This is a genomic window from Candidatus Hydrothermales bacterium (genome assembly GCA_039630235.1).
GTDB lineage: Bacteria > Hydrothermota > Hydrothermia > Hydrothermales > JAJRUZ01 > JBCNVI01.
In genome coordinates this window covers 283086-398428 of the sequence record JBCNVI010000001.1, presented here as the reverse complement: position 1 = coordinate 398428, position 115343 = coordinate 283086, and the positions used below count along the sequence as shown (strand labels likewise).

Below are 115343 nucleotides of genomic sequence, written 5' to 3'. Positions count from 1 at the left end.
ATATTGCAAAAAAAGAGAAACAACCTACTTTAAGTTACCCGGAAATTTTTATCTTTCTAACTATAGCACAATGCAACTTGCCGGTGATTTTCAGGGTTGGAACCTAAGTGATGCAAATTCCTACATGGAACTTGTAGATGATTTTAAATGGGTAATCGTAAAAAAATTTAAATATAAAAGAAACATAATGTTTAAATTTGTTCCAGATCAAAAATGGGATCCCTCTTTTGGAACCCCTTGGGAAGATACCCTTCTTTTTGGTAAAGTAGAGCTTGTTTCTGGTGAAGGGAATCATATATCTGCAAGTTTACCCTCTGAGGGCTATTATAAATTTACACTAATTGAGGACTCTTTACTTTATAGAATCACTAAGCTAACTGGAACTGGAACCATAAAAGGTAAAGTTGAGTTTGAGGGTATAGAGCGGGCACCATATCCAATTTCAAAGGTTTATATTTACTATAAGGGTTCAGATACTATTTTAAGAGTATTTACTACATCTCAAAATGATAACTCCTTTGAATTTAATGATTTAGTTGAGGATCACTTTACTTTAATTGCAAGTTCGCAAAACTACTTCTCAGATACCATCTCTTTATTTTTAAACTATGGAAGTATAAAAAGTGTTAATTTTAATTTAAGAAAAAGTCTTACAAGAACTCCTATAGTAATTGATGGAATAAATGATTTTTTACCTTCAGATCTTGTAGGTGTTGATCCTACCCATGATATTTCTGAGCCTAATCTTGATCTTGATTCACTTTGGGCTGTTTATATTGGCGGTAATTGGTATATTGGTTTTAATGTTAAATCAGACATAAATTATGGACTTGCCTTTGGTATTTATATCTTTACAGATTCTATAAGCCCATCAGGTGCCGATAGAGACCCTTGGAATAGAAAGGTTGCTGCTGGAGATAGCTTAAATCCATTTTATCCTAAATACATTCTTTATGTATGGCATCCTGACTCAGATATATTAGAAAAAGCCCAGCTGTGTGTGTGGAGTGGAACGCGTTGGGTTTATAAAGTATTAGAAGATAGGGGAGGGGAACAGGGTTACACTAGTCGTAAGTTCCTCGAATTTTCAATACCTGACTCCTTAGTTTCAAATCCTGATTCTATATTCATAGAAGTATTTACAACAGGAGGTGAAAACACTCATGCTCAGGATACATCACCCTATGATCCAAATGTGAATTTTCCAAATCCTGACTGGAGCTCAAGATTTACTTATCTTTCAAAATTTGTTAAGGTTGTAAAAAGGCCTTAATTTTGAAACATTCTATAATAGTTGGTTTAACCTTCGGTATGACATCTGGAATTATAACTACTATGGGACTTATGATTGGGCTTTTTTCAGGAACAAGTTCAAGGCTTGCCGTTATTGGTGGTATTTTAACTGTTGCAATTGCTGATGCCTTTTCAGATGCTCTTGGTATTCATATTTCGGAAGAGTCAGAAAACGTGCACTCAACCAAAGAAATATGGATTTCCACAATTTCAACTTTTTTAGCTAAACTTTTTTTTGCCTCAACTTTTATAGTACCCGTTATTCTTTTTAAGATAAATATTGCAATCATTGTTAACATTTTATGGGGATTTTTAGTTTTAGGTTTTGCAAGCTATATTTTAGCTAGGGCTCAATCAGAAAATCCTCTTAAGGTTATCTCAGAACATCTAATTATAGCAATAGTAGTGATCTTACTCTCCCATTTTGTAGGAGTGCTTATCTCTAATTTTTTTAATTAGTGAGATTCTCCAAAATTTATTTAGTCTATTTTTCAGTTTTTCTTTTTATACTTTTCATAAAATTTTTAAAGATTGGGACTGTCAAGAGTTTTCTAAGCGTTTTGCCACCTCTTCTTGCAGTTATCTTCGCAATCTTAACGAGAAAACTGATTTTAAGTTTATTTTTTTCAATTATAATAGGTAGTTTACTTCTTTCTGATTTAGAAAATTTTCTTTTTAAATCATTGAGTTTTATTGCAAATTCAGTGCTTGATTTTACAAATATTCAGATACTTTTATTCGTCATCTTTATCATGTCAATGATAACTCTTATTACGGCATCTGGTGGATTTTCATCTCTTGTGAACTTTTTGATGAAATTTGCAAACACAAGAAAAAAGGCACAACTTATTACTGCACTTCTTGGACTTTTGGTTTTTATCGATGACTATGCTAATACGATGGTTGTTGGAACTTCCGCAAGACCAATAACAGATAAGTTTAAAATATCAAGAGAGAAACTTGCTTTTCTTGTTGATGCTACATCAGCCCCTGTTGCCGGTATTTCTATTATTAGCACGTGGATTGGCTATGAAGTTGGACTATTGAGTGAGTTTGCGAGAACCTATAATATTTCAAAAGATGGTTACTCAATTTTTCTTGATATGTTAAGGTTTAGATTCTATTGTATTTTTCTTTTAATTTTTGTCTTCTTTTTAACATTTTTTGGAAAGGATTTTGGGTCTATGAAAAGGGCAGAGGAGAGGGCAAAAAGGGAAGGGAAGATTCTAAATGATAATGCAACTCCACTATCTTCAAAGGGATTTGAAAAAATAAAAGAGGATATTGAGGCAAAACCTTCAATTTTAGTTTTTGTCATTCCTATCTTTGTGTTATTTTTAGCTCTTTTTGTTGGTTTATGGATAGATGGAAAAGGTTATAGATTCATTGAGCAAAATTTTTTTAATATTTTAAATCCATCTGTTTGGTTAAAAGTTTTGGCAAACTCTGAAAATAATATAAGTGTTCTTGCCATCAGTTCATTTTTAGGACTTTTATCAACAGTTATAATTTCTAAAGCAAAGTCAGGTTTAAAGTTTAAAAAAATTTTTTATTACTCCTATAAAGGTGCTTTTTTTTCTTATTTACCGATAACTATATTAGTTTTAGCGTGGTCTTTAAAAAATGTGTGTGTTGAGTTAAAAACTGCTGAATACTTAATAGATATTTTAAAAGAGGTAATTCCTCCTAAGATTTTTCCTGCTCTTACTTTTCTTGTAAGTTGCTTAGTTTCTTTTGCAACTGGTACAAGTTGGGGAACTATGGCAATTGTTATTCCAATAGCAGGTCCAGTTGCTTTTGGACTTGAAGGTAACACCCTTGGTTATATAACTACTATCACTTTAGCTTCTGTTCTCGATGGTGCTATATTTGGCGACCACTGTTCACCGATTTCTGATACTACCATAATGAGTTCTATTTTTTCTTCTTGTGATCATATAGATCATGTAAAAACTCAACTTCCCTACAGCATTTTTGTTGCAACCTTTGCACTCACTTTAGGCTATTTACTCTCAGTTTTAAGCCTTTCACCTTTTCTCTCAACTTTTATTTTTTCTTTCTTTCTCCTTGTTTTCTTTAAATTTCTTTAAAATCTGATTTAAAACTATCCACCAGTTGTTTCTTCAATTTTTCCTTTTTTTCTTGCTATTTTCTCTGTTAAGTTGAAAATTTTGATTGATAAAATGAAAAATAAAAATGAAATTATGATAAAGTTTATCAACAATTTGTTTGGATCAAATGTATCTTGAGAGAGGATGTTTATTCCAAGGCTTTTTCTGATGCCATCAAGCCACAATGTAAAAGGTGAATAAGTAGCTATTAAATTAAGCGGAAATGGCAAAACCTTTACAGGAAACACTACTCCTGAAATGAGAAAAAGTGTACTTGTAAAAAATTCCTGTAAAAAGAAAGCATATCTTGGATATAAAAGTAGAAGAGAACCAAATAAAAGACCTGTTGAAAAAAATAGGGGGATTGAAAAAATTAAATAAATTACAAATAAAACACTTAGGGAAAATTTTATAGAAAAGAGGATTTTACCAGTTACTAAAAGAACTGTCACTGAAAATAGAGAAAGAACGAGGTAAGCAAAAAATCTTCCGAATAGATTAAAAGTGTAAGAGTAAGGCAGAATAATCATATACTTTAGAGTTTCATAAAATTCTCTATCGGATAGAATGCTCCAAGAGATACCAAAAGTTGAATTTTGAACAAAGGTCCAGAAAACTGTTCCAAGGTATATAAATGAAAAAAAGGGATTTTTTAGATCAAAACCTAAAACAGCCTTATACATAAAAATTACAAGAATAACGGTGGAAAAGGGTTTTATCGTTTGGTAAAAGAAAAACCAAAAGGGTCTTGTCCAATTAGATTCAACCTTAAGGGCTAACAAAAAGGAGGATAAAAGAAATCTTATTATTGCCATCTTTCAATGAGAGTACCTTTTTCTCTTGCAATTTCCTCCATTTTTTTAAGGAAAAAGTAAGACATGAAAATGAAAATAATTGCCAAAAATGTAAGAATAATTAATTCTACATAAATATTTAAAAAACCCTGTGCTTCTTCTCCAAAGAAGCCTTGTCGAATAGCATCAAGGCCTAAAGTTAAAGGTAAAAGAGAGGAAACTATAGCAATGAAAATTGGTAAAACCTTTATAGGGTAATATAAACCAGAGAAAGCATAAACTGGTTCCTGAAGCAACTCAGATAGATGCCATGCTTCTCTTCCCCATATTAGGTATAAAGAAGAAAAAGCCATCCCAAGCCCATAAAGACCAAATAGCGTAATAAAGAAGGCTAAAAAAATAAGTAGAGGATTAAAGTATTTAATGGGCGCTTTAAAAACAAAAAAGGCAAGAAATAGAACAAGGGAAGATCTAATAAGAATCATGTAAATTCCTCCAATTGACATTCCTATAAGGATTGCTATTTTTGAACATGGAGCAATTATGAAATATCTAAGATTACCTGAAAGTTTTTCCCAATAAAGTTGCGATGCGATACTCCAAAGAACATTTAGCCAGAAGGCAAGTATGAAGCTTCCGATTATCACAAATCCCTCGTATACTTTTTTGGCTCCAAGAGTTCTATAAAGATATATATAAGAGGCTAAAGATATAATTCCAGTTAAACCATTTAGGAAAATAAATGAACCCTCTCTATGTGTAGCTACGATTCTTACATAGGCTCTTGCAATTAATGATCTTAAATTTAATTCAAGTGATTCTTTAAATTTTCTCATTGCTCTCTTTCAATTTCCTCAAAACTTTTACCTACAAGCTTTATAAAAACCTCCTCTAAGCTCGGTTCAATCTTTTTAAAGGATAATATTTCTATATTATCCCTTCTTATTTCACTTATTAGCCTCTCAAAGGAAAGATTTTTGGGTGTCCCTAATTTTACATAAAACCTCTCACCCTCAAGTTTTTTGTTTTCTATGATATAAAAATTATCGCTTTTTTTGATATAATAATCCTTAGCTTTTATTTCAAATTCGTAAATTTCCTCCTTTTTCACTAAATCCTTTAATCCCAGGGGTGTATCACAGGCTAAAATTTTTCCCTTATTTATAATAGCTATTCTATCACAAAGTTCCTCAGCTTCATACATATTATGGGTTGTTAGTAAAACCGTTTTTCCCCTTTTCTCCTTTACCCAATTTTTTATAAATTTTCTGACATTTACGCTTGATTCAACATCTAAACCCATCGTTGGTTCATCAAGGAAAATACAATCAGGATCATTAATGAAACCTCTTGCTATATTCATCCTTTGCCTTAGTCCTGTTGAGAGTCTTGATACTCTTTTTTTAAGATGGGGCTCTAAATCAAGAAGAGCTGAAAGTTCTGAAATTCTCTTTTTTGCTTCTTTTAAGGAAAGTCCATAAAATTGCGAGAATAAATAAAGTGTTTCCTCTGTAGTTAAAATTCCATAACCTACTTCCTCTCCTCCAGACACCATGTTTATTCTTTTTCTAATCTCCTTATAATCTTTTTCTACATCATATCCTAAAACATAGGCTTTTCCTGAAGTTGGTAATAGTAAAGTCGTTAAGATTCTTATTAAAGTTGTCTTACCTGCCCCATTAGGTCCTAAAAGACCAAAGATTTCTCCTTCATTAACTTCTATAGATACTCCATCAAGAGCAACTATTTTTCCGTAGGATCTTTTGAGGTTAACTGTTTTAATAGGACTATCTATTCCCATACCCCCTTAATTTCTGCCTTACATTTTATGCATCTTCCATCTTTTATCTTATTTTCAATAACAAAAAATATTTCTCTTTTTATTAACAGTTCTCCACATTCTGGACAGTAGGTGCTTTCAAGTTCTGGAAAGCCGTATACGTTTCCACCGTAAACAAACTTTAAGCCCTCTTCTAAACCTATTTCTCTTGCTCTTATGATTTTTCTTACTTCAGTTCTCCTTCTATCAGTCATCTTATAGTCAGGATGAAAAGCAGTAATGTGCCACGGAATATAGGGTGATATACTCTTTATGAATCTGGCTATTTCCCTTAATTCGTCTTCAGAGCTATTATAATTTGGAACCAAAAGTGTAACTATCTCAAGCCATAATCCCCTTTTATACACTTTTTCAATTCCTTCAAGAACAAACTTTAACTTTCCTCCAAGAATTCTGTAATTTTCATCTCTAAAGCTTTTTAAATCAATTTTATAAGAATCTAAGTAGCCATCGAGATAGTCTAAAACTTCATCAGTTAGGTATCCGTTTGAGACATAGCCTGTTTTAAGTCCTTTTTCTTTTGCTAATTTAAAAATTTCCTTAGCCCATTCTGTTGTTATCAGTGGTTCATTATAAGAAGAGATAATACTTTTTGAACCTTTTCTAATGGCAATTTTTACAATATCTGAAGGTTCAATTTCTTGATAGTAAAGTATTGAGTTTTTGTCTTTAAGGGCTTGTGAAGTTAACCAGTTTTGACAGTAGGGACAATGAAAGTTACAACCGAGCATTCCAAAGGTTAGGGCGTAGCTACCTGGTAAAAAGTGAAAAAATGGTTTTTTTTCTATAGGATCATTATTAAGACCAGAAACATAATTAAAGGGAACGTAAAGTTTTCCATTAACATTAAACCTTACCTTACAGATACCTCTTTTTCCCTCAAAAATTACACATTTATGTGCACAGGCTAAACATCTAACTTTTTTTCCGTCTAAAACTTGATACAATTCTCCCTCTTTTGTGAGTCTACCTATTTCTAACATTTTTCCCTTCAAGTTTATGGACTTGAACCTTAAAACTTCTATTTAATTTTTTTGCTTTAAAAATTTAAAAGGATGTATTATATAATACTTTTTGGAATCGGTTCTATTCCACAAAAAATTTATTAAAAAATGAAATTGTTTGGAATTAAGTATAGGAAAAAAGATACTGAGTTAGAGGTTTATGGTGATATAGAGTTTGTTGAGAAGAAGTTTAATGAGCTTTACGAAATCTTATTTGAGAAAAAAGGTAAAGATTCTAAAGCTGAGGGTGCCAAATTAAAAAGGGTGTCTGAGGGGCTGCCCGAGATTGATATAGATAAAGTCAAATCGTATTTTAAAAATTACGAGGTAAAAAATAACACGCAGAGGATTTTGCTTTCTGCAAAATTTATTCATGAGGTTCTTCAAAAAAAATCTTTCTCTCTATCTGATATCAGAAATATTTATAAAATAATGAAATGGAAAATATCGAAAAATCCTTCCGCTTTTATACAAAAATTTAAGAAAAAAAAATTTTTATATGTTTTGCCTCAGAAAAGAAGTGGAAGGCCAATTTATGCACTTACAGAAAGTGGTTTAAATTTTACTGAACAGTTTAAAAAGACATCTTAAATATGATTAGTATAGACGGCTCCTATAAGGAAGGTGGCGGACAAATCTTAAGAATTTCTATTTTTTTATCACTTTTAACAAATAAACCCTTTTATATTTATAACATTAGAAAAGGAAGACCTAACCCTGGACTTAAAAATCAACATCTACATATTCTAAAATGTATAAAAGAAATATCAGAGTCTAAAGTTGAGGGAGATAGGTTACATTCTTTAGAAGTTAGATTTTATCCAGGTAAAGTTAAAGGTGGAAAAGTAAAGATGGACTTTGAGACAGCAGGTTCAATTCCCCTATTTTTACAAACAATATTTCCAGTTTCCCTTATTTCAGAAAATCCAGTACATCTTGAATTGATCGGAGGTACTGATGTTCCTGGTGGTCCAGTTTTTGACTACTTTAGATATTACATATTAGACACTTTTAAAAATATATTAAAAGAAAAAAGTTTTTTAGTTATAAAAAGAGGCTATTATCCAAGAGGTGGGGGAGTGGTGAAACTCAAATTACATGGAAAACTCAGTAAAATAGATCTTGAATTTGGAGACGGAGAACTCGTTAAAATGAAGGGTTTTTTAGCTGGGTCAAAAATTTTAGAGGAGAAGAAAGTCCTTGAAAGAATGAGGGAAGCCTTTTATAAAAGGATTAAAGACATAAATAACAATATTGAATTTGAAATAAGTTATGAAGATTCTCCCTCACCAGGTTGTAGCTTTTTAGTCATTGGAATTTTTAATGGGAAAAGGAAATTAGCAGTTGACATCTTAGGGAAAAAAGGGGTACCTGCTGAAGTTCTCGGTGAAGAACTTGCGGAAAAATTTATTCTTTTTCTAAAAAGAGGTGATTCTCCAGATCCACATCTTGCCGATCATCTTGTTCCTTTTCTTGCACTCTATGGTGGAGAAGTTTATCAAAAAGAACCTACATCTCACTTTGAAACAGCAATCTGGACAGCGAAGCACTTTTTAGATTTTAACGTTGAAAAAAAAGAAAATCTATTTAAATTTACTCCTCTTTAACAATTTCTCCCTTTTGAAGATAAAAAATCCTTTTACTTTCTTCAAAAATTTCAGAATAACTGTGGCTTGATATACAAATAATTTTTTTATCCATATTTTCAAAAATGTAACTTTCAAGTATTTTAGATCCTTTTTTATCAAGTGAATTAAAAGGTTCATCTAGATACAGAAAAATTGGATCGTGTAATATTGATTTTATGAGTGAAATTCTTTGAATTTGACCTCTTGAAAGTTCCTTTACCTTTTTATTCAAGTAGTCTTTCGTTTCAAAAACTTCAGAGAGTTCAAGAATTCTTTCTTTAGGAATATTGAAAAACTTTGAGGAAAATTCAAGGTTCTCAAAACAAGTTAAATCAGGATACAAAAGAGGATTATGAGATATAAATCCTATGTACTTTAAAAAAATTTCTGCTTTATTATTTACTCTTTCACCATTATAAAAGATCTCTCCTTCAGAAGGAAAAAGGATTAGAGAAAGTATTTTAAAAAGTGTTGTTTTCCCAGCCCCATTGTCACCCACAAAAAGATAAAGGCCCTTTTCTTTTATTTCAAAACTTATTCCCTTTAATACATAGTTTCTCTTAAAGATTTTTTTTAAGTTTGCTACTCTGATACTATTTCCTTTTTCAACCATCTCTTTCTAATTAATAATAAGAAAATGACTAGTAAAACTATAAAAATAAAGGGTAAGATAAATTCTTTTAACTTTTTTTCTTCTTTAGGTTTTATCTCAAAGGAAAAGATTTCCTCAGCCTTTAAATTTTTGAAAGTATAGACAAAAAGATTACCTTGAGTTGTATTTATATTTGTTTTTTCAAAATTTTTCCTTGTTCTTAAATCAATTTCAGGGGGTGTCATCACAAGGAATTCATTAATAGCTAAAGGGTTTTTTCTTTCAAATTTTATCTTCTCAAGTGGAAGGTGGTAAAGTAATGAAATTGTTTTTAATCCTGGTGTAAAACCATTTGTGTAAATAAAGGTATCTCCCTTTATTTTTAACTCAAATGGTAGAACTCCCTGAAGAGATAGTATATGTGTTGCTTTTCTTGGCATATTTAATTTAAAAGTCTTTTTAACAAACTTTCTTGAAGTATTGAAAAAATTATAAACTTCTATAGCTTGAATGATATTTGACATTAAAACAAAGGCAATATGTGCCCTATTTATAATAACTTTATCACTTTTAGAGATAGTATCATATACTGATAAATTTATGTTCTCATTATCTTCAAAAAGGGGATCGGTCCTATAATCTATACCTTGAAAATTTGTTTTTATAAAATAAATTCCATTTTTCTTTGTATCTACATTAAATTTTCCATTTTGATCTGTTTTAAATCTAAGCGAGTCTATAGGACTAAGATTTGAATCAAGCTCAACAAGAGTGTAAGGGTAATTTTTTAAGGGTATACTGTCCTTTAAAAGTATTTGCCCCCTAAAAGTTAGCGTAAAAATTAAAATAGTTATTTTCATAATTTATAATAATTTACTTTCACTTTGTTTTCAAATAATCTACAATAAAGTTACCAAGTTTTTCTATGTTTTCTAAACTTATTTTATCCCAGGTATCCTCAAGTGTATGCCAGTAAGGATAATCAAAATCAATAAGAAGAATAACCTTTTTGTTTGCTTCAAGTAAAGGCAAGTGATCATCTATAATATAATACTTTAATTTTTTATGAAAGAAATTTATTTTTCTTTTTTCAGCGTAACTGAAAATTGAATCTGTTATAAAAGGAGCATACTTTAGGGAGTATCCTTCCATAAAAATTTCAAGATTTTTGTCTCCAATCATGTCAAAGACAATACCCCATTTTATATCATAATTTTTTTTAGCAAAGTGTCTTGATCCATAAAGTGGTGGTGTTTCTCCAAAATCTTCTCCATCAAAGAATACAAAAAGTAAGTTTTTATCTAAATCTCTAAGTTTTTTTGCTAAGTATAAAAGTAAAATTACTCCTGAACCGGAGTCATTTGCTCCTTCAATGCCCTCCTTTGTGTCATAGTGGGTTCCAAGGAGTATGAAGTTATTTTTGCCCTTTTTAAAAATCAAATTATAAAACTTAAAGTTATCTTCGATGAAAGAATCAACTTTACAAAGGTAACCCATATTTTTGAATTCCTTATATAAGAATTCCCTTAACTTCTTATGACCTTCTGAACCTGGAACTCTAGGTCCTATTGAAATTAGAAAATTCATATAAAAAAGGAGAATAGTATCTTTTACCATTAAAAAATATAAAGAGGCATCTTAGTAATATCAATACCAATACAAAATAGACCCCTTTGAGAAGGAGTTATAACCCATCTTTCTTTAATTACTAATTTGTCAAGTTTCCTTTTTGCTTTTAGATCAAATAAAAAGGCTTCACCAGTTTTTTCCTTAAACAGTAGCTTTATACTTTCATTATCTTGCGAGTATAAATAAATAAAAAGAGTATTTTCATTTAAATCAAGAGAAAGAAAGTTTACATTATCATTTTTTATTTCAAAGAGTGGATTTAGTTTTTTTTTGAGTTTTCCCTTAAATAAAATTGGTTTATATTTGAATTTCAAAAATTCTTTAACTGTAAATTCTGAAATTTTCTTAATTTCTAACTCAACATTTTTATCAAAAACTAATTTTATAATTCCGTTTTTTCTTTCTAAAATTGTTCCAGGTATTGTTTTAAGGAAGTAGGTTTTTTCACCTTCTATAATTAAATATCCTGAATAAATTTTTTTTGTAGTTATTTCTTCTTTAACAAAGGGAGCGAAAGTATAAACTTTAAAATTTTTTTCACTATAAATTAAAATTTCACATCTATTTATATTAATTAGTTTTCCCTTTAGTTTAAGACTTTCATCGTGTGGTAAAAAAGAGGTTGAAAATAAGAAAATTTTTTTATCCCACTTTATTTTAGAATTTGTTTTAATAAAGTTTTCCTTAAATAATTCTTCTTCATATATTCCACCTTTTATTTCACCTTTTTCTCCAATTAACTTTGGATAAATGTAAAGATCGTAAAATTTTAGGTTGCCCCTTTCATAAATTTTAAAGTCTACCTCTTGAAATACTGATTTTTCTTCTTTAAGCTCTGAAAAACTGAGACTTTCTACCTCAGCTCTGAATAGCTTATTTTTTATTATCCTATAGTATTCTCTTTTAAAGGGTAAAACATTAAAAATTAAATATCCCTCTTTTTCCTCAATAAAATCCTCTGTAACAGTTTTAATATATATTTTTAATTCCTTAATTTCTTCCTTTATTAGTTCAGTGTTGTCTGAATTAAAAAGTTTTAGAAAGTTTTTGTTTTTTTCCTTGATAAAGTAGTCTGAGGGAATCACTTTATAAACATTTAAAATTGTGTTTAAGACACCGCATTTAAAAATTAAATCCTCAAGTTTTTTGAAATAGGGGTAATTTTTTTTAACTTTTATATCTGAATTAAACTCAAAAAAGTCACCTTTTTCTGGTATAGTTGAGGTTATTTCCTCAAGTGAGAAAAGACTGTTTTTTATTTCATCTTTTTGAGGATAGGGCTCTATAAATACATTTTTTGAGTCACAGGAAACATTCATTATTTTTATTTCATTTTCAAAATCTTTTGTTATAACAAAGTGTTTTTTAAGTGGAATTTTTGATACTAAAAGGTCAATATCAAAGCCTTTTAAAAGGTAAAAAAGTCCACTTGGTAATTTACTGATTATTGGCAAATAAAGTACTTTTTCTCCTGAAAAACTTTCTTTTAATTCATCATAAACTATCTTTAAATTTTTTATAAGTGAGTGAGCTTCAAGAAGATTTGGAGGGATAAAATAATAAAAAGGGTTAATTCCGATTTTTTTAAGTCTAAGAAGTAAGTTTAGTTTTAATTCTTCAGAGCTATTTTCTTTATAAAATCTTAAGAAAAAAGAGGCACTTGCACCAGTGTGTATATATCTTATGTTTCCCTTTTCAATTTCCTCAAGTACTTTTTCAAATTTAAATCTCCAATTTGGGTAACTGAGTGAGAAACTATTTTCATAGTCTGTTTCTAGGACATTTACAAATATTTTCTCTTCTTTCATATTTTCCTAAGTATTCTCTCAACTTTAGATACATACTCAAATCTATCAAGAAATTCAAAAGGAAGGAATTCAGTTTTCCCTAGAATTAAAAAGCCGTTCTTTTTTAAGCTTAAATATAGATTTTCAAAAACCAGTTTCTGTTTTTCTTTTACAAAATAAATTATTACGTTTCTACATAAAACAAGATCAAAATTTGTAAGTGGCGGTTTTTTTGTTATGTCATGAAAAAAGAAATTTATGTTTTTTTTAAGTTCCTCAGAAATTTTGAATTTATTATTAATTTTTTCAAAGTATTTTTTTATCAGCTCCCCTGGAGTTTCGATCAATTTATCTGGTTCGTATATTCCCATTTTTGCCTTTTCGAGTGCTTCATTATCAATATCTGTTGCATAAATTTTATAGCCTTCGATACCTTCCTCTTTCATAAGAATTGCCACAGAGTATGGTTCTTCACCTGAAGCACAACCAGCACTCCATATGTATATTTTTCCTCTCATTTTTAAATCAGGCAAAACTAAACTTTTTATTTGGTCATATGTACTTTTATTTCTGAAAAAATAAGATACATTTATTCCTATTTCATTAATGAATTTCTTTCTTTCTTCTTCATCATTTTCGAGCTTTTCTATATAAAGGCTAATGTCATTAAGATTATTTTTTCTCATTCTTACTCTTAATCTTCTTTCAAGATAGTTATCTCTGTAATAAGAAAGATCAATGCCCGTTTTTTCAAAGATTAGTTCTTTTACCTGCTTTAAGTTATACATTTACAGCTTTTCTTAAAATTTCTAAGTTTCTTTTTGCTACTTTATTTTCTGGATCAATCTTTAATAAATCTTCAAAGTATTTTAATGCAATTTTGTTTTTTCCTTCTTTCAGATAAATATTACCTAATCTTAAAAGAGCCTCCTTGTTCTGTTTATCAATTGATAGTATCTGTGTGTAGAGGGTCTTACTCTCATCGTGTCTTCCCCTTTCATACAATAAGTCAGCTAATGCGAGTTTATACTTTACGTTAGACGGGGATAATTTAATTGCGTTTCTTAAGTAATCTTCAGCTTCTTTAAACTTTTTTAAAGCTCTGTATGATATCCCTAAACCATAATTTACCTCAGGATTTTTGGGATCATAGCCCTTTAAGATTGAGAGTATTTCAATTACTTGGAGATACTTTTTTTCATTGTATAATTTCTGTGCTAACATGATATAAGGGGTTTTAAGAAAGGATCTTTCTTTCATTAAAGTTTTAATTATTTCTTCTGATTTTATTTTTTCATTTATTTTGTCAAAATAAATTGCTTTATTTAACAAAAATCTCTCGTCTTCGAATTTGAGCTTGTCAATTTCCTCTAAAATTTTTTCCGCTTCTTTAAGATTATTTGTTTCAATATATATGAAAAAGAGGTTGTTCATAATTTTGGGATTAGTTGGGTCTCTTTTTAGGGCTTCTTTTAAAAACTCTATTGCCTTTTGAAATTCTTTTTTGTAAATTGATAGAAGCCCTAGATAAAAGAAACTATCTGCTTTGTCAGGAATAATCTCATTTAATCTTCTAAATTCCCTCTCTGCTTCTTCAAATAATCCAGTTTTTAAAAAGGCATAACCTAAATTAATATGTTCTAAAATTTTTGTTTTAGATACTTCTTCATCCCTTTTTTTCTTTGGGATTGTGTCTATTACTCCCTTTAAAAGGAGATTCTTAAAAGTCTCAGCAAGCTCAAAGAGGTTTTTTCCAGCTTTCTCGAATACTTCCCTTACGGTTTTTTCTCCGTCTACAAATTCAATTATTATTTTTTCTTTCTCATCAACGGGCTTATATGTTTTATCTTTCAAGATACAAATTTCATCAATTGAAGGAATTAGTTCTTGAACTTTTTTCCATTCGTCGAAGGTTTTTGCAGACTCTATAAGTAAATAAGAAGGATCAAGAGATATTATTGGTCTTTCCTTTGGAAATTCATCTTGTTCAAAGTTAAAATATCCGTCTGACCAAGAAATCGCTTCCGAGACAAATTTTTTTATTTCTTCTTCATAAACTTTCTTAATTTCATCTTCAGAAATTCCAAGCTCAATTAGTGCTGATCCAAAGTTTGGTGCTCCCTTTTCAATTAAATTTTCAGCTTTTTTATAAGTTTCTTCGTTAATTACACCCTTAGATAGAAGAATTTCTCCAACTTTTTCTTTTCTATTTATCATTTTCCCAAATATTATTATTCCACCCTTAAAATAGATTTCTAGAAAATCTTCTCCGTTAGTTACTGAAAGTCTACCAGTTTTTTTACCCATAACCATTAACTGGACAACGTCTGAAAATGGAATTTCCCTAAGTGAACCTCTCATGGATAATCCTCAAAAATTCTTTCCTCTAGTATTTCAATATCAAAGATTATTTTCCTACTTTCCCCTTCAACCTCAGTTAAATATCCTGCAAGACTTTCTGTTTCCCTAACTTTTTCAAGTTCTTTTAAAAATTCTTCAAAATGCTCTTCAAATTCTTTTAGGTCAAAAAAATCTCTATTTAATATCTCTTTTTTTAGGTTCTCATCGATTTCTAAGCCCTTATTTTTTAGTTTTTGGTTTAAAAACTCGAGTAAGATTTTATTATCTGGCTTTTCAATGAAGGTAACTTTTGCCACTTTAAAAAGATTTTTAAACTCAGGGGGAAGAAAAATTTCTTTCATTTCTTTTTTAACTCCTATTAAAAACCTTTTTCCTCTATTCTTTTCTTTTAATATTATCGGAATTAATTTATCTCTTAAATCTTCTACATCAAAGAAGATTTCAGCATCGTCTATAATTATAAAGTTAAAATCTTCAAAGACTTTATTTAATTTACTTTGATTTTCAAAAAAAAGATCGGTTAAATCGCTAGAGTTAAAAAGTACTCTTTTAGGTTCAGGGTTAATTTCATAGGCATAAAGAAGGTGTGTTGAAAGTCCCCTTTTACCAGGTGAAAAGACAAAAATTAGTGAGGGCTCTCCTTGAGTTGCCTGTTTTCTTATATTTTCTAGAACATCCCTATTATAATCTGACTCTATAATTTTAAATTCTGTTTCTCTCAATTTCTGCGGCACTTCTCTTTTTCTTAGATGAGTTCTCTTTTCTTCTATGAATTTTTCCACTTCTTCAATTCTATCTGGATCAAAAAGAGCCTTTTCAATTTCCGGATCTTGTTCACCTATTTCTCCATAAATTTTTTGAAATTCAATTAATTTCATAATATCACTTACAAATCTTCTATACTCCCTTTTTATGCTTTCAATGTCCTTTATATCTACCAATTTTTTGAGTCTATCTGTTTTATAACCTTTCATTTCCCATATATATATTTTCTCCTTTAGTGCTGTTTTTAAAGCTTCTTCCTCTCTCGCAATTTTTTCAAATTTTTCTAAACTCTTTTCTATTTCTGGTATTATATCTGAAAAAAAGAGAATTGGTAAAGATATTCCGGTTATTTCTTCAATATCTTTTTCTTCAATTTTTTCTTTTGAGATGAATCTTAAAAAGATCCTATTTATATCTCCCTCAATTTCTCTTATATTTTTATAACCCTTTTTTGATATAAGATTTATGAATTTTTCTTCTATTAAAACTCCTCTTTTTGAGAGTTTTTCTTTAATTAGAAGTTTTATGTCCTCTTCATCTGGTGGTAAAATTTCAATTACAAGTCCACCTTTTATCCTTGATATTAATTCTTCCTTTAGGCCTTTTAGTTCATCTAATGATAATGAAGATGACAGTACTATTTGAATTTCATTAGCAATAATTACATCTATATTTTTTGAAAAGTCCTCTATTATTTCATTTTTTATTTTAGGAAAAGTTTCAAAATTATCAATGATGAGAAAGCCCTTTTTAAATTCGTAAATTTTTTCGTAATCTCTCTCAAATTCTTTTGGTGTTAAAAACAGTTCTTTTATGTTTTTTTCTCTTAACTTATGGGCAAGAGCTGTAATAAGATGGGTTTTACCCATGCCGGGTGCGGAGCACAAAAAAATGGGATTAAAAAGCAAAGGTTCTTCAATTATCGCTTCTAGGGCTCTCTTTGCCATTCTGTTTCCCTTATACTCGATTAAATTCTTAAAGGTGAATCTTGGGTTAAGAAGACTCATCTTCTTAGAATTTCAAGTATCCTTTTACTTAGTTTTTTTGCCTGTACTTCAACTATTCCAAGTATTGTTCTATCATCAAAAAAGGTTGTAAGTAAAAAGTCTTCCCCTACTAGTGTGTAATATATGTTCCAACTGTCTCCTTCTTGAAAAAAAGTAAGAAAATTTTTTTCTCCTATCAGTCTTGCGAGTTCTCTTGTGCTTTGAAAGATTCCTGCAAGGAGTGCTGAAATTGCAAGGAGATTAAAGGGAGTTTTAAAACCGGAGGAGACAAGTAGTTGACCTGAAAGTGTAGAAAACATTGAAGAGTATGTATTTGCTCTATAAGTAAAATCATCTAGTAACTTTTGTAGAGCAACATACTCCTCCACCCCTAAAATTAAAGTATCCCTCGTCACTTTATATATTTTAAATTAAATTTTTTATTTATTTCTCCTTTTCAAAAATCAAATGATAGGTGAGAGAAAATAAAAGTAATGTCCAGGTACCCTTTATATAAGTGTAGGGTTTAAAAAGATGGGGAAATTCACCACCTGATAATTTTAAAACTATAGCAATTATGAACGTTATAACAGCCAATAAGAATAAAATCTGTGATACTTTTACTTTCATTTTTATTTACATCTTGCTTTTAATAGGGATCGAACCTTATAATATTTTATACGTAAATATTTTAAAGTATTAAAGTAGCAGTATAAAAGAAAAAGGGTTAAAATCCCATATAAAAATTTATTTAAAAAACAGTTAGGAGGTTAAAAATGGAAAAAAGAAATCCCTTTGAGGTTGCACAGGAACAACTTGATAAGGCCGCAGCAGTGCTAAAACTTGCACCACATGTCCATGAGATGCTAAGATGGCCGATGAGAGAAATTAGTGTAACTATACCTGTAAGGATGGATAACGGCACAGTTAAGGTTTTTAAGGGATATAGAGTTCAATATAACGATGCTCTTGGACCAACAAAAGGTGGTATAAGGTTCCACCCTGAAGAAACTATAGACACTGTTAGAGCACTTGCTGCCTGGATGACCTGGAAGACAGCCCTTATGGACCTGCCCTATGGTGGAGGTAAAGGCGGTGTCGTTTGTAATCCTAAGGAAATGTCCGAAAGAGAACTTGAAGAACTTTCAAGAGGATATATAAGGGCAATTGCGCAAGTTATAGGACCAGAGAAGGATATTCCTGCTCCTGATGTTTATACAAATCCACAGATTATGGCTTGGATGATGGATGAATTTAGTAAAATAAGACAGTATAATACTCCGGGTGTTATAACAGGAAAACCATTGAGAATTGGCGGTTCCGTTGGAAGAATTGATGCTACTGCAAGGGGCGGAATGTATGTTCTAAGAGAAGCTGCTAAAAAACTTGGAATCGATCTAAAAAATGCAACTTGTGCAATCCAAGGCTACGGAAATGCAGGTTACTTTGCTCATAAGCTTATTACGGAAATGTTTGGAACAAAGGTAATTGCTGTAAGTGACTCAAAGGGAGGGATTTTGTCCAAGGACAAAAAACCACTTGTTTTTGAAGAAGTTTTTGAACATAAAAATAAAACAGGGTCAGTTGTTGGATTTAAAAATACTACAAAAATTACAAATGAAGAGCTTCTTGAACTTGATGTGGATATTTTGATACCTGCTGCTCTTGAGGAAGTTATTACAGGTGAGAATGCAAATAGGATTAAGGCAAAGATAATTCTTGAGCTTGCCAATGGTCCAGTAACACCTGAAGCAGACGAAATACTTCACAAGAAAAATATTCTATTTTTACCTGATTTCCTTGCAAACGGTGGTGGTGTTACGGTCTCCTACTTTGAATGGGTCCAAAACATAACTGGACTTTATTGGGATGAAGAAGAGGTTTATTCAAAGCTAGATAATAAGATGACAAAAGCATTTAACGCCGTTTGGGATGCTATGCAGGAATATAAGGTTGATCCAAGAGTTGCAGCTTATACTGTTGCTGTCAAAAGAGTTGTTGAGGCTATGACTCTGAGGGGTTGGGTCTAGTTGTCCTATCTCTGAGGTAAGTTTTTATCAAGGGGGGCGGAAAGCCCCCCTTTTATTTTTTAAAAGAGTTTTCCAGGATTCAAGATACCCTTTGGATCAAAAGTTCTTTTAATTTCCCTTTGTATTTTATATAAAATTGGATCTGTTTCTTTCCTAAATCCCTTTTTTTTCAGGTATCCCACCCCGTGTTCAGCTGTTATTGTACCCCCAATTTTAATAGCAAGATCCCATATTTCCTCTGAAATTTTTCTTATCAATCTCTCTTCGTCTTTTTTATATGTCAAGTTAATATGAATATTTCCGTCTCCTAGATGTCCAAATATGTAAGGTTCTTTCGAGTAATTTTTAAATAAATTCTTCACATCATTTATAAAGTTTTGAGCTGTTTTAATTGTTACACAGATATCCTCTGAGTGAACCTTAAATCCCTCTTTTTCTGTTTCATAAAACATTTTTTTTCTAATCTCCCAAATTCTATCTACAGAGCTTTTATCGTCGCCTATAAAAATTCTTTCTATTTTCTCTTTCTCCGCAAAATCATAAAGTTTTTCTAAGATCTTCTCAATTTCTTCTTCGTCTCCATCAAATCCTACAAAAAGCAACGAGTGTTCCTCAGGAAACATGTGTTTAACCTTTTTTCTGACAAGTCTTACGCATCCCTTATCCATGAACTCAATTATAGAGGGAAAAAATTTATTTTTGATAAGTTTTATAACAAAATTAAAGAGATCTTCATTTTCCTGAAAACTCATTACTGTTAGTACTTCTTTTTCTGGCCTTGGTATTAGTTTTAGTTTTATTTTTGTAAATAGGGCAAGAGTGCCTTCGGATGAGCAGAGCAAACTCAAAAGGTTATAACCTGTTTTCCACTTTTTCGTTCCCCTCCCCACGTTAACTACGTTTCCGTTTGGTAACACGCATTCAAGTTCAATCAGGTAATTTGATGTAACCCCGTACTTATAGGCCCTTGGTCCACCTGCGTTTGTTGCTACGTTTCCTCCTATTGTGCAAGAGTCAAGACTCATAGGATCAGGTGGATAAAATAGGTTTTCGCTTAAAAGGACTTTGTTTATATCACCTGTGATTATCCCAGGTTCAAGAGTAATCGTTTGGTTAATAGGATCAAGATCTATGATCTTGTTCATTTTTTCAAAGGAGATGACACCACCTTTTAGTGGAACAGCACCTCCTGAAAGACCTGTTCCCCCACCTCTTGGTGTTATATATATGTTCTTTCTAAAACAAAATTTAACAAACTGTGAAACATCCTCTACATTTTCAGGGATAAAAACAAATTCAGGTATTTTACCTTTTAAGGGGGACTCATCATATGAATATTTTACTAAAAGTTCTTTTTCTGTTAGTAATTTATTATTAAATTTTAAGGGGAAAATTTTTTATTTTTTCTTTAAAAAAGTCCTAATCCTTTTAAGCCAGCGACTGTTAGTGCTGCTGCTCCTATAAGTATAGAAAGGAAAAAGGCTATAGCAATTGGAATAAGAACTACTATTATTGCTCTGGCAAGGTCAAGTTGATGAACAGTTTGTGTGACTTTTACTGCAACAATGATCATCCAGATTGATGCAAGAGTAGAAAGAAAGCCACCAATAATTGGGATAACTGACACCCAATGTAAAATATAGGTCATTGCTATTGGTATATAGTATGGAATATATTCTCCTTTTCCACCTAAGATTCTTGCAACTACCCATAAAATTCCGACACCTATAAAAGATAAAATTACTGCAAGTATTGGCAAAGTTATTATGCCAGGAATAATTTTAAGTGAACCTATTGCACTTGCAATTCCAGCAATTACCACAACTAAAATTGCCCAGGGTAAATTTTCTCTTTTTTCAGAGACCTCTTTTATCGCCTCTTCCTTAAGCTGGATTATATACAAAACTTTTTCAATAACCTTTACGAAGTCCATTTTATAAGATTTTTAATACCGGATTAGAACCTTAAGTTATATCGAAAAATTTTAAATTAATTTTTAGTCTAAAATCAAAATTTCTTCTCTCACTGTTAAACTTTGGGTTATTAATGTATAGGGGTAGGTATATGTTGATCCGTATTTTGTTTTTGTAAAAATCTTTTCTAAAAATTAGGCCAAAATTCCAAAGATTATCTTCGCCCCATAGAATTTTTTCATAAAAAAAGCCTATATGTTTAAAGCTTTTTTCAAGTGAAAATAAAAATAACTTCTTAAATTTTAAGAGATTATACCCCTTTAAAAACACGCCTTCATTTACGAAAGTATAGTTACCGGAAAGAATAAAGTTTCTCTCAATCTTTAAGTCTAAGATATCGTAAAAAGAATTTGAGAAGTTAGAAATATATTCCTGTTTAGGAAAATTTCCCTCAATTTTTCCGTAATAAAAATTAAACTTAAGTTTAAGGGGAAAAAGCTCATTTACATCATCAGAGAAAGGTGATAGAGTACTTTCATAGATGAAGAAGATTTTTCTAAAACTTAGGTCGCCTGATACTTTTTGTGGATAAATTTCTGTAGAAATGCCGAGTCTATTGGAAAATAGGTCAGTTTTCGGAAATAGAGTAATTCCAAGTTTAAATCCGCCATAATTTACGTTGTCAAAAAATCTACTTTCTACTTTTGAGTCTTTGTATACAAACTCTAAATTAAAGTAAGCACTCTTTGGATCTTTTAAATGCTTTCTAAAGATCTTATCAAGTCCTGCACAAAAATAGTAGTTTTTCTCAAAACCCAAAGATTTTAAGTAGATTATATTCTCGGGTTTGATATAGGGGAAAAAGAAAGAATATTTGATATTATAGTAGAAGATCTTTTCTTTTGAAGAATAGTATATTTCTCCTTCAAAGTACGGATATCTTCTGATATAGGAAAAAATATAGTTAATTCCAGGAGAAAGCCCTGATTTTGGAGAATAAAATGCAAACGGAAAATAATTTAAATATAGACTCTCATCTTCAGGATTATGTATCAGTGAAAGTTTTTTCTCAAATCTTGTGGGATAAAAGTTGTCTATTCTTTTTATATCAAGAGAAAAATTATAGGGGTCAAGAGCATATCTTTTAGGCTCAAAATCCGTATAAACTTCAATTAGAGTGTCTTTTTTAAAGGGTTTTAACTTAAATTTCACTGTATCTTTTTGGTTTATAACGTAAACATCAAGGGGATAAAAAGTATTCCCTGAATTTTTTATTTTTATTTTACTCAGCCATTTATCTTTAGCTTTAATTTTTTTAACTTCTTTTATCCCAAAATCTGGAACAGGTAAACTTTTAACATAGTAATTTTTGATATATTCCAGAGTCTCTCCATATATTTTCTCAGCTTTATTAAAAAAACTATCGGTATCCGGATGTTTAAATTTAAAATCTCTATAGTATTCTCTTAAAAACTCTTTAAATTTCTCCTCTCCCATTATGTTTAAAAGCATTGCGTATATATGTGATCCCTTTGAATAAACAGTAAAGTAATAATTTTTGAAAGCATGAGCAGGGAGTAAAAGAGTATCATCAGACCCTTCCCTTATGATCTCGGTTATTTGTTTTGAATTTTTATAAAAGATCCCTAGATTCTTTTCTTTTTTAAATTCATAAAAATCTGTAATAAAGGTAGCACCTCCTTCATCGAGCCAAGCCTCATCTGCTTGGTTATTTGCTAAGGCCCCCATAAAATATGTGTGAGCCACCTCATGAAGTATTAAGGAAAAATCATCATCACCACACAGAATAACTCCTGGATACTCCATACCACCTTCTATTAATCCATCAACAGCCTTTAACCACTTATATGGGTACTCTCCGAATAATTCTTTTAAAAAAGCATAGGCCCTAACTGTTCTTATTAAGAAAGAGTCTTTATAAGCTTTGTTTTCTTTTTTATAAAAACTTATTATATGCGTACTATCTATCAAAGTATCCTGAAATAAAAATAGGGGACTACATGAGAAAAAGAAGTCAACTACATTATCTGCCTTAAAGATTACTTCCTTTTCCTCCTGGGTTACCAAGGTGTCGTTTTTTGATAAACATTCTCCTACTCCTGCAACTATGTAGTTACCTGGTAATTTTACTTTTACATAAAAGTTTGAAAAGTTGTGATAAAATTCGGAGAAAAAGTCCCATTTTCTATTGTGCCAACCTTTTTTGTCATATACACATAAAACAGGAAAAAATTGTCCAAAATCATAGTGTTTAGAATTTCTTCCAGCCCTAAACTTTAAAATTTTTGGAACTTTTGTTCTAAAAAATATTAAAAGATTTAATGAATCTTCAGGTTTTAATTTTTCAAGGAGCGGTACCCATAAGACTGTTTCGTCTATTTTAAAGTTGACTTTCTGGTTTCTTATTTTTATTGAGTCAATCTCTATAAAGGCATCTTCTATAAATTTTCCAAATATTTTTGAAAAAGAAAAAAGACAGTTTTTAAAAAGAACTTCTGTGGCTTCTGTATCGAAATTTTTTAAACCATTTGTATAGAGATAAAGATAAAGTCCTCTTAATGTATCGGGAGAGAAGTTTTTATATGTAATTTTTTGGTGACCCATAAGTATTTGAGTAAGGGTGTCAAGTTCTAAATCTATTTTATAATTAACTTTTTGTTCCCAAGAAAATACTAAAAATAGAAAGATTTTCATTTTCTATAAATTACACAAAAGTTTTCATCTTGCCAAAGTTCAACTTCTTTTACTGGAAAAATCTTACTTATTTCTTCAAAGAAGTATTCTGCTAAGTTTTCAGTAGATGTTGAAAAGGGATATTTTAAATTTAAATCTTCATCTTCATAAGGAATAAGTTTATCTATTAAGTTTTTTATATCCATAAAGTCAATTGTATATCCCTCTTTATTTCTTTCACCTGCATCAATGGAAACAATGAGTGTATAAGTATGGTAGTGAGGGTTTTCAGGAGATCCCTTATAGGATAGAAGGTGATGTTTTGCTCTGAAGCTTTTTTTATATCTAAGAACAAAGGGCATTATAAAAGGCCTCCCCTTTTTCTAAGATAAATTTCTAAAGAATAAAGCGCTATGAATATAAAAAGAAAAAATGGGCTTTCTAGTAAGAAAATTTCTTTCTCACCTATCTTTTCTAAATTTTTTCTCTTTAATTTTTCATATAAATTGTCCTCTAAATTGATTTTTTCTCCCCCTGTTATTTCCCTAGCTGTCTCAAGAAGGGAAATGTCGTAATACCTTTTTCTGACTTCCCTTTCAGCTACTATTAAATCGAAACTTTTGTTAAAGATATTTATCTTATATTTCCCCTCATTAAATTTGATCGGTGAGGACTCGTAAATATTATCTGCTACTTTTTTTAAGAAAAATCTTTTTTCATTTAATTTAAACTCAATTAGATCACTTATTTCTCCAAATTTTTTTATTAGAAATGATAGTTTAAATTCTCCTTCTCTTTCTATATTTGAGAAAAGAGGAACAATTTTAGGATTTAAGCTTGGTAAGAAGTTCTCCCTTATCACCTCAATTAGTAATTTTTCAAAATCTCCGTCTGTAGCAAGATTTATCTTCCATAGGTCAGGAGTTGTAAGTAAAATTCTTTCTCTATGTTTCAAAACAATAGGAAATTTTTTCTTATTACAATAAAAAGATAAGACCGTGTCACCCTCTAAATTTCTCCTTATTTCTATTTTATCGACGCCTAACTCTTTATTCGATTCTAATTCAAATTCACCTTCAAGTACTGTGTCCGGTGAAAATACTAAGATAGATTTTATATCTTCATTTAATTCTTTGAATATACTTACGTAAAAGTCTGGTTCTCCTTCTAATTTGTTATAAATCTTACCGCTTATTTCAATTTCAATGTTGGCATTTAAGTGATTTTTGAAGAATCTGTTTAAAAATCCAACTATAGGGTGATATTGTGAGGACGTGATTTTTATTTTAGTATCTAGGTCAAGATCAGTTACATAGAGGTTTTCTTCTATATCGTTAGAAGTAAAGGTTATTTTTCTTGTGGTATTTGGTCTAAATTCAGGAGTGTATAGATAATTTCCGTCAACTCTAATACTTTTCTTTTTAATATTGTTTTCAAAAATATCAAGTTTTATGTTTTTTCCCTCAATTAAAAAGCCCTCTTTGTTTTCTTTTCTTATAAGATAGGGTGGATTTATTTTAAAGTCTTTACCTTGAAATTTTTCAGAATAGAAGTAATTGAACTTTATATTGTTTTTTGACAAGAGGTTTAAAATTTCCCTTTTTCTCTCATAGTCAAATTTTCCTAAGTAAAATATTTCTGAATTGCTAATATTTTTTAACGAGTTTATTAAGTCATCTTCATTATCAATTTTTACTACGTTAAAATCTAAGTCTTTTACTCTCTCAGAGAATTCAGCTTCTAGATTACTTTCGAGGAAAAGCATAGGCTTAATTTCTGTTCTTTCCTTTACCTTTATTGAGAAATTTTGTAAGAAGAGGAAAAGAAAAAAAAGTGAAAGAGTTCTTAAAAAAATTAATTTTTTTGCCTTTTTTTCTTTGTGGTAAAGAAAAAGTGCTATAAGTAAACTTAAAAAAAGACTAAAAACTAATTTGTAGATCAACTTTGTGAAGATCTTGAAAAATACCTGAAGGTATAAAGGAGTAAAAAGTTGAGACTTTTTTAACTTTTAAGAAAATACCTAATCCAAAACCTGTAACAACGCGGTGAAGTCCCTCTGATTCTGCTGTTTCTCTTCTTCTTGAATCAAAGTTCATAGCTAAACTTATGAATCTGTTTAATTCCAAAAGAGAAGAAATCCTATAGGAAAATAGATTTTTTTCAACGGAAAATCCAAGTGACGGTATAAAGCTTTTTATTTTGTTTTTAAGTTCACTTGAAAGTGAAAAAGAGAGTTCATACGGTAAGGAGCTTGCCTTTCTGTTTGTGGGAATACCAATATTTCTTAAATCAAGAGAAGCCTTAAAAGGTAAGTTGTTAAAATAAAAGGCTTTTAGTATAGAGAAATCTAAGGCAAAGGCGAATGACGAAAACTCTTTTAATTTAACATAAAAAATTTTTAAACTTAATCCCTTTTCTAAATCAAAGAGTTTTTTTTGTGGAACAAAAGGCGCTCCTATAATAAAACCTAAGTGAGTGGGAGTAATTACTCTGCCAGTTTTAAATCCACTTGTATCAGTTTCCTCAAATTTACCTGCATTAAATGAAAAAAGCGCTATAGGTAATTTCTTAAAACTTAAAGATAGATAAACTGTATAGATATCTAGAAAGTAGGATGTATAGCCACTTGCTAAAAGGAATTTATCATTAAGGTTTTCATTAAATATAGGTCTAAAAAATATCTTTGAGGTTTCAAAGCTTTTAAAAAAGTGATTATCTTTCTGAAGAGCCTCAACTCCTGTATAAGAGATACGCACATAGTCAAAGGTCATAAAGGAAAAAATTAAAATTATTATTTTCATCCTTAAAAGAATAAAGTAAGAATACTGATTTAAGCAATGAGATAACTTATAATTATTAAAGGGGAAAAATGAAATTTTTGATTTTCTTTTTTCTTATCTCCGATTTAAAAATTAACTTTCATACTATAAGTTTTGATCCCCTTAAAGATGAAATTCCTAAAGTTTTTCCAGAACTTGAAGGTTCCTATAGGGAAGGCGTAAACTACATCTTAATTCAATTCAAAGAGATACCTCTTCCACAGGAAAGAGAGGCTCTCTCCTCACTTTATAAAATAGAGTTTACTCCATGGTACGTTCATGAAAACACCTTTATTGTTAAAATTGATTCAAAGGAACCCCAAGAAAAGATAAAGGAGCTATCACTGATTAGGAATGTAAGATGGGTTTCTCTTTATAAACCCATTTATAAGTTTACAGGTGAAGCTTTTGATTTATATATTAGAGAAAAGGACATTAAGCACAGATTTTACGTTCATGTTTTTGATGTATCCTATCTTGATGAAGTTGTTTCTTTGGCGAAAAACCTTGGGGCAGAGATAGAATATGTTGGTTATAGGAAAACTGAAGAAGAAAGGCACCTCTGTTCCTTTGGTTTAAAAATAGAACCTTTTAAACTCTCAGAAATTGCAAATCACCCAGGTGTCTATGTGATTGGTAGAGAGTATGATAAAACTACATTTAATGATGCTTCAAGATGGGTTATTCAAACAAATGTAAGTGTAGATACCTCAATATGGGCAAGGGGAATACGTGGTCAGAATGTTATTATAGGGCATATGGATAATGGGCTCGATACAAATCATTGTTTTTTTAGGGGAACTGTAGGGGGCCTAAAGAAGGTGGTTAGGCTTTTTGATTATGATGGGGGAGGTTTTGCAAATGGTGATCATGGAACTCATACAGCTGGTTCTGCCTGTGGCGGAACTGATCAACAAACTTCAAATTTACAGTACAGGGGAATGGCTTATAAAGCCCGTCTTGTTTCTCAAGAGCCTATAGGAGCAAATCCTCCTGGTTTTTATACTGCATTGCGCGACGCTTATAATGAAGGTGCAAGGATTCATACAAACTCTTGGGGTTACGTTTGCAATATGATTCTAACTCGTTGCTCAGCAGGTGGTTATGAGGGGGAAGCAATTGATATTGACAATTTTGTTTGGAATTACATTGATATGAATGTCTTTTTTGCTGCTGGAAATAGCGGTGATTGTGTTCCACCTTTAAGTTGTGGAAATGGAAGAAGAATTTCTCGACCAGCTACTGCAAAAAATGATGTAACAGTAGTTGCAACAAGGAGAGCACCCAATCAGGAATATAAGACAACTTGGAGTTCCTATGGAGCACCTAATAACCTTGGAGATAATCGTTTGGGCACAGATATAACAGCACCTGGAGAAGATGTAAACTCGGCCGATAATGGAACTGCGTGTGCTGTCATTGCATACTCAGGAACATCAATGGCTACACCAACAGCAGCAGGGGCAGCTGCCTTAGTTATACAGTATTTTAAGGAAGGTTTTTACGGAAACGGGACAAGAAACTCTGCACCTTCTCATAATCCCTCATCTGCTTTAGTACGAGCTGTCCTTGTAGCATCTGCAAGAGATATGCTGTATGATATTGATGATGACGAAGGAAGCGGTAATTCAGGTGTTCCAAACATTTATGAAGGTGCAGGAAGGATAACACTTGAAGATGCCTTATGGTTTGGTGAATCAAGAAAACTTTTATTTGTTGACGGTGACTTACCTCCAGGTGATAATCAGTTTACGACAGGTGATTCTATTGTGTATAGATTGAATGTCTTGGGAAGTGGTTTCCCATTAATTATAGTTCTTTCATGGATTGATTACCCTGGAAGTGCAAATACCTATCCTGTTATTGTCAATGATCTTGATTTAAAAGTTATAAGTCCTACTGGCACTATATATAGGGGAAATGTCACTTCAGGAGGATGGTCTACTCCTGGAGGTTCTTTTGATAGATTGAATTTATGGGAACTTTTTAGGCTTCAGAATCCAGCTGTGGGTGAATGGAGGATTGTTGTAAGGGCTTATAGAGTAGTGCAGCCGAAACCTGCAGGAACTAAATATCCTTTTGCTTTGGTTGTAACAGGAAATGTTGGTCAAATTCAAAAGCTTTCTTCTGTGGAGAGTTTCTTTGCTTTGTCTTCAGTTTCTGAAGGTATTTTAATAACCTTTCATTATGGAGGTATTGTTAATAGGTTCTTATTATACAAAAAAGATGGAGAGGATTTTAAACTTATTTCTGAAAATCGCTTCTTGAAGACGCCCTTTAGATATATTGATAGGAATGTTGAGGAGGGTAAAGAGTATGAATATAAGGCAATAGCTGAGACTTCTGAGGGAGTTTATTACTACGGTCCTTTAAAAATAAGATATGATTTTAAAGTTAATTTTGTTAAGTTTAATGCAAATGTTACAGGTTCAAAGCTTAGAGTTTTCTTTACAATGCTTTATCCTGATGAAATAGAGATTAATTTATATGATGCAGGAGGAAAGAAGGTACAAAGATTGATGAATAGATTCCATTTTGAAAAAGGTTTATATAGTTTAGAGTTTGAATTGAGAGATTACGGGATAAAACCTGGTATATATTTTGTTGAAATAAAAGGAAGAAAAGGAGCCAAAAAAGAGAAGATAGTTTTCTTTTAAAAAACTATTTTAAATCAAATATAAATTTTGAATTTGTAAAAATTTTTATTTAATAAATTAGAGCAGGGAAAATTTAGATAAAATTAATAAGGGGTACTAATTTTTTTATAATAAATAAATTTTAAAGGAGGCCTAAGGAATGGAGGAAATAAAAAAGAATAACGAAGTTTTTTGGAGGACTCCTCTTGATTATAACGAAATAAAAAGAATAAAAGGTAACGTAATTATCTTAGAAGACGTCTGTAAGGGTTGTTCCTTCTGTATAGAATTTTGTCCGACAAACTCCCTCACGAGATCTCCTAAACTAAATTCAAAGGGATATCACTTCCCTATATTTAACCCCGAAAATTGCACAGGATGCGGTTTCTGCGAGAGAATATGCCCTGAATTTGCTATTATCGTTGAAAAAGTCGAGGTGAAAAAATGAGCGCAAAAATACTTACAGGTGTTCACTATATGCTCGGCGACCATGCTTGCGCCGAAGGCGCAATAGCCGCTGGATGTAGATTCTTCGCAGGTTACCCTATAACTCCTTCCACAGAAATTGCAGAATGGATTTCACTCCGATTCCCAAAATTTGGAGGTGTCTTTATACAAATGGAAGATGAACTTGCCTCAATGGCCGCAATTATTGGAGCCTCCTGTGGCGGACTAAAATCTATGACCGCAACCTCAGGTCCTGGTATGTCACTAATGCTCGAAAATATTGGACTTGCTGTTATGCTTGAAGTACCCTGCGTGATTGTAAATGTCCAAAGAGGAGCCCCATCTACCGGACTTCCAACTCTTGTTGGTCAAGGAGATATAATGCAGGCAAAATGGGGCTCCCACGGCGACTATGAAATTGTTGCCTATGCTCCAGCTTCATGTCAAGAAATGTTTGACTTGACAATCCAAGCCTTCAATACAGCTGAAATTTATAGGATACCAGTTATAATACTTACTGACGAAGCTGTTGGACACTTAAGAGAAAAAGTTGTTATTCCAGATGAGTCAGAGATAGAGATAGTTAATAGAAAAAAACCAAACGTCTCTCCAGAAGGATACCTTCCGTACCTACCTGACGAGGATCTTGTTCCAAGAATGGCCCTAGCCGGTGAAGGCTATTTTGTTCATATGACAGGCTTAACTCACGATGAAAGAGGCTACCCAAATATCACTGCTGAAGCTCATGAAAGACTTGTAAGAAGATTACTCGATAAAATTCAGAAAAATAAAGATAAAATAATAAAGTATGAAGAAGTTCAAACAGATGATGCTGAAATATTACTTATATCTTACGGGATAACAGCAAGAAGTTCTTTAAAAGCTGTTCAACTTTTAAGAAAAGAAGGAATTAAAGCCGGACTATTTAGATTAATTACAATTTGGCCCTTCCCCTATGAGAAGATTGAGGAGCTCTCAAGAAAAGTATCACTTATCGTTGTTCCTGAAATTAATTCAGGACAGGTAAGAGGGGAAGTGCTAAAGGCCCTAAAGAGTGATTTATCCGTTTTAGGAGTAAATAAACTTGGGGGAGATTTAATTACTCCACAAGAAATTGTAGAGAAGATAAAGGAGTTTTTAAAAATTAGAGTTTAAAAAGGGGGAAGAAATGGAGGTTCAGGTAAAAAAGGAGGTTAAACATAGGTTATCAAGGTGGATCAGGGAAGAGAGATGGCCTCATATTTGGTGTTCAGGTTGTGGCCTTGGAATTGCAATGAGTAGTATGCTTTATGCTTTTGAGGAATTAAATCTTGATCCAAAGGAAATTGCTATTGTAAGCGGTATAGGATGTACTGGTAGAGTAGCCGGTTACGTTAAGGTTGACTCTTATCACACAACTCACGGAAGGCCTATTCCTTTTGCTATAGGTCTTAAAATTGCAAAACCAGAAATGAAGGTTATCGTATTTTCAGGTGACGGAGATATTATAGCAATTGGAGGTAACCATTTCATCCATGCTGCAAGAAGAAACTTTGACCTGATCTGTATATGTGTAAATAACTTTAATTATGGAATGACTGGAGGCCAATTCGGTCCCACTACGCCATATAAAGCTAAAACAACAACAACTCCCTATGGAAACTTTGAGTATCCCTTTAATCTGCCCTATCTTGCAGCATCAGCAGGAGCAACTTTTGTTGCAAGATGGACTTGTCTTCATGCCTATCATCTAAGACAAAGTATTAAAAAGGCTTTACAGAGGAAAGGATTTAGTTTTATTGAAATTATTTCTCCTTGTCCAACTGGCTTTGGTAGACCAAACAAAATCGGAGAAGGTCTTGATGAGATGAAGTATTATAAAGAAAAAAGTATTATCAAAAATGGAATCGATCCAAAAGATGCCGAGTTATCTTTAATGGGAGGAAACATAGTTGTTGGTGAGTTCGTAGATATAAATAAACCCTCTTATTTAGAAATTTTGATGGAAAATAACGAGAGAATAAGGAGAGAAGAAAAATGAAAAGGTCAATAAGAGAAATTCAATTTGCTGGTTTTGGTGGCCAAGGAATAGTTTTATCAGGTTATATTCTTGGTCAAGGAATAACAATTTTTGAGGGTAGAAATAGTTCTATGACACAAAGTTATGGTCCAGAAGCAAGAGGCGGAGCATGCTCCTCAGGTGTTGTTATAGCAGATAACCCTGATGAAATGGTGCCCTATCCTAAAGTTACAGAACCAGATGTTCTTGTTTGTATGTCTCAAGAAGCCTATACTACCTATCTTCATAAAATTAAAAGTGGAGGAATTCTAATTTATGACTCTGATCTTGTGACAATTGATAATAAAAGATACGACATAGAATATATTCCGATTCCAGCTACAAAAAGAGCTGAAGAGCTGGGAAATAAGCTGGTAGCAAATTCAATAATGCTTGGTGTTCTTCAAAGAATCACAGGTGTATGTTCAGCAGAAGCCTTAAAAAAATCGATAGAAATTTCAGTTAGAAGGGACTATGTGGATATAAATATAAAAGCCTTTGAGGAGGGAATAAAACTTGCTGAGGAATTTTTAAAAGAGGAGGTTAAAAGATGAGGCTAAATCCCTATTTTAAAGAAGAAATAAGTCGAGAACTGAAAGATCACAGCATTTTAATGTGTTATCAGTGCGGTAAATGCTCATCCTTTTGTCCAGTATTTAATTTAAGTCCAGAAAAATTTAATCCAAGAAAACTGATTGAAATGGTTTATATAGGAGCAGAGGATGTTTTAAAAACAGAGGATATATGGAGATGCACAACTTGTTATGAATGTTTTGAAAACTGTCCCCAAAAGGTCAATTTCGTTGAAATTATATTTTTACTTAGAACAAAAGCAACTGAAAGAGGCTATGCTCCAAAAATTCCTATGCAAGAGCTTGTACTTGTTAGAAAAGAAGGCTTTTCTGTTCAGATCTCCCCAAGAGCAAAAAAATGGAGAGAAGAGGTTATTAAAATAGGAGGCTAACTATGAAAGATAACTTCGTTTATTTTCCAGGATGTCTTGCCTTAAGAAAGTTTCCGGGTTTTGACTACTCTACAAGGTTTGTTCTCGATAAGTTAGAAATAAACTATAAAACTGCAGAGGATTTTGTCTGCTGTCCGGATCCAGTATGGATTAGATCTTTGTCTTATAAAGATTGGAAAAACATTGGCTTAAAAAACCTTGAAAAAGCGAAAAGTTTAGGATCAACAATGTTTACTATATGTAACGGCTGTTTCGAAACACTTTATACCATTAAGAAAAGTTCTGCTAATTTAAAGTCATTTAGAGTAGAGCACCTTATTTACACCCTGTGGAAAAATAAAAAAAATGAAATAAAAAGTAAAATAGTTGTTCCACTTAATGGAAAAAAATTTGCAGTTCATGAAGGTTGCCATTTTAAAAGACCAAGCGCCCTAATTTCTGAAGAGTTTGGAGAGCTAAAAAAAGTGAATATATTAAAGGAAATGATTGAACTTTTGGGGACCGAGGCGATAGTTGCTAAAGATGAATGCTGCGGTTATCCTAACTCACTAACAGATAAAGAACTTTCCTACTTATTAGCAAAGAAAAGAATTGAAAGTTTTGGGGAAGTTGATGGAATAGTTGTTATATGTCCTTCTTGCTTTTCCCATTTTGAGAATGTGCTTGTGCATGAAAAAAGAGAATTACCCGTTTACTTTTATTTTGAACTTTTAGCTTATTCACTTGGACTTGATAAAAATAAAATAGGTTTTGAATTTCATAGAATAAAACCTTTGACAATTTAAAAGAAAGGGGGAAAAATGAAACAGAGCGGAGAAGAAATAAGAATAGGAGTATATGTGTGCCATTGTGGTTTGAACATAGCAGGAAGTGTAGATTGTATAGATGTTTCACAGTTTGCGTCTACTTTACCTAATGTGGTTATAGCAAGAGACTATAAGTACACCTGCTCTGAACCAGGTCAAGAGATAATAAAAAGAGATATTAAAGAATATAAACTAAACAGAGTAGTTGTAGCATCTTGTTCACCAAGGCTACATGAACCCACCTTTAGAAAGGCAATTGAGGAAGCAGGACTTAATAAATACTTGCTCGAGATGGCAAATATCAGGGAACACTGTTCATGGGTTCATCTTTATGATAGGAAAGCAGCTACTGAAAAAGCTAAAGACCTTGTTAAGGCAGCTGTAGCAAGAGCAAGGTTTTTAAAAGAACAGAAGGAGCCTAAAGTCCCGATAATCAGAAAAGCTTTGGTAATAGGTGGTGGAGTTGCAGGTATTCAAGCTGCTCTTGATCTTGCCGATACAGGTTACGAAGTTTTCATGGTAGAAAAGGAGCCTTCAATAGGAGGAAGAATGGCTCAGATTGATAAGACTTTCCCCACTATGGACTGTTCAATTTGTATTCTTGCTCCTAAGATGGCTGAGGCTGGAAGACATCCCAACATAAAGATCTTTACAAATTCTACCGTAAAAGAAATTACAGGTTATATAGGAAACTTTCATGTTAAAATTGAGAAGAAGGCAAGATACGTAACAAAAGAGTGCACAGCCTGCGGAGATTGTTCAAAGGTTTGTCCTCAAGAGCATCCCAATGAGTTTGATGTTGGTATGGCGACAAGAAAAGCGATTTATATTCCCTTCCCTCAGGCTGTTCCAACTCAATACATAATTGATCCAAAACTCTGTTTAAACATTAAAGCAGGTGCCATAGTTTGTGAGGAGTGTCTTGCAGCCTGTGAAAAGAAGGCAATAAACTTTAACGATAAGGACGAGATAGTTGAAATTGATGTTGGAACGATAATAGTTGCTACCGGAATGGATGTGTACGATCCAAGGGAAAATAACGATTATGGCTATGGAATCTATGAGAACGTCATAACCTCTCTTGAGTTTGAAAGACTTATAAATTCAGCAGGTCCAACCAAAGGAAATCTCATAAGACCCTCAGATGGTAAAATTCCAAAGATTGTTTCCTTTATTCAATGTGTAGGTTCAAGAGATCTTAGAACAAACAAGTACTGTTCAAATGTGTGCTGCATGAACACAGTTAAGGATGCCCTCCTTATTAAGGAGCACTGGCCCGATACCCAAATTTACGTTTTCTATCAAGATATGAGAGCCTTTGGTAAAGGTTTTGAGGATCTTTATAGAAGAAGTAAGGAAGAGGGAGTGATCTATATAAGGGGATTACCCTCACGTGTTGAAGAGTTGCCTGATAAAAGACTCAAGATATATGCAGAGGATACGTTACTTTCAAGGACAGTTGAGCTTGAAACCGATATGATAATTCTCTCTGTTGGTCTTGTTCCACGAAGAGATAGGGATGAAGTTCAAAAGAAACTTGCCTTAAGTTTATCAGAAGATGGTTTTTATTTGGAGTCACACCCTAAGTTAAAGCCTGTTGATACAGCAATAGGTGGTGTGTTTCTTGCAGGTTGTGCGGAAGGGCCAAAGGATATAAAAGACAGCGTAACTCAAGCATCAGCCGCAGCAGCAAGAGCAGGTATTTTAATGGCGAAAGGAGAGGTGACCGTAGAAGCATTAACTCCTGTTATAGATCCTGAAGCTTGTAAAAGATGTGGTATGTGTGCAAATGTTTGTCCATATAATGCATGGATTTGGAGTAAAGAAGAGAGGAATGTTCCTAAGCTGATTGAGGCTTCTTGTGCTGGGTGTGGAGCTTGTGGTGCTGAGTGTCCATCTGAAGCGATAGATATGAGGCACTTCCCGGATGAGGCTATATATGCGCAGATAGATGCCCTTTTGGAGGAGAATCCCTCAGAAAAGATTATTGTTTTTGCTTGTAACTGGTGTTCTTATGCAGGTGCTGATCTTGCAGGTGTTTCGAGGTTCCAATATCCACCAAACGCAAGAATAATTAGATCGATGTGTTCAGCAAGGATTAAGCCTGATTTTGTAATACATGCTTTAAGAAAGGGGGCAGGTGCAGTTTTATGGTCAGGTTGTCATATAGGTGATTGTCATTATAACTATGCGAATTTGAATGCAAAAAGAAGATATGAGAATATGATGAAAAGGCTTGAAAGATTGGGAATCAGAAAGGAGAGGGTGCAACTGGATTGGTTCTCTGCAGCTGAAGGTATACAGTTTGCAAATAAGATAAAGCAGATGGCTGAGATTTTAAAAACTATAACACCAGAGGAAATTGAAAAAACAAAGGAAGCTCTTTCTCAGTTTAAAATTCCTGAAAAATATAAAAAGTTCTTATCTACTATAAAGGCGGAAGAGAAAGTTCTTGTTTAAGTAGGGGAATTTAGGGGGCTCAGGGGGATTTGAAGGATTAAGTGCTTTCTGTTTTAACAATAAAGAGTTGGACTTAACTTTTTTCAATTAAAAATTTAGGTTTTATTTTTGAAATGAGAATTGGTATCAAAACTAAGGAGGAAAGAGAGGAAGTAATCATAGTAATAAAAGTTAAAATTCCGAATCTTTTTATGACGATTAGGTCTCCAAGTGCTAATACGAGTAATCCTAATCCAACTGAGAGAGCGTTTATGATTACTGCTCTTCCTGTAGTTTTAAAAAGATTTTCGTACCTATTATCGTAATTTCCTATTTTAAAATCTTTTTTAATTCTGGAAATAACATGAATGGAGTAGTCTATACCAATGCCTATTATAATTGGTGCAATCATTACATTTGCTGCATCTAAAGGATAATTCAGAAAACCTAAAAGTCCAAAGTATAATAGTGCTGCAAAAATTATTGGTACTACTGTAATTAAACCGCCTATTATTGATTTCCACTCAATTGAAACAAAAATAAAGACCAAAATTAAAACCATTAAGAGACTTTGCATTTGGCTTTTTAAAAGATTCTCATCAAGTTTTGTATAAATTTGAGGGACTCCCGCATCATAAATTTTGAAACTTACAACTTCTCCATAAGCCATAAATTCTTCTTCGTAAGGGATAATCCATCTGTCTCCAGTAAATTCATAGATATAATCCTTTATTTTTTTATCTAAGTTTAAACTGTTTATAAAACCTAATCTTTTTGCTTCTTTTAAGATTTCCCTTAATTCAGAAGCTGTTTCTTCAACCTCCTCTTTTTTGTTACTAAAATACTTCATTAAAACACTTTTAACATCCCCATCCACTATTATTTCATTGATAATTTTTTTTCTTAATTTTTTATCTAAAATTACTATGTAGGCTTCTTCACTTTTAAAATACTCCTCCAGCTTTTTAAAAGCTTCTTCCTCCGCGTATTTTTTGAAATTATTTTCATCTGAAAAGGAATAAAGAGTTTTAAAAATTTTTACAGAATCTTTTATATCAAAAACATCACATATTATTTTTGTATAAAATTCTGTATATTTTCTAAAAACTTCTTCTCTTTTATTATCACTTAAATTTTTGGGATCAATAATTAAGTACTTACCTTCTATTTTTTTAACGGTACCTTTAATGTAATCCGTTACCTCTCGAGCTAATTTTGTTTTTCCGATCTCTGAGACTACTTGTATCAATGCCTTTTTACCGTCTTTTTTTACTATCATATCCAGTTGAGGTTGACCCTCTAAAAGAAAATAGAGGTTATTTATTTTTTCTTCCGTTTCTGGTATTGATTTATACTCTGTAAGAAGTTCATTCATTTCGGCAATCAAATCTGCAATTGATTGAGGATTATGTATATACTGAGATTTTCTCAGTAAATCACCTATATATTTCATTAGCTTTAAAATTACGGGATTTTTAATATTATTAGCTTCAAAGACTATATAGGAAGATGCATGCCCCCCAAATTTTTCTCTCACAAGCTCTGCAGAGATCCTTAAGGGATTGTAACGAGGAAAATAAGCAATCATATCGACCTCTCTTTTTATCTTCAGTATCCCTAAGACACTAAAAAAAAGAAGAATCAGACATAATTTTGTTATTATACTTTTGTATTTATCAACTAATTTAGAAAGTAGAGAAAAAAGTAGAGATGGTGGAAAGGTAAACTCTTTTTGTGAGGAAACTCGTAGCTTACCGTAAGAGAGAATAACTGGAATAAAAGATAATGTTAAAATAAAAGAAAATATAACACCTATGCTTAAAAAAATGCCAAATTTTCTTATCACATCAAGTTGAGTAAATATAAGAGATAAAAAACCAAAAAAGGTTGTTATTGCTGACATAAATATAGGGACCCATATATCATTAACACTTTTTTTAATCCTATCCCTATCCTTTTCAAACTCTCTGTATTTGTTTAAAAGATGTATTCCATAGGCAGAGCCAACAGCTAAAAGAATAACTGGCATAATATTTGAAACTATTGAAAGCGGCACACCCAGAAACCCCATTAAACCAAGAATCCAAACTATAGAAATTACAACAACACTTATAATCAGTATAACACTCTGAAAATTTTTGAAACTTAAAAATAAAATCAAGGAAATTACAATTAGCGAAAAAGGAATAAGCTTTATCATCTCCTTTCTTATTGTTTCATTAACAAATATAACTACAAAGGGAATTCCACTATAGTGAATCTCAAAATTTTCTTTTAGTTTTTCCGTAGTTTCCTTTATCTTTAGGGCCGTTTTCTCTCTATCATACTTCTCTGAAAACCTAATAATAATTGACGCATACTTTCCATCCCTTGAAACTATTACTCCCTTGAATCTTTCCTTTGACATAACGTAATTTTTTAAACTATCGTATTCCTGCTTTGTTTTCGGTATGTAACCAAAGGGCAGAAGTTTGCCAACCTCTATTCCATCCTCTATTTTTTTGATGTCCATTATATCTGTTAAACTCAAACAATTTGAAACTCCCTCTATTTTCTTATACTCCTCTGTAAGCTCATAAATTTTTCTAAAAGTTTTTTCATTAAACACATCAGGTGTTCCCCTTAGAATAACCATCCCAATAAGGTTTCCCTCAAATTCCTCACCTATTTCGTTAAACACCTTCACGTAAGGTTCCTCAGGTGGAAGAGCCTTTGAAATATCTCCTTGTACCTTAAGTTTTGTAATTCCAAAACTAAAAAGAAAAGTCAAAATAATCAAAGAAATTAAGAATAAGGTTCTTCTCTTAAGCAAAAAATCAACTATTCTTTCCATATCTACTTTATTCTTTTTAACACTTCTTTTAAATCATTTTTTATCTCCTTTAAGTCTTTCTTTATTTCATCTATTTCTTTTATTTTTTTCTCAGAAATTCCTAGTTCTTTAAGTATTTCTCTAAGGATAGTCCTAATTTTTTCTTCGAGTATCCTTTCTCTTTCCCTCGCAGATTCAATCAGTAGATTCTTTAACTCTTCTGCCTCTTTTTCGCCAATTTTCTTTTTATCAACTAAAGTTCTCACAATTTCTTTTGCCTTTTGTTCAGTTAAAGAAATTGCGTTTACTGAAGCAATAAGTGAATTTTTTATAAATTCAATTACAGTTGATTTACCAGATTTTATGATTTCTTTTAATATATAAGGAGCTGATGAAAACTCTTTTCTATCTTTTACAGTTTCCATCAAAATCTGAACTAAAGTTAGATCAGTTATATCGTCACCGGTCTCATTGTCAATCACTATAAACTCAATTCCCTCTTTTACATAGTTTGAAAGTTCTGAAATTGTAATCATTTTTGATGCCTCTGTATCATAGAGCTTTCTGTTAGAATATTTTTTAATTATCCTCTTCATTAAAAATTTACTTTTAGGTTTAGATAAAATTGATCAAAATTTTTAAAAGAGTAAAATAGACTTGATGGTGAATTTCCGTGTATATTTATGAGTCCAAAATTTATATCTAAATTGTCATCAGGCTTATAACTTACTTCAGGATTTGTCACATAACCACTTTTTTTTCTAATGTCTTTAAAACAGACAATTTCATAGATACCAGAGAGGCCTATTTTTAAATTCTCTCTTAAATATTTTTTTTCAATTCTCAGAGCAAGGTAACTATGTAGTGAATTTTCAATATCTGGGCTATATCTTTCAAAGAAGAAACCGTAGTTATACTGGAAGTTAATGTATAGACCATTTTTAAAAGTATAGTCAAGTCCAGTCGTATACTTTAAATAGGGATCCCTTATTTTTACAGTATCTACAGGGATAAAGCATCCTAGCTCTGCCCATACTCCTACATCTTTCACTTCACCGGCGAGGTCAAAGCCTATCATATGAATTTTTGGGAAAAAGTAAAAAAACTTAACTGTTGTATCTTTATCTATCACAGGTTTGGTTTCTTTTAATAAAGGAAAGTTGTCAAATCCATAAAAATAGGAAAGTGAAAAATTAAATTTTAAAAGCTTTCCATAGAGTTTTGAGGCAAACATCGGATTTTTAAGAGAAGGGAATATGATAGTATCTTTTATATTATCAAGATCAAAGGTAAAAGAATTTAAAAAGAATTTGAAAATAGAAATATCTTCTGGTAAAAGTGGAGGTATGAATTTAGGTAAAAGGATTCCTTCTAATGTGAATTCTCTTGGAAAATATAAGTTAATTAAAATTGCCTCTGACGGAATTTTTCTGCCAAAATCAAGTAGGTTCTGAAGATCATAAGGATTTATTATATCTGTTGGATTTAGCCTATCAGCTGTTCCCCATGAAATCCTTTGTTTGCCTATTTTTATGTCAACATTTTTAAATGGAAAACTGTATATATTTACATAGAATTCCCATATGTGAGCTTTTAGCTTATAGGAAGGCTCTTTAAGACTTAAAAGATTACTTTGAGTATTTTTGGACCAAAGTCTAAGTAATAAAGACGTTTCATATTCGTATTTATCTTTTCTATCTTTTAATGAAATTTCAAACTGATGGAACATATAGGGTAGAGGTATAACGCTGTCAACTGAAAAAATATCTGGTTGAATTAAATAGAAGTTGTTAATTTTTGCCTCACTATTTATTTCAATAGAGTAAGCTATACAAAAGGAGAGAAAAAATAAGGTTATTTTTTTCATTTTACTTTTCCTATTCTGCTTTTTTAAGATTTCTTTGAGTAAAGATCTCGTCAGAAAGACCTAAATCGTAATCTTGCTTTATTGTTTTCATAATAGTTTTATGTTTATCTTTAACGTTTTCCATTTCTATCTCAGGGATTGACCAGTAATTTTTTATCTGAACGAATTTTTTGTTTCTCATAATTTTCAAAAGATTTTTACCTTTATCAAAAAATTTAACTGAATCGGGAAGAAAGATTTTTTTATTTACAAACATTGTAAGTTTTGAATATTCTACATCGGAGCCAGGTTTTGGAGTAAGTTCAAGAACATATTGATTTTCGTTTTCCTCTTTAATAGTTGCATTGTAATTTTTTGTAAATTCACTTTTTGCAAGATCATTGTATGAAAAGTCTGTTCCCATGAAGGATTCATTTTTGACATGAGAGGCAATTCTTCTTATTTTTTTGAAAGCAGGTAAGTAAATATAAAGTTCGTCATCTGAAAGCACAAGAAAACCAACGCCCTTTACATCAGCTGGAGATTTAAAAACAAAAAGTTTTTTATTTTTCCCCTTCATCCATACTTTCATCTCTCTTTCTTTTTGGGTACCGTCAGCCTCAACAAGAATCATCTTTAATTCAGATATTCTATCTGAAGGAGCATTATAGTTATCCTCCACCTTTTTTAGGATTTCGTTACCATTTAGTATTGAAAAGATTAAAATTAACTTCATTTTTAACCTCCTTTTTTACAGATTTACGCATTGAATTTACGCATTGCATATATAATATTATAAAAGGTTTTTCGAGTTTTTTCAAGATATTACTTCTAATTACTTTTTAATTTTTGAAAAATTTAGAGTTTAGGAGGGTTAGTTTAAATCATAGTTATGTTGGTTTCAAAAGGGGAAGAGGAGGATAAAGATGTTTTACTAGAGCAAAGGGATAAAGGTAGTGCTTGTGCCTAAAAACTTGCAATAGAACTTTACAAAAAGTATGATAATAATATGAAAGAAACAAGTGGCATATTCAAAGATCCGCAAGCGATAGAATTATTAAAAAAATAGTTGAGGAACTTAAAGAAATTAGGGAAGGGGGAGAAAAAATAGGAAAGGCGCTATGTGAAACTATAAGTGATATAAAGGAGGAGAAGAGGAAAACAAGGGAGGCGTTATGTGGAGTTATAAGGGAGGAGGGGAAAAGACAAGAAAAGTCACATAAGGGAAGAAGGGGAAAAGACAAGGGAGGTTTTAAGGAGTGTTGCTAGTATGTTTTCTACTTTACCTGATGAGTTTGCAGGAGGAGCTGCCTTTAAAGCTTTGTAGACTTTTTTGAAGCTTTTAGGGTTTAAAAAATTAGAGTTTATATGTAGAAGAAGTGTTAAAAATTCCCGGAACCTCAAAATATGCAAACTTGCTAATAAGGGGCGAAAAGGATTATAAAGAGTATCTATTTTACATTGATGTGCACCCAAAAGCCAAAGAGAAGGATATAATAGAGTTTAAAGAAGCAATAGATGTTGTCAGAGAAAGAGAAAAAGATATAGAGATCATAGGTATATTTGTAGCATCACACTTTGACCAAAAAGAAAGAAAACTCGCCCTTGAATAATGAAGTTAAAAGGACCACTCCTAATGACCGTAGAGCAAACCTCAAATCTTACTAGATCATAACCTACATTTGTCATAGTGATTTAAAGACCACTTTTTTGGATCACTTTCATTTTTAACCCGATGCCACTTTTTACCCTTTGAAACAAATTTGGCCTCTTTTCACACAAAAAATTGAATTGTAAAAACTTGAAAAAAGATTTTTTTAACAGATAATTCTTTAAAATGAGGAGAAAAATGAAAAAATTAGGGGTAATTTTAATAGGCTTAGTAAGTTTATATGGGAGAGATACACTTGTTTATGTGGGTTCTTTTTATCCTGGAAATAGAGTACTAACAGATATAGCGGTTGTTGGAAATAAGGCATATCTTACTGCACATGGTTCTCCTTTTGATACTACAGGAGGGATAATTTTTTAGATTTAACTGATAGAAAAAATCCTCAATCACCTTTTTTAGTTTCTCACTCCGGGGTCAGAAAAAGTTGTGTCCTTTTGAGATTTTATAATGGTATACTTTATGTAACAAACGAGCCCTTCTATGCCTATCTTAATTCATTTGATGTGACTAATCCATCAAATCCCATATTTCTTGATTCTATCGGAGTACCTAAGTATGATCCTTTTTCGCATAGTTCATTAGTTAGTTTAGATGTATATTCAAATTATGCCTATTGTGGTTCAGATTCTGGGCTTTGGATAGTAGATATTTCAGATCCAGCAGATTTAAAAAGAGCTAACTTGCTTGTTTTTGATGGATACGCATTGAAAATAAGGGATACTTTACTTTTCACAAATTTTGAACGGGAAATGGTAAAAGATCTTTCTATTGATCCTATAAATCCCCCTGAAATAGCAAGAACAAATTCAGGTTGGAGTAGTTGGAGAATTTTTGTGGATTCTGCCTATTATTATTCTCTAACGTTTATCTGGCAGCCTGCTCCACTTTTAATTTTTAAACTTCAAGAGCTTAAAATAGAGGAGAGATTTAAAGAAAAATCAGCTATTTATTTGGATTTTAAAACTCTATCAAGATATAAGGTGAAAATTTTGTATGAGCTACCCTTTTCGCAGTATGGAAGAATTTACATTTCGGATAAATCAGTAAGGATTTTAAATGTTTTTAGAGAGGGTATTTTAAAAGGGTGAATTTCTATGGCAAGCCCCTACCTCAGAAATTTACTTTTTAACTCTGGAAATAGATAAAGAAAAAAATAACAAAAAAGATATTGATAAAATAGAAATGGAGGGGCTAAAATGAAACTCTTAATTTTTTTACAACTTAGTATTTTATACTCCTGTATACAATGTTACACATATTTCAGATTCTGTTATTTCAAATAGAGTTATTCAAAGTTTTAAACCGAACTGTGACTCTTTATATTCAGTTATTTTTACAATTCACTATACTTCACAAGATTTAGATTCTTTGAAAATAAGTATTCTTGATGAAAGACAGAGTTTAATAGTAACACGGAAAATTCCTATGTTGTTTGGTAAAAGAGAATATAAAGTTATATTTTCACCACCTGTAGGGGTTTGCAGGACTTTCTTTGGCACATAGATATCACTCTGGTACTTCACGTATAAACGTTACAAATTGTTATTTTATAAAAAATTGTGTCGGAATAAGAATAGGAAGATATGGGAATTCTCCTTTGTACGCTTTATATGATATAAAAGTTTCAGGATATGAATTCGAATCTAATTTCTACGCACTTTCTTTTCACGGAGGACATGTTTCACATATAAATTCTGTATTTAAGAGAAATAAATTAAAAAACTCGGACTCTTCTAATATAATGATTTTTGTGCCTCTAAAATCTGTTGGATTAAAGTTAAACCTTGGTAATCTCGAAAATAATGATACGATTGACGATGGAATGAACCATATTTTAGGGAGTGTCTGGTCAATTTATAATTTTTCCTATGATACTATTTATGCACAGGGAAATTTATGGGATTATCAAGATTCAACGTTAATAGATTCAAAGATTTATGATGATAATGAGAACCCAGCTTTAGGTAAGGTTGATTTCAAATATTTTTATAGAGCAGGAAGGATTGATAGAGATTTAATAGTAAAGGGTAAATTTCTTATTTCTGGTGATATAATAATTCCTGAAAGTGTTAAGTTAAAAATAATTCCACCTGCTGAGATAATTTTTGCAAAGAACTTTGATATTTTAAGACAGGGTAATGATACAAGTAAGGCAGAATTAATTATTTATGGTGATTTAAAGATAGAAGGTGAGGGAAAAACTACATTTACCTCTGATGGTTTTATAAAAGAAAAGGGGGATTTTTATGGAATAGTATTTAAAGAAAAAAAAGAGATGAAATTATGAATCAAGTTTTTGATGAAAAAAGTAACATATACTTTAGGAATACAAGGATTGAATATTCCAACAAAGGGGTAGAGTTTTTAAGAGATAAGAAATTAAAGTTAAAGGACTTGGAGATTTCAAATTCAAATTATGGAGTGTATTTTAAGGGTAGGGAACTTGACTTGGGAACTTCAGTGATTTCTTTATGTGATACAGGGATTTATCTTTTAAAAGGCAAGGGTCATATAAAAGAGACAAATGTAAAAGAAAATGAAATTGGTGTTTTATATAAATGAACAACGGAATAGGAATATATGTAAGTGAAAATTCAAAGCCTAAATTAAAGAATGGACATAATTATATATGTTACAATTCAAGTTATAATCTTTATAACAACACAAGGTTTGATATAGAAGCACAGAAAAACTTTTGGGGAACACAAGATGTAGATTCGATATCGCTTTTAATTTATGATTTTTATGATGATCCTTCAAAAGGAAAAGTATATTTTGAGCCAATTTGGGTACCTAGAAAAGAAATTCTACTAACTATTCAAGGAGAAAAAGGAAAACCGATTGATTTAATTAAAATAATTGAATTTATTTTAAGTAAAAAATCAGAGATTTGTTTGAATATTTATGATGTTTCTGGGAGAAAGATGAGGATCATAAATAAAAATTTAGAACCGGGTACTCATAGGCTGAAAATAAATAATCTTAAAAAGGGCACTTATTTTATAGATACTAAAGTTAATGGAATAAGAAGGAGATTTAAGGTTTTAAAGATTTAGGATTAAAAAGATGCCTTTTGCAAGCATTTATAGAGGTTAACCTAGGTTTGTCATCATTATTTGAAAAAACACTTTTTCTCAATTACTTTCAATCTTAATTTGACACCACCTCAAATAGCTCACTCAATTTTACCCAATTAAATCTTGTGTCAAAGATAAAACCCCTTAAACAAAATTGATTCAACCAATTTTAAAGATTTAAAGTTAAAAATTCGATTTTTTACATAAAAAAGCGGTCAATTATCTGAATATCACCGATTTAAAGGTGTAATAAACTTTTATGGATATTTGAAATTCATATACCCTATAAGTTAGAATGTCATTGTGGATATAAGTGATAGAAGAGGTGAAAATTTTTGATTTAAAACAGGGGGGCGGGTAGCTCAGCCTGGTGAGAGCGTCGGCTTTACAAGCCGAAGGCCGTAGGTTCAAATCCTGCCCCGCCCACTCCCCCTAAAATGAAAAACTCCCTAAACATCTTCGAATCTAAAATCAAAACCCTTATTCTATACTCAATCCTATCGCTTATCTACTTTTTTGACCCCCTTTTAACACTCAAACTGATGGCTGGTTCTGATTACCTACTCGGAGGCTACGCCTCAAGAGAATGGCTCTCCTTTTGGCTAAAAAAACTTTACCTACCCCTTTGGTACCCAAGCGAAAGACTAGGATATCCACTCCTTGAGGAATTCTGGATGGATATCTTCACACCAACCGGACTTTTAAGACTCTTTTTACCTACTCACATCCACTTTAACCTTAGCTTTTTTATTTACTCAACCCTCGCAGGATTTGGAACTTACCTTTTTCTCAGGGAATTAAATATTAAACCACTCTTTGCCTTTGTCGCTGGTGTTTTTTATCTATTTTCAGGTGCCCTAATAACAAATACTTCAGCAGGACATCTAAACAGACTCGTAAGTTCCTCTCTTTTACCCTATGTTCTCCTATTTCTCCTTTTAGGTGTTAATAAAAGGAAGCTTTTCTTTTTCATTATTGCAGGCTTTTTTGCCGGATGGCAATTCCTCGGCGGACACTTCCAATTTAACTACTTCTCCTTTTTTATTTATATTCCCTTCTTCTTTTTCCTCCTATTTTCAAATCCTTACAGTGTAAAAGAAAAAATAAAGTTAACTTTTTATGCAGCACTTGGACTTTCACTTACCTTGATGCTTTTTTCAGTTTATTTTTTACCCCTTTTAAAAAGTCTCAAATTTGTAGCAAGGGGTATTGAAAGAGGGTATGAATATTCTGCAAGTTGGCCCCTTTTTCCACTTGAAACCCTTGATATAATATTTATCTACTTTGCAGGTTTCTTTGATACCTACTGGGGCCCTAACTTTTTTAGACTCAACCATTACTATATAGGGCTTTTCCCCTTCATATTTTTTATACTTTCCTTCTTTTCCAAAAATAAAAAAACTGTTCTGTTTTTCTTTATTATTTTCCTAATAACTCTCACTTTTGCCTGGGGTAAGTATTTTATAACACACAAGATTTTTTATTATATTCTACCTGGTATAAGTAAATTTAGGGGACCCTCAAACATATTTTTCCTAACCACCTTTTGCCTTGTTGTTCTATCAGCTTTTGGTCTTACTTACTTTTTTGAAAACTCTGAGGATAAAAAAGTAAAAACAATACTTGTGATCTTTTTCTTTTTCTTCATTTTTTTAATTTTATTTTTATCGCCAATCAAGGATTTTCTTAGAGCTATCGTACAAAAAATCGCAGAAAGTCAAAGAGAACTCAACGAGAAACTGTTTGCCCTTGATAGGGTAATTCCACTTTTCAGAAATAACCTTATCCTTTTAATTTTTGAAATAATTCTCGTCTACTTTTCCTTTTTTCTATTGAAAATTAAATTAAAGAGAGAGTTTCTTTTCCTTTTGTTTCCACTTGTTACAGTTTTCGAAGCTCTCATTTTTTTAAAACCCAACTTTTTAAAGTCTATTGATATTAAAGATTTCCTAAAAAGCGACGAAGTGATAGACTTTCTCAAAAAAAGAGAAGGTGAATTTAGAGTTTTTTATTTTCCTGGTCTTTATGAACATGATAATGACGGAATTTTATCAATTTACGGGATTGAAGATGTGGGAGGATATGTAGCTAGTCCAATTCAAAGATACCAGGACTTTATCGGTGCAGGTCAATCAGTTATGTTTAACCCCCAAAATTTAATAAAAAATAGAAATTTATTGAATCTCTTAAATGTAAGATATTTGATTTTTCCAGCTTTTCCCATGGATACACTACAAGTTACCGGTAACATAAGAAAAATTGTTAAGTTTCTCTCCGATTACACACAGGGTATGGATCTTGTTCTAAAGGGAAATAAATACTATGTTTTTGAAAATAAGAGCGATTTCGGTAGATTTTTTGTAAGAGGGAAAGTTTATGTAGCAAATAATGAAGATGAGGCATTAAAACTGACCTTAAAAGAAAGTCTTTTCGATACTCTTGTAATAGTTGAAAAAAAGTTTTTGAATGATGAACTAAAAAATTTTGGAAGAACTTTTCCACAGATTGAAGAGCTAAAAATTCTTGATAAAAAACCCGGATACTATAAAATTAGAATAAAAGTAAATCAAAGGGCAATTTTAGTATTTTCAATGAATTATCACGATGTATGGAACGTGTTTATTGATAATAAAAAAGGCACAGTATTTCCTGTAAATTACACCTTAATAGGTACTCTAGTGCCTGAGGGAGAGCACGAAATTATCTTTAGGTTCGGTTCCGCCCTCCACTACGCTGGGATTTTTACTACTCTTTTAGGACAACTTATTTTTTTATCTCTACTTGCACTTTTCATTTTCAAAAGATAAAATTAAAATCTTAAAAACGGGTTCAACGCCCCTTTTGTCTAAAGAGGAGAGGAAAAAATGATTTGTCCTGAGTGTGGCTCAACAAAAATTGAAGAAATAGAGAAGGGGTATTTTTATTGCCTTGAGTGCGGTTATGAATTTTCAGAAGAAGAAGAATATATCAACGACTCAGAATACGAAAGCACTGTTCTCGAAGATGAAGAGGAAGAGGAATACTACGATTACGATGAGGAGGAAGAGGAAGAAGAATTTTGAGTAAACTAAGACTCTTTTTTGGTATTCCTATAGAAGAAGACAAAAAAAATAAAATTTTTGAGTATTTAAAAAAACACAACGTTTTTAAAAGAGACTATAAGTGGGTTCCAAAAGAAAATTATCATATTACTCTAAAATTTCTTGGTGAAGTAGAAGAGAAACTAGTAAAAGATCTTGATAAAATTGGCGAGGAAATAAGTCTTCTGTTTAATAGTTTCGTAGTCCACACTAACGGTTTTTCAGGGTTTCCTAATAAAAAGAAAGCAAGAGTTTTTTTCTTAGATTTAAAAGAGAAAAGGGAAATAGCCAAAGTATTTGAAGTTCTCGAAAATAAGGTTTCAAAGCTTAACTTTAAAAGAGAAGATAGAGAATACCATCCTCACATTACTCTTGCAAGACTAAGGCATCCCGAAAGCATACCAGAATTAGAACCCCTTGAAATTGAACTGAACATAGATAGATTTTCATTGTACCAAAGTATTTTGAAAAAAGAAGGCTCTTTATATAAAATTTTAAATATCTATTTTTTTAATAAAAAAGTTTTTTAATTTAATAAAAAAATTATGGATAAAGAAAAAATAATTGAAAGAGCGAAAGACGTATTGAAACTGGAATCTGAAGGGATAAGGAAAATAATTAATATGTTGGATAGCGAGTTTGTTAGAGCTGTTGAACTCATCCTGAGCACAAAGGGAAAGCTAATTGTTACAGGTCTTGGAAAATCAGGAATAGTCGCAAAGAAAATTGCAGCTACCTTCACTTCTACAGGAACACCAGCAATGTATCTTCACCCCTCAGAGTCATTACACGGAGATCTTGGAGTTGTCTCTGAAACAGACACCGCCTTTTTTATATCAAAAAGCGGACAAACTGAAGAGTTACAAGTTCTATTCCTCTTTTTTAAAAGAAAAAATATACCTATTATTTCGTTAACAGCTAATAAAGAATCAGATCTTGCAAAAAATTCAGATGTTGTATTACATGTCCCTATTGACAAAGAAGCTTGTCCCTATGATATTGCTCCCACTGTAAGTACAACAGTTTTTCTTGCCGTGGGAGATGCACTCGCTATTGTTGTTATGGAGCAAAAAAACTTTAAGGCAGAGGACTTAGCCGCCCTGCACCCAGGAGGAGTAATAGGAAAAAGGTTCTGGTTAAAAGTAAGAGACATGATGGTAAAGGGTAAAGATGTACCTATAGTTCATAAAGACTCACCTATGAAAGATGTGATAATCGAAATGACTCAAAAAAGAGGAATAACTAGTGTCGTTGATGATAACGGTAAAGTTGTAGGAGTTATAACTGATGGGGATTTAAGGAGATTGTTAGAAAAAAGTTGGGAAAAAATTTTTACTTATAAGGCTTATGAAGTTATGACAACTAATCCAAAAATTATTGGGCCTGATGCTTTAGCCTATGCTGCGGCTAGAAAAATGGAAGAGTATAAAATAACAGCTCTCATAGTAGTAGATAAAGAAAATAGACCAATAGGAGTAATTCATCTACATGACCTTATGAAAGCAAATGTAATTTGAAAAAACTTTATAAGAGGGTAAAAAGAGTAGTTATCTCCTTTTCGATTCTTTCACTCGTTAAGTTCTTCTATTATTATCCCATTAAATTCTATAAGGCTTTAGCTCTCTTTTTTTATTTTTTTCTCTCAAAATTTAGAAAAATTGGACTTAAGAATCTAGAAATTCTAAATTTTAAAAAGAAAATTTTGTGGAAGAATTTCTGCTTTATGACCTATTGTGCTCTTAGATTCATAAAGTTAAGGAAAAAAAGTGAAGATGAAATAGTAAATAATGTAGAGGTTTCAAATCTCCAGATTTTAATTGATAAAATGGATAAAAAAAGGGGAGTATTTGTCTTTACGCTCCACTTTGGATTTTGGGAAATTATCCCAATTTACTTTTCTCTTAAGGGTCTTAAAGTCTGTGTAATAGCTTCAAAAGTCTATACAGACTCTATAAACAATTTTATTAACAATATAAGAAAAAAATTCAATATAGAAGTTTTTCATCCGGAAAACGCCTATGCTTTGATAAAAAGACTTAAAAAAGGCTATGCAGCTGGAATTTTGATGGATCAAAAGCAAGGTGGAAAAAGGAGCTTTGTTAATTTTTTTGGTAAAAAAGTCGAGGCTCCAATAGGTCCACTGGAAATTGCTTATAAACTAAAACCTGAGGTTTTATTAATGAGAACCCTAAACCTAAAAGATAAAGATCATATTTACATTGAAAACTTCAATTTGAGCTATAATTTGAATTATGACCTACAATGTATATATAACAAATTTGAAGAATGGATAAGAGAAAAACCTTGGCAATGGATACTCATACATCAAAGATTTTAATAACTTTTCTTGCTATTTTCCTTTTATATTGTGAAGAAAAAAAAGTTAAAGAAATAAAACTAGTCGAAAATCTGGAGGAAACCAAAAAAGTCAAAATTGTTGAGTATAAAGAAAAAGAAAAAACCTTTGAACTTTACTCTGAGGATATAATAACAAAAGAGAACGTAATTAGGGCTAAGGATGTTGAAATTGTTGTGTATAACAAAGGTTTAAAAACTTTGTTAATAAAATCTAATTTTGCAATTTACAGGGAAAAAGAGGGAATTTTAATACTTGAAGATAACGTTAAAATTTGGAATTCAGAGGGAGACACCCTTTGGGCAAAGGAAATTATCTATGATTACGAGAAAGGAATTATAAAAAGTAATTCACCGTGTGAACTCTTTCAAAAAGGTAAACTCATAAAAGGTGAAGGTTTTGAAAGCAAAAAACCCTTCAAAAAGATTAAAATCCTCGGAAAAGTTAAAGGCATATCCCGATGACTCTTTTACTTTTTATTATCTTTTCTTCAATGGACTATTCAGCTGATGAAGTATTTATCGAAATTAAAGATAATGTAAGAATAATACACGCTAGGGGCAATTTAACTTTTAAAAAAGAAAACTTTGAAACACTGGCTGACTCTGCTATAATTTTTGAAAGTAAAAGCGTTGATTCTCTCTATATCTTCAAAGACATTAAGATTCTTTCAAAAAATCTAAACATATTTTGTAATAAAGCTTTTTATAGCCCTGTTAAAGAGTATGCAATTTTAGAAAATAGTGTAAAAATAGAAAATGACACTTTATTAATTGAATCAGAAAAAATTTTTTATAGTAGCAAAAAAGATTCAGCCTTTACTGATAAGAAAGTACTTATAAAAAATAAGTTAAAAAATTTAAAAATAGAAGGCATAGGAATGGTTTATCTCACAGGGAAAAAATACGGTAAAGTCGATTCGCTTATTCAAATAAATATAGAAGAAAAAGAAAACACAATAGAAATAACCGGAAAAAATCTTATCATCTTTGATAAAAGTTTCTATGTTACAAAAGATGTAGAGATTAAATCAAAGGATTTCTTTGCCGAATGTGATACTTTAGTTTGGAAAGATGATGAAATACTTCTATTTGGCCAGAGACCCTCAATAAAAACGCACGACTCCTTTCTTGAAGGTAACCTCATTAAAATTCTTTTAAAAGATAAAAAGTTAAGTAAAATAATTTCAGAAAGAAAAAGCCTTTTAAAATCCGTTATAGAAAAAAAAGACACGCTTTCCCTTTTATCTGATTATCTCGAAATTTTTCTTGATGATTCACTGAGAATAGAAAAAGTAGCAGCTTTTAAAAACGTTGAAGGTATTTTAAAAAGATGACTTTAAGAACAGTAGGACTTGTTAAGATCTATAAAAAAAGAAAAGTAGTTGATAACGTCTCAATAGAGTTAAAAAGGGGAGAAATTGTCGGACTTTTAGGACCTAATGGAGCCGGAAAAACCACTACCTTTTATATGATCTCTGGTGTAATAAAACCAAACAGCGGTAAAGTCTTCATAGAAGACATAGATATAACAGATTTTCCCATGTATAAAAGAGCAAGAATGGGTATATCCTATCTACCACAGGAACCCTCAGTTTTTAAAAAACTGTCGGTCTTTGATAATATATACGGAATTCTTCAAATGAGAGGATACGATAATAAATTAGCCTACCAAAAAACAGAGGAAGTTTTAAAAAAGATGGGAATCTTTCACCTAAAAAACTCTAAAGCCTATATGCTCTCGGGAGGAGAGAGAAGACGATTAGAAGTAGCAAGAGCCTTAGTACTTGAACCGAAATTCCTTTTACTTGATGAACCCTTTACAGGAATAGATCCAAAAACAAGAGAAGAAATACAGTTTATAATTTTATCTCTCAAAAATGAACAAATAGGTGTTTTAATAACCGATCATAACGTAAGAGAGACACTTGAAATAACTGACAGAGCTTATATAATATATGAAGGTAAGGTCTTAATTTCAGGTAAATCAGAAGAACTTGTTAAAAATGAACTTGTTAGGAAAGTTTATTTGGGAGAAAAGTTTAAGCTATGAAAGAAAAAATTAAAATTAAGCAGGAAATAACTTTAAAACCTGTTCTTTTGCCTCGTCTTGTTCAACTTGCGAAACTCTATTCTTTAAATCTTCTAGAGTTGAAAGAATATCTAAATAATGAACTAGAGAAAAATTTTATCTTAGAAAAGAAAGAAAAAGTGTTATCTGAGGTAGAAAGCGAAAGGGACGACTTTGAGTTAAGGGAATTTTTTCAAGTTTTTTCTGAACCTGAATATAATGAAAGTAAGGAAATGGAGGAAGAAGAAGATTTCTTTTCCCTAATTCCTTCGAAGGGCCCCTCACTTTATGAAAGATTGGTCTATCAAATAGAATACGCATTTAAGGATAGAAAAGAAAAAGATTTAGCCCTAAAGTTAATTGATTTTATAAACAAAGACGGTTACTTAGAGGTTGATATCAAAGAAATTGCAAAAATACTTAATGTTAGTGTTGAAGAGGTTGAAAAGGTTAGAAAAAGATTGCTTCAGCTTGATCCTGTTGGTGTAGCTGCAGTTGATTTAAGAGAGGCTCTACTTGCTCAACTTGAAGTAAGAAAAATGGAAAATACTCTTGCCTATCATATAGTTAAAAACCACTTTGATAAACTTAAAGAGTCTAAAGAAGAGCTTTTAAAAATTTTAAATAAAAAACCAGAAGAAATTGAGGAAGCACTTATATTAATAGGGAAACTAAACTTTAAACCCGGAAGTATTTACTCTGAGGAAAGTCCAGAGTACGTCATTCCAGAATATGCCATAAAAATAAGAAATGGTGATCTCGTCGTTGAAGAAATAAGAGGATTGATACCCCAGATACGTTTAAATAGGTGTTATCTCAGGTTACTTGAAAGAGAGGATACCCCACTTAGTGTTAAAAAGTTTATCAGGGATTATGTAAATAAGGCAAGGGCTTTTTTTGAACTTTTAAATGAAAGAAAAAGAAAAATTGAAGAGGTTTTAAATTTTATAGCTAATTATCAAAAAGAATTTATTACAAGTTCTGAGGGTAAACTAAAGCCTATTTCTCAAAGTGAAGCTGCCAGGAAACTTAATATTTCTGTTTCAACTTTGAATAGAATAATAACAGGTAAATATGTGGCAACTCCAAGAGGTATATTTGAACTGAGGTTCTTCTTTCCTAAGGGACTTAGAACTAAAAAAGGGGATATAGTTGACAGAGAAGAACTTAAAAGTTTCATAAAAGATCTAATTGAAAAAGAAGCTCAAGGTTCACCCCTATCTGATAGTCAAATAAGAGAAATCATAAAAGATAAAAAAGGGATTGAAATAACAAGAAGAGAAGTTTGTAAGCTAAGGAAAGAGTTAGGTATAGAAAGCTCTATTAAAAGAAAATTAAAGTCTGTTTAAAAGAATTCCTGAAATAATAACTATAAGTCCAATTATTGAGCTTGACATAATTTTTTCTTTTAAAATTAAACTTATCAAAAAAAGTGAGATAAAAGGAGAAAGGTATATTAAATTAGAAACGAGGGCGATATTTTTTGACTTTTTTAAAGCGTATAACCAGATTAAATATGTTATACCCATCTCGAATAAGCCTATGTAAATAGAGCCAATAAGACCCTTTAAAGAAGGAATTCTTATAGAATCGGTAAAAATCTGTGTTAAAAAAATATATAAAAAACCGAAAAAGAAATTCATCGTTAATTTTTCTACTTCACTTCTTTTATCCTTTAAGTTTAAAACCCAATACAAAGCAAATATTAGAGAGCTAAAAAGAGCTAAAAATACCCCAAGTTCACTTTCAACTTTTATAGTTTTAAATTCTCCCTGAGTAGCAATAACTATTACTCCTAAAAAACTTATAAAAAGTGCCAAAATATTTTTAAAACTAACTTTAGTTTTTAAGAAAAAAGATGAAATAAAAGTTAAAAGTATTGGCCATGTATAGTTTAAAGGTTGAGCAATTTGGGCTCTAAGAAGTGAGTAAGCCTTAAAAAGAATAAGATAGTAAAGATAAGGATTTAAAAATCCCAAGATTACTGAACTTAAAATTTCACCTTTTGATATTCTAAATAGACTTTTCTTTCTCTTCCTAGACGTAAAAAGATGAATCAAAAATAAAATTAAAAAAGATGTTAAGGAAGAATAAAAAAGCATTTCCCTAAAAGTTAGGTATCTTAGAGTAAGTTTAAACGCGGTAGCAACCGTTGACCACAAAAAAGTAGCTAAAACAGAAAGAACTAAACCTTCATCCATTTCCTGTAAAATTCTTCAAACAAGTAGACGTCTCTTTTAAAATTATTTCTATCATAATTCCTTAAATAAAAAAGAAGATCACAAGCCGAATAATTTCGACTTTGGTCTTCCCCTAACTCTTTTATTAAATTTCTCACACTCTCCTCAAGCGTAGTCTTTTTGTTCTCCCTCTGCATAAAAAACCTTATAAATCTGAAAACCTTTAGCAAATTAAACCATAAGTAAAAGTTCCTAACATAAACTTTCTTACTCTTTGTTCTTGCCTTTATATTTTTTATTTCTCTTTCAACTCTTTCTTTTATAAGAAACTCTCTTAAAAGGGGATGAAGTTCTTTAAGCGATTTTTCACCTATAACAAAATATTTTAAATTTTTAAGTTCCTTAAAGGGATCTAATGGTATTGAGTAGTAGAATTTTTCTTTACCTTCAACATAATCCTTTAAAGCTTTACCTGTTCCAAAGGGAACTCTCTCTGAAATTCGCGCCCTTGGATAAACGCATGTATTGACTATATCAGTAAATCTAACATGCGGCAAAATTTTTTGCACAAAATAAAAATCTTCACCTGCTTTTCTTTTTGATTTAAATCCTCCAAATTTTGAGTAAGTATCAGCCCTGAATGCAAAACAGGATCCAATTGTGTACGATACAAAAGGATAATCTGAATATAAAAGTGAATTTTTGTAAAATCTCAAAAAAAGTTCATAGTAGATTATCCCATCTTTTAATTTCTCATCATCTAAACTTTCAAAGGGATGTTCAAAATAAATATGCGAGAATTCAGACTCTGAAGTCTTAAAAGTTTTAATAATTTCCTCAAAATAATTATCTTTAACAAAACAGTCAGCATCAAGTGTGGCGATTAATCCCCTTTCATTTCCTAAATAATGATATCTAAAAATAGCTTCATCACATAAAACTTTCCTTGCATTTCCTATACCAAACTTTTTCCTCGGAATGTTGTCTAGGTATATGTTATATATTCTAAAATTTCCCTCTTCTAATTCTTTCTTTTTTAAGTTTAAAAATCTTACTATCTCTATGTGTTTTTTTCTTAAAATTTCTGACGCATTTTCTGGCTCATTAACTAAAAAAATTATCTCAATTTTAAATTCTTTTTTATAAGCTTTTATTAAGGACTCAATTAAAACCTCTAAACTATTAATATCCTCGTTATACACTGGAACTGTGATGATAAGGTCAAGCCCCTTAATAGGTTTTTCTTCGATAATGGCTTTACGTGAACAAAATTTCTTTAGATAACTTTCAAGTATCAAAGATATTTCAAAACTTCTTTTACATGTCCCTCTACTTTCACATTGTAGAAGGCTTTTTTTATGATTCCCTCTTCATCTATTATAAAAGTAGATCTTACAACTCCCTTTTTGACTTTTCCTCCCCTAGTCTTTTCAGAACACACTTTATAGGCTTCCGCAACCTTACAATCTGGATCTGAAAGTAAGTAAAAATTTAAGTTATATTTATTTTTAAAATTAAAATGCGATTTTATTGAATCTTTACTTACACCTACCACCACTGCGCCCTTTTTATTTATCTCTTCCAGATTATCTCTAAAGGAGCAGGCTTCTTTTGTGCAACCAGGAGTATTATCTTTTGGATAAAAATAAAGAATAACCTTTTTTCCCCTAAATTCTTCAATAGAAATTTCTCTTTCCAATCCCTTTTCATCAATTCCCACTAATTTAAAATACGGTGCTTTTTCTCCCTCCCTTAACATTTTAGTCTCCCTGTAACATTCTAATTTTATCTTTTCCTTTTTATCTTATGCAAAATGATTACAAAGACTTTATAAATTTTTTCTGTTTTTCCTCATAATCTCTGATCCTTTCCTTAAACTCAAATTTTATTTTACCGTTTACTATATCTTCCACAATATCATTTATATTTTCTAATTTATCTAAAAGTATTCCAGATCCAGTTGTTTCTAAAAATTTTGTGTTGCCCATCTCTTGGCCAGGAAGTGGATCTATGGCGACAAAAGGTTTTAAAAGATAGTTACATTCTGCTACCGTACTTCCACCCGGCTTTGAAATTATAGCTATAGCCCTACTTATAAGTTCATATATCTTCTCAGTATACCCAATTACCTCAATTTGATGTAGTTTCTCTTTCTCCCCTATTTCTAATAACCTTTTTTTAATTTTTATATTAGTTCCACACACATAAATCTGTTTAAAATTCAAATTTTTTAGTTTCTTAAAAATTTGGAAAATTGGACCTGCACCCCTTCCTCCACCCATCACAAGAATATAATCATTACTGAATGAACTAATTTTTCTAAATCCCCTTCTTACTGGATATCCTAAAACCTCAAAGTTTCCCTTTATAAGTCCCTTTTTTTCAATCTCAATTTTTGAATATTCAGAAGGAAGCCAAAGCAAATCATAACCCTCTACAGTCCAAGCCCTGTGAATTTCACCAAAATCAGTTATAACAGAAATAATCTCAAACCTATATTTACACTTTAATTCATAAAGTATAGGAACATAAAAAGGATGGGTAGAAAAAATAATCTTTGGTCTTACTTCTTTAATAATTGATCTTATTGCATCTCTAAGAAAAAAGTTCTGGAACCTTAAAAATTTTTCATAGCTTTCATTATTAGTAATATAAAAGAAAGATTTCCAAAGACTAGGATAATCTGCCAAAAAGTAATAGATTTTATCAGAAATCGAATATGGAAACTTAGATATTTTCAGGATATCCACAATTAAGGGCCTTTCATCTCTAAGATCCTCTAAAATGTCCTTAATAGAGATTCCTGCTATTTTGTGCCCTGCACCAGTAGACGAAATCAGTATTAAAAATTTTCTCAATTTATCTATTATTTTAATTATATTGAAATTTTATATTAATTTTGTTATAATTATAAAGAGAGGGGAGAGGTGATCTAAAATAAATACAATCGAGCTATTGCAACATCCTCAAATTTCCGTCCCCTGGGTCTTTCAAAATCCCTCTCCCCTTTACTTTTTATTTATTTTAATATATAATTAAAACTATGGCAAGTGAAATTATCTCTGTAGCCCACCATGTGCCAAAAAACATCTTATCTAATTTTGACCTTGAAAAAATTGTTGAAACCTCCGATGAATGGATAACCGAAAGAACAGGAATAAAAGAAAGAAGAATAGCAGAACCAGGTATTGCAACAAGCGACCTTGCCAAAGAAGCAGCTCTTCTTGCCCTTAAAAGAGCTAACTTGTCCCCAGATGATATAGACGTTATAATTGTCTCAACTGCAACCCCCGACACTTACGTAGTATCAACTGCCTGCCACACCCAAGATAAAATAGGAGCAAAAAGAGCCTTCGCCTTTGATATATGGGCCGCCTGTCCGGGATTTATATACGGCCTAAAAATTACAAAGAGTCTTATTAATAGTGGAGAAGCAAAGATTATCCTATTAATCGGCGCTGAAACACTCTCAAGATTTCTTGATTGGGAAGATAGAACAACCTGTGTCCTTTTCGGTGACGGAGCAGGCGCTGTTATAGTCGGAAATTCAAAAGATGACGAAAAAATCATAGATGTCTATCTTGGATCCGATGGTTCCCTAAAAGATCTTCTAATTATGCCCGCAGGTGGAGCACTAAAACCCTTTTCCCCTGAAGTTTACTATAAAAGAGAATGCTTCATAAAAATGAAAGGTAGAGAAGTGTTTAAAAACGCTGTTTTAAAAATGGAAGAGGCCGTAGACATAATTTTAAGTAGAAATAACATTAAACCTGAAGAGATCGATTTTTTTGTACCTCACCAAGCTAACATTAGAATTATAGAAGCTCTAAGAGAAAGATTAAAATTACCTAATCATAAAGTTTATGTTAATATTGAAAAATACGGGAATACCTCAGCAGCATCAATTCCTATAGCCTTATCAGAGATGGAAGAAAAGGGCCTTTTAAAAAGAGGTCATCTCCTTTTACTTGTAAGCTTTGGAGCCGGGTTTACCTGGGGATCAGCACTTATCAGATGGTAAAGTCAATCTTTTTTACAGGTCAAGGTTCTCAGTTTGTTTCAATGGGACTTGATCTCTATAAGAAAAGTAGTACTTTTAAAAATATAGTTGATAGGGCAGAGGAAATCCTTGAAATGCCTCTTAAAAAACTTATGTTTGAGGGGCCTGAAGAAGAGCTAACACTTACAAAAAACGCCCAGCCCGCAATTTTAACTGTTGGAATCGGAAAATTTGAAGTATATAAGGAGAAAAATGGTTTAGAAGGTATAGAGTATGCTTTGGGACACTCCCTTGGAGAATTTGGAGCTCTCTATGCTTCAGAAGTTCTAAGCTTTGAAAGTGTTCTGAGATTAGTTAAAATGAGAGGTTTACTTATGAATCAAGCAGGTGAAAAGACAAAAGGAACAATGGCAGTAGCTCTTGGTATGGGAAAAGAAGAAACTCAAGAAATAATAAATGAAATCAAAGATGAAAACCTTGTTATTGCAAATTATAATACGCAAGAACAGTACATTGTTTCAGGACCAGTTGAAAGTATCGAAAAATTTATAGAACTTTCAAAAAAAAGAGGTTATAAAAAAGTTATAAAGCTTAATGTTTCAGCTGCTTTTCACTCACCCTTGATGAAAGAGGCTGCTATAGAGTTCGAAAAATACATAGATAAAGAAGAGTTCAAAAAACCTATCTTAAAAGTAATTCAAAATTGCACAGGAAAAGCTCACGATGACCCACTAGAGATCAAAGAAAATTTAAAAAAACAAATTTTATCTCCTGTTTTATTTATTGATTCTGTCTTATGTTTAATAAACTCAGGAGCAAAAAGTGGAGTAGAGTTTGGTCCTAAGCCTATTTTAAAAGGATTAGTTTCAAGAATAGATAGTAGTTTTTCTATAGAATTTTTTGATGGAACTTAGTTTTACCCTAATTATTACTTTTTTAATCTCTCTTTCTTTTTTATGTTCAGGTTTTGAGACCGCCTTTGTCTCACTTGATATTGACAAAATCTTTATGGCTTCTTCTAAGTATGCAAGAAAAGTTTTACTAAGAAAACCTAGAGAAATATTAAATACTATTTTACTTGTTAATAACCTGGTAAATGCTTCTATTGCAATACTTTTTACTAGTTTTTTCACAAAAACCTCTCCGTTATGGAAGGCTGTTTTCTCTGGAACTTTCTGGTCCTTTTTTCTTATTATAATAGTTGGAGAATTTCTACCCAAATACGCTGCCTCAAAGTTTCCCTTCCAATTTATAAAATATGGACATCATATCATATTTTTTTTCTATTTCATTTTTTCTCCCTTTATAAACACACTTACAAAAATTTATCATAAGCTTTTAAAAGTTGAGTCAGAATCAAAAAGGGATGAGCTTTTATGGCTTATTTTAGAGAAGGAAAGGATGGGAATAATTCCTCCTGAAATAGCAAGAGCTTTAAAATCTTCTCTTTACTTTAGCGAAAAAGAAGTTGTGGAAGTCTTAAAACCACGAACCGAACTTGTAGCAATAAACATAGATGATCCCCTTGAATACTCAAAAAAACTCTGCTCAAATTTAGAATACAACAAAATTCCAGTGTTTAAAGATAAACTAGATAATATAATTGGTTATATTCAAAAAGAGGATATAAAAGATTGCCAAGATGTAAATGATTTGTCCTCTAAAATTAGAAAAATTCTTTTCTTTACTGAAAATACTAAACTTGAAAGAGCAGTTAGAGAGATGAAAAATAGTAATATTCCTATTGCTATTGTTGTAGATGAGCACGGAAATATAAAAGGCTTTTTTACAATAGAGGATGTTGTCTCTGAGTTAATTGGAGAATTTTATGAATTTGAAAAAGATCTTATAGTAGATGGAAAAACAAGAATTGATGACTTAAAAGAGCTGTATGGAATTATTTTTCCAAAGGGTCGTTATGAAACTCTAGCCGGATTTTTAATAGAACTTAAGGGTGACCTTCCAAAAGAAAACGAAGTTCTTGAATTTAATGATTACAAATTTCAAGTAATATCTAGAGATCAAAAAAGTATAAAAAAGATTCGAATTTCCCTTAAGTAATTAAATTAAATTTAATCAATTTTTAATACAACCTTACCGAAAACCCTTCTTTCCTCTAAAAGTATATGGGCTTCTTTTACCTTTTCAAGTGGCAAAACGCAATTGATAACAGGTCTTATTTTTCCCATATTTACCAGTTTTAAACCCTCAAGAAGGTGTTTTCTTGCCCCCATAGTTGAACCTATTAAACTTATCTGCTTAAAAAAAATGTATCTAAGGTCAAAAGTAGCATCAAAGCCTGATGTGGCTCCACAAGTTACTATTTTTCCACCCCACTTTAAAACCCTTAATAGGCTGGGTAAAAATTCCTTCCCAACATGATCAAATATAACATCAATTTTTCTCCCCCTTAGTTTCTTTTCCCAGTCTTTTTCTGAGTATTTAATTATCTCATCTGCTCCAAGCTCTTTGGCTTTTTTTAACTTATCATCACTACTTGAACCTGCTATTACATAGCAATTCAAAGCTTTTAATATTTGTATAAGCATCACACTGACCCCACTTCCAGCTGCCATAACTAAAGAGGTTTGAAAAGGTTTAATTTTACTTTTTTTTACCATTTGCATGGCAGTTAAAAGGGTAAGAGGTAAACTTGCTGCCTCTTCAAAGCTAAGATCTGGTGGATAGGGCATTAAAAGTTCCTTTTTAACAACTATATACTCCGCATTTCCTCCCCTTACATTTTCTCCAAGTATTTTATATTCTCTACATAAATTCTCCCTCCCAGAGATACACTCTTCACAATTTCCACAAAAAGTTGCTGGATAAAGAATAACTTTATCATTTTTTTTAAAATGGAAATTTTCATCGCCTATTTCTTCGATAACTCCAGCAATGTCGGATCCTAAAATGTGAGGGAACTGAATTTTAAGATTTGGTAATCCCTTTCTTACCCATATATCAAGATGATTCAAAGCGCAGGCTTTAATTCTAACTTTTACCTCTCCTTCCTTAATTTCAGGTTCATTAATTTCACCAACTCTTATGACTTCAGGTCCACCGTGACTTTCTATATAGGCCGCTCTCATTTTATGTTTTTTCTAATTTTATAAACATTCCAAGATCCCTTCGTGCTATACTCTAAAGAGTTTACAATTTTCTTTAATGAGTATAAACCTAACCCCCTTCCCTTTTTTATAACTTTTTCCCAATCAATTTTATTTTCACTATCTAATGGGGGTTTTTCACCCCTATCCATTATTTCAATTTTTACGTGTTTTTTAAACTTCAAAATTTTAATTTTAATTTCTCCCTTGTTACCCTTATAGCCATGTTCCTCTATATTTGAAACCATCTCGTCTATTACATAAACAAGTTGATGGGATAAGGTAGAATCAAAGTTTTTTTTTAAAATCCTCATTATTTTTTCCCTGAATTTGTCCTTTTCCCTTAAAGGTATGGTGATCTGCTCATTGTAAAGGACCTCTCCCCTTAACATTTTAAAATTATAAGTTCTTCATATTGAAAAAAGCCAATTTTAAAAGTATATATATATTTATAAGTTAAGTCAATCGAACGCTATGCGAATATATAACTCTCTATTCTTATCGGGTATTCCCAAATTCAACGGCCTTTTCCTAGACGAGAGGGTTCTAATCCCTTTATTTTCTTTGGAGGTATAAATAATGTCTAAAAAGTCGAAATTTCCCGTTAGACCCCTTGCAGATAGAGTTGTAATTAAAAGAATAGAAGAAGAAGAGGAAAAATCACCTGGTGGTATAATAATACCTGATACAGCTAAGGAAAAGCCCCAAAAAGGAGAAGTTGTAGCAGTTGGACCAGGTAGATTAGATGATAATGGAAATAGAATACCTATGGAAGTAAAAGTAGGAGATAGGGTACTTTTCTCTAAGTATGCAGGCACAGAAGTTAAGATTCAGGGAGAAGAATATTTAATTATGAGAGAAGACGATATACTTGCCATAATCGAAAAGAACGACTAAAAGGAGGATAAAAAATGGCAGCAAAGGATATTCGCTATAACGAAGAGGCAAGAAGAAAACTTTTAAGAGGTGTTGAAATTCTTGCAAAGGCCGTAAAGGTAACTTTAGGACCAAAGGGTAGAAATGTAATCCTCGAGAAAAAGTTCGGATCTCCTCAAGTTACAAAAGATGGTGTAACAGTTGCAAAAGAAATAGAACTAAAAGATCCCTTTGAAAATATTGGAGCTCAGCTTGTAAGAGAGGTGGCATCTAAAACAAGCGATGTTGCTGGAGATGGAACCACAACTGCTACTATTCTTGCAGAATATATTTTTAAAGAAGGCCTAAAGATGATGGCTACAGGTGCAAATCCGATGGAGGTCAGAAAGGGAATTGAAAAGGCTGTTAATACCGTTGTTAACGAGCTTAAAAAACTTTCAAAAGAAGTTAGAGACAGGAGAGAAATTGAACAGGTTGGTACTATTTCAGCTAACAATGATGAGGAGATTGGTAAAACGATAGCTGATGCAATGGAAAAGGTTGGAAAAGATGGAGTTATTACTGTAGAAGAAGCCAAGGGAATTGAAACTTACGTTGAATTTGTTGAAGGTATGCAGTTTGATAGAGGTTACATTTCACCCTATTTTGTCACTAATCCTGATAAGATGGAATGTGTCCTAGAGGATCCCTATATTTTAATTCATGATAAAAAGATTTCATCCTTAAAAGATATTCTGCCAATTTTGGAAAAGGTAGCTCAGAGCGGCAGATCTTTGCTTGTTATAGCTGAAGAGGTTGAAGGAGAAGCCCTTGCAACTTTAGTTGTGAACAAATTAAGAGGCACTCTACTTTCTTGCGCTGTTAAGGCTCCTGGCTATGGTGAAAGAAGAAAGGCAATGCTTGAGGATATTGCTATACTTACAGGTGGTCAAGTGATTTCAGAGGAAAAAGGTCTTAAGCTTGAAAACGCAAGAATAGATGATCTTGGAAGGGCAAAGAAAGTTATAGTTGATAAGGATAACACTACAATAATTGAGGGAGCTGGTAAAAAGGAAGATATCCAAGCAAGGATTAAACAGATTAAGATGCAGATAGAAGAAACTAAGAGCGACTACGACAGAGAAAAACTGCAAGAGAGACTCGCAAAATTAGCAGGTGGTGTAGCAATAATATATGTTGGAGCAGCAACCGAAACTGAAATGAAGGAGAAGAAGGCAAGAGTTGAGGACGCAATGCATGCTACAAAGGCAGCAGTCGAAGAGGGTATTGTACCAGGCGGAGGTGTTGCCTATCTGAGATGTATTCCAGCTTTAGAAAAACTTGAGGCAACTGTTGAGGGAGATCAAAAGCTTGGAGTTCAAATTGTTAAAAGAGCTTTGAGAGAGCCTGCAAGATGGATTGCTGAAAATGCAGGTTACGAGGGAACACTTATTGTGGAGGAGATTCTAAGAAGAGGTGGTAATATAGGAATGGATGCAAGAGATGGACAATTCAAGGACATGTATGAGGCTGGTATAATTGATCCAACTAAAGTAACAAGAATTGCTCTCCAAAATGCAGCTTCTGTAGCAGCTCTGCTTTTAACAACTGAAGCTCTTGTTACAGAGGTAAAAGAAGAAAAGAAAGAGTCTTCTTTACCTCATACCCCACCGGTTGACGAATACTAATAATAGGGTATCGAGGGGGTAGGGGGAACATAAAGCTCCCTATCCCCCTTTTTAAGTAGGATGAAGATTGAAAACAAAAAGGAGGGTTAAAATGCCAATTTTTGAATTTATGTGTGAAAGATGTAATAACGTTTTTGAGGAGCTTGTTTTACCATATGAGGCTGAGCCTGATAGCTGTCCTCGATGTGGTGAAAAAAGCATAAGAAAGCTCTGGAGAGGTAGTGTAGGACTTGTTTTTAAAGGTTCTGGATTCTACGTTACCGATTATGCAAAAAATAAAAAAAGAGAGAATAGGGAAAAAGAAGAGAGTAAAGGAAAAAAAGAGGGTAATAACTCCTGTTGTTCAACCTGTTCCTGTTCAATTTAAAGATGTCTAAAAAAAATAAAGTTAAAGTTGGAGAAATTGAGTTTGGTAAAGATGAATTTATATTTATTGGTGGTCCCTGTGTAATTGAGGACGAAAGCTCAACTTTAAAAGTTGCTGAAAAGATAAAAAAGTTAGCAGATGAGTTAAACATTCATTTTATTTTTAAATCTTCTTACTTAAAAGATAATCGCTCCAGTGAACTTTCTTATCAGGGGCCTGGTCTTGAAAAAGGCTTAAAAATTTTAGAAAGAGTTAAGAAAGAAGTTGGTGTCCCAGTTCTTTCTGACGTACATACTCCCCAAGAGGTAGATATGGTAAAGGAGGTGCTTGATATCTTACAGCTTCCCGCTTTTCTTTGTATGCAAACCTCTTTAACTTTGGCTTTAGCTAGAACAGGTAAGCCCATAAATATAAAAAAGGGACAATTTATAGCTCCTCAAGATGTTAAAAAGATTATTAATAAGATAAAAAGACAGGGCAATAGTAATATCTTAATAACTGAAAGAGGTACTTTTTTTGGTTATCACAATCTAATAGTGGATTTTCGTTCATTTAAAATTATAAGTGAAAATGGTTTTCCAGTAGTGTTTGATGCTGGGCACTCAGTTAGGAACTACGGTATTCCTTCTGAAGATCCAAGAGGAGGAGACAGGTCTTTTATTCCCTTACTTATAAAGGCAGCTCTTGCAACCGGATATGTTGATGCTTTGTTTTTAGAGGTTCATGAAGATCCAGAAAATGCAAAGTGTGATGCCTCGACTCAGTGGCCATTAAAAAATCTAAGAAACTTACTTAAAGTAGCTATAGAATTCTTCAAAAAAGGAAAAGAAAGTTTAAAAGAAAATTCCTTTGATATCTAAAACCCTATTTCTTTTTGCTTTTATTTATCCTGCATGTTGATATTTTAAAGGGAAAGTAAAGAGGGCAAAATCCGATAATTCCAGTTATAAGAGGGATAAGACCTAATAGTCCCCATAAACTCTTATAAAAAAGTCCAATAAGCAATATTACTATTCCTAAAATTATTCTTATCCATCTGTCAATCGTTCCTACGTTTCTCTTCATCTTCTTACTTCATTTCAAAAAGGATTGGAACCTTTTGATTATAAAATGATACTACATTAGATTTCTTTTTTCAAGCTTTTGTCTCTATAATTTTTTAATTTATGGAATGCATTTTTAAAAAAAGTTATGAAGCGGAAAAAGATTTAAAATATCTTTTAGAAATTTTTAGAAAAAAATTAAACGTAAATTTTCTGGGAGTTAATGTTTTTGATCTTTTATATTATTCTCTTGCCTGGAGAATCTTCCCACTTATAAGAGATGAGATTTTTTACAGTAAAGTGAAAGACAAAAATATAAGGGATATTTTTGATAAAGTTAAAAAAAGAGAAAAATTACTTAAGTATAAACTCATTCTAAAAATTATAAGAAATCTGATACTTTTTGCCATCTTTTTATTTCTTAGAAAAAGAAAGTCTTCAAAAATTTTGAGCTTAGTTTACTTAAAGGATTTTGATTTTGTTTACTTTACAAGTTCATTTGGCCTCTTTTTGAAAAACAGAGAATCTTTTTATTTCCCAAAATACATTTTCTTTTTGAAGAATTCTTATAGTATTTACTTAGATTCAAGAAAAATATGCAAAAAACTTTTTTACAACTTACCTAAAAAAATAAGGCAAAAATACTACGGAATTTTAAGTTATTATCTTTTTTACAGAATTCCCTTCCTTTTTTCATATTTCAACTTTTTTAAAAAAGAGTTTAAAAGATATGAGTATTTTTTGACCTCTGAAGAAGTAAGCAAGTTAATGGTAATTTTCAGATCAATTTTTAAAAAATTTTACTGTTTTCAGCACGGTCATGTATGGACAAAGGGATCGATTCCTATGGGTGATCTTGGTTTTTTCCCAATTAGAAGTGATAAGGTTTTTCTTTGGGGTGAAGAGTTTAAAAAAATATTCTTAGAAAGAGATGTAGATGAAAAAAAACTTGATGTAGTAGGTTCAATATTACATGTAAAAGTTTTTAAGAAAAAGAAAGAATTTGAAAGTGAAAGTGGTAGAGTTCTTTTTATAACTCAGCAGTTTGTAGGTGTGGAAGATGAACTTATATATCTTTTCTCAAGATTTTTAGAGGGTTTTAAATTAGCTTGCAAAAAAAGAGAAGATCTTAAGCTTATTTTAAAGGCACGAAAACGCGAAGATTTAAAAGTATATAAAATTCTTTTAAAAAAGTTTAATATAGAAAATTTTAAAATTTTGACTGAAAATCTAATAGAAGAAATTCAAAAGGCTGAATCAGTTTTTTCTATTTATTCAAGCGCCCTTTATGAAGCTATTCTATTTAACAGACATATTTTCTGTGTTTTTCCAGAAAACTGTATCCCCTTTTTCCCATATAAGTTTTTTGGTATTCCTTACTCCGATAATCCCGAAAAAATCGGTAATTTTATCATTTCTCCATTTAGCTTTAATTTTGATATCTCTCAATTTAAAAATTACATCATTAATGTTGATGATCCCGAAATAGTCTATGTGAAAATAAAAAGATACATAACGTAAAATAATTTATGTTCTTTGATACTCATGCTCACTTAAATGATGATGCTTTCTTAGAAGATCTTGAATTAGTTATAGAAAGGTCTTTTAAAAATAAAGTTGAAGGAATACTTGTAGTTGGTTATGATGTTAAGTCTTCTGAAAAAGCTATTGAAATCTCTCGTAAATTTAAGGGAAAAATCTTTGCAGCCTGTGCTATCCATCCCCATGATGCTCAAAATTTTGAAAGTGACTTTAAAATTATAGAAGAATTATCAAAAGAAGAGGAAGTTGTTGCAATAGGAGAAACAGGACTTGATTTTTATAGAAATTTTTCTTCAAGGGAAGCTCAGATTGCCTCTTTTGAGGCCTTTATTGACCTTGCCATCAGAAGAAATTTACCACTGATTTTTCATGTTAGAAAAGCCTTTCCAGAAGTTTTTAAAATCTTAGAAAAATATAAGAATTTAAGAGGAGTTTTTCATTCCTTTTCAGGTGGAATAAATGAGCTAAAAAGAGCTATAGAGCTAAATTTCTATGTTTCCTTTTCTGGTTCAATTACTTACGGTTCTAAAAAACTCGAGTTGAGCTTAAAGAACATCCCACTAAATAGGCTGTTGTTTGAAACCGATTGTCCTTATCTTATTCCCAGACCTTTAAAAGGTAGAAATGAGCCCTCTAACCTTCTTTATATCTTAAATTTTGCATCCTCCATCTTAAATATTTCTGCTGAAGAGTTGGGTAAAATATCTACTGAGAATGCCCTAAGACTTTTTAACCTTGAATAAAAAGTTTTTAATTTTACTTAAGATTTTCTTCACAATTTTTTTACTTGGGGTAATTTTTTATAGGATTGACATTAATGAGCTTTTGAAATTATATAAAAGGATCAATTTTAAGTATTTAGTTCCAGCAATTTTAGCTTATTATTTTGCTTTTTTATTTTTATCTTTAAGGTGGAAATTTTTACTTCTGGAACATTCAAGTAAAGTGAGACTTTCTGAAATATTTAAGGTTTATTTACTCGGGATGCTTATAAATACAGTTTCACCAAGTACATTAGGAGTTGATGTTTTAAGGGGTTATTTGATAGAAAAAAAGATAAAGTCTGGAAAATCCTTTGCCTTTGCCTCTGTTTTAATTGACAGAATTGTTGGGCTTTTTGGTATTTTTTCCTTTGCTCCTTTTGGTCTTCTTTTTATAAAGGGAATCCCCAATTCACATATTCTTCTACTTTTTTGTATCTTTATATCCTTTTCTATAATTTCTCTGCTTTTTGTAACTCAATCTCACTTTTTTGAAGTAAACTTTAAAAAGCTTATTAAAAGTGTACCCCTTTTGGGAATAAATAAAAAAATAGAAAACTTTTATAACTCTTATAAAACTTATTCAAAGTATAAAAAACTTTTGTTTTTCTCTTTTATTTTAACCATTTTTTTGCAAGTCTTTTTTTCAATTCAGGCGTACTATTGTGCAAGAACCCTATCTTTTAACATTTCTCCCTTTGTATTTATTTTTATAATTCCTCTAATAAATGCCTTGAACCTTATTCCTCTTACAATTTCAGGATTAGGAGTAAGAGAAGCAGGTTTTTATATCCTTTTCAGTAAGTATTTTTCACCGGAATCTTCTGTCTCCATTTCTCTTCTTTATTTTCTTTCAGGAGTTATAGCAAACTTACCTTTTGGTATATATCTCTTTAAATCACCATTTAAAAGTGAAAAAAGACCAAAAAATTATTTATAATTAACTTTAATGGACATAAAAGAATTATATGAACCTGTAAAGGAGGGGTTAGAGAGAGTTAATTTAAAAATAAGGGAAATTTTTAAGGAGAGTTATTTACCTAAAGTTGATGAGAGGCTTTTAGAGGGGAAAAGATTAAGACCTTTACTTGTCTTGTATTCTTCTTTAGCTTTTAAAGAATTAAGTGAAGAGAAGGTGAATGTGGCTTGTGCTGTTGAACTTATTCATTTTGCATCTTTGATTCATGATGATGTTGTAGACGGGGCTAAAGAAAGAAGAAAAACTTTTACCCTTAACTACCACTATGGCAATCGTATTGCAGTACTATTAGGAGATTTTGTTTTTTCAAAAGCAATAGAATTTTTAAGTAAAGTAAAAAATCCGTATCTTTTTGAGATTCTCTCAAGAACTTCTATAGAGATGTGTGAGGGTGAAATAATCGATGAATTTCTTGAAAGGGAGAAAAGGTTTGATTTAGAAGAATACTTAACTCTAATTGAAAAAAAAACTGCCTCACTTTTTTCAGCATGCTGTGAGATGGGTGCCCTATTATCAGGAAGCTTAGACCTAATAAGTATGAGAAACTTCGGCTTAAAATTTGGTGTTATATTTCAAATTCTTGATGATCTCTATGACTTTTATAATGAAGGAGAAGATATAAAAAGGAGTAAGATAACTCTTCCCCACATTTTATATAAAGATTTGATAAAAGAAAGATTCCCAAGATTTTTTAAAGAAAATAATGTAAGTTTAAGTAGAAAGGTAAGAGTTTTTCTAATTAAAAATGGTGCTTTAGAGAAGTGTTATAATTTTATAGACACGTATTTCAATGAGTTAAAAGATATTACTACAAGATTTGATAAAATAATTCGGGATTACTTATACTCTTTTGTAGAGTACTTAGAAAAAAATAGGATAAATTTATTTGAGGAGAAAAAAATGGGTTCAATCCCAAAAATTTTTTAAGGGGGAATGATATCTAAACTATTAAAGCCCGAGTATGTTATACTTGATCTTAAGGGTAAGACAAAGAGTGAGGTTTTAAAAGAGATGATAAATGTTTTACCAATAAGTGAAGAGAAGAAAAAAAGTGTATATGAGTCAGTTTTAAAAAGAGAAGAAATAGGATCAACAGGAATCGGTAAAGGCATAGCAATTCCCCATTCAAGAAGTGTTACCCTTGATGACGTTTATTTAGTTGTTGGTATAAGTAAAAAGGGAGTAGAATTTGATGCTATAGATGGCAAACCTGTTCATTTAATTTTTCTCTTGTGTGCCACACCAATAGATCCTGATTCAAGGTATTTAATAACACTTGGAAAGATTGCACATCTTGCACGTATTCTCTCAAAGGATAAAAGTTATTTAAATTTTGAAAATGAGAAAAAATTTATTAACTATATAAAAGAACTGGAGTCTAAAGGTGGCTAAAGAAAAAATAAACAATATTATCAATATTTTAATAGCAATTAACGACTTAGATTCACAGCTTTCACTTCTTGAAAATCCCTATTATAAGGAAATTGGCTTTGAAATAAATGAAAAGAAAATAGAAAAGTTAAAGGAAGTTAGAGAAAAAGAGATAGAGAAGTTACCCCTTGAAATTAGAGATGAATACGAGATGTTACTTAAAAGATATGGTAGAGGAGTTGCACCTCTTATTGAGGGTACTTGTCTCAACTGTTTTGCTGTTCTTCCCACATCTCTTCTTACTGTAGAGGGTAAAGATCTAATTAGATGCCCCAATTGCTCAGTTTTTCTTTATAAGGTTTAAAATGGAAGAGAAAGATTTTGTTTCTCAACCACCTATTCAAATAGAGCTTCCTGAGAAGGAAGCAGAAGGAATATACTCAAATTTTGTTATGATTATTCATTCTCCATCTGAATTTATTCTTGATTTTGCAAAAATAATGCCAGGTATTCCAAAAGCAAAAGTTCAAGCCAGAATAATTATGACTCCTCCTCATGCCAAATTATTACTAAAAGCTCTTTCTGACAATATTGAAAAATTTGAGCAAAAATTTGGAGAAATAAAAATTCATGAACAAGAAGTGAAAAAAATAGGCTTTACTCCAAGATAAAAATAGCTTTTCCTTGAATTTTAAACAAATATATATTATTATTAAAAGATGAAAGTTTTCTTAAAAGAACTAAAAGAGGGAAAAACACCATTTTCCTATGAACTAAGGGGAAATGAGAGCGAGAAATTATTTGAAGATTCTGAGATAAAAAAGGTCCATTTAAACGTGTCGGGTTGGATTCAGAGAAAGGGACTAGAGTATGTTTTTTATATATCTGTTGATGGAGAGGGGTTGTTAGCATGTTCTCGCTGTCTAAGTGAATTTAAATTTCCAATTAAGGAAAATTTTACGTATAATATTCTTATCGGGAAAGATCCATCTTTATTAAAAAGAGATTATAATTTTACAGATCAAGATGTTTCAACAATTTATGTTGAAGATTACGAACTTGATACTATGCCATTATTAAAAGAGATGGTGCTTCTTTCTTTACCGCTTAAACCTTTGTGCTCTGAGGACTGTAAAGGTCTATGTCCTATATGTGGTGTTGATAGAAATAAAAAAGACTGTGGACACAAAGTTGGTGGAACTCGTTCACCCTTTTCAGTATTACTTGAAGAGTTTAAAAATAAGGGTTCAAGTCCTAAAGTAGAATAAAAGATAGAAAATGCCTGTTCCTAAAAGAAGGCACTCACGGGCAAGAGGAAGAAAAAGAAGAACTCATTATAAAATTAGGCTAATGGGCCTATCAATATGTCCTAACTGCGGGGAATCAAAACTTCCTCACAGGGTTTGCCCTCACTGTGGATACTACAAGGGAAGACCCATCATTCATATAGAGGAAAAAGTAAAAAAAGCATAAATGAGAATAGTTCTTGATTTACTTGGTACTGATAAAGCCCCTTATCCTGAGCTTAAAGGGGCTCAGTTATTTTTAAAGGAGAATCCAAATTGTTTTTTATATCTAGTTGGTACAAAAGATTTAAAGGGTGAAGTAAAGCCAAGTGATAAAGTAAAGTTTATCGAAGCAGAAGATAGAGTTTTCTCGGATGAAAAGCCCTCTGATGTTTTAAAAACTAAAAAAAATTCAACAATCGCTATAGGACTTAATCTTTTAAAAGAAGGGAAAGCTGATGTATTTTTCAGTGCTGGGAATACAGGAGCTGTACTTGCCTATTCAATAAAAATTTTAGGAAGACTTAAGGGTGTAAAAAGGCCCGCCATATGTGCTCTTTTTCCTACTGAAAAAAACTATTGTGCAGTATTAGATGTTGGTGCAAATGCCGATTCAAAACCCATTTTTCTTTATCAGTTTGGTGTAATGGGAAAAATTTTTGTTGAGGAAGTAATGGGGATAAAAAATCCAAGAGTTGCTCTTCTTTCAATTGGAGAAGAGAGAACAAAGGGAAATGAACTTATAATGAAAGCAAAGGAAATTTTTGAAAGAGATAAAAATTTAAATTTTATAGGTTTTATTGAAGGAAATGAAATTTTAAGAGGTAAGGCAGATGTAGTTGTTACAGATGGTTTTACAGGAAATTCCCTCTTAAAGTTTGGTGAAGGACTTGTAGAATTTACATATGATTTCTTTTCTGGTTACATAAAAAAGTCGATTAAAAATCAAATTGGCTTTTATTTGATGAAAAATGTTTTTAAGTCCTTTTTAAAGAAGTTAAGCTATGAAGAGTTAGGGGGAGCACCCTTACTTGGGATAAATGGTTCTGTTTTTATAGGTCATGGAAGAAGTTCAGAGATTGCAATCAAAAATGCTTTAAAGTCTGCCTTAAAGTATAGTGATTTAAGTGTTGGTTTAAAAATTGAAAAATCTTTAATTGAATATGAAGATGTAAATTTAGAAACTCATAAGTTTTAGATAATCAAATATAGGTCAATTCCTAATATTAAAACAAAAAATTTTATGAATCGTTATTATACTCTAACTTTTTTATGGGTTCTATTCAGTACTCAGGAGGGTATAAAAATTAAAAATATTACTTCTAATTCTGAAATAAATTCTGATTGGCTCGCCAAAGCAATTGAATACATAAAGAAAGATGAATATAGACCCAACTATCTTGATATGTGTAATGGTGTTATTTATAAGGAAAAGAGGTTGCATGTTTGGAACAGAGAAAATGAATTTCATGCTTTTTTTGATGCTGATAAAATAGAAATGCTTTCGAGAAAGATATCAGAAAATAAGAGGTATCCTTAGAACATAAAGGTTATACTTTCAAATGAAGATAAACCAGAATTAAAAGATGATAAAATAAGATATAAAAATTTAGAGATTGAAAATACCGAGGAAGGCTTAATTATTTATTCTAAATGGATAAATTTTTCTCCCTCTGATTTAACGGTTTATGGAACTAATTGGAAAGCAAAAATAGAGTATGAGAATCTGACAAAGGAAGTAGAGGAGAAAGAGATTGTATTTACCTTTGATGGTGAGAAACTTTTGAAGTTTGATTTGATAATGGTTTGATTAAGATAAACGCTTTTAACAAAAAAGAAACAAGATACGAAGTCATAGGCGAAAAAGGTTTATCTCCAAATCCTAACCGGACATCTGGCCCAACTGACCAAGGATACGCCTACTTTGGTAATTCAGTTTCAACAGCAGGTGATGTTAATGGTGATTGCTACTCTGATGTAATAATAGGTGCTTATGGTTTTGATAGTCAGCAAGTTGATGAAGGACGAGCATACCTGTATTATGGAGGTGAAGGTGATGGGCTTCATCTTATTCCTATGCAGGCTAATCAACCGGGTGCAAGAGTTGAACTACTCGGTACATCTAACTACAATGGTATTAGGCTCAAACTAAGAGGCAGAAGTATATTAGGCAGGGCAAAAGTGAGACTTGGAGCAGAAATAAAGGAATTTGGTGTTCCCTTTAACGGCACAAACACTTATTTGACAAGCTTTTATGATACAGGAGTAGAAGGAGCAGATATAAACTACCTATTCAGTGGTTTAGAGCAAAATAGGGCTTATCATTGGCGAGCAAGAATAGTATACCATCCTGTTTATTATCATGCAGGGTTAAAAGCAACAAGATGGGTAACAATTTTTGGTAAACAGTCAAGTGGTTGGAATGAGCAGCATTTTAAAACAGGAGCCTTGACAGGTATCTCTGAAGATATGGTAAAAGACACAACTTATAAGTCCCCGCCAATTTTAGAGTGTAAACCTAAGGTATAATCAATATAACTTATTCAGTTCCTAAAAGAGGGAGGGTAAGCCTAATACTTTATGATGTCTCAGGAAAAGTTATAAAGATTCTTTTAAATGAAGAGAAAAAAGAGGGGATACATAAATTGGAAACAAAGCTCAATTTACCCTCTGGTGTATACTTCCTTTCACTTGAAACTGCTGAGATTAAAAAAATAATAAAGTTTGTAGTACAGAAGTGATGAATAAAGTAATTTTTTGAAATTTAATTTTTAATTAGAATCCCATTAATTTAGCAAAACTTTCAGCAAAGGAGCTCATCTGAATTGTAAGTGGTAAAATAAGAGCTCCCAAACAGTTAAGTCTTCTTGTACCAAAAAGAGGTGGCAAAAGTCCTACAGCACTTGAAACAAATAAAATCAAAAGACCTTCAAAACCTGTCATCAAAAAAGTAAGAATTATAACAAAAATTAAAATTATTATTGAGAGATTTTTATAGGGGATTCTATGTATGTTTTTTGCTATTATAATTGAAATTTTTATAGTAAAATAAAAGGCTATAAAGGAACTTATAAGTAGATTTCCTATTATCAAAAAGTATTCCGAGAAGGTTTGAGGAGTATAAATTATATTAAGCATCCAGGCTGCCCCCCCTCTTTTTATATGAAGGTAGGGAACAAAAAATAATAAAAAACCTCCAACATAATATAAAAATCTATTTGCTCCCTGTCCAATTAAAAAAATATCATCACCTCTTTGTGCAGTGGCATGACCTGCAAGAAAAGCACCTATGCCACCAGTTATAACAGGAAAAAAAGCTGCAATTCCACCACCTAAGGATCCTGCAAAAATTCCCCTTAAAATTCGTGGATAATTTGTTATAACTTTGTTTTCAGTATCCTGAATTGGTATTATAGGTCTTGAAACTATATTCATTGTTAACCAAGGAACAGCAAATAGACCCAGGAAAAGTGGCATAAGATTTTGAAAGGATGTTTCAGGACTCATTAATCCCCCCCTTAAAACTATATACCCAAGAATACCTGATAGAACAAAAACTAAGATTCCTATTATTAGAGAACCCCAAGCCTCTTTTAATCTTCCAAGGGGCGTTTTTGGTCTATCAGTAGTTCGTGGCCACTCCGAGAGTATCATAAATGCTCCTATTGAAGCAATTATCCAGGCCATATGGGGAGTTAGTAAATCCCTTAAAGGAGGTAAGATAAAAGGTAAAAAGGCTGTTGAAATTAAAACTATAAAGGCTGCACCTATAGATCCAATTGTAGATAATAAGACAGCTTCATGAGCTCTTCCGTAAAGTAAGAATTTTTGCGCTGGTAATAGATAAAAAAGAGTAGAATCATCATTAGTTGAAAAGTAAACAGCAGGTATAATCCCTGTAAATGCATAACCAACAATGGCACCTATAAAAAAATAGGGTAAAAGGTTTAAAGGTAAAATATAAAATTCACTTTCAATAAGGATAACTAGTGCCAAAATGTTATAAATATGAAGTGCCGGTATCCACGAAAATAAAATACCAACAATTGTCCCAATAAGAGAAACAAGTAAACAGAGAAGTATATTCATTTTATGGGAATAATATCATAGTGAACTCTTGGAATAATTTCTTTCTTGCCCCTAAATTCCTTTAGTTCACCTATTACTCTTATGCTATCGCCTTCACCAAAAGTTCCTTTAACTTTATCCCAAATATCTTTCCATATCCAAACTATAAGTTCGCCTGTTTCATCCTTTATGATCACTCTTGTTCCTTTCTCAAATTCTTTAATTTCCTCTACTTTTCCCTCAGTTTTTAGGAATTCCCCAATATTTCTGTTTAGTATATCAGAGATCTTTGTAACCTTTTCCGGATATGAGATTACTCTTAAACTACTTACATTTTTTTCCTTTTTGCCTTTGTATTCTCTCTCATAAACTTCAAATTCTATCATAGATCCAGTGAGAATTTTAATTATTTCATTCTTGTACTTTTTTTCAAGAAGAGATTTCCATAAAAGCACTTCCTCAATCCCTTCTTCTGTTTTTATTTTTAATTTTATACTCTTTTTAAAAGTTGAGCCTTCTAAAACTTCACCCTTAATCTTTGTAGTTTCTCTTTTTTTACTAATTTTTATCTCTTCTTTTCCGATAACTAAAATCTCATCTACGTAGTGAGGTATTATCTCAAGGTTATCCTTATATACAAAAACAGCCCCCCTAACTTTAATTTTTGTTCCCCTTTCAAGTCCGAGAATTTTTTCTTTTTCTTTATAATAGTTAGGAATAAAAACAGTTATGAAAGAACCCAAATCACCTATTCTAATACCTATCGATTTATTTTTATATTCATTTACAGAGTATATAGTTCCTTCGGTTTCAACTCTCTTTCCTATCAGTGTATCTGTTATTTCTTTAATTTTAACATTAATATGTTTTGGAATCTTGATTTTTAAATCTTCACTTTTTTCTATAGTTATTAAGAAGTTTTCTTTTATATAGAGAGTGCCTTTTAAAGAAACTGAATCTCCTATTGTGGGATACATATTTTTGTCAATAATTTCTTTTGCTACGTTTTTGAAAGCTCTTACTTTAATGTTTCCTGTGCCATCGTCGAGCCAAAAAGAAAGATAACCTCCTTTTTCCTCATCATAATAAGGAGAAGACTTTACTACTCCTTGCATTTTTACCTTTGCAAAGTTCATAGTTGGTTTTAAGTCTATAACTTTTACTAAGGGGGCCTCCTGGGTTCTTGCGGATATGAATAAAAAGAAAACACCTGAAATAGCCACTATTAAGCTAGTCCATTTTAAAAATTCAATTCCAATAGGTTTTAACTGTTCCTCGCCGCAATAGGGGCATCTATCTTTTGCCCCTACGTATCTTCCACAGTTAAAACATATAGTTCTTTCCTCCATTTTCCTCCCTCACTTTTAAAATAATTATAAAATTTGAAAGAATTATTTTTAAAATCTTAAAATGATTAATGCTAATTCTTGGAATCTCGGGATCCCCAATAAAAGGAGGGAAAGTAACAATTCTTTTAAATACTGTTCTTGAAAAAGCAAGAGAACTAGGGGCAGAGACAGAAATGATTTTTCTTGTTGACCAGAATGTACCGTACTGTTTAGGTTGTTATTCAAAAGATAAGTCACTCTGTAATCCACAAGTTTTTAAAGAGGTGTTACCTCAAGTTTACGAAAAAATTATCAAGGCTGATGGGATTGTTTTTGGTACTCCAGTCTACTGGTTTGGTCCTTCAGGTCTTATGAAGAATTTTTTAGATCTATTAACAGCTTTGGATAATGTGGAACCACTTCTTGCGGGTAAAGTAGTTTCCTGCGTTATTTCATGTGAGGAAAATGGTGCTATAAGTACAGCCTCATCTATACTTATTCCCTTAAATTTTATGGGAGCAATAATTCCACCTTATTCTATTACCTATGCTGTAGGTCCTATTGAGAAAAATGTAGATACGTTATATGAGTGTGACAGAATAGCAAAGAATATGGTTGAGATAATAAAAAGAATAGGAAATTTAAAAGGGGAGTTTTGGTCTAAGCCTTAAATTTAGGTATGAAAGTAAAAAGTATAATACTAAATGGTTTTAAATCATTTGAAAAAGCAGAAATAGTTTTATCTGATAAAATTTCTCTTATAGTTGGTCCAAATGGTTGTGGAAAATCTAACATTTTTGAAGCTGTTAGGTTTGTTCTTGGAGAAAATAGATTAAATAAATTAAGAGTTAAGGAGCTTAAAGAACTTATCTTTTGGGGGACAAAGGAAAAAAGGGCAGCACCCTTTGCAGAGGTCTCAATTTGGTTTCAAAACGAAAGTAAAATCACAAAGTTCACAAGAAGAGTATATAGAGATAATTCTCAGGAGTTTCTTATAGATGATAATAATGTTTCAGAAAGAAGTTATAAAGAAGAAATAGAAAAATTTTTTGGAAAAAAAAGCTATGCTCAGTTTCAGTGGGAAGATGTGGAAGAACTTATAAGAAAACCAAAGGAAAGAATCAAAGAGATGATTTTTGAAGCTTGTGAACTTTATGACTTTGATCATAAAAAAAAGGTTATCGAAAAAAGATTAGAAAAAACCGAGAGAGATTTAAAGGCCTTTGAAATAGTCTTAAAAGATAAGGAACAGAGAATGAGAGACTTAGAAGAAGAGATGAAAAGAGCACAAAGATATAGAATTTTAAACGAGATCTTAAAAGAAAAGAGAAATTTGGTTTTAAAGGCTGAGTACTCAAAGTTAATTAGAGATAAAAGTAAAAAAGAAAAAGAATTAAAAGAAAGCGAGGAATTTTTTAAAAATCTTGAAAGTGAGGTTTATGTCTTAAAAGAAAATATTAAAAAAATTATTGAGGAAAAAGAGTATTTTCTAAAAGAGTTAGAAAACTTAAGAAAAGAAAGAGAACCGCTTTTAGCTCAAAAAGAAAGGCTTTTAACAGAGTTAAATCGTAAGTACGGTGAGTTATCAACTCTTAAAGATAGAGAAATCTTTGTGGGCTCTTTAATAGAGGAAAATAAAGAAAAGCTAGTGAATTTAAAAAAGAGTTTAAAAGACTTAGAGTTATATTCAGCCTTTAACAGAGATGAAGTTGAGAAAGTTAAAAAAGAGTTGGAAAAAATCGCTAAAACTGTTCGAGAAAATGAAAAATATCTTACAAGGTGTAAACTGAGACAAGAGGAGATAGATATTAAAATTAAAAGTATACAGGACAGAAATAGGGAGTTATTAAAAAATATAGAAGAGATTGAAAATAACAGAAAATCAAGGGAGAGGGAAATTGAAGAACTTAAGCTTGAAATAGAGAAATTTAAGAGCTTGCTCAGTGAATTAGAGAGCAAATCAAATTATTTATCTCTTGAAGAAAAAAATAAGAGAGAAAATTTATTCAGATTAGAGAGGGAGATAAATAAATTAGAGGGAGAATTAATTAAATTAAAGTCTATTTTAAAGATTGATGAGGATACAATCCCAGAACTTGAGTTTCTATATAGCTACTTAGACTTTTCTAAGAATGTAGATTATTTCATCGCAATTGAAGATATTCTTGATGCAAAAGTTCTAAATAATTATGAGTTAGATGCTAAAATTCAAGAGTTTCTTGATAAGGGGGGAAAAGTTATACTAGAGAGAGAAAAATATGAGGGCTCCTCAATTTCAGGGTTTAAAAGCACTGAAGGCATCGGAAATATAATCAAAGAAAGATTTAGTAGATTGAAGATTTTTGATAATAAAGAAAAAGCCTTAGTTTCTTGGAAAAAAAATGAATGTGATTACGCTGTTTCAAGGGATGGACATTTGATAACAAGAGACGGCGTACTAAAAAAAATCGTCTCTAATAAGATTGAATATAGTAAAAGAGTAGAAGAACTAGAAAATATATTTTCTGTAATGAGACAAGATTTAAATTCAATAAAAGATGAGTTTGCAAAGGTAAAAAGGGAGTTGGATGAAGTCATAAGTAATAGAGAAAAAGTTAGAAGTAAAATTCAAAAATTAAATTTAGATTATGAGAAAATTAAGTCCAACTTAAATTTGATGGATTTAAAGCTAAATAGTTTAAAGGATGAGTATGAAAAAAACGTTCGAAACCTGAGGGATTTAGAAAAAGAACAAGAGGAGACTAATATAGAAGTAACAAAAAGAGAAGGGGAGTTAAAAGAATTAAAAAATTTAGAAAAAAGAAAGTTGAAAGAATACGAATTGCTAAGGGCAGCTGAAGAAAAATATAAAGAATATGAGAGTCTTAAAGAAAAAATTAAATTTTATGAGAGTAGTTTACTTGAAAGAGAAAAAGAATTGGAAGAAATAAAAAGAAAAATTAATGATACTGAGCGTGATATTAGGGACTTTGAGGACAAAAGAGAGGCTCTTGAAAAAGTCCTCTACGACTTAGGAGAGAAAATCTCTCGGGTTGAATCTAAATTGAAAGAGATCGACAAAGAATTAGAGGAGAAAAAAAGTTCCTTAAATATCAAAGAAAAAAATCTTGAACGAATGTTAGAAAGAATATTAAAGTTAAGACAGGACATTCACGAGATAGAAAAGAGCCTAGAGCTCTATCCAGTTGGAATAGAGTTTATCTCTGAAAATATTTCCGTAAGAAAATTAAAGGAGGAGATTAGTGAAATTGAAAGAGAAATAGATAGAATGCATGATGTCAACTTGTTAGCAGAGAAAGAGTTCAAAGTTTTAGAGAGTGAATATTACGAGAAGATAAAGGCTTATAGAGATCTTGAAGAAAGCGTTGCTAAATTAAGAAATTCACTATTTTTAATGGAAAGGGAAGCAAGGGAAAAATACCTTGAGTTTTTGAATCTTTTAAAAGAGGAACTCAAAGTTATTTCAGCAATTTTGCTCGGTGGAGACATAAAAATAGAGCCACACGATGAGAAAAATCTTCTTGAGTCCGAACTTTTAATTGAGGTTTCACCGAGTGGGAAAAAGATAAGATCTATTTTATTACTTTCTGGAGGAGAAAGAAGTTTATTTGCTTTAACCTTTCTTTTTGCTCTTGCGAAGCTTTCACCTTCTCCCTTTTTTGCATTAGATGAAATTGATGCCTCTCTTGACGACTCAAATACTCTGAGATTAACTAGCTACATCGAAAAATTATCCGAGAAATCACAACTTTTAATCATAACACATAACAAAAGAACTATGGAAGTAAAAGGTAGAGTCTACGGAATAACTATGGATAGAGGTGTTTCACAAGTATATGGTGTCCAATTTGACTAAATTACTTTAGTAAAATTGATGCTAAAAGGAGATACGAGAGAGTCCCTAAAATATCAGCAATTGTTGTAACAAGTGGTGCACTAGCCGAAGCCGGATCCTTTCTTAGTTTTGTGAGTATAAAAGGTAATGATAAACCAACTAAACTTCCAACTAGCACATTTATAATCATAGAAGCACCAATACATAAGGTTATGATTAAAGATTGACTCCTAAAAAGACCAATTAAAGATATTCCTAAGCCTAGTGTTAATCCTAAAGCAGATGAAATTAGAATTTCCTTAAGGATCAAGTAGAAGAAATCTTTAAATTCAACAGTTTTTAGTGCCATGGCTCTTATTACAAGTGTTGCAGATTGAGATCCAGCGTTTCCAGCAGTATCAATAAGGACAGGTAAGAACGTAACAAGCACAATGTATTTTGCGATGGTATCCTCGAATCTTTGAATTATTCCACCTGTTATAAGGTTTATAAAAAGTAAAAATAGGAGCCAACCGATTCTACTTCTATACAATTTTTTTATCGGAATTTCCTTAATTTTTGTCATTAACTCAAGACCAATAGTTTCTGGATGTATAGCAGAGATTTTTGCTATATCCTCAGTTTGCTCCTCTTCCATTACGTCCATTATATCATCCACAGTAACTATTCCTAAGAGGTGATTCTCACTATCAACTACTGGTAAAGATATCAAGTTATACTTTCTCATGATGTGTGCTGCTTTTTCTTGATCCTCATAGGGAGTTATTGAGATGAAGTTAAAGTCCATGAGAGATTCTATTTTATCGTTTGGATCAGCAAGTATGATTTTTCTTAGGGGAATATCATCGAGTAGTCGCCAATCTTCATCAACCACATATATCATGTTAATTGTTTCTGCGTCTATACCGTTTTTTCTTATATGTTCAATCGCTTTTTTGATTGTAAGATCCTTTTTCAAGGCTACATAATCTGGGGTCATAAGTCTTCCTACGCTTCCCCTGGGATAACCTAAAAGGGTTAGGGCTTCTTTTCTTTCTTCAGGTGTAAGTAAATTTAATAGTTTTCTTGTTAAAGAGGGAGAAAGTTCTTCAAAAAGTGAGGTTCTGTCGTCTGGTGAGAGCTCTGAAAGTATAACTTTTATTTCTTCTTCTTTAAGGCCCTTTATAATTTCTTCTTGAAAACTACTTGTAAGTTCTGAGAATACCTCGGTTTTTAAATCTTTTGGTAACATTAAAAAGATTGAAATTGCCTCTTCTTTGTTTAGCTCTTGGAGCAATTCAGCTATATCTGCGGGTTCAAAGTTAACTATTGCTGTTTTTAATTCTTTATAATTTTTTTTCTTTATTAATTCCCTTACTTCTGGTTTTAAAAGCTCTGCGACAGAGATGTGAGATTTCTTTTTTCCCATTTTCGGTGAGGCCTTATAACGGAAGTTTATTATAAGTTTCTTTTATGCGTTTATTCAAATTGTTTTTTATGTAGATTATTTTTTTATGTAGATTAGTTTACCTGTTATTTCATTTATATTTCCCGAGAAGTCTTTAGCTATTAGTTTAAAGTTACTTTCTTTTTTTTCGATTTTTCTATAGACTCTGATTTTTGCCACTTTGGTTGATGAGTTATAGCTAACGGGTTCCCACTCCTCGTCGATGTAAAATTCAATATCTTTTAATGAAAAATTATCTTTAACTATGAATTTAATTTCAAGTTTAGAGGGATTAACGTATAAATTCTTTTTGCCTACAATTACAGGTTTAACTGTGTCAACTGCTATGAAATATTTGCCCCATGAGTAAATTTCGAAGATTGAATCCGAAGTTAAAAATTTAGGGGAGGTTCTATATCCTCGTGATCTTAAAATTATTTCTTTATCTTTTTTATTTTTAACCTTTACTTTTATGGGATTTTTAAAGAGAACTTCGGCAGAGTAGACAAGGAGGGTCTCTTCTTTTTCTTTTAAAAATATGGGATAAGGAAAGAATTGAAAATTTTGTGGTAATGTTAACTCAAATTTTTCTAGTTTTACATGATAGTTTTTTTCAGGTAAGGGGAATACGTAAATATAATCAAAAATTTTACCTGATTGTCCTGGTTCCAAAAAAATCTTTCTTTCCACTGAATCGACTATTACCATACCATCAAAAACAAAATAAATTCCCTTTTTTCTTTTGATTTTTTTATTTTTATCAATTTCTTTTTTAATAAATATTCTTACGGAGTCACTATTGCTCTTAAAATCGTATACAAATATTCTAAGGGGTTTTATATTATCAGTTTCTAAATTTATAAAAGTGTTTCCTTTCCAAAATGCCTCATCTGATAAAATAGGATGGATAAAACTTTCTGATAGAGGACCTCCTGTTTCTGTATAAAGGGCTCTTGCAAGAAAATTTTTATCAATATCTATACTGTCGTATTTTAATTCGCAGATTAGTGAGTCTCCCCAAAAGACTTTTAAAGAATAGATACTCATTTTATCTGAGTTTCTTTTCTGAAGATCAAAGGCAGATATCCATAAGAAAAAGTCAGAGGTAATCTTTAGTGTTTCTGGGAAAGGTCTCTTTAGCTCAACCGGTAAAAAGCTAGAATAAACTAAAGTTTTTCCGAGTGGATAAATTTTTATTTTTTCTATGACAGGTTTTACAGTGTCTACTACTTCATGGAAAAATAGGGGGTTTAAAGCTTTGTTAAGCTTTCTTCTTACTTCAAGGTGTATATGAGGAATTGCCGTAGAGGTGTTTCCCGAGTACCCTATAGTATCATTTTCATTTAATTCTATATTCGTATTTATCTCTATTTCGTTTTTTTTAATTTTTTTCTTCTCGTAGTAAATATACTCTTCGATATCTCTTTTAAATCCGTTCAGATGGACGTACACATAAATGAAATTTTCGCTATTTTCTATGTAGAGAGCCTTTCCGTATCCCCTCCATTTATCCACTACTTTTACTATCTTACCCTTGAAGGGGCTTACTATAGGAATACCCACCTTTCTATCTGTTGAGATGTCTATACCTAAATGAAACCTCGTTCCCCTATTTTCTAAGAATGAAGAAGTTAATACCTGCGAAAAAAGTAAAAGATATATCATCTAAGATTTCAATTTTTTCCTACTGAGTAAAGGTCAGATTTTGATTCGGTGAAATTTGGTAAGTATCTGTTACTCATGATTTCAATAAGAGAGAACTCTATTGAGTAGAGTATAGGCTCTCGCATTTTTAAATCTTTATCTTTTTCATCTTCTAACAGAAATTCCTATGTTAAAATTTGTTGAGCGGTCATATTCTTCTCCGTATTTGTTCTGTGAAAAGCCGATTAGTAAAAATAAATTTTCCTTTATTTGCATACTTATACTAAATGTGTTAAAAAGTGGGTAGGCCCAAAAATAGGAAAAGCTCGACTTTTCGGGATTAGGCACGCCTACGATAACTCCGATTTTAACAAGGCTTGGAAAACTTGGACCAGCTTTAAATGCTAGTATGCCATCAGAAAACGGAAATGAAAGTTTTAAGAAAGAATAGCCCACATTAAAGGGAAGAAACTTACCTTTACTGTCTTCAAGATATAGCCCAGCTCCCAGGGAAGCTTCAGCTCCTATGGCAACGTTTTTGGAAAATCCGTAGTAAGCTCCTCCCGTAACTATACCTCCATAGTACTTAAAATCTTTAATAGTAGTTTGACAGTTTGATGATTCAGTATATGTACCCTTAGCATAAAATCCCTCTGCACCAAAATAAAAGTTAGCACCCTTGTTGGTCGCTGCCTTATCGTAATTCAGGGGCGCTACACAATAGTAGGCCAAAAAGGGTAGGGATACAATTATCTTCCTCATGATATATTATACCTTTTAAAATTTGTTGAATTTCAAATCTGTACTGGTACAAATCTATTGGTGATAACTCTGGTATCTAGCAGTGCGTTCGAGGCTGGGAAAAAGAGAGTTTGAAGGCACTTTGATAATTTTTGTCTCTGCTCCCTTTATTAAAGACACAGTGACGAAACTACTAATCTGTAGATGTTAAACTTACGGAGTCGCGATCAAGAGGGGTCTGTGAAAAAATAAAAAGGGTCTTTCTATTTTCTAATAAATGTGATCCCCAAGTGAAAATTCGTTGAATGGTCCTCCCCATTGAATCTGATGCTGGAAAAACCAGTGGATAGAGCAAGATTCTCTCTTACCAATATGTTTATACTAAGTGTATTAAACTGTGGGTAAGCCCAGAAATAGGAAAGAGTAAATTTTTCAGGATTAGGTATTCCAAGAAGGACTCCTATTTTAAAAATTTGAGGAAAACTTACTCCAGGTTTAAATGCTAATATGCCAAAAGGAAATAGAAAGGCAAATTTTAAAAATGCATAACTTGAATTATAGAGTGAAGCTATAGCCCTCTCGCCTTCAGAAATAAATAATCCACTTGCTAAGGAGGCCTCAGCTCCTATGGCAATATTTTTAGAAAATCCATAGTAAGCTCCTCCAGTTGCTGTTAATCCATAATATTCGAAATCCCTAATAGCTGTATAACCACAACCTGCTTCAGTATATTTGCCCTGGGCGTAGACCCCTTCTGCACCAAGATAATAATTAGCACCCTTATTAATTGCTGCTTTATCATGATTTAAGGGTGCTATACAATAGTAAATCAGAAAAGGTAGAGATATAATTAGCTTTTTCATGATTATATTATACTTTATGTTTCTAAAATTTGTCGAATTTCAATTTTATATCAATGCAAATTATAAGTTTAATCTAAAAGAGATAGTTCTTCTCGCATAGTCAAAAGGACCGAATATTCAATAATTTTCATTCCTGTGCCCTTTACAAAGGATGCAATGTATGAGGCTATAGATGCAGGTATTAAACTTATACTTAAGATCACTAAGGGAATACCAGCTCAAGATATGGTTGAAATGCTAGAATATGTCAAAGTGAAAGATATAATAATTAGAGGTTCAAACTGTCATGTCCGTTTATCAACTATTTTTACTATTCTGCCTTTGAAGGGACCTACTGATGAAATCTTGTTCCTTATTTTCTAAATGATAAACCCAATTTAAAGGTGGCTAAGAACATCTTACCTGCTCCGAAACAGGAAAGACCAGTTGCTAGAACAAAATTTTTTGCTATTAATATGTTTATATCAAATGAGTGTAGATATGGGAAAGCCCAGAAATAAGAAAAACAAAATTTTTCAGAATTAGGTAAACTTGAAAGAAATCCGGCTTTAAAATAGTTAGGATAACAGGCACCAATTTTTAATGCTAATATGTTATCAGAAAAGGAATGGGAAAATTTTAAGAATGCATAACCTAAGGGAAAGAAAGTAATATTGCATTCTTCTACAGTAGGTAATATAGCTCCTCCTGAAACTTCGACTCCTATAGCAACTCTCTTAGAAAATCCATAGTAAACTCCCCCGGTACCTATGGCTCCATAACCTTGGAAATCCATATATGGAGAACCATTACAAGCTGGCACAGTGTATTTGCCTTTGGCATAGAATCCTTCTACACCAAGATAATAGTTAACACCCTTATTAATTGCTACTTTGTCATAATTTAAAGGTGCTATGCAATAGTAGATCAAAAAGGGCAAAGGTGTAATTATCTTTTTCATAACATATTATACTTCTGAATTAAATTTTCTTTAAATGCGCATAAATCTTATAATTAAAAAATCTTTAAGGGAGGAGTATAAAAATGGCAATATTACTATCCTATGACACAAGAGTTTTAGTTCAAGGAATTACAGGAAGGGATGGTTCTTTCCACGCAGTCAAAATGAAAGAGTACGGAACAAAGGTTGTTGCTGGAGTTACTCCAGGTAAAGGCGGACAGAAGGTGGGCGATATTCCGGTATTTAACAGTGTGCTTGAAGCTGTAGAAAAAGAAGGCCCAAATACCTCTATAATCTTTGTCCCTGCCCCCTTTGCAAAAGACGCAATGTACGAGGCTATTGACGCAGGTATTAAACTTATAGTCACAATCACTGAGGGAATCCCAGCTCAGGATACCGCTGAAATATTAGATTATATCAAAGGGAAAGATGTAAGAATAATAGGACCAAACTGCCCTGGCATAATAGCACCCTCTATTGCAAAGGTTGGAATTATGCCTGGCCATATTTTCAAAAAAGGACCAGTTGGAGTTATCTCACGAAGCGGCACTTTAACATATGAAGTAGTATATCATTTGTCTAATAATAACTTGGGACAATCCACAGCTGTTGGAATCGGTGGTGACCCCATTATTGGAACAAGGTTTATAGATTTACTAGAGATGTTCGAGAAAGATGATGAAACAGAGTGCATTGTCTTAATTGGCGAAATAGGCGGGACAGACGAAGAAGACGCGGCTGAGTACATAAAGCATAATGTAAGAAAGCCTGTTGTAGCCTTTATAGCAGGCAGAACAGCTCCACCTGAGAAAAGAATGGGACACGCCGGAGCTATAATAGAAGGGGGAAAAGGAACAGCTGAAAGTAAAATAAAGGCCTTAGAGGAAGCTAATGTTTCAGTCGCAACTTTACCCTCTGAAGTTGCAATTTTAGTTAAAAATAGACTATCTAGATGATAAAAGTCTTACACTTAATTTTATTTTTTTCAAGTTGGCAAAAAATAAGCGATTATTACCTTAATAATGTTAAAACAATTTATGCAGAATTTACTGAAATTCTAATTTCAGATGAAGATAGAAGAGAGTTTGAGGGAGCCTTGTGGGCAAATAGAGAAGGTTACTTGAGATTTTCAATCACAAAACCTGACTCACAAATTTTATTCGTAAGAAAAGATAGAGTTTTCATATACGATTTTGAAGAGAAAAAAGAGTCAGAAATTTTCTCATCTCCTTATTTACCAGAGTTTTTCCTCCTTAATTTTGAAAATTTCTATAATCTAAAGGAAGGAAAAATTAAAGCCGATACCTCAATTTATATTTTTGAAAGAAGAGATTCAAGTCTAGTTTACGATACTATTGAAGTATTAATGGAAGATAAAAACAAAAAACCTTTTAGACTGAATATCATTTCAAAAGATCTTTCCGTAAAGTATATAATAATTTTTAAAAACTTTGTGATTAACCCTATTATTAGTAAAGATATATTTTTTAAGGTTCAAGTCCATCAAAGAAAATAAAAAAGTAAGATGGAAGATAAAATTAAGATAGCACAGGAAAAGTTTGCTGAAATCCTGAAAAAACAAATAGAAAGAGTTGAAAAAATTAAAAGTGCAGAAGATTGGATTGACTACACTAAAATAAGACCAATCATAATAGGAGTGGCAGGAGGAGACGGAATTGGACCTTTTATAACAGATGAAGCCCTTAGAGTATTAAAATTTTTATTGCAGGAAGAAGAGAAAAACAAAATTGTAGAGTTTAGAAAAATAGAAGGATTAACAATTGAAAATAGAGCAAAAGCCTGTAAAGCAGTTCCAGATGATGTACTTGAGGAAATAAAAAAATGCCATGTGCTTTTAAAGGGACCTACCACAACACCAAAAGCTGGCGATCCATGGCCTAACATAGAAAGCGCAAACGTCGCACTTAGAAAAGAACTTGATCTTTTTGCTAATATAAGACCTGTAAGAGTTCCGTCAGAGGGAATCGATTGGATCTTTTTTAGAGAAAACACAGAAGATCTATACGCCGTAGGAAGTGAAGGTATTGATGTTACTGAAGATCTTTCAATTGATTTCAAAGTAATAACTACACCAGGAAGTGAAAGGATCATAAGACTTGCCTTTGAGTATGCAAGAAAAAATAACAAAAAGAGAGTAACCGCAGTAACAAAAGCCAATGTGATTAAAAAAACCGATGGTAGGTTCTTAAAAGTTTTCTATGAAATTGCAAAGGAATACCCTGAAATTGAAGCTGACGATTGGTTTGTAGACATTATGTCAGCAAAACTGATTGATAAGCAAAGAAGAACACAGTTTCAAGTTTTAGTAATGCCTAATTTGTATGGAGACATACTGACAGATGAGGCTGCTGAATTTCAAGGTGGTGTTGGGACGGCAGGTAGTGCAAATGTGGGTAAAAGATACGCAATGTTTGAAGCAATACATGGTTCTGCTCCAAGAATGGTAGAGGAGGGAAGAGCAAAATTTGCAGATCCTTCAAGTATTATAAGGGCTTCAGCAATGCTTTTAAGACACATTGGCTATGTTGAAAAAGGTGATTTGCTTGATATGGCTTTAGATATTTGTGGGCAATATGAGAGAAAAGTTGTTATTACAGGTAGATCCACAGGGGCTACAACCTCAGAGTTTGCAGATTATTTAATTGATACACTCAAAAGAAGTGATTTAAAAGAATACTGGAAATCCTTTCAAAAAAGTCCTTAGTGTCTGAATTTTCAAAGTCATTTACTAAAATTGCCCAATTCTATGATGAGTTAATGAGTAATGTTTCCTATAAGGAATGGGTCGATTATGCTGTTTCTTTTCTGAATATCTTTAATATTAAAAAAGAGAAATTTCTTGATCTTGCTTGTGGTACAATAATTCCAACAATTTATCTTTCTGAGTATTGTGAAAAAATTGTCGGTGTTGATAAATCAATTGAAATGCTTAAAGTAGCTAAAAGGAAAATAGAAAAACTAAATAGTAAAAAGATTTCTCTTGTTCTCTCTGATATAAGAGAATTTCATTTCAAATGGAAGTTTGATGCAATTTTTTGTTTCTTTGATAGTATGAATTACCTTTTAAACATAGATGATCTTTATAAGTCTTTTTACTGTGCCTATCAAAATCTTAAAAGTAGGGGAATTTTTTTATTTGACATGAACTCGATTTTTGCACTCAAAGAATTATGGGATACAAGGAAAGATATAAAAATTCATAAAAACTTTATTTCAATATGGGAAAATGAATGGATAGAGGAAGAAAAAATTTCAAAACTTGTGATTACAATAGAATGGAAAGAAAACGGCAAAGAAAGATACGTTAGAGAAGTTCACTTTGAAAAAGCTTATCACATTGATGAAGTTGTAGATACTTTAAAAAAAGCTGGTTTTGAGGAAGTTAACGTATATGAACACTTGAAATATAGTTTACCTAATTCTTATACTACAAGAATTCAATACGTCGCTTTGAAATGAATTATTTTATAGCAGATATTCACATACATTCCTCCTATTCAAGAGCTACAAGCCCTAATATGAATCCAACTTTTCTCTCGAGGTACGCAAAATATAAGGGAGTTAACCTGCTTGGAACCGGTGATATACTTCATCCTGAGTATAAAAGAGAACTTAAAAAAGTCTTAAAAGAAAGGGGAGACGGTTATTTTGAAATAGATGGAACCTTATTCATCTTAACAACAGAAGTAAATCTTGTTTTCACAAGAAACGATAAAATCAAAAGGATTCATATTGTTTTAACTTTTCCTGATTTTTTAACTGTTGAAACACTTGAAAAGAAAATTTCTCTTTTCGGGTCCTTAAGTGCAGATGGAAGACCTACTCTTTCTTTAGATACTATCAATTTTATTGAGTTAGTTAGGGAAGTTTCAAAGGATATTATGATTATACCAGCTCACATTTGGACACCTTGGTTTTCCCTTTTTGGTTCTAATTCTGGTTTTGATTCTCTAGAAGAAGCCTTTGGAAGTTACGTTAAAGAGATACAGGCTCTTGAAACAGGACTTTCATCTGATCCACCTATGAATTGGATGCTTTCATCACTTGACAATTTTTCTCTTGTTTCAAACTCAGATTCACACTCTCCAGATAGAATAGGACGAGAAGCTAATGTTTTTAAGACTTACCTCTCATATGAAGAGTTGAAAAATGTTTTAGAAAAAAAAGATAGAGAAAAGTTTTTGTTTACAATCGAATTTTTTCCCGAAGAGGGGAAGTACCATTATGATGGGCATAGGAGCTGTGGAATTTCTATGCATCCCGAGGAGTCAAATAAGCTAAATAATATATGTCCAAGGTGTAATCGACAGCTTACAATAGGTGTCTTATCTAGAGTTTATAAGTTAAAAGATAGAAATTTTGGAGAAAAGCCTGAAAATTATATTCCTTACAAAAATCTTGTTCCACTGAAAGAGATAATTGCTCAGACGATAAATAAAGGAGAAAACTCTAAAGAAACAGAAAGAATTTGGGAGTCTCTCATAAAAAGATATGATAACGAAATGAATATTTTACTTAATGTGAGTTTAGATGAGCTTTCAAAAAATGTAGATACGAGAATAATAGAGGGAATAAAAAACATGAGAGAAGGTAAAGTAAAAAGAATTCCGGGTTATGATGGTGTTTACGGCAAAATTATCGTTTTTGATGAAGAAAGTAATAAAAACTATAATAAAAATTTGAGTTCCCAGATATCCCTTTTTTAAGCTATGAGGTACTTTCACGTAGGTCTTGATAAATTAGATACTGAGGAGCTTTGGAACATTGCAAAGGGAAAAAAGATAAAAGTTGAGTCAGAAGTTTTAAAAAAGGTAAAGGCAAATAGAGAGGTTTTAGAAAACTTAATAAAAAAAGATGAGATGTACTATGGGATAAACACAGGGGTAGGCAGATTTGCTGATAAAAAATTGAGTTTAGATGAACTGAAAGACTTCCAGAAGGACTTAATTATCTCCCATACTTCAGGTTACGGAGCCCCTCTTAAAAAAGAGATTGTTAGGATGGCAATGTTTTTAAGGTTATATATGTTGTCAAGGGGATATTCAGGAGTAAGACCTGAAGTAGTGCTAAAACTTGAGGAATTTTTGAATAAAGACATTGTTCCCTATGTTCCCTCTTTTGGATCAGTGGGTGCAAGTGGAGATTTAATTCCCCTTTCGCACATAGCTATGGCTTTAATCGGTGGGGGAATGGTATTTCACGATGATAGACTTTTGCCGACTTATGTTGTTCTTAAGTCTACTAATACAAAACCACTTGAAATGGAATATAAAGAAGCACTTGCTCTTATAAATGGAACTCAGGTTTCGTTAGCTCTTTTAGTTTATGTTACTAAGTACCTTGAAACTATCTTATCTTTTTATGATAAAGCATTCCTTCTTTCTTTTGTTGCAATAGATGGTAATCCGGATATTTTTAACGAAAGTCTTATAACTTTACGTAATTCAAAGAGTGAGAAAAAGTTTGCTAAAATCTATAGGGAATTCTTAAAGGATTATAGATTTGAAAGAAAAAAGAAACTCGTACAAGATCCTTATTCTTTTAGATGTATGCCACAAATAAGAGGCTCAACTGATGAAGTTTTTGAATTTTGCAAAAAAATAATTGAGGATGAAATAGAGTCTGTCTCAGATAATCCTTTAATATTAGATGAAAAAGTTATTTCAGGAGGAAACTTCATAGGAATAAGACTATCTTTTGCTGCTGAAAATCTAAAGAAAATCATTTCAGTCTTATCAAATGTTTCTGAAAGAAGAATTAATCATTTGATGGGTAGTGAAGTGGTTGAAATGCCGAAGTTTCTTTCAGCTGAACCAGGAAAAAAATCAGGTCTTATGATCTTGCATGTTCTTGTTGCATCTTTAGTTTCTTATATAAAAACTCTAACATTTCCTGATCTTTCAGACTCAATACCTACTTCACAGAATCAAGAAGATTATGTTCCGATGACTATGAATTCCTGTTTAAAACTATTAGATATTCTAGATAAGTTTAAGGTAATAACTCTCTCAGAGTTATATGCAAGTACAAGAGCTCTTTTATTACTTAAAAAGAAAATTCCATCAAAACTTGATGATTTTCTAAGTTCAAATTTTGAGGATTTGAAGATATTTACTGATGATTTAGCTCCCTTTGAAGTACTTAGAAGGATTGAAAAAATATTAAATCTTGAAAATATTTAAAATTTTTATTTAAGGTGAAAGTCAAAGTCCTTCTTTATAAGTAAAATAGTTTCTTTATCAACTATCTTTTTATTTCTTGTAAAGGCAATAAATAGGGCATTAGAGCAGATGCTGTTAATTAACCTGGGATAACCTTTTGTGATTAGGTAAATTTCTTTGATTGCTTCTTTATTGAATATATTTTCGTCTCCTCCAGCCACTTTTAATCTATGTTTTATATAATTTTCTGTTTCAATTTCAGAGAATGGATTTAAAGTATAGGCAATTGCGACCCTTTGCATAATTGCTGGGTGTTTTTTTAGTTTCTTTTTAAGCTCCAGTTGTCCAAAAAGAACTATTTGTAAAAGTTTTCCCTCTGGTACTTCCATATTTAAAAGTAACCTTATTTCCTCTAACATTTTAGAACTTAAAAGTTGAGCCTCATCAACCAGTACTACGAATCTAAAGGGATCACTCTTAAACTTTTTTTCTAAATCATTTCTTAAGGCTATTTTACTTTTTTTATAACTTTCAATTTCTAAAAAGTTTTTAGCTAAAAGGTTTAAAAAGGCTGCTGGTGAAATAAGAGGATCTGAAAGAAGTAGAGTTTTTTTCCCTTTTTCTCTTAGATCTTTTTCAATTAATTTAGAAAGAGTAGTTTTTCCGCATCCGATTTCACCAAGAATTAAAGAAAGGCCGCCCCTTAATTCAAAAATTTGATAAAGAATTCTAGCATAGCCCTCCTTTATATTTTCAGACCAGAAAAGAAAATCTAAGTCTACGGTATTTTTAAAGGGCGATTTCTTAAGACCAAAGAATTCTTCAAACGTTTTCAAGCCTTTCAATTGCCTTTTGGGCCCATTTTGAGTCAGGTGCTATCTCTATAACTTTCCTATAACTTTCCTTTGCTTTTTCATACTCTTTCTTTTTTTCATAAGTGATACCTAAGTGATATATAGCCTCAACAAGGTTTGGCCCTTTTTCAAGTGCCTTTTGGAAAAATGAAATAGCATCGTCATACATTTCTCTATCAAGATAAATTAGTCCCAAATAATAGAGAGCGTACAAAGTGGCAGTGGGATTATTATTAATTCTTATTACTTTAACTAAGTGTTCTATAGCCTCACCATATATTCCCTTTTTATAACATATATAACCTATATCTTTCATAGCCATTGTGTTCATAGGCTCAATTTGGAGAACTTTTATATAAAGAGGAAAAGCATCATCGTACCTTCCTGATTGAACATAGGCCCAGCCAAGAAGGTTTAAAACTTTCACATTATCAGGAGCCTTTTCTCTTACACTTTCAAGAATTTTAATAGCCTCATCGTAATTACCTTTTGCGATCTCATTCCACCCTTTCTCTATAAAGGTAGTAACATCTACATCTGTTATTTGAAGTCTTTGAACAAATTTCAAAGGGTCCCGTACCTGAGTATCTCTTTTTAATTTTAAAGTTTCTCTTTTTATCTCTTCTAAAAGTTCTATAAGTGAGTCAATTTCATCTTTGACTTCTATATAAAGCTCCTTTAGCTCCTCTTTTACTTCTTCAAAGGTAGCACCAACTTTGATTTTACTTTTAATGTTTTCAAATTTTTCGTATAATTTGGTACAGTATTTACTCTTCACAGTCTAACATAATACAAAAGGCAAGTGCATATTTTCCATCGTGGGTTATTGATATTGAGAATTTTTTGTTTTTAAATCTCTCTCTTAAGTCTCCGTGAAGTTTTATTTCTGGTTTACCGCTTTTATCTCTTATAACTTCAATTTTTTTAAAGTAGACTCCTTGCCCAAAGCCACTTCCTATAGATTTCATCACGGCTTCTTTAGCTGCAAAACGCCCGGCTAGATGAATAAAGGGGTTTTTATTTTTAAAGGCGTATTCAATTTCCTTTTCAGTGAAAATTCTTTTTAAAAATTTTTCACCAAATTTCTCATAAGCCTTTTTTATTCTTTCAATTTCTACTAGGTCAACTCCAGTTTTAAGCTCCCTTATTTTCATTTAATTTCTTAACAATTTCGATAAGTTCAAGAGGATCATCAATTTCAAAGTCAGCTCCTGAATTTTTTGTACCGAAAGTATCTCCGTATCTTGCAAATACTGTGATCATTCCTACTTCCTTTGCACCGTATATATCTCTTTCTGCCCAATCACCAACCATTAAAGCGTTGTGAGGTTCTACATCTAATTTTTTTAGTATAGCAAGAAATGGTTCAGGATTTGGTTTTCTTACTCCTGTATCGTCCCAAGTGATTACAGCGTCAAATATAGTGTGAAGTCCTACTTCTGCTAGTCTTGTCCAAGCTTGCAGTCTTGGTGCATCTGAGATAACTCCAAGTTTTAATCCCATTCTTAAAAGTTCTGTTAAAACATACTTTATGTGTGGATAGAGTATCATATTTGCAGTTTTTGCTCTCCTATAGGCTACGATACCTGCTGCAAGTATTTTATAATCAACATATCCAAGCTCAATTTCTAAAAATCTATCGAAGATTCTTTGATCTTCTATATGTGTTTCTCTATAAAGTTTAAAGATTTTTTCAATTGCATGGTCTTTTTTGATTTTTAGCCCGGCGTCTATCATAGCCTCTACTGCCATTTCTACTGACTCTCTTTTCATTCTCATAAAATCAAGTAAGGTATTATCAAGGTCAAATATACAAGCTTTTATCATTACTTGTTCTTTATCTCTGTCTTTTTCGCGCCCGGTGGGACTCGAACCCACAACCTCAGGGTCCGCAACCCTGTGCTCTGTCCAATTAAGCTACGGGCGCCCCTCATTTAATTTTATTCTTAAACTCAGGATTTTTCAAAAATACTTACTCGTTTCAAAAAAATCATATCCCCCCTTTAACTCCCTTAAATTACCCTCCTTATCTTTTATAAAGAGACCCTCTCCTTTTTCAGCCCTCCCTATTATGGCTACCCACTCTGGTAATTTACTAGCTTCAGATTCAGGAACTGTAAATAAAACCTCATATTCTTCTCCCGAATTTGTGACATAATAAATTGGTTCTTTATTTAATAGGCCTGCAAAAGAAACAAGTTCTGGTAAAAGGGGGAGTTTTTCTTCTTCCAGTATTATTTTTACACCAGAGGCTTTTGCTAGTCTATTTGCGTCCTTTGATATACCGTCTGAAATATCAATACCAGAGCTAATTCTTAATTTTTCTTTTAGTTCTATAATTTCTGCAATTCTTGGTTTTGGATATTTGAATTTTTCAATTAATTTTTTCCTTATCTTTTCTTCAACTTTTATATTATTTTCAAGCATTTCAAGTGACGCGAGAACTCTTCCCGTATCACCAGTTATACATACTAAATCATTTTCTTTAGCTCCCCTTCTTAGTATTGGATAGTCACTGATTTCTCCAATACAGGTTATCGTGAAAGAGAATTTACCTTTTATCTTTATCAAATCACCGCCAGAAATCGAAATTCCAAAGTTATTTAAAACCTCACTAATACCTGAGTAAAATTCTTCTATTTCGTTTTTACTAAAATTTTCAGGTATTAAAAGGGAAATAAGAACAGTTATTGGTTTTGCACCACAAGCTGCAAGATCGCTTAATGCTCCTGCTACAGTCCTATAGGCTATTTCCCTTAAAGTTAAATAACTTCTCCTAAAATGTATGTCCTCTGAGTAAGAATCTGTTGTGATAGAAATTATTTTACCATTAAATTCCAAAATAGCCGTATCTTCTCCAATTCCCTCCCTTACATAGGGATGAGGAATTTGAAACCTTTTTATAAACTCTACAAATTCTTCTTCTGATTTAAAAAAATCCATTAATTAAAGTTACCTATCTATCGCATCAATTCCTGTTAAATATCTGCCTACAATAAGAGTATGGATTTCATAGGTTCCCTCGTAAGTATGCACACTTTCGAGATTGTTGGCATGCCTTAGTGCGTTATATTCGGTTGTTATACCGTAGGCCCCCAAAATCACTCTTGCTTCCCTTGCAACTTCAAGTGCGAGTCTTGTGTTGTTTCTCTTTACAAGTGATACGTGAATATACCTTGCTTTACCCTTTTCTTTCATCCTTCCAAGATGAAGGCAAAGAAGTTGCCCTTTCCATATTTTTTCAAACATATCTACTAATTTTTGTTGGATTATTTGAAAAGAGGCGATTTTCTTTTTAAACTGTTCTCTTACAAGAGCATGTTTATACGCTTCATCAAAGCAAGCCCAAGCAGCCCCTACACAACCCCAAGTGATACCGTATCTTGCCTCATTTAGTGGCATTAAGGCGGATTTTAAACCTTCAGTATTAGGTAATCTTTGTGACTCAGGAACCCTCACCTCATCTAAGATAAGTTCGGAGGTATCCGATGCTCTTAGCGAAATTTTTGTTTTTATTTCTCTTGATTCAAAGCCTTTTGTACCTTTTTCTATTATGAACCCTTGTATTCTATCGTTTTCATCTTTTGCCCATATTATAGATAAATCACCAATTGTTCCATTTGTTATCCACATTTTTCTTCCATTAATAACCCAACTGTTTCCGTCCTTTTTACACCTTGTTTCCATAGAGGCTGGATCACTTCCAGCGTTAGGTTCGGTTAAGCCGTAGCTACCTATTAGTTTGCCTTTAGCCATTTCCGGTAAATATTTATTCTTTTGTTCCTCAGATCCAAAAGTGTATATTGAGTACATAGCAAGTGAGGATTGGACTGAGCAAAAGCTTCTTATTCCAGAGTCTCCGTACTCAAGTTCTTGCATCATAAGTCCATATGCAACATAGCCAAGTCCAGCTCCTCCGTATTTTTCTGGAATAGTTGGGCCAAACAGTCCAAGCTCAGCCATTTGAGGAATTAGGTGTTTCGGAAATTCACCCTTTAGCCACCATTCACCAATGTACGGGAGTACTTCCTTTTTTACAAACTCTCTTATAGTATCTCTTATTAATTTTTCTTCATCAGTTAAGTAATCGTCTAAATCGAAAAATTTTTTCAACTCAAAAAGCATTGACTCTGACATGACTTAAAATTTAGAAAGTTAAGGACTTGAACCCTTTAAAATTATTCTTTATAAATTTTTAAATTATAATCGATACCCTTTCTTGATAGTTTTATTCTTCCTAGTTCGTCAATTTCAATTACTTTTACGATTATTTCATCTCCAACTTTTACCTCTTGGAGTAAATTTTTTGGTCTATAAGGCGACCATTCTGAGATATGTAAGAGTCCAACTTTTCCAGGAATAATCTCGACAAAAACACCAAAGTTTTCTACTCTTCTTACCCTTCCAATATAAATTTTTCCGACCTTCACGTCTTGGACTATTTCTTCTATCATCCTTTGGGCCTCTTCAACATTCTCACTTTGTTCACCGTAGACGAATACTTCACCTGTTGTATCATCTATATCAATCTTTACGTTAGTTTTTTCAATTATTCTCTTTATTACTCTTCCTCCAGGTCCAATTACCTCGCCTATTTTTTCCTTTGGTATAAAGAAGGCTCTTACCTTTGGAGCATACTTTGAAATCGAACTTCTTGGCTCTTTAATTGTTTTGGACATAGTTTGGAGTATAAATTCTCTTGCTCTTTTTGCTTCAAAGAGTGCTTTCTCCAAAAGATGGTCTGGTAAAAAGGTCTTTTTTATATCAAGTTGTATAGCTGTAATTCCCTTATATGTTCCTGCTACCTTAAAATCCATATTTCCGTAATGGTCTTCAGAGCCTATTATATCGGTAAGTAAAACATCTTCTCCGTCATAATCCATCCATCCTATTGAAATTCCTGCGCAAGATGCATTTATTGGAATTCCAGCATCCATAAGAGAAAGTGAGGCTCCACACACAGAAGCCATTGAAGTTGAACCGTTAGATTCAAGTATAAGTGAGACAACTCTTACTGTATATGGAAATTTTTCTTCTGGCGGCATAAGTGGTTCTATAGCTTTTTCGGCAAGATGACCATGACCTATTTCTCTTCTTGATGGTCCCTTTAAAGGAGAAATCTCACCAGTTGAGAATCCAGGAAACATATAGTGGAGCATAAATCTTTTCACTTCTTCTCCTTCAAGTTCACTTAGTCTTTGAGCATCCTCTTTAGTTCCTAAAGTAGTAACACAGAGGGCTTGAGTTTCGCCTCTTGTAAATATGGCTGATCCGTGTGTTCTTGGTAAAACTGAGACCTCACATCTTATTGGTCTTATTTCGTTTAAAGCTCTTCCATCCATTCTTCTTTTTTCTTTTACTGTCCTTTCTCTTACTATATTTTTTTCACACTCATTTAGTGCTATTTTTATTTCTAATTCTTTATCTGGGAAATCTTTGATTAGTTCTCCAACTATTTTTTCTCTCAGTTCTTCTAGTGCTTTTGTTCTTAATACCTTTTCTTGAATAAATAATTTTTTTCCTAGTTCATCTCTATAGTTATTTATTCTTCTTATGATTTCATCGTCAATTTCTATTTTCTTGTATTCGTATTTGTCTTTTCCTATTTCCTTTTGAATGTTTTCTTGAAACAGGACTAGCTTTTCAATGTAGGGTTTTGCGAACTTTATAGACTCGAGTACCTCTTCCTCTTTTATCTCTTTTCCTTGAAACTCTATCATACTTATGCCTTCTCTATTCCCAGATACCAGAAGATTGAATTCACTTTTTTCAAGTTCACTTTTTGTGGGGTTTATTACGAATTTTCCATTTATTTTTCCTACTCTTACAGCACCAATGGGGCCGAGAAATGGAATATCAGATATAGTTAAGGCACAGGAAGATCCGATTATACCGAGCAAGTCGCCCTCATGTTCCATGTCGTAGGATAGAAGCAAAACTATTACTTCTACCTCGTCAGTAAAGTCTTTAGGGAAGTGAGGTCTTATGCTTCTATCTATGGCTCGTCCGTATATTATTTCCTTATCTCGGGGTCTTCCCTCTCTTTTTATGAATCCTCCTGGTATTTTGCCAGCTGCGAAGGTTTGTTCTCTATATTCGACAAGTAAGGGGAGAAAGTCGGTTTTTTCAGTTTTACGAGAGGATAGTGCCACGGCTAATATAACAGTTTCTCCGCTTTTAACTAAAACTGAGGCTTGACTCTGTCTTGCGATCTCTCCTACTTCTATAGTTATCTCCGAGTTATCTAAGTTAATTTTATAGGATTTCAATTTATCCTCTTAGTCCGAGTTCGTTTATTACTTTTGAGTATAGTTTATAGTTTTTTCTTTTTAAATAATTTAGGAGTCTTTTTCTTTTACCGACAAGTTTTATAAGTCCGTATCTAGAGTGTACATCTTTTTTGTGTTTTTTTAGGTGTTCAGTGAGGTAATTTATTCTTTCTGTTATTAAGGCAATTTGGACAGCTTCGCTTCCTGTATCTTTTTCATTTATTTTAAATTTTTCAATTATTTCCCTCTTTTTTTCTTTATCTAACATTTCATTAAAGCTCTTTTGAGGGCTTTGAACCCTTATTTAGAAAAAAAGTATACCCTATATTAACATCTTTTTCAATTTGTTTTTTTAATTCAGTTTCATTTTCAAATTTTATGTCATCTCTAATAAATTTATAGAATTCTACCTTTAAGTTTTTTATTTTAAGTTCCTCTTTGAAGTCAAAGAGGTAAACTTCAAAAACTTTTTCTTTCTCGTTAAAAGTGGGACGGCTGCCGTAGTATAGAAGGCCTTGAAATTTTTGGTTACTTTTATAACACTCGACTATATAAACTCCCTCTTTAGGTTTTACCTTCAGGTCAGAAACTTTTAAATTTATTGTGGGAAAGCCAATTTTTTTTCCTCTGCCAGAACCTTTAATTTTTTCTCCATTTATAAAAAACTTATATCCCAATAACTTATTTGCTTCCTCTATTTCTCCTTTTCTAATAAGTTCTCTTATTCTTGTGCTTGATATTTTCCTGTTATTATTTTTAACAAAGGGGAAAAGTGAAAGAATTATGCCCTTTTCTTTTGAAAATTCGTATAAAGTAAATATATTGCCTTTTTTATCTTTGCCAAAGGTGTGATCAGGACCAATGATTAGTCTCGATATTTTAGTCTTAAAAAGTTCTCTTAAAAAATCTTCTGGAGAGGTTTCGGCAAGTTTTTCGTTAAAATCTAATATCCATAATTCGTCAACTTTTAAACTTTTGATTAATTTAATTTTCTCTTCAGGAGTATTTAAGAGAAAATCTTTTTGATTTTTATGAAAAAAGAGATAGGGATGTGGTTCAAAAGTTAAAATAACTAATTTTTTTTTAAAAATCCTCGAGATTTTCTTTCCTTCTTCAATTAAAAGCCTATGTCCCAGGTGAATACCATCGAAGTTGCCTGTTATTAAAACAATTTCTCTTTCTGTGTTTGGAAAATTAGGGAACTCGATCCTATAAATCTTCAATTTGAGGTAATTCCTCGAATTTTGAAAAAACTTTTCTTGGATTTAAATATTCTACGTCTATTTGACCTATTCCTATAAAGTTCTTTGCTTCATCATAAACTCTTACAAATGAGAATCTCTTTAAATTTGCTGAAAATCTTAAAAAGCTTGTAAAAGGAATTGGAACGCCCTTTTCAAAGTCTTCTACAGCGCTCTTTTTGAGTGTTACTTCTCCAAAGTGGAGAACACCGTACTCTAGTGGCTTTATATGAGAAAGGAGATCTTCGTTAGGATCTATAGATTCTTTTATGTAAAAGTGTCCTACTCTCTCTCTTAACAAATTTTCAATTACGCCAACTGTTCCCAGTTTTTCTGCAATATCCTTAGCAAGTGCCCTTATGTAGGTTCCTTTTGAACAAGTTACTCTAATTGTGAAACCGTTTTTTCTAACATCTAAAAGACTTATCTGTTTTATGAATACCTTTTTAGATTTAGGTGTTACTATTATACCCTGTCTTGCCAATTCATAAAGTCTTTTTCCACCTTTTCTGACAGCTGAGTAGGGTGGTGGAATTTGTTCTATTTCTCCTTCAAATTCCTTTATCACTTTCTCTAATTTTTCTTTTGTAAATTCAGGGACTTCTTTCCTTTGGATGATTTCACCAGTTATATCCCAAGTGTCAGTTAGTATTCCGAGCCTCACGTCAGCTATATATACTTTTTCAAGTTCCATAACATAGGGTAAAAGTTTTGTTGCTTTTCCTATGCCTATGACTACTACGCCGGTTGCGTGTGGATCTAAATTACCTGCGTGTCCTACTTTTTCTTGGTTTATTGCTTTTTTAACGTGTCTTACGCAATCGTAAGTTGTCCAACCTTTTGGTTTTTTTATGTTGAGGAAGCCATTTATTTTTTCTGCCATATATCACTTTACCTCCTTATAAAGAAAATTTCGGGTACAAATTTTAGTTGAATTTTTTCTGCTATTTTTTTTCTTATGTAACTTTTTGCCTTTTCCAAAACTTTGTCAATGTTTTCTTCTTGATCATCTTTTAATTTTGTATAGTATATCTTGGCTCTCCTTAAATCGTTTGAGACTTCAACCTCAAGTATAACTAAGTTGGAAATTCTGGGGTCATTTAAGTCGTCTCTTATTACCTCATTTATCGCTTTCATTATTTCTTTTGATACTCTTTCGGGTCTATAGGTTTTCAAATTGGGTCTTTTAAAGCACCTCTATTTTTAGTACCTCTATTCCGTTTTCTTTCATTAAAAAGTTTTTTATTTTTGAAATTTTATCGTTTAAATTATACTGGTCCTTTGCTGCTATTGCAATCTCTAGTGTACTTTTATTCCACAATTCACTGTCGTCTATTTCTGCTACTGAAGCGTTAAAATTGTTAAAAATTCTTTGTTTTAAGCTGTTTAAAATTTTTCTTTTTTCTTTTAATGAAAAGCTATCTTGAATTAAAATTTCAACTCTTAAACCTCCTATGCTCATTCTAGAGTCTTTTCTTTTTTTATTTTTATAAATACTTCAATTATATCTCCTTCTTTAATTTCCTCATATTTTACAATATGGATCCCACATTCTTTACCGGATTCAATTTCCTCAACGTCTTCTTGATAGTGTTTTAAAGAGTCGATTATACCTTCGTGAATTACATTACCGTTTCTTTTAACTCTGGCTGTATATCCCTTTACTATTCTCCCACTTTTTACTATACATCCAGCTACTTCTCCAAATTTTGAAACTTTGAAAACTTTCTTTACCTCAGCTTGGCCAACAATTTCTTCTATTTCTTCTGGTTCAAGCATACCAGTTAAGATTTTTTTGATCTCATCTAATGCATGATAAATAATTTTGTGTTCTAAAATTAAAACTCTTTCATTCTTAGCTAGATTTTTTACTTTCGAGTCTATAGATGTGTTGAACGCAAGTATTATACCGTTTGAGGCAGATGCAAGTAGAACATCATTTTCGGTAACAATTCCTACCCCTTTATGTATTACATTTACTCTTATTTCTTCATAAACCATTTTCGATAGGGTATCAGAAAGGGCGTCGACAGATCCCTGTGTGTCTGCTTTTATTATAACGGGTAACTCTTTTACTAAGCCCTTTTTAATTTTTTCCTGAATATTTGTTAAGGCTGTCTGGAGCTCAGCTCTTTTGATTTGCTCTTTTTTAAGTTCCTTTCTTCTTTCTGCCTCTTCTCTTGCTTCCTTTTCTGAGTCCATTGTTATGAGAATATCGCCAGGAGAAGGCAGTTCTTCTAAGCCTTGTACAACGCATGGAGTTGATGGATAGGCTTCTTCCATAGTTTGACCCCATTCGTTGTACAAATTCCTAACTCTTCCCCAAGTAGTGCCTACAAGTATAGGATCTTTCTTTTTCAGAACACCTCTTTGCACTATTACTGTACAAAGTGGCCCTTTACCTTTATCGAGCTTAGTCTCAATAACGACGGCCTTTGCCTTTCCTTTATATGTTGTTCTTAAATTCTGTTCTTCGGCGACTAATAAAATGGCATCAAGTAAGTTATCTATACCCATTCCTGTTTTAGCTGATATTGGGACTACGATTGTATTTCCTCCCCATTCTTCAGGAACTAGTCCTTCTTCGGCTATTTCTGCCATTACTTTTTCAGGGTTGGCATCAGGAAGGTCCATTTTATTGATTGCAACGATTATGGGGACAGAGGCAGCTCTTGCATGGGAGATAGCCTCCCTTGTTTGTTCTTTGACGCCCTCGTTTGCTGCAATAACTAAAAGGGCAATATCAGTTACCTTTACGCCTCTTGCTCTTAAAGCTGTAAAAGCCTCATGTCCCGGAGTATCAATAAATGTTATTTTTTGTTTATTGTATTCAATTTGGTAGGCACCTATATGTTGAGTTATTCTACCTGGTTCTTTTTCTGCTAATTTAGTTTTTCTTATGTAGTCAAGGAGAGTGGTTTTGCCATGATCCACATGTCCCAAAACAGTGACAACTGGGGGTCTTTTTTCTTCTAATTCCTCTTTTTTCTCCTCAACTATTTCTTCTGCTTTTACCTCTATTTTGAATCCGAGTTCTTCTCCTATTATCATCATTGTGTCGATATCGAGGACTTGGTTGATTGTGGCAAAGAGGCCATGTGAAATGCATTTTTCTATTACTTTTACTGGATCTACGCCCATCATTTTTGCAAACTCTGCAACAGTAAGAGCGCCTGGAATATATAGCACATTTTCTACTTTTTCCTCTAAAATTTCCTCTTTTTCTTCTTCCTTTTCTTTTTTAATTTTCTTTTTTATTTTTGGGCCAGTTCTTAGTCTAGAGAGTGTTTCTTTTAATTTTGATTCTATTTCTTCTTCGGTAAGGATGGGTTCCTTTTCGGTATATTTTTCTGTTTTTTCTTCTTCTCCCCATATTTCCTTTTTCTTTTTTAGCATTTCCATTTCTTCTGTTTTTCTTCTTTCGATGAATTCTCTGATCCTCTTCTCCGTTTCCTGATCGATGAAACTCGTATGAGATTTTACTTCAATTCCAATTTCTTTCATTAATTCCTTTAATGCTTTGGTGGACATTTCAAGTTCCTTAGCTAGATCCCTTACTTTTTTCTTTTTTTCTTTTTTCTTTTCCTTTTGTTCTTCAAGCTTATTAATTTTTGATTTTGTCTCTTTTTCTTTTTTCATCTTTCGAATTTTTCTTTGTTTTCATTTATTATTTTCTTTATTTCATCTTCCTCTAATTTCAGTGTTTTTAATCTCCCTCTAAGTTCGTGTATAGAGAATACACCATCTGTTTCTTTCTTTAACTCTATTTTAATCTCTTCTGGCATAATCATTTCATCTATTAATACTTTTTTTCTTCCCTCCCATTCACTTTGAGAGATCACCCAAATTTCTTCGCCAATCAATTTTGAAGCAAGTTGTACATTTTGTGAACCAATGCCTTTTGCGACTTTTATTTCTTCATCAAGAACAACAGCTATAATCCTATTTTCCTCCCTTATAACATGTAAAGGTCTCGATGGGGAAAGGGCATTTTTTGCAAACTCTAATTTATTTTCACTCCAGGGAATTATATCAATTTTTTCGCCTGCGAGCTCTCTTGTAATTATTTGAATTCTTGATCCTCTGATTCCTATACAGGCTCCCTGTGGATCCACCCTTGGATCTAAAGATCTAACGGCAACTTTTGCTCTTTCTCCCGGTATTCTAACAATACCCATTATCTCCACTATTCCGTCTAATATTTCTGGGACTTCTAATTCAAGTAATTTTCTTAAGAAATTTGGGTGAGTTCTCGATATTTTTACAAGGGGTCTTTTTCCAGATGTTTCAACGCTTAGAACAAGTCCTCTAACTTCAGCTCCTATTCTATACTTTTCTTTTCTAATTTGTTCTTCAGGAGGCATAAAGCCATCAGCTCTACCAAGCCCAAGGTAAACTCCGGATTTATCAACTTTTTGAACAATACCTCTTACTATTTCTCCTATTTTTGTTTCAAAATCTTTATAAATTCTCTCTCTTTCAGCATCTTTTATTTTTTTTGTAAACATTTCTCTCATTCTGTATATGACTCCTCTTCCAAGTTCTTCTAGGCTCATCTCGACTTTAATGTTTTCGCCTGGGACCACAAGAGGTTTTATTTTTTTGGCCTCTTGGTAGGATATTTCGTAATTATGGTTTTTTACCTCATTGACGACTTTTTTTAAAATCCAAATTTTTATCTCGCCGGTTTTTTCGTTAATTTCAACTTCAATTGGAAAGGCGTTATCCCTATAATATTTTTTAATAGCTAATTCAAAGGAGTCTTTTAAAGATTTTAAAACGTATTCTTTGTCGATTCTTCTAATGCGCGTTATTTGATCTACGTACTCAATTAGTTCACGTGCCTTCATCTAAAAATCCTCCATTTCACATAGTTTTACTTTTTTAACTTTTTCTAAAGGCACTTTAATTAAATTTTTATTCAATACAATATAAAATAAATTTTCTTTAAAATCAAGTAAATGGCCTTTAATTTCACTATCTTTTGTGACTAATTTTACTTTTTTGCCTTTAGCCCAGATAAATTCTCTTTCTGATCTTAGTTCCCTATCAAGACCTGGGGATGTAACCTCAATATCGACCTTTATATCTAAACCTTCAACTTTAATTATTGATAAAAGTCTTTCTGCCCATCTTTTAGTGTCCTCCGCTGTTATTCCTCCCTTTTTGTCTATCGTAAGAATAATCTTAAATTTTGTTCCATGACCCCTTACACTAAGATCTACAAGAGTTATCTTTTCTTCCTCTAATTCTTTTTCTAAGATATTTATTAAAACATCTCTTATTTTTTGCGGCTCATACATCGTTTAGTTCCCTTTTCTTTTTTTCAACTATTTCTTTTACTTTAACTTTTAGGTCGTTTAAATTTACCTCAATTTTTTCTTTTTCTTTTCTTAAATAGATGTCTGCAAGTTCTTGTTTAACCTTTTTACCTAAAGTTATTCTTACAGGAATTCCAATTAAATCGGCATCCTTGAACTTTACACCTGGTGTTTCCTCTCGATCATCAAGTAAATAATCTAAATCAACCTCTTTAAGTTCTTTTTCAATTCTTTCAGTAATAGTTTTATCCAAACCGAAGTCTACTATATGTACCTCAAAGGGTGCTATTGTAATGGGGAGGGAAAGTCCGTCTTCGTCCATATATAAAGATGCGGTAGAAAGAAGAATTCTACCTAATCCTATGCCATAGCTTCCCATAATTACCGGTTTTCTCTTTCCGTCTTTATCAGTGAAGTAAATACCCATTGTTTCAGAGTACCTTGTACCCAGTTTAAAAATGTGTCCAATTTCGATTGCATTCTTAAAGACTATTTCACTAGAGCAAAAGTAGCATAGGTCGCCCTCTTTTGCCTCCTTTATATCTTCAATTTTTTCTAATTTAAAATCCTTTGAAGGAGTAACCCCTTTTATGTGATAGTCTTCTTCTCCTGCTCCGGCGACGCCTCCCACAATTTCATTTGCAAACTCATCTATGATAATTGGAATTTTTAAGTTCAGAGGTCCAACAAATCCGATAGAAACACCTAATATATTCTTTACTTCATCTGGATCAGCTATTCTTATGTCAGAATTTAAAACTGACGATAATTTACCGATATGTAGTTCATAGTCTCCTCTGACTATGGCAAGCAATGGTCCCTCTTTTCCTAATACCAAAATACTTTTTAAAATACCTTCAAGGGGAACTGACAGGTACGAAGACACATCTTTTGCACTCTTTATACCTGGAGTGTAAACTTTTTCTTTTTTCTCCTCACCTACATAACTTTTTACTCTTGGTCTAGACTTAGCTACTTCCATGTTTGCCTTATAGTCACATTTTGGGCATATTACAAGCCTATCTTCGCCCCATTCACTTTCAACCATAAACTCGCCTGATTCCTTTCCCCCCATTATTCCTGAAGATGCTTGTACAAAGTGGAATTTAAGTCCGCATCTTTTGAAAATTCTCTCATAGGCCATTTTGTGTTTATTATAGGACTCATCTAATCCCTCCCAGGTTGCATCAAGTGAGTAGGAGTCTTTCATGGAAAATTCTCTACACCTTAAAAGTCCGCCTCTTGGTCTTGGTTCATCTCTAAACTTTGTTTGGATCTGATACCATATCTGAGGGAGTTCTCTAAAGGATCTAATTTCATCTCTTGCAAGGAAGGCAACAATCTCCTCATGTGTTGGTGAGAGGGCAAACTCAGAGTTTTTTCTATCTTTTAATCTAAACATGTCATTTCCGAAAGATTCCCATCTTCCAGATTCTTCCCAGATTGATTTAGGAGAGAGGGCTGAAAATAGCATCTCTTGGGCTCCTATCTTATCCATTTCTTCTCTTATTATTTTTTCAATTTTTCTTATGCTTCTAAGACCGAGTGGTAAAAATAGAAACACTCCTGCTGAGATTTTTCTTACGTATCCTGCTCTAAGAAGGAGGGCGTAAGCCGGGTTGTCGGCGTCTTTTGGGTTTTCTCTAAGTGTTGGTATAAATGATCTATTGAATTTCATTGCTTAATTATAAGAAAATTCATAATTAAATGAAAATTTTGACGGTGTGTACTGCGTTTCCAAGGAGAAGGGGTGATGTTATAACTCCTTGGCTTGTTAGGTTTTTAAAGGAGCTAGAGAAAAGGGGTCATGAAATTTATGTTTACACTTCGTCTTATAGGGGGTTAAAGCAGAGGAGTTTCAATAGTTTTAAAGTTTTTAGATTTAGATATTTTACTTCGAATTTTGAAACTTTAACGCATGATGTAGCTATTCCTGAAAGGTTAAAGGAGAGTGTATTTTATTATTTTTTAGTTCCCTTTTATTTGTTTGGGGGGATATGGGGTGTTTTTAAGTACAGAAATTTTTTTAGGAGGGTTAAGATTGATGTGATTCATGTGCATTGGCCAATTCCACATATTATCTTCGGTTACTTATTTAAGGTTTTTTTAAAAAAACCTGTTGTATCTACCTTTCATAGTGCTGAGATAATTTTTTTGAAAAACATTACAAAGAATAAGCTTTTAGGTAAAATTATTTTCAGTTTTTTTAGATACTTTATAAGAAAATCGAGTTTTGTTACTGTAAATTCTTCGTATACAAAGTCCTTAATAAAAAATTTCAACTTTCCCGAAAAGTTCACGAAAGTTATTCCATTTGGTGTTTCCCTTGATTTTTTGGAGTTAAATTTAGAGGAAAAGAGTCATGTTAAAGAGAAAAAAATTCTTTTTGTGGGGAGGTTGGTTGAAAGGAAGGGTGTAAGATACTTAATTGAAGCATTTAAAATTTTTTGTGAAAAGTATAGTGAATACAAGCTCTGCATAGTTGGTGATGGTCCCTTAAAGGAAGATCTTTTGAGACTAACTAAGCAGTTAAACTTAGAGGAAAAGGTAAGTTTTCTTGGATTTGTTGATAAATCAGTGCTTTTGAGGGAGTATCTTACGTCTTCAATTTTTGTTTTACCTGCTATTATAGATTCAAAGGGTGATACAGAGGGTCTTGGGGTTGTTTTAATAGAGTCTATGTATTTTGGTTTGCCTGTAATTGCTACCTCTGTAGGTGGTATCGTCGATATAGTAATTGATGGTTATAATGGTTTACTTGTTAAAGAAAGGGATGTTATAGGACTTGCTTTAGCGATGGAAAAACTTGCCTCAGACTCCGATTTAAGAGAAAAGTTTATTAAAAATGCAAGAGAGTTCGTTATTAAAAATTTCTCCTGGGAAATTATTGTAGATAAATTTGAAAAAGTTTACGCACTCTGTTATTCTTAAATTTTTTTTAATATTTTTACAACTTGAATCTTTCTTCGTCTATTTTGACGTTTATATTAACTTCTAAAAATACAGAGCGCAGAACGTATTCGCCCTTTTCGTCCCATTGTTCGCATTTATAGGGGATAAAGTCTTTTGTTATCCAGAAGACTTCTCTTGTGCATCCGAAAAATTCTTGGGGGCTTTTAACTTCAAATTCAATCTTATAGCCTTCAACTCCCTTTTCTTTAAATGTTTCTAAAATTCTTGAGGGGAATCCTCTTTTGTAATATTCAAACATTCTTCTATAAATTTCGCCTATTCCTGCGTGATATAATTTAAATCCTCTAAGAGAGGTTACTCTTTTATCGTCTGGGCTTAAAGTTAGGACAATTCCTTTTAGCACTCCTCCTTTTCTTCCCCTTACAATGTTTTTTTCAGGGTTATAGAGGACTTCACTGCCGCTATCTTTTCCCTCAAGGACTTTTAGTCTTATCCATAGAGGTTTTTTAAATTCAACGTAGTATTTCCTTTTATCCTCCCTATCTTCTTTTTTTTGATAACTCTCATAGATGCAGGTGTATGTGCGTATACTTTCCCACTTTTTTTCGCACTCTTTTATTATGAAATCTATACTTATTTGAGCTAAGATAAAGATAAGAGTAACACTCATACGTCCCTCCTGTCCCTGTTTTATTATAGTGTTTTAAATAGAAATTTGTCTACTGGGATAGAAGCTTATATGAGGATTAGTCAGGAAAACCGGCCACTACCCTAATTTATCTTTTTCGGAATGTAATGCTTATTTTATAGACTGCTTTCTTTTTTAATCACCTCGGTTAGGTTTTGTATTAGCCAACTCAAGTTTTGAAAAACTTGAAAAATTTTTTTATGATTTATAATTCATAGTCCAAAGCAGGGGGTGTGATGAAAAAATAATAAAAATCTTGTGTTCTATCCAAATATTAGGGCTATGTTCCCTATGGGGCTATCAATCCGAAGGTACAAATGAATAGATAAGGGAGTGGATGAATAGGTACATAGGCTTTGAGAAAAATTTTGGTCAAGTTCAGAGTTTTGAGGGAACTACTGTATATGATGTTCTTTTTAGAGCAAAGCTTGAGGGATATGGAATATTCATAACAAAAAAGGGAGTAAGTTATGTGATTTATACGCCTTCAGAGCGTAATACAGAGTATGCAAGGATTGATATTGAATTAATTGGTTCGAAGCTAAGGGAGGAAAACATAAGTTATGAAGAGCCTTTACCTGGATACTCCAATTATTATTTACCTTCGTGTCCTGGTGGGGTTCTTTGGGTTATGACTTATAGGAAAGTGAGGATAAAGGATGTTTATCCTGGTATTGATTGGGTATGGAGGTATGATGGTGAAAAGGTTCATCATGAGTTTGAGGTGAAAAAGAGAGGAGATGTTTCGAGGATAAAAATGAGGGTAACTGGTGCTGATGTGGAGCTCAAAGATGATGGTAAAAAGCTTACTTTTTCGACGCCTTTAGGTAAGATAGAGGATGGAGAGTTAAGGTCTTTTGGGAAGAGCAGTTTAAGAGAGTTTGAGGTGTTTTATAAAAAAGACAGGCATGGAATAATTTTCCATTAAATTTAAAAATTTTAGCAAAAAAGAAAATTCAGTTATAGATCCGCCGCTTGCTCTTTTATGGGCTACTTATTATGGGGGAAATGATAGTGACGGGAGTCTTTCAATAACAGTTAATGCTTCAGGTAATGTTTTTGTAACTGGATATACTAACTCAACCGATTTTCCCACTCGCAATCCAGGTGGTGATGCTTATTTCCAGGGAACAAACGCAGGAGGATCTGATGCTTTTATTTTAAGGTTTAACAAATCAGGAGTAAGGCAGTGGGCTACCTATTACGGAGGAAGTGGTTGGGATTATGGCAATTCAATAAGAGCTGATGTCCCAGGTAATGTTTTTGTAACTGGAGAGACTGGATCTACCAATTTTCCTACTTACAATCCAGGTGGTGCCTATTTCCGAGGAATAAATGGAGGAGGTGACATTTTTATTTCAAAATTTGAGAGGGGTTCATTACTCGGAGAGCAGGATAGCAATCCTAAATTCAAATCTAGTCCAGTAAAAGAAGAACCGCAAATTCTTTCTATTTCTTCTTTCTTTAAAAATAACTTAACTATAAAATTTTTAAAGCCTCTTGAAGAAAAGATGGAAATAATTATTTATAGCCATACAGGTGACTTAGTTTATTCAGTTAACTATCCTTATACTTTTTCAGTGACGCTCTCGGACAAAAAGATAAGAGATTTAAAGGAGGGAATTTATTTTCTCTATGTTTATTCAGGCAAAAAAGTATTTGGCCCATTTAAAGTTATGAAACTAAATTCACCGTAAAATAAAGTTTAACTAATTTAATTAAAAAGAAAGTTGATGCAGAAGAAAAATTAAGAGAGGATTGCTTTAAAGAGACTGGAAATTAATATATTTTTTAATAAATGAAAGTGTAGAGACTAACTAAGATATTTGGTGGAAAAGTACTTTGTGAAATGGTATCCTAAAAATCCTATCGAACCAAAAAGATTTAACGTTGATTTAATCAGTATATCAACTTTTCTATTCTACTGCCATCAAAATTTATACAATTTGCAAAACCAAATTTATCAAGATGAAAATTCAGTTGAGGTATATATTGCTTAGTTCATGATTTTATATGACAAACCTATACGTTACACTCACTTTTTTAGGGTCAATTACCGAGGAAATCTCAAATTGGGACAACTACATAATCAAGAGACACTGCTACACGATTTAAGCCAAAACCAAATCTAAAAGCAGAAAAAATCCCGCATAAAAAGATAAATTGTCAAAGGGAATAAGAATTTTGATGTAATGTGGTGTTTTTGACCTTTATATAAAGCTCCCAGTTTAAAAAGAAAAGCAGGGAGAAAAAAGTTCTTTTATAAACTCTACAGATGTTCCAAGATTAAATACTGAAAATCCAATTTTCTTCCTTGATTTGTTCTATTGCATAGGCAAAGGTAAATCCTACTTTTAAAAATTAGATACATTTTTTCAATGCCTATTATTTTGAATCCGCCTTTCATAATATCAGGAATACCACCCGCATTTGTAGTAAAAACAGGAACACCCTATTCCATTCTAATTCATCAGATTTTAAATGTCCTTTTCTTTTTTCTTCCCCCAAGTCCTTTTAAAGCTATTCCAAAGGGAGCAACGCTACCTTACCTTCTTCTTAAATCCAATTAATTTCGATAATTTTTCTTTTGTAAAAATGGCATTTTTTCAGGAAAAATTATTTCTCCATCATGAAAAGGACAGATAAGTGGCTTTTGTTTTATTATTTTCATAACTAATACAAAAATAATATGAAGAAAGGGCCAGTGAACATGTATTATATCAAAATTTTCTTTAATAGCAGAGATTAAGTCTATATTTCCTCCTCATTTTCTATCTTAACTTTGCTCTGAAGTCCGTATACATAAACAAGAGGTTAAAAAATAAGAACCCTTCTACTCAAAGTAGAGCAGCCACTCCTTTTTAACCTTTTAAAACGAATTTGATATTACCAAGTTTTAAAAATTTAGAGTTAAAAATTCGATTTCTTACATAAAAAAATAGCAAATATAGGTTATAAGGTAAAAGCTTTTATAAATAAATTTTTAAAGATTAGGGCCATTTTAGAGTAAAAAGAATTTAAACATATAATTGAAGTGAATTTGCCAGTATTTTTGAAAAATTCCCGCGGAGTAAGACCCCCAGCAGTAAATCCCGCTGGAATTTTTTTCCGGTATTTTAATATAAAATCTTCTCAACGGGATTTTAAGAATTTGGAAAAAAACTGGTTTACCACTAAACTCGATTGTGTCCTTTTTCACTTCCATTTTTGTTTTTTATGGTTCATAAATGTTTACGGGATTATACACAAGATCACCGGTTCGTAAGTGATGCTATTGATGGGCTTACTATCCTAAACTAGAGTTTTAAAAAATTCCTTTTAGATAATCCTGTAGAGCTTCTCTATAAGTCCTTATTTTCATATTGGTTTTGTTTTCAAAAAGAAAAGTACTAAGAACAGAATAGGAAGGTCTTTTGGCTTTAAGATTTAGCTCTTCAGACGTAGAAGGGATTATATGGACATCTAAGTTAAGGAGATCTATAACTTCTTTTGCAAGTTCAAACCTTGTGACCTCACCTTTATTTGAGAAGTGAAATACTCCAGTTTCTTCACTTGTCCATAACCTAACTATCCCTTCTGTAAGATCCTCAGTATAAGTAGGAGAACCACACTGATCAATTACAACTTTTAACTCCCTTTTCTTTTTTGCCCCATTTATAATTTTTGTAATAAAATTCTCACCCTTTTCACCAAAAAGCCACGAAGTCCTTATTATAAGAGAGTCTCTGTTTCTTAATACTTCCCTTTCTCCAAAAAGCTTACTTTTCCCATAGATATTTAATGGATTTGGAGTGTCCCACTCACTGTAAGGCTCTCTTTTGTAACCATCAAATACATAATCTGTGCTTATATAGAGAATTCTTATATTTTTTTTAATTGAAAAATCTGTTAAGATTTTTGTTGATATCCAATTAACAAGGAAGGCATACTCTTTTTTTTCTTCCGCTCCTTCAACATCAGTGTATGCTGCTATGTGCCATATTCCGTCAATACTTGGTAATTTTTTTAAAAAACTTTCTACTTCATAGGGCTTAGAAAGGTCACAGTCTTTTCTCGTAGGCTTTATAAAATCATAATTAACTTTTTCAAGAATTTTACTACCTAACATACCTGTAGTCCCAGTTAAAAGTATTCTCACTCTTTAAATATTTTTGAAAGTTCCTCTATAGTAACAAGTACTTTTCTGGGCTTAGACCCCTCAGGAGGCCCTATAATACCAAGCTTTTCAAGTTGATCAATAATTTTAGCTGCCCTGGGGAAACCTATGTTGAGTTTTCTCTGAAGTAAAGTAGCTGAAGCCTTCTTATTTGAAACCACTATTACTGCAGCCTCCTTTATAAGTGAATCAACCTTTAATCCCTCAATATCAATAGTCTCCACACCCTCCTCATCACTTAAAAACGTGATATCCTCAGGTCTTTCATAATAATTTTCGTTTAGTAAAGATAAGCCTTCATTAAACTCTTCAAAGTTTGTAAAATAACTATTTAAAATACTAAAGAGTTTTTCCTTAACTTCTTCTATCGCTTCTTTTCTCTGCCCCGTTATAAAAGGAATATAACCCTTTTCGTAAATTAGATCTGCTTTTTCTTTTGTAATTTTTTTTCCTAAAATTTCATAAAATCTTTTGATAAGATAAGACACTGAAATTCTTCTTACAAGTTCTTCAATTTCTTCATCAGATACAAAGGCTCCGTGTAATCTTATAGGTTCACTTTTTCCTGGTGGAATAAAGAGCATATCACCACTTCCGAGTAATTTTTCAGCTCCCGCAACATCAAGGATTGTTCTTGAATCAACTACGGTTGGTAATCTAAAAGATACTCTGACTGGGAAGTTTGCTTTTATCGTTCCTGTTATTACATCAACTGATGGCCTTTGAGTAGCAATTATAAGGTGAATCCCAACAGCTCTTGCCATTTGAGCAAGTCTTGTAATGTAATATTCAATCTTACTTTTTTCCTGTAACATCAAATCAGCAAACTCATCAACTATTATTATTATGAAAGGCATCTTCTTATTTACTTTTTTGTTATACGACTCTATATCTCTTACTCCTTCTCTTGCAAAAATTTTGTATCTCTCTTCCATCCAATTTGTGGCAAGTTTTAAAACTTGCGTTGCTTTTTTACTTTCGTTTATAACGTTTGTCAAAAGATAGGGGATCCCCTCGAATCTTGAAAGTTCGACCCTTTTGGGATCAAGAAGTATAAGTTTAACTTCGTCCGGTTCGCTTTTTAAAATAATCGAAACGATAATAGAGGTAATAAATACCGACTTTCCACTACCGGTTGCTCCTGCGACAAGGAGGTGTGGCATTTTTGTAAGATCTGTAAAGTAGGGCGCTCCATCTGTTGTTACC

General features: G+C 32.0%; 116 protein-coding genes and 2 tRNA genes (1 of these 118 only partly in view). 61 read left to right on the top strand and 57 right to left on the bottom strand.

Annotation, left to right across the window (positions count from 1 at the left end):
• The 3 genes from ABDH49_01895 to ABDH49_01885 all read left to right on the top strand — a co-directional run.
• Positions 1-1273: the 3' portion of a hypothetical protein gene (locus ABDH49_01895; protein MEN3045730.1), read on the top strand. 38 nt of this gene lie to the left of the window's left edge; 1273 of the gene's 1311 nt are visible here — the last part of the coding sequence; the start codon falls outside the window, past its left edge; the stop codon is at positions 1271-1273.
• A gap of 2 nt (positions 1274-1275) precedes the next feature.
• Entirely contained in the window at positions 1276-1752 is a 477-nt protein-coding gene (locus ABDH49_01890; protein MEN3045729.1) for a hypothetical protein, read from the top strand.
• A gap of 101 nt (positions 1753-1853) precedes the next feature.
• Positions 1854-3383: a Na+/H+ antiporter NhaC family protein gene (locus tag ABDH49_01885; protein ID MEN3045728.1), complete on the top strand. Its 1530-nt coding sequence runs from the start codon at positions 1854-1856 to the stop codon at positions 3381-3383.
• Between the two features lie 14 nt (positions 3384-3397).
• Here ABDH49_01885 and ABDH49_01880 read toward each other — a convergent pair whose 3' ends face one another.
• From ABDH49_01880 to amrS, 4 genes are read right to left on the bottom strand one after another with little or no spacing between them, the layout of a single operon-like run.
• Positions 3398-4219 (bottom strand): ABC transporter permease, encoded by an 822-nt coding sequence (locus ABDH49_01880; protein MEN3045727.1) that lies wholly within the window; start codon positions 4217-4219, stop codon positions 3398-3400.
• Complete coding sequence (locus tag ABDH49_01875; protein MEN3045726.1) at positions 4210-5034, bottom strand: ABC transporter permease; 825 nt, start codon at positions 5032-5034, stop codon at positions 4210-4212. The genes ABDH49_01880 and ABDH49_01875 overlap by 10 nt, the downstream gene beginning before the upstream one ends.
• A complete protein-coding gene (locus ABDH49_01870) occupies positions 5031-5999 on the bottom strand; it encodes an ATP-binding cassette domain-containing protein (protein ID MEN3045725.1) in 969 nt (322 codons plus the stop codon). The genes ABDH49_01875 and ABDH49_01870 overlap by 4 nt, the downstream gene beginning before the upstream one ends.
• A complete protein-coding gene (gene amrS / locus ABDH49_01865; protein ID MEN3045724.1) occupies positions 5990-7021 on the bottom strand; it encodes an AmmeMemoRadiSam system radical SAM enzyme in 1032 nt (343 codons plus the stop codon). The genes ABDH49_01870 and amrS overlap by 10 nt, the downstream gene beginning before the upstream one ends.
• Positions 7022-7150: 129 nt before the next feature.
• On the opposite strand from amrS, the gene ABDH49_01860 reads away from it, so the two are divergent.
• Both ABDH49_01860 and rtcA read left to right on the top strand, forming a co-directional pair.
• On the top strand, positions 7151-7633 hold the full coding sequence (locus tag ABDH49_01860) for a hypothetical protein (protein ID MEN3045723.1): 483 nt from the start codon (positions 7151-7153) through the stop codon (positions 7631-7633).
• A gap of 2 nt (positions 7634-7635) precedes the next feature.
• The gene (gene rtcA, locus ABDH49_01855) at positions 7636-8649 is read left to right on the top strand and encodes an RNA 3'-terminal phosphate cyclase (protein MEN3045722.1); all 1014 of its coding nucleotides are present in this window, start codon (positions 7636-7638) and stop codon (positions 8647-8649) included.
• On the opposite strand, the gene ABDH49_01850 is transcribed toward rtcA, so the two are convergent.
• From ABDH49_01850 to ABDH49_01810, 9 genes are read right to left on the bottom strand one after another with little or no spacing between them, the layout of a single operon-like run.
• Complete coding sequence (locus ABDH49_01850; protein ID MEN3045721.1) at positions 8636-9283, bottom strand: ABC transporter ATP-binding protein; 648 nt, start codon at positions 9281-9283, stop codon at positions 8636-8638. The two genes, rtcA and ABDH49_01850, sit on opposite strands and share 14 nt — an antisense overlap.
• Entirely contained in the window at positions 9253-10122 is an 870-nt protein-coding gene (locus ABDH49_01845; protein ID MEN3045720.1) for a hypothetical protein, read from the bottom strand. Before ABDH49_01845 ends, ABDH49_01850 begins: the two co-directional genes overlap by 31 nt.
• Before the next feature lie 19 nt (positions 10123-10141).
• Complete coding sequence (locus ABDH49_01840) at positions 10142-10879, bottom strand: M28 family peptidase (GenBank protein ID MEN3045719.1); 738 nt, start codon at positions 10877-10879, stop codon at positions 10142-10144.
• Entirely contained in the window at positions 10879-12699 is a 1821-nt protein-coding gene (locus ABDH49_01835) for a hypothetical protein (protein ID MEN3045718.1), read from the bottom strand. The genes ABDH49_01840 and ABDH49_01835 overlap by 1 nt, the downstream gene beginning before the upstream one ends.
• Positions 12696-13466, bottom strand: coding sequence for a protein-glutamate O-methyltransferase CheR (locus tag ABDH49_01830; GenBank protein MEN3045717.1), 771 nt, complete (start codon positions 13464-13466; stop codon positions 12696-12698). Before ABDH49_01830 ends, ABDH49_01835 begins: the two co-directional genes overlap by 4 nt.
• Entirely contained in the window at positions 13459-15039 is a 1581-nt protein-coding gene (locus ABDH49_01825; GenBank protein MEN3045716.1) for a tetratricopeptide repeat protein, read from the bottom strand. Before ABDH49_01825 ends, ABDH49_01830 begins: the two co-directional genes overlap by 8 nt.
• Positions 15036-16811, bottom strand: coding sequence for a DnaA/Hda family protein (locus ABDH49_01820; protein MEN3045715.1), 1776 nt, complete (start codon positions 16809-16811; stop codon positions 15036-15038). Before ABDH49_01820 ends, ABDH49_01825 begins: the two co-directional genes overlap by 4 nt.
• Positions 16808-17206, bottom strand: coding sequence for a hypothetical protein (locus tag ABDH49_01815; GenBank protein MEN3045714.1), 399 nt, complete (start codon positions 17204-17206; stop codon positions 16808-16810). Before ABDH49_01815 ends, ABDH49_01820 begins: the two co-directional genes overlap by 4 nt.
• Before the next feature lie 28 nt (positions 17207-17234).
• Positions 17235-17420, bottom strand: coding sequence for a hypothetical protein (locus ABDH49_01810; GenBank protein ID MEN3045713.1), 186 nt, complete (start codon positions 17418-17420; stop codon positions 17235-17237).
• A 146-nt stretch (positions 17421-17566) separates the two neighbouring features.
• On the opposite strand from ABDH49_01810, the gene ABDH49_01805 reads away from it, so the two are divergent.
• Positions 17567-18820: a Glu/Leu/Phe/Val dehydrogenase gene (locus ABDH49_01805; protein MEN3045712.1), complete on the top strand. Its 1254-nt coding sequence runs from the start codon at positions 17567-17569 to the stop codon at positions 18818-18820.
• 59 nt (positions 18821-18879) lie between these two features.
• On the opposite strand, the gene ABDH49_01800 is transcribed toward ABDH49_01805, so the two are convergent.
• The 6 genes from ABDH49_01800 to ABDH49_01775 all read right to left on the bottom strand — a co-directional run bounded on the left by ABDH49_01800 (position 18880) and on the right by ABDH49_01775 (position 26228).
• Positions 18880-20124 carry an FAD-linked oxidase C-terminal domain-containing protein gene (locus ABDH49_01800; GenBank protein MEN3045711.1) on the bottom strand — a complete coding sequence of 415 codons (1245 nt, stop codon included), beginning with the start codon at positions 20122-20124 and terminating at the stop codon, positions 18880-18882.
• Positions 20125-20228: 104 nt separating this feature from the next.
• A complete protein-coding gene (locus tag ABDH49_01795) occupies positions 20229-20753 on the bottom strand; it encodes a YIP1 family protein (protein ID MEN3045710.1) in 525 nt (174 codons plus the stop codon).
• A gap of 31 nt (positions 20754-20784) precedes the next feature.
• A complete protein-coding gene (locus ABDH49_01790; protein MEN3045709.1) occupies positions 20785-23448 on the bottom strand; it encodes a M1 family metallopeptidase in 2664 nt (887 codons plus the stop codon).
• Positions 23445-23789 (bottom strand): 6-carboxytetrahydropterin synthase, encoded by a 345-nt coding sequence (locus ABDH49_01785; protein MEN3045708.1) that lies wholly within the window; start codon positions 23787-23789, stop codon positions 23445-23447. Before ABDH49_01785 ends, ABDH49_01790 begins: the two co-directional genes overlap by 4 nt.
• A complete protein-coding gene (locus ABDH49_01780) occupies positions 23789-25369 on the bottom strand; it encodes a hypothetical protein (GenBank protein ID MEN3045707.1) in 1581 nt (526 codons plus the stop codon). Before ABDH49_01780 ends, ABDH49_01785 begins: the two co-directional genes overlap by 1 nt.
• Entirely contained in the window at positions 25347-26228 is an 882-nt protein-coding gene (locus ABDH49_01775) for a hypothetical protein (GenBank protein MEN3045706.1), read from the bottom strand. Before ABDH49_01775 ends, ABDH49_01780 begins: the two co-directional genes overlap by 23 nt.
• Positions 26229-26296: 68 nt before the next feature.
• Between ABDH49_01775 and ABDH49_01770 the strand changes: the two genes are divergently transcribed.
• The 8 genes from ABDH49_01770 to hdrA2 all read left to right on the top strand — a co-directional run bounded on the left by ABDH49_01770 (position 26297) and on the right by hdrA2 (position 35597).
• Positions 26297-28903, top strand: coding sequence for a S8 family serine peptidase (locus ABDH49_01770; GenBank protein MEN3045705.1), 2607 nt, complete (start codon positions 26297-26299; stop codon positions 28901-28903).
• Between the two features lie 139 nt (positions 28904-29042).
• Entirely contained in the window at positions 29043-29330 is a 288-nt protein-coding gene (locus ABDH49_01765; protein ID MEN3045704.1) for a ferredoxin family protein, read from the top strand.
• Entirely contained in the window at positions 29327-30484 is a 1158-nt protein-coding gene (locus ABDH49_01760) for a 2-oxoacid:acceptor oxidoreductase subunit alpha (protein MEN3045703.1), read from the top strand. Before ABDH49_01765 ends, ABDH49_01760 begins: the two co-directional genes overlap by 4 nt.
• Before the next feature lie 13 nt (positions 30485-30497).
• Positions 30498-31349 carry a thiamine pyrophosphate-dependent enzyme gene (locus ABDH49_01755; protein MEN3045702.1) on the top strand — a complete coding sequence of 284 codons (852 nt, stop codon included), beginning with the start codon at positions 30498-30500 and terminating at the stop codon, positions 31347-31349.
• On the top strand, positions 31346-31921 hold the full coding sequence (locus ABDH49_01750; GenBank protein ID MEN3045701.1) for a 2-oxoacid:acceptor oxidoreductase family protein: 576 nt from the start codon (positions 31346-31348) through the stop codon (positions 31919-31921). The genes ABDH49_01755 and ABDH49_01750 overlap by 4 nt, the downstream gene beginning before the upstream one ends.
• Complete coding sequence (locus ABDH49_01745; protein MEN3045700.1) at positions 31918-32331, top strand: 4Fe-4S dicluster domain-containing protein; 414 nt, start codon at positions 31918-31920, stop codon at positions 32329-32331. Before ABDH49_01750 ends, ABDH49_01745 begins: the two co-directional genes overlap by 4 nt.
• 2 nt (positions 32332-32333) lie before the next feature.
• Positions 32334-33116 (top strand): heterodisulfide reductase-related iron-sulfur binding cluster, encoded by a 783-nt coding sequence (locus ABDH49_01740; GenBank protein ID MEN3045699.1) that lies wholly within the window; start codon positions 32334-32336, stop codon positions 33114-33116.
• Between the two features lie 15 nt (positions 33117-33131).
• A complete protein-coding gene (gene hdrA2 / locus ABDH49_01735) occupies positions 33132-35597 on the top strand; it encodes a CoB-CoM heterodisulfide reductase HdrA2 (protein MEN3045698.1) in 2466 nt (821 codons plus the stop codon).
• 73 nt (positions 35598-35670) lie between these two features.
• On the opposite strand, the gene ABDH49_01730 is transcribed toward hdrA2, so the two are convergent.
• The 4 genes from ABDH49_01730 to ABDH49_01715 are packed head-to-tail and all read right to left on the bottom strand — an operon-like array spanning position 35671 to position 40970.
• Positions 35671-38409: an efflux RND transporter permease subunit gene (locus ABDH49_01730; GenBank protein ID MEN3045697.1), complete on the bottom strand. Its 2739-nt coding sequence runs from the start codon at positions 38407-38409 to the stop codon at positions 35671-35673.
• 2 nt (positions 38410-38411) lie between these two features.
• The gene (locus tag ABDH49_01725) at positions 38412-38984 is read right to left on the bottom strand and encodes a polyhydroxyalkanoate synthesis regulator DNA-binding domain-containing protein (GenBank protein MEN3045696.1); all 573 of its coding nucleotides are present in this window, start codon (positions 38982-38984) and stop codon (positions 38412-38414) included.
• Positions 38984-40255, bottom strand: coding sequence for a DUF1302 family protein (locus ABDH49_01720; GenBank protein ID MEN3045695.1), 1272 nt, complete (start codon positions 40253-40255; stop codon positions 38984-38986). The genes ABDH49_01725 and ABDH49_01720 overlap by 1 nt, the downstream gene beginning before the upstream one ends.
• Positions 40256-40265: 10 nt before the next feature.
• Positions 40266-40970 carry an outer membrane lipoprotein-sorting protein gene (locus ABDH49_01715; protein ID MEN3045694.1) on the bottom strand — a complete coding sequence of 235 codons (705 nt, stop codon included), beginning with the start codon at positions 40968-40970 and terminating at the stop codon, positions 40266-40268.
• Between the two features lie 643 nt (positions 40971-41613).
• Here ABDH49_01715 and ABDH49_01710 point away from each other — a divergent pair.
• The 16 genes from ABDH49_01710 to rpoN all read left to right on the top strand — a co-directional run bounded on the left by ABDH49_01710 (position 41614) and on the right by rpoN (position 53838).
• On the top strand, positions 41614-41847 hold the full coding sequence (locus ABDH49_01710; GenBank protein MEN3045693.1) for a hypothetical protein: 234 nt from the start codon (positions 41614-41616) through the stop codon (positions 41845-41847).
• Positions 41848-42083: 236 nt separating this feature from the next.
• On the top strand, positions 42084-42266 hold the full coding sequence (locus tag ABDH49_01705; GenBank protein ID MEN3045692.1) for a hypothetical protein: 183 nt from the start codon (positions 42084-42086) through the stop codon (positions 42264-42266).
• A gap of 74 nt (positions 42267-42340) precedes the next feature.
• On the top strand, positions 42341-42994 hold the full coding sequence (locus ABDH49_01700; GenBank protein MEN3045691.1) for a hypothetical protein: 654 nt from the start codon (positions 42341-42343) through the stop codon (positions 42992-42994).
• 404 nt (positions 42995-43398) lie between these two features.
• Positions 43399-44193, top strand: a complete 795-nt coding sequence (locus tag ABDH49_01695) for a hypothetical protein (GenBank protein ID MEN3045690.1) — start codon at positions 43399-43401, stop codon at positions 44191-44193.
• The gene (locus ABDH49_01690; GenBank protein ID MEN3045689.1) at positions 44190-44468 is read left to right on the top strand and encodes a hypothetical protein; all 279 of its coding nucleotides are present in this window, start codon (positions 44190-44192) and stop codon (positions 44466-44468) included. Before ABDH49_01695 ends, ABDH49_01690 begins: the two co-directional genes overlap by 4 nt.
• Complete coding sequence (locus tag ABDH49_01685) at positions 44465-44962, top strand: T9SS type A sorting domain-containing protein (GenBank protein MEN3045688.1); 498 nt, start codon at positions 44465-44467, stop codon at positions 44960-44962. Before ABDH49_01690 ends, ABDH49_01685 begins: the two co-directional genes overlap by 4 nt.
• Positions 44963-45334: 372 nt before the next feature.
• Positions 45335-45409: transfer RNA gene (locus ABDH49_01680), tRNA-Val, on the top strand.
• Positions 45410-45420: 11 nt separating this feature from the next.
• Positions 45421-47790, top strand: coding sequence for a YfhO family protein (locus ABDH49_01675; GenBank protein ID MEN3045687.1), 2370 nt, complete (start codon positions 45421-45423; stop codon positions 47788-47790).
• A 57-nt stretch (positions 47791-47847) separates the two neighbouring features.
• On the top strand, positions 47848-48045 hold the full coding sequence (locus tag ABDH49_01670) for a hypothetical protein (protein ID MEN3045686.1): 198 nt from the start codon (positions 47848-47850) through the stop codon (positions 48043-48045).
• Positions 48042-48593: an RNA 2',3'-cyclic phosphodiesterase gene (gene thpR / locus ABDH49_01665; protein MEN3045685.1), complete on the top strand. Its 552-nt coding sequence runs from the start codon at positions 48042-48044 to the stop codon at positions 48591-48593. Before ABDH49_01670 ends, thpR begins: the two co-directional genes overlap by 4 nt.
• A 15-nt stretch (positions 48594-48608) precedes the next feature.
• Positions 48609-49580, top strand: coding sequence for a KpsF/GutQ family sugar-phosphate isomerase (locus tag ABDH49_01660; protein ID MEN3045684.1), 972 nt, complete (start codon positions 48609-48611; stop codon positions 49578-49580).
• Complete coding sequence (locus ABDH49_01655) at positions 49577-50401, top strand: lysophospholipid acyltransferase family protein (protein ID MEN3045683.1); 825 nt, start codon at positions 49577-49579, stop codon at positions 50399-50401. The genes ABDH49_01660 and ABDH49_01655 overlap by 4 nt, the downstream gene beginning before the upstream one ends.
• On the top strand, positions 50350-50883 hold the full coding sequence (gene lptC, locus ABDH49_01650; protein MEN3045682.1) for an LPS export ABC transporter periplasmic protein LptC: 534 nt from the start codon (positions 50350-50352) through the stop codon (positions 50881-50883). Before ABDH49_01655 ends, lptC begins: the two co-directional genes overlap by 52 nt.
• The gene (locus tag ABDH49_01645) at positions 50880-51755 is read left to right on the top strand and encodes an OstA-like protein (protein ID MEN3045681.1); all 876 of its coding nucleotides are present in this window, start codon (positions 50880-50882) and stop codon (positions 51753-51755) included. Before lptC ends, ABDH49_01645 begins: the two co-directional genes overlap by 4 nt.
• Positions 51752-52471, top strand: coding sequence for an LPS export ABC transporter ATP-binding protein (gene lptB, locus ABDH49_01640; protein MEN3045680.1), 720 nt, complete (start codon positions 51752-51754; stop codon positions 52469-52471). The genes ABDH49_01645 and lptB overlap by 4 nt, the downstream gene beginning before the upstream one ends.
• Positions 52468-53838: an RNA polymerase factor sigma-54 gene (rpoN, locus tag ABDH49_01635; GenBank protein MEN3045679.1), complete on the top strand. Its 1371-nt coding sequence runs from the start codon at positions 52468-52470 to the stop codon at positions 53836-53838. The genes lptB and rpoN overlap by 4 nt, the downstream gene beginning before the upstream one ends.
• Here the strand turns inward: rpoN and ABDH49_01630 are convergent.
• The 4 genes from ABDH49_01630 to ABDH49_01615 are packed head-to-tail and all read right to left on the bottom strand — an operon-like array spanning position 53824 to position 57527.
• Positions 53824-54690, bottom strand: coding sequence for a DMT family transporter (locus tag ABDH49_01630; protein MEN3045678.1), 867 nt, complete (start codon positions 54688-54690; stop codon positions 53824-53826). The two genes, rpoN and ABDH49_01630, sit on opposite strands and share 15 nt — an antisense overlap.
• Entirely contained in the window at positions 54675-55967 is a 1293-nt protein-coding gene (locus ABDH49_01625; GenBank protein MEN3045677.1) for a hypothetical protein, read from the bottom strand. Before ABDH49_01625 ends, ABDH49_01630 begins: the two co-directional genes overlap by 16 nt.
• Positions 55964-56428, bottom strand: coding sequence for a thioredoxin-dependent thiol peroxidase (gene bcp, locus ABDH49_01620; protein ID MEN3045676.1), 465 nt, complete (start codon positions 56426-56428; stop codon positions 55964-55966). Before bcp ends, ABDH49_01625 begins: the two co-directional genes overlap by 4 nt.
• Positions 56429-56486: 58 nt before the next feature.
• Positions 56487-57527, bottom strand: a complete 1041-nt coding sequence (locus ABDH49_01615; GenBank protein MEN3045675.1) for a glycosyltransferase — start codon at positions 57525-57527, stop codon at positions 56487-56489.
• A 173-nt stretch (positions 57528-57700) separates the two neighbouring features.
• Here ABDH49_01615 and ABDH49_01610 point away from each other — a divergent pair, with 173 nt between their 5' ends.
• The 3 genes from ABDH49_01610 to ABDH49_01600 are packed head-to-tail and all read left to right on the top strand — an operon-like array spanning position 57701 to position 60730.
• Positions 57701-58690, top strand: coding sequence for a beta-ketoacyl-ACP synthase III (locus tag ABDH49_01610; GenBank protein ID MEN3045674.1), 990 nt, complete (start codon positions 57701-57703; stop codon positions 58688-58690).
• Entirely contained in the window at positions 58684-59583 is a 900-nt protein-coding gene (fabD, locus tag ABDH49_01605; GenBank protein MEN3045673.1) for an ACP S-malonyltransferase, read from the top strand. The genes ABDH49_01610 and fabD overlap by 7 nt, the downstream gene beginning before the upstream one ends.
• A complete protein-coding gene (locus tag ABDH49_01600; GenBank protein ID MEN3045672.1) occupies positions 59573-60730 on the top strand; it encodes a hemolysin family protein in 1158 nt (385 codons plus the stop codon). Before fabD ends, ABDH49_01600 begins: the two co-directional genes overlap by 11 nt.
• A gap of 11 nt (positions 60731-60741) precedes the next feature.
• Here ABDH49_01600 and ABDH49_01595 read toward each other — a convergent pair whose 3' ends face one another.
• Complete coding sequence (locus ABDH49_01595) at positions 60742-61758, bottom strand: alcohol dehydrogenase catalytic domain-containing protein (GenBank protein MEN3045671.1); 1017 nt, start codon at positions 61756-61758, stop codon at positions 60742-60744.
• Entirely contained in the window at positions 61755-62090 is a 336-nt protein-coding gene (locus ABDH49_01590; GenBank protein MEN3045670.1) for an ATP-binding protein, read from the bottom strand. Before ABDH49_01590 ends, ABDH49_01595 begins: the two co-directional genes overlap by 4 nt.
• Positions 62091-62355: 265 nt before the next feature.
• Between ABDH49_01590 and groES the strand changes: the two genes are divergently transcribed.
• The 4 genes from groES to kdsA all read left to right on the top strand — a co-directional run bounded on the left by groES (position 62356) and on the right by kdsA (position 65546).
• A complete protein-coding gene (gene groES, locus ABDH49_01585) occupies positions 62356-62673 on the top strand; it encodes a co-chaperone GroES (protein MEN3045669.1) in 318 nt (105 codons plus the stop codon).
• 14 nt (positions 62674-62687) lie between these two features.
• Positions 62688-64319, top strand: a complete 1632-nt coding sequence (gene groL, locus ABDH49_01580; GenBank protein MEN3045668.1) for a chaperonin GroEL — start codon at positions 62688-62690, stop codon at positions 64317-64319.
• 91 nt (positions 64320-64410) lie between these two features.
• Positions 64411-64686 carry a zinc ribbon domain-containing protein gene (locus tag ABDH49_01575; protein MEN3045667.1) on the top strand — a complete coding sequence of 92 codons (276 nt, stop codon included), beginning with the start codon at positions 64411-64413 and terminating at the stop codon, positions 64684-64686.
• Positions 64687-64688: 2 nt separating this feature from the next.
• Positions 64689-65546 carry a 3-deoxy-8-phosphooctulonate synthase gene (gene kdsA / locus ABDH49_01570; GenBank protein ID MEN3045666.1) on the top strand — a complete coding sequence of 286 codons (858 nt, stop codon included), beginning with the start codon at positions 64689-64691 and terminating at the stop codon, positions 65544-65546.
• Positions 65547-65550: 4 nt separating this feature from the next.
• Here kdsA and ABDH49_01565 read toward each other — a convergent pair whose 3' ends face one another.
• Positions 65551-65751 carry a DUF2892 domain-containing protein gene (locus tag ABDH49_01565; protein MEN3045665.1) on the bottom strand — a complete coding sequence of 67 codons (201 nt, stop codon included), beginning with the start codon at positions 65749-65751 and terminating at the stop codon, positions 65551-65553.
• Positions 65752-65852: 101 nt separating this feature from the next.
• On the opposite strand from ABDH49_01565, the gene ABDH49_01560 reads away from it, so the two are divergent.
• The 12 genes from ABDH49_01560 to ABDH49_01505 all read left to right on the top strand — a co-directional run bounded on the left by ABDH49_01560 (position 65853) and on the right by ABDH49_01505 (position 74197).
• Positions 65853-67250, top strand: a complete 1398-nt coding sequence (locus ABDH49_01560) for a hypothetical protein (GenBank protein ID MEN3045664.1) — start codon at positions 65853-65855, stop codon at positions 67248-67250.
• A gap of 8 nt (positions 67251-67258) precedes the next feature.
• On the top strand, positions 67259-68014 hold the full coding sequence (locus ABDH49_01555) for a TatD family hydrolase (GenBank protein MEN3045663.1): 756 nt from the start codon (positions 67259-67261) through the stop codon (positions 68012-68014).
• Positions 68007-68972, top strand: coding sequence for a lysylphosphatidylglycerol synthase transmembrane domain-containing protein (locus ABDH49_01550; GenBank protein MEN3045662.1), 966 nt, complete (start codon positions 68007-68009; stop codon positions 68970-68972). The genes ABDH49_01555 and ABDH49_01550 overlap by 8 nt, the downstream gene beginning before the upstream one ends.
• A 9-nt stretch (positions 68973-68981) precedes the next feature.
• Positions 68982-69938 carry a polyprenyl synthetase family protein gene (locus tag ABDH49_01545; protein ID MEN3045661.1) on the top strand — a complete coding sequence of 319 codons (957 nt, stop codon included), beginning with the start codon at positions 68982-68984 and terminating at the stop codon, positions 69936-69938.
• Between the two features lie 6 nt (positions 69939-69944).
• Complete coding sequence (locus ABDH49_01540) at positions 69945-70403, top strand: PTS sugar transporter subunit IIA (protein ID MEN3045660.1); 459 nt, start codon at positions 69945-69947, stop codon at positions 70401-70403.
• Complete coding sequence (locus ABDH49_01535) at positions 70396-70746, top strand: hypothetical protein (protein ID MEN3045659.1); 351 nt, start codon at positions 70396-70398, stop codon at positions 70744-70746. The genes ABDH49_01540 and ABDH49_01535 overlap by 8 nt, the downstream gene beginning before the upstream one ends.
• Before the next feature lies 1 nt (position 70747).
• Complete coding sequence (locus ABDH49_01530) at positions 70748-71053, top strand: DUF3467 domain-containing protein (protein MEN3045658.1); 306 nt, start codon at positions 70748-70750, stop codon at positions 71051-71053.
• A 48-nt stretch (positions 71054-71101) separates the two neighbouring features.
• A complete protein-coding gene (locus tag ABDH49_01525; protein ID MEN3045657.1) occupies positions 71102-71650 on the top strand; it encodes a DUF177 domain-containing protein in 549 nt (182 codons plus the stop codon).
• A 10-nt stretch (positions 71651-71660) separates the two neighbouring features.
• Positions 71661-71855: a 50S ribosomal protein L32 gene (gene rpmF / locus ABDH49_01520; GenBank protein MEN3045656.1), complete on the top strand. Its 195-nt coding sequence runs from the start codon at positions 71661-71663 to the stop codon at positions 71853-71855.
• On the top strand, positions 71856-72866 hold the full coding sequence (gene plsX / locus ABDH49_01515) for a phosphate acyltransferase PlsX (protein ID MEN3045655.1): 1011 nt from the start codon (positions 71856-71858) through the stop codon (positions 72864-72866).
• A 45-nt stretch (positions 72867-72911) separates the two neighbouring features.
• Entirely contained in the window at positions 72912-73208 is a 297-nt protein-coding gene (locus ABDH49_01510) for a hypothetical protein (protein MEN3045654.1), read from the top strand.
• A 266-nt stretch (positions 73209-73474) separates the two neighbouring features.
• Complete coding sequence (locus tag ABDH49_01505) at positions 73475-74197, top strand: integrin alpha (GenBank protein ID MEN3045653.1); 723 nt, start codon at positions 73475-73477, stop codon at positions 74195-74197.
• Between the two features lie 246 nt (positions 74198-74443).
• Here ABDH49_01505 and ABDH49_01500 read toward each other — a convergent pair whose 3' ends face one another.
• Positions 74444-75757 (bottom strand): tripartite tricarboxylate transporter permease, encoded by a 1314-nt coding sequence (locus ABDH49_01500; protein ID MEN3045652.1) that lies wholly within the window; start codon positions 75755-75757, stop codon positions 74444-74446.
• A complete protein-coding gene (locus ABDH49_01495) occupies positions 75754-77085 on the bottom strand; it encodes an OB-fold nucleic acid binding domain-containing protein (protein ID MEN3045651.1) in 1332 nt (443 codons plus the stop codon). Before ABDH49_01495 ends, ABDH49_01500 begins: the two co-directional genes overlap by 4 nt.
• 68 nt (positions 77086-77153) lie before the next feature.
• On the opposite strand from ABDH49_01495, the gene ABDH49_01490 reads away from it, so the two are divergent.
• Both ABDH49_01490 and ABDH49_01485 read left to right on the top strand, forming a co-directional pair.
• A complete protein-coding gene (locus tag ABDH49_01490) occupies positions 77154-77735 on the top strand; it encodes an NAD(P)H-dependent oxidoreductase (GenBank protein MEN3045650.1) in 582 nt (193 codons plus the stop codon).
• Between the two features lie 8 nt (positions 77736-77743).
• Positions 77744-80920, top strand: a complete 3177-nt coding sequence (locus ABDH49_01485) for an AAA family ATPase (protein ID MEN3045649.1) — start codon at positions 77744-77746, stop codon at positions 80918-80920.
• A 1-nt stretch (position 80921) separates the two neighbouring features.
• On the opposite strand, the gene mgtE is transcribed toward ABDH49_01485, so the two are convergent.
• The 4 genes from mgtE to ABDH49_01465 all read right to left on the bottom strand — a co-directional run bounded on the left by mgtE (position 80922) and on the right by ABDH49_01465 (position 85573).
• Complete coding sequence (gene mgtE / locus ABDH49_01480; protein ID MEN3045648.1) at positions 80922-82307, bottom strand: magnesium transporter; 1386 nt, start codon at positions 82305-82307, stop codon at positions 80922-80924.
• Positions 82308-82382: 75 nt separating this feature from the next.
• The gene (locus tag ABDH49_01475; GenBank protein MEN3045647.1) at positions 82383-83990 is read right to left on the bottom strand and encodes a M23 family metallopeptidase; all 1608 of its coding nucleotides are present in this window, start codon (positions 83988-83990) and stop codon (positions 82383-82385) included.
• Between the two features lie 144 nt (positions 83991-84134).
• A complete protein-coding gene (locus ABDH49_01470) occupies positions 84135-84731 on the bottom strand; it encodes a hypothetical protein (protein ID MEN3045646.1) in 597 nt (198 codons plus the stop codon).
• Positions 84732-84973: 242 nt separating this feature from the next.
• A complete protein-coding gene (locus tag ABDH49_01465; GenBank protein ID MEN3045645.1) occupies positions 84974-85573 on the bottom strand; it encodes a hypothetical protein in 600 nt (199 codons plus the stop codon).
• 96 nt (positions 85574-85669) lie between these two features.
• Between ABDH49_01465 and ABDH49_01460 the strand changes: the two genes are divergently transcribed.
• Positions 85670-85936 carry a hypothetical protein gene (locus ABDH49_01460; protein MEN3045644.1) on the top strand — a complete coding sequence of 89 codons (267 nt, stop codon included), beginning with the start codon at positions 85670-85672 and terminating at the stop codon, positions 85934-85936.
• Here ABDH49_01460 and ABDH49_01455 read toward each other — a convergent pair.
• Complete coding sequence (locus tag ABDH49_01455) at positions 85926-86513, bottom strand: hypothetical protein (protein MEN3045643.1); 588 nt, start codon at positions 86511-86513, stop codon at positions 85926-85928. The two genes, ABDH49_01460 and ABDH49_01455, sit on opposite strands and share 11 nt — an antisense overlap.
• A gap of 83 nt (positions 86514-86596) precedes the next feature.
• Between ABDH49_01455 and sucD the strand changes: the two genes are divergently transcribed.
• From sucD to ABDH49_01425, 6 genes are read left to right on the top strand one after another with little or no spacing between them, the layout of a single operon-like run.
• On the top strand, positions 86597-87469 hold the full coding sequence (gene sucD / locus ABDH49_01450; protein MEN3045642.1) for a succinate--CoA ligase subunit alpha: 873 nt from the start codon (positions 86597-86599) through the stop codon (positions 87467-87469).
• On the top strand, positions 87466-88029 hold the full coding sequence (locus ABDH49_01445) for an outer-membrane lipoprotein carrier protein LolA (GenBank protein MEN3045641.1): 564 nt from the start codon (positions 87466-87468) through the stop codon (positions 88027-88029). Before sucD ends, ABDH49_01445 begins: the two co-directional genes overlap by 4 nt.
• 9 nt (positions 88030-88038) lie before the next feature.
• Positions 88039-89238 (top strand): isocitrate/isopropylmalate family dehydrogenase, encoded by a 1200-nt coding sequence (locus ABDH49_01440; GenBank protein MEN3045640.1) that lies wholly within the window; start codon positions 88039-88041, stop codon positions 89236-89238.
• A complete protein-coding gene (locus tag ABDH49_01435) occupies positions 89238-89993 on the top strand; it encodes a class I SAM-dependent methyltransferase (GenBank protein MEN3045639.1) in 756 nt (251 codons plus the stop codon). The genes ABDH49_01440 and ABDH49_01435 overlap by 1 nt, the downstream gene beginning before the upstream one ends.
• Complete coding sequence (locus ABDH49_01430) at positions 89990-91240, top strand: endonuclease Q family protein (protein ID MEN3045638.1); 1251 nt, start codon at positions 89990-89992, stop codon at positions 91238-91240. The genes ABDH49_01435 and ABDH49_01430 overlap by 4 nt, the downstream gene beginning before the upstream one ends.
• Before the next feature lie 3 nt (positions 91241-91243).
• A complete protein-coding gene (locus tag ABDH49_01425) occupies positions 91244-92716 on the top strand; it encodes an aromatic amino acid ammonia-lyase (protein ID MEN3045637.1) in 1473 nt (490 codons plus the stop codon).
• A 5-nt stretch (positions 92717-92721) separates the two neighbouring features.
• Here ABDH49_01425 and ABDH49_01420 read toward each other — a convergent pair whose 3' ends face one another.
• The 17 genes from ABDH49_01420 to ABDH49_01340 all read right to left on the bottom strand — a co-directional run bounded on the left by ABDH49_01420 (position 92722) and on the right by ABDH49_01340 (position 108058).
• Positions 92722-93531 (bottom strand): AAA family ATPase, encoded by an 810-nt coding sequence (locus ABDH49_01420; protein ID MEN3045636.1) that lies wholly within the window; start codon positions 93529-93531, stop codon positions 92722-92724.
• Positions 93518-94327, bottom strand: a complete 810-nt coding sequence (locus ABDH49_01415; GenBank protein MEN3045635.1) for a tetratricopeptide repeat protein — start codon at positions 94325-94327, stop codon at positions 93518-93520. The genes ABDH49_01420 and ABDH49_01415 overlap by 14 nt, the downstream gene beginning before the upstream one ends.
• Positions 94317-94703 carry a holo-ACP synthase gene (gene acpS / locus ABDH49_01410; GenBank protein ID MEN3045634.1) on the bottom strand — a complete coding sequence of 129 codons (387 nt, stop codon included), beginning with the start codon at positions 94701-94703 and terminating at the stop codon, positions 94317-94319. The genes ABDH49_01415 and acpS overlap by 11 nt, the downstream gene beginning before the upstream one ends.
• On the bottom strand, positions 94684-95376 hold the full coding sequence (locus ABDH49_01405) for a TIGR02253 family HAD-type hydrolase (GenBank protein MEN3045633.1): 693 nt from the start codon (positions 95374-95376) through the stop codon (positions 94684-94686). Before ABDH49_01405 ends, acpS begins: the two co-directional genes overlap by 20 nt.
• A 26-nt stretch (positions 95377-95402) precedes the next feature.
• Positions 95403-95476: transfer RNA gene (locus tag ABDH49_01400), tRNA-Arg, on the bottom strand.
• Between the two features lie 35 nt (positions 95477-95511).
• The gene (thiL, locus tag ABDH49_01395; protein ID MEN3045632.1) at positions 95512-96492 is read right to left on the bottom strand and encodes a thiamine-phosphate kinase; all 981 of its coding nucleotides are present in this window, start codon (positions 96490-96492) and stop codon (positions 95512-95514) included.
• A gap of 9 nt (positions 96493-96501) precedes the next feature.
• On the bottom strand, positions 96502-97662 hold the full coding sequence (locus ABDH49_01390; GenBank protein MEN3045631.1) for an acyl-CoA dehydrogenase family protein: 1161 nt from the start codon (positions 97660-97662) through the stop codon (positions 96502-96504).
• Positions 97663-97727: 65 nt separating this feature from the next.
• A complete protein-coding gene (locus tag ABDH49_01385) occupies positions 97728-99818 on the bottom strand; it encodes a polyribonucleotide nucleotidyltransferase (protein ID MEN3045630.1) in 2091 nt (696 codons plus the stop codon).
• Position 99819: 1 nt separating this feature from the next.
• Positions 99820-100086 (bottom strand): 30S ribosomal protein S15, encoded by a 267-nt coding sequence (gene rpsO, locus ABDH49_01380; protein ID MEN3045629.1) that lies wholly within the window; start codon positions 100084-100086, stop codon positions 99820-99822.
• A gap of 4 nt (positions 100087-100090) precedes the next feature.
• A complete protein-coding gene (ribF, locus tag ABDH49_01375) occupies positions 100091-101041 on the bottom strand; it encodes a riboflavin biosynthesis protein RibF (protein MEN3045628.1) in 951 nt (316 codons plus the stop codon).
• Positions 101028-101942, bottom strand: coding sequence for a tRNA pseudouridine(55) synthase TruB (gene truB / locus ABDH49_01370; protein MEN3045627.1), 915 nt, complete (start codon positions 101940-101942; stop codon positions 101028-101030). Before truB ends, ribF begins: the two co-directional genes overlap by 14 nt.
• Before the next feature lie 8 nt (positions 101943-101950).
• Positions 101951-102235, bottom strand: coding sequence for a 30S ribosome-binding factor RbfA (rbfA, locus tag ABDH49_01365; GenBank protein MEN3045626.1), 285 nt, complete (start codon positions 102233-102235; stop codon positions 101951-101953).
• Positions 102236-102245: 10 nt separating this feature from the next.
• Positions 102246-102521 carry a DUF503 domain-containing protein gene (locus ABDH49_01360; protein ID MEN3045625.1) on the bottom strand — a complete coding sequence of 92 codons (276 nt, stop codon included), beginning with the start codon at positions 102519-102521 and terminating at the stop codon, positions 102246-102248.
• The gene (gene infB, locus ABDH49_01355) at positions 102518-104698 is read right to left on the bottom strand and encodes a translation initiation factor IF-2 (GenBank protein ID MEN3045624.1); all 2181 of its coding nucleotides are present in this window, start codon (positions 104696-104698) and stop codon (positions 102518-102520) included. Before infB ends, ABDH49_01360 begins: the two co-directional genes overlap by 4 nt.
• Positions 104695-105909: a transcription termination factor NusA gene (gene nusA, locus ABDH49_01350; protein ID MEN3045623.1), complete on the bottom strand. Its 1215-nt coding sequence runs from the start codon at positions 105907-105909 to the stop codon at positions 104695-104697. Before nusA ends, infB begins: the two co-directional genes overlap by 4 nt.
• Positions 105910-106362, bottom strand: coding sequence for a hypothetical protein (locus ABDH49_01345; GenBank protein ID MEN3045622.1), 453 nt, complete (start codon positions 106360-106362; stop codon positions 105910-105912).
• Positions 106355-108058 (bottom strand): proline--tRNA ligase, encoded by a 1704-nt coding sequence (locus tag ABDH49_01340; GenBank protein MEN3045621.1) that lies wholly within the window; start codon positions 108056-108058, stop codon positions 106355-106357. Before ABDH49_01340 ends, ABDH49_01345 begins: the two co-directional genes overlap by 8 nt.
• 29 nt (positions 108059-108087) lie before the next feature.
• Here ABDH49_01340 and ABDH49_01335 point away from each other — a divergent pair, with 29 nt between their 5' ends.
• Positions 108088-109311, top strand: coding sequence for a glycosyltransferase family 4 protein (locus tag ABDH49_01335; protein MEN3045620.1), 1224 nt, complete (start codon positions 108088-108090; stop codon positions 109309-109311).
• Between the two features lie 16 nt (positions 109312-109327).
• Here ABDH49_01335 and ABDH49_01330 read toward each other — a convergent pair whose 3' ends face one another.
• Positions 109328-109963, bottom strand: coding sequence for a hypothetical protein (locus ABDH49_01330; protein ID MEN3045619.1), 636 nt, complete (start codon positions 109961-109963; stop codon positions 109328-109330).
• A gap of 355 nt (positions 109964-110318) precedes the next feature.
• On the opposite strand from ABDH49_01330, the gene ABDH49_01325 reads away from it, so the two are divergent.
• Both ABDH49_01325 and ABDH49_01320 read left to right on the top strand, forming a co-directional pair.
• On the top strand, positions 110319-110909 hold the full coding sequence (locus ABDH49_01325; protein ID MEN3045618.1) for a hypothetical protein: 591 nt from the start codon (positions 110319-110321) through the stop codon (positions 110907-110909).
• A 583-nt stretch (positions 110910-111492) separates the two neighbouring features.
• Positions 111493-111678 carry a hypothetical protein gene (locus ABDH49_01320; protein ID MEN3045617.1) on the top strand — a complete coding sequence of 62 codons (186 nt, stop codon included), beginning with the start codon at positions 111493-111495 and terminating at the stop codon, positions 111676-111678.
• A 1607-nt stretch (positions 111679-113285) separates the two neighbouring features.
• Here ABDH49_01320 and rfbD read toward each other — a convergent pair.
• A complete protein-coding gene (gene rfbD / locus ABDH49_01315; protein ID MEN3045616.1) occupies positions 113286-114119 on the bottom strand; it encodes a dTDP-4-dehydrorhamnose reductase in 834 nt (277 codons plus the stop codon).
• Positions 114116-115343, bottom strand: a 1228-nt coding sequence (locus ABDH49_01310) for an FtsK/SpoIIIE domain-containing protein (protein ID MEN3045615.1), incomplete at its 5' end; no start/stop codon positions are given. The genes ABDH49_01310 and rfbD, both read right to left, overlap by 4 nt.

What these genes read in the sequence shown, in the direction of transcription:
- ABDH49_01510 (MEN3045654.1), top strand. Translation starts at nt 72,912, where the DNA reads ATGAATCGTTATTATACTCTAACTTTTTTATGGGTTCTATTCAGTACT.
- lptC (MEN3045682.1), top strand. Translation starts at nt 50,350, where the DNA reads ATGGATAAGAGAAAAACCTTGGCAATGGATACTCATACATCAAAGATT.
- ABDH49_01335 (MEN3045620.1), top strand. Translation starts at nt 108,088, where the DNA reads ATGAAAATTTTGACGGTGTGTACTGCGTTTCCAAGGAGAAGGGGTGAT.
- ABDH49_01475 (MEN3045647.1), bottom strand. Translation starts at nt 83,990, where the DNA reads ATGATATATCTTTTACTTTTTTCGCAGGTATTAACTTCTTCATTCTTA.
- groL (MEN3045668.1), top strand. Translation starts at nt 62,688, where the DNA reads ATGGCAGCAAAGGATATTCGCTATAACGAAGAGGCAAGAAGAAAACTT.
- ABDH49_01705 (MEN3045692.1), top strand. Translation starts at nt 42,084, where the DNA reads ATGAAAAAATTAGGGGTAATTTTAATAGGCTTAGTAAGTTTATATGGG.
- thiL (MEN3045632.1), bottom strand. Translation starts at nt 96,492, where the DNA reads ATGGATTTTTTTAAATCAGAAGAAGAATTTGTAGAGTTTATAAAAAGG.
- ABDH49_01725 (MEN3045696.1), bottom strand. Translation starts at nt 38,984, where the DNA reads ATGAAGAGGATAATTAAAAAATATTCTAACAGAAAGCTCTATGATACA.
- ABDH49_01465 (MEN3045645.1), bottom strand. Translation starts at nt 85,573, where the DNA reads ATGAAAAAGCTAATTATATCTCTACCTTTTCTGATTTACTATTGTATA.
- ABDH49_01835 (MEN3045718.1), bottom strand. Translation starts at nt 12,699, where the DNA reads ATGAAAGAAGAGAAAATATTTGTAAATGTCCTAGAAACAGACTATGAA.
- truB (MEN3045627.1), bottom strand. Translation starts at nt 101,942, where the DNA reads ATGGCAGAAAAAATAAATGGCTTCCTCAACATAAAAAAACCAAAAGGT.
- infB (MEN3045624.1), bottom strand. Translation starts at nt 104,698, where the DNA reads ATGAAAAAAGAAAAAGAGACAAAATCAAAAATTAATAAGCTTGAAGAA.
- ABDH49_01840 (MEN3045719.1), bottom strand. Translation starts at nt 10,879, where the DNA reads ATGGTAAAAGATACTATTCTCCTTTTTTATATGAATTTTCTAATTTCA.
- ABDH49_01870 (MEN3045725.1), bottom strand. Translation starts at nt 5,999, where the DNA reads ATGGGAATAGATAGTCCTATTAAAACAGTTAACCTCAAAAGATCCTAC.
- ABDH49_01645 (MEN3045681.1), top strand. Translation starts at nt 50,880, where the DNA reads ATGACTCTTTTACTTTTTATTATCTTTTCTTCAATGGACTATTCAGCT.
- ABDH49_01760 (MEN3045703.1), top strand. Translation starts at nt 29,327, where the DNA reads ATGAGCGCAAAAATACTTACAGGTGTTCACTATATGCTCGGCGACCAT.
- ABDH49_01860 (MEN3045723.1), top strand. Translation starts at nt 7,151, where the DNA reads ATGAAATTGTTTGGAATTAAGTATAGGAAAAAAGATACTGAGTTAGAG.
- ABDH49_01540 (MEN3045660.1), top strand. Translation starts at nt 69,945, where the DNA reads ATGATATCTAAACTATTAAAGCCCGAGTATGTTATACTTGATCTTAAG.
- ABDH49_01445 (MEN3045641.1), top strand. Translation starts at nt 87,466, where the DNA reads ATGATAAAAGTCTTACACTTAATTTTATTTTTTTCAAGTTGGCAAAAA.
- hdrA2 (MEN3045698.1), top strand. Translation starts at nt 33,132, where the DNA reads ATGAAACAGAGCGGAGAAGAAATAAGAATAGGAGTATATGTGTGCCAT.
- sucD (MEN3045642.1), top strand. Translation starts at nt 86,597, where the DNA reads ATGGCAATATTACTATCCTATGACACAAGAGTTTTAGTTCAAGGAATT.
- nusA (MEN3045623.1), bottom strand. Translation starts at nt 105,909, where the DNA reads ATGAAGGCACGTGAACTAATTGAGTACGTAGATCAAATAACGCGCATT.
- ABDH49_01795 (MEN3045710.1), bottom strand. Translation starts at nt 20,753, where the DNA reads ATGGACTTCGTAAAGGTTATTGAAAAAGTTTTGTATATAATCCAGCTT.
- ABDH49_01810 (MEN3045713.1), bottom strand. Translation starts at nt 17,420, where the DNA reads ATGAAAGTAAAAGTATCACAGATTTTATTCTTATTGGCTGTTATAACG.
- ABDH49_01470 (MEN3045646.1), bottom strand. Translation starts at nt 84,731, where the DNA reads ATGAGGAAGATAATTGTATCCCTACCCTTTTTGGCCTACTATTGTGTA.
- ABDH49_01675 (MEN3045687.1), top strand. Translation starts at nt 45,421, where the DNA reads ATGAAAAACTCCCTAAACATCTTCGAATCTAAAATCAAAACCCTTATT.
- ABDH49_01715 (MEN3045694.1), bottom strand. Translation starts at nt 40,970, where the DNA reads ATGAAGTTAATTTTAATCTTTTCAATACTAAATGGTAACGAAATCCTA.
- ABDH49_01590 (MEN3045670.1), bottom strand. Translation starts at nt 62,090, where the DNA reads ATGAGGATTTTAAAAAAAAACTTTGATTCTACCTTATCCCATCAACTT.
- ABDH49_01560 (MEN3045664.1), top strand. Translation starts at nt 65,853, where the DNA reads ATGGAATGCATTTTTAAAAAAAGTTATGAAGCGGAAAAAGATTTAAAA.
- ABDH49_01785 (MEN3045708.1), bottom strand. Translation starts at nt 23,789, where the DNA reads ATGCCCTTTGTTCTTAGATATAAAAAAAGCTTCAGAGCAAAACATCAC.
- ABDH49_01565 (MEN3045665.1), bottom strand. Translation starts at nt 65,751, where the DNA reads ATGAAGAGAAACGTAGGAACGATTGACAGATGGATAAGAATAATTTTA.
- kdsA (MEN3045666.1), top strand. Translation starts at nt 64,689, where the DNA reads ATGTCTAAAAAAAATAAAGTTAAAGTTGGAGAAATTGAGTTTGGTAAA.
- ABDH49_01630 (MEN3045678.1), bottom strand. Translation starts at nt 54,690, where the DNA reads ATGGATGAAGGTTTAGTTCTTTCTGTTTTAGCTACTTTTTTGTGGTCA.
- ABDH49_01425 (MEN3045637.1), top strand. Translation starts at nt 91,244, where the DNA reads ATGAGGTACTTTCACGTAGGTCTTGATAAATTAGATACTGAGGAGCTT.
- ABDH49_01805 (MEN3045712.1), top strand. Translation starts at nt 17,567, where the DNA reads ATGGAAAAAAGAAATCCCTTTGAGGTTGCACAGGAACAACTTGATAAG.
- ABDH49_01755 (MEN3045702.1), top strand. Translation starts at nt 30,498, where the DNA reads ATGGAGGTTCAGGTAAAAAAGGAGGTTAAACATAGGTTATCAAGGTGG.
- ABDH49_01875 (MEN3045726.1), bottom strand. Translation starts at nt 5,034, where the DNA reads ATGAGAAAATTTAAAGAATCACTTGAATTAAATTTAAGATCATTAATT.
- ABDH49_01600 (MEN3045672.1), top strand. Translation starts at nt 59,573, where the DNA reads ATGGAACTTAGTTTTACCCTAATTATTACTTTTTTAATCTCTCTTTCT.
- ABDH49_01720 (MEN3045695.1), bottom strand. Translation starts at nt 40,255, where the DNA reads ATGAAAAAAATAACCTTATTTTTTCTCTCCTTTTGTATAGCTTACTCT.
- rpoN (MEN3045679.1), top strand. Translation starts at nt 52,468, where the DNA reads ATGAAAGAAAAAATTAAAATTAAGCAGGAAATAACTTTAAAACCTGTT.
- ABDH49_01830 (MEN3045717.1), bottom strand. Translation starts at nt 13,466, where the DNA reads ATGTATAACTTAAAGCAGGTAAAAGAACTAATCTTTGAAAAAACGGGC.
- mgtE (MEN3045648.1), bottom strand. Translation starts at nt 82,307, where the DNA reads ATGGGAAAAAAGAAATCTCACATCTCTGTCGCAGAGCTTTTAAAACCA.
- ABDH49_01405 (MEN3045633.1), bottom strand. Translation starts at nt 95,376, where the DNA reads ATGATAAAAGCTTGTATATTTGACCTTGATAATACCTTACTTGATTTT.
- ABDH49_01825 (MEN3045716.1), bottom strand. Translation starts at nt 15,039, where the DNA reads ATGAGAGGTTCACTTAGGGAAATTCCATTTTCAGACGTTGTCCAGTTA.
- ABDH49_01325 (MEN3045618.1), top strand. Translation starts at nt 110,319, where the DNA reads ATGAATAGGTACATAGGCTTTGAGAAAAATTTTGGTCAAGTTCAGAGT.
- ABDH49_01340 (MEN3045621.1), bottom strand. Translation starts at nt 108,058, where the DNA reads ATGAAATTCAATAGATCATTTATACCAACACTTAGAGAAAACCCAAAA.
- ABDH49_01820 (MEN3045715.1), bottom strand. Translation starts at nt 16,811, where the DNA reads ATGAGTCTTCTTAACCCAAGATTCACCTTTAAGAATTTAATCGAGTAT.
- rpmF (MEN3045656.1), top strand. Translation starts at nt 71,661, where the DNA reads ATGCCTGTTCCTAAAAGAAGGCACTCACGGGCAAGAGGAAGAAAAAGA.
- ABDH49_01670 (MEN3045686.1), top strand. Translation starts at nt 47,848, where the DNA reads ATGATTTGTCCTGAGTGTGGCTCAACAAAAATTGAAGAAATAGAGAAG.
- ABDH49_01485 (MEN3045649.1), top strand. Translation starts at nt 77,744, where the DNA reads ATGAAAGTAAAAAGTATAATACTAAATGGTTTTAAATCATTTGAAAAA.
- ABDH49_01745 (MEN3045700.1), top strand. Translation starts at nt 31,918, where the DNA reads ATGAGGCTAAATCCCTATTTTAAAGAAGAAATAAGTCGAGAACTGAAA.
- ABDH49_01360 (MEN3045625.1), bottom strand. Translation starts at nt 102,521, where the DNA reads ATGAGCATAGGAGGTTTAAGAGTTGAAATTTTAATTCAAGATAGCTTT.
- ABDH49_01440 (MEN3045640.1), top strand. Translation starts at nt 88,039, where the DNA reads ATGGAAGATAAAATTAAGATAGCACAGGAAAAGTTTGCTGAAATCCTG.
- ABDH49_01685 (MEN3045688.1), top strand. Translation starts at nt 44,465, where the DNA reads ATGAACAACGGAATAGGAATATATGTAAGTGAAAATTCAAAGCCTAAA.
- ABDH49_01320 (MEN3045617.1), top strand. Translation starts at nt 111,493, where the DNA reads ATGGAAATAATTATTTATAGCCATACAGGTGACTTAGTTTATTCAGTT.
- ABDH49_01490 (MEN3045650.1), top strand. Translation starts at nt 77,154, where the DNA reads ATGCTAATTCTTGGAATCTCGGGATCCCCAATAAAAGGAGGGAAAGTA.
- ABDH49_01575 (MEN3045667.1), top strand. Translation starts at nt 64,411, where the DNA reads ATGCCAATTTTTGAATTTATGTGTGAAAGATGTAATAACGTTTTTGAG.
- acpS (MEN3045634.1), bottom strand. Translation starts at nt 94,703, where the DNA reads ATGAAAATAAGGGAGCTTAAAACTGGAGTTGACCTAGTAGAAATTGAA.
- ABDH49_01530 (MEN3045658.1), top strand. Translation starts at nt 70,748, where the DNA reads ATGGAAGAGAAAGATTTTGTTTCTCAACCACCTATTCAAATAGAGCTT.
- ABDH49_01430 (MEN3045638.1), top strand. Translation starts at nt 89,990, where the DNA reads ATGAATTATTTTATAGCAGATATTCACATACATTCCTCCTATTCAAGA.
- ABDH49_01775 (MEN3045706.1), bottom strand. Translation starts at nt 26,228, where the DNA reads ATGAAAATAATAATTTTAATTTTTTCCTTTATGACCTTTGACTATGTG.
- rtcA (MEN3045722.1), top strand. Translation starts at nt 7,636, where the DNA reads ATGATTAGTATAGACGGCTCCTATAAGGAAGGTGGCGGACAAATCTTA.
- ABDH49_01690 (MEN3045689.1), top strand. Translation starts at nt 44,190, where the DNA reads ATGAATCAAGTTTTTGATGAAAAAAGTAACATATACTTTAGGAATACA.
- rpsO (MEN3045629.1), bottom strand. Translation starts at nt 100,086, where the DNA reads ATGTTAGATAAAGAAAAAAAGAGGGAAATAATTGAAAAATTTAAAATA.
- plsX (MEN3045655.1), top strand. Translation starts at nt 71,856, where the DNA reads ATGAGAATAGTTCTTGATTTACTTGGTACTGATAAAGCCCCTTATCCT.
- ABDH49_01545 (MEN3045661.1), top strand. Translation starts at nt 68,982, where the DNA reads ATGGACATAAAAGAATTATATGAACCTGTAAAGGAGGGGTTAGAGAGA.
- ABDH49_01345 (MEN3045622.1), bottom strand. Translation starts at nt 106,362, where the DNA reads ATGTATGAGCCGCAAAAAATAAGAGATGTTTTAATAAATATCTTAGAA.
- ABDH49_01495 (MEN3045651.1), bottom strand. Translation starts at nt 77,085, where the DNA reads ATGGAGGAAAGAACTATATGTTTTAACTGTGGAAGATACGTAGGGGCA.
- ABDH49_01770 (MEN3045705.1), top strand. Translation starts at nt 26,297, where the DNA reads ATGAAATTTTTGATTTTCTTTTTTCTTATCTCCGATTTAAAAATTAAC.
- fabD (MEN3045673.1), top strand. Translation starts at nt 58,684, where the DNA reads ATGGTAAAGTCAATCTTTTTTACAGGTCAAGGTTCTCAGTTTGTTTCA.
- ABDH49_01730 (MEN3045697.1), bottom strand. Translation starts at nt 38,409, where the DNA reads ATGGAAAGAATAGTTGATTTTTTGCTTAAGAGAAGAACCTTATTCTTA.
- amrS (MEN3045724.1), bottom strand. Translation starts at nt 7,021, where the DNA reads ATGTTAGAAATAGGTAGACTCACAAAAGAGGGAGAATTGTATCAAGTT.
- bcp (MEN3045676.1), bottom strand. Translation starts at nt 56,428, where the DNA reads ATGTTAAGGGAGGGAGAAAAAGCACCGTATTTTAAATTAGTGGGAATT.
- ABDH49_01595 (MEN3045671.1), bottom strand. Translation starts at nt 61,758, where the DNA reads ATGAGAGCGGCCTATATAGAAAGTCACGGTGGACCTGAAGTCATAAGA.
- ABDH49_01500 (MEN3045652.1), bottom strand. Translation starts at nt 75,757, where the DNA reads ATGAATATACTTCTCTGTTTACTTGTTTCTCTTATTGGGACAATTGTT.
- ABDH49_01330 (MEN3045619.1), bottom strand. Translation starts at nt 109,963, where the DNA reads ATGAGTGTTACTCTTATCTTTATCTTAGCTCAAATAAGTATAGATTTC.
- ABDH49_01525 (MEN3045657.1), top strand. Translation starts at nt 71,102, where the DNA reads ATGAAAGTTTTCTTAAAAGAACTAAAAGAGGGAAAAACACCATTTTCC.
- groES (MEN3045669.1), top strand. Translation starts at nt 62,356, where the DNA reads ATGTCTAAAAAGTCGAAATTTCCCGTTAGACCCCTTGCAGATAGAGTT.
- ABDH49_01555 (MEN3045663.1), top strand. Translation starts at nt 67,259, where the DNA reads ATGTTCTTTGATACTCATGCTCACTTAAATGATGATGCTTTCTTAGAA.
- lptB (MEN3045680.1), top strand. Translation starts at nt 51,752, where the DNA reads ATGACTTTAAGAACAGTAGGACTTGTTAAGATCTATAAAAAAAGAAAA.
- ABDH49_01845 (MEN3045720.1), bottom strand. Translation starts at nt 10,122, where the DNA reads ATGAAAATAACTATTTTAATTTTTACGCTAACTTTTAGGGGGCAAATA.
- ABDH49_01660 (MEN3045684.1), top strand. Translation starts at nt 48,609, where the DNA reads ATGGATAAAGAAAAAATAATTGAAAGAGCGAAAGACGTATTGAAACTG.
- ABDH49_01455 (MEN3045643.1), bottom strand. Translation starts at nt 86,513, where the DNA reads ATGAAAAAGATAATTACACCTTTGCCCTTTTTGATCTACTATTGCATA.
- ABDH49_01765 (MEN3045704.1), top strand. Translation starts at nt 29,043, where the DNA reads ATGGAGGAAATAAAAAAGAATAACGAAGTTTTTTGGAGGACTCCTCTT.
- ABDH49_01790 (MEN3045709.1), bottom strand. Translation starts at nt 23,448, where the DNA reads ATGAAAATCTTTCTATTTTTAGTATTTTCTTGGGAACAAAAAGTTAAT.
- ABDH49_01750 (MEN3045701.1), top strand. Translation starts at nt 31,346, where the DNA reads ATGAAAAGGTCAATAAGAGAAATTCAATTTGCTGGTTTTGGTGGCCAA.
- ABDH49_01850 (MEN3045721.1), bottom strand. Translation starts at nt 9,283, where the DNA reads ATGGTTGAAAAAGGAAATAGTATCAGAGTAGCAAACTTAAAAAAAATC.
- ABDH49_01880 (MEN3045727.1), bottom strand. Translation starts at nt 4,219, where the DNA reads ATGGCAATAATAAGATTTCTTTTATCCTCCTTTTTGTTAGCCCTTAAG.
- ABDH49_01740 (MEN3045699.1), top strand. Translation starts at nt 32,334, where the DNA reads ATGAAAGATAACTTCGTTTATTTTCCAGGATGTCTTGCCTTAAGAAAG.